Here is a 114,858-nt window from a genome sequence, read left to right as displayed (position 1 = left end):
ACGACGCTCACGGCCGCTCCGCGCAATCCTCGGCGTGCTCGGGCGACCTGTGACGGTGTTTCTCCTCCATAGCGTCGCCGTCTGGGCGTGGCACGTCCCTTCGCTGTATGGCGCCGCGTTGCGGAGCGGCCTGCTGCACGCGCTCGAGCACGGGACCTTCCTGGGCACGTCGATCGTGTTCTTCGGGACCCTCGCGCGCGCGGGCGCGCCTGGGCGAATCGGCCACGGCGCCGCCATTCTGTACGCGTTCGTCGCCTCCTTGCAATGTGGCGCGCTCGGCGCCCTGCTCGCGTCGGCGCGGGTCCCTTTTTATCCCGAGCACGCCGAGGGGGCTGCCGCGTGGGGGCTCGGGCTCCTCGAAGATCAACAGCTCGCCGGGGTCCTCATGTGGGTCCCCGGCGGCGCGGCGTACGCCATCGCCGCGTTGCTCCTCGCCCGTGCGTGGCTCCGCGCCGCGGCGTCTGCTCCGCAATGGGAGGTCTCATGCGATCGTTGACCCGACGGGGAAAAGAAGCCTCGCTCATGGCGCTCGTGCTCCTCGCCTGCCTCACGCTCGCGGCGTGCCCGTCGCGCGAGAGCCCGCCGAGGCGCCAGGTGAGCGGGGGCGCGGCCGGCCCCGGACGGCGAGCATTCCTGAAATACGGCTGCGGAGGTTGCCATGCCATTCCCGGCGTGGAGGGGGCCCGAGGCAGGGTCGCCCCGCCGCTCTGGGCCTTCGGGGAGCGCGCCTTCGTCGCAGGCGTCCTGTCGAACACACCCGACAACCTGATTCACTGGATCATGGCGCCGCAGGACGTCTCTCCGCGCACGGCGATGCCGAACCTCGGGGTCACCGAGCAGGACGCGCGCGACATCGCGGCATTCTTGTACTCGCTGGAGGGCGACTGAGCATGCGCGGCGCTGCCATTCCGCTCTGCATGATCTCGACCCTCGCGTTCGTCACGGCGTGTCGTCCGGATACCTCCTCGGAGCCGCCCCGCGCGCGTGCTGGCGAGGGGCTCGCGGGGCTCGGCGATCGTGGCCTCTTCCGCTTCGAGCTCACGCTCACCCCCGACCCGCCCATCGTCGGCGAGTTCTTCCGGGTCGTGACGAATGTCCGCGACGCGCGCACCGGGGCTCCCGCCTCGATGGTGCATTTCGAGCTCTCGGCGGCGATGCCCGAGCATGGTCACGGCATGACCACCTCGCCGGAGCACCACGCGCGAGGTCCCGGCGCCTACGTGAGCGAAGGAATGAAGTTTCACATGGCGGGCCCCTGGGTCTTCTCGGCCGAGGCCGAGGCGGCCGGCGTCCGGGATCAAATCTCGTTGCCTTTCGAACAGCCCCCTCGATTCCGATGATGCGGCTCACGCGCGTGGCCCTCCTCGTCGCCATGCTCGCCCTCCAGGCCGGCTGCGGCGAGCGCGCGCCCCCCACGCCGCCCTTCACGCCGCAAGAGCTCGCGTATCTCGAGGGGATGTCGCCTCTCGGTCCCCTGCCGCCGAGCCACGGCAATACGTTCGCCGATGACCCACGCGCGGCGGCGCTCGGTCGCCGCCTGTTCTTCGACGCGGGGCTCAGCGCGACCGGGCGCGTCTCGTGCGCGAGTTGCCATGATCCCGCTCGATATTTCACGGACGGCCGTCCGCGCGCGGTGGGCCGAGGAGAAGGGCCGCGTAATACGCCGTCGCTCCTCGTCGCGCCCCATTATCCTTTCCTCGCCTGGGACGGGAGGAAAGACAGCGTCTGGTCCCAGGCGCTCGGCGCGCTCCTAGACGAGCGCGAGCACGCGATCTCCGTGGACGCCGCCGCGAGGAGGGTAAAGGAGGTCCACGGCGAAGCGTATGAGGTCGCCTTCGGGCCCCTCCCGGACCTCGCCGATCCGGCCGCGCGAGAGCGCGTCTTCGTCCACGCGGGCAAGGCCATCGAGGCGTATCTGCGCGACGTCGCGCGGCTCGAGCCGTCCCCCTTCGACCATTACGTCGCGGCTCTGCTCGCCGGCGACCCGTCGGGAGGTGGACACCTCTCGGCGCCCGCGGTCCGAGGGTTACGTGTCTTCCTGGGTGAGGCTCGATGCGTCGCGTGTCACCACGGCCCGCTCTTGAGCGACCGCGAATTCCACGCCATCGGCCTACCGCCCGCATTCGGGGCGCCGGCGCGCGACGAGGGCCGGGCCCGCGGCATCACGCGCCTCGACGCCGATCCCTATCGCTGCGGCGCTCGGTGGAGCGATACGTCGGATTGCCCCTCCTTGCGATTCCTCGACAGGCGCTCGCCCGACCACGTGGCCGCGTTCCGCACGCCGAGCCTACGCAACGTCGAGAGGACAGGTCCCTACATGCATGGCGGCCAGATCGGGTCCCTGGAGGACGTCGTCGACCATTACCGCGTGCTCTCCCACGAGCCTCGCGTGGGCCGGCGAGACGTGTTGCTCCTGCCCCTGCCCAGGGCCGTCCGCACGGACGACCTCGTCGCTTTTTTGCGCTCGCTCACGAGCCCTCCGCCGCCAGGATCCGCGCCGGGTTTTTCGCCCTGACGAGGCTCCTCCTCGGTCGGTTGCTCGGGGGGGCATGGAGCCTGCACCGCATTCTCCGTCATCGAGGAGGCGACATGTCGAAGCTCGAAGAGCTCCGCGGTGATCCGCTCCCGCGCGGGGTCCGGGACTTCCTCACGCAGGGAATACACGGGGGGTATGGCTTGACGGGCGGCCTCGTGCTCCGCCTCGTGACGAGCAAGCGTCACATCCCGACCCTCCCGTCCGCGCTGGGGTGACACATGCTCGCTCGGGGGTCGGACATGAACAATGAGGTCGTCGTCATCACGGGAGCCTCCGCAGGCGTGGGCCGCGCGACCGCGCGGGCCTTCGCGCGGCGCGGGGCGCGAATTGGCCTCCTCGCTCGCGGGCGGGACGGCCTCGACGCCACGCGGCGGGAGCTCGAAGACATGGGCGCCGAGGCGCTCGCCTTGCCCACGGACGTCGCCGACGCCGATCAGGTCGAGCGCGCCGCCGAGGAGGTCGAACGCGCGTTCGGCCCCATCGACGTGTGGATCAACAATGCCATGGTCACGGTGTATTCGCCGATCCTCGAGATGAAGCCGGCCGAATACCGGCGCGTCACGGAGGTGACCTACCTCGGGTACGTCCACGGCACGCTCTCCGCGCTTCGCCGGATGCACCCGCGTGATCGCGGCGTCATCGTCCAGGTGGGCTCCGGCCTCGCGCACCGCGGCATCCCGCTGCAATCGGCGTATTGCGCGGCCAAGCACGCCATCAAGGGGTTCACGGATTCGCTGCTCGCCGAGCTCCACCACGACGAGAGCCACGTGCGCGTGGCCATGGTCGACCTGCCGGCGATCAACACCCCGCAATTCGACTGGGCGCGCTCCCGCATGCCGCGCCGCCCCCAGCCCGTCCCGCCCATTCTCCAGCCCGAGGTCGCGGCGGAGGCGATCCTCTCGGCCATCGATCAGCGCCGCGCCCGCTCCTGGCTCGACTTCTCGACGGCCAAGCTCATCCTCGCCGACCGCGTCGTCCCGGCCTCGCTCCTCGACCGTTACCTCGCGAAAAACGCCTATGACGGCCAGCAGAGCGACGAGCCCGCGGAGCCGCATGCCCGGGACAACCTCGATTCGCCCGTGCCCGGGGATCACGGCGCCCGCGGCCGCTTCGACGCCTCTGCGCGCCGCCGCTCGGCCCAGCTCTGGATGAGCCAGCACAGGGCCGGCCTCGCCGCCATGGTCCTGGGCGTGGGGCTCCTCGGTGGGCTCGTCGCCATGAGGATACGCGCGAATGGATGGGCATGACGGGAGGGTTCGCCTCGAGGGATCGGGGCGGGACGTTCATGCGCGACCGGCCGACGTGATCGTCGCCGAGCTCGACAGCCATGCCACCTCGGGCCTCGGCGCGGACGAGGCCCGCCGAAGGCTCGCGACGCACGGGCCGAACGCCCTCACCCCGCGGCGCAAGCAGAGCACCCTCGCGCGGCTCCTCCTGCAATTCCACCAGCCCCTCATCTATCTGCTCCTCGCGGCCGGCGCCGTGACGTTCGCGCTCGGCGAGCGCGTGGACGCCGGGGTCATCTTCGGCGTCGTCCTCGTCAATGCGATCGTCGGGTTCGTCCAGGAGAGCAAGGCCGTCTCGGCCATCGAGGCGCTCGCCCGATCCATGCGGGTCGAGGCCACCGTGCTGCGCGACGGCGAGCCGCGGCGTATCTCCGCCCCCGAGATCGTCCCCGGCGACATCGTCTTGCTGCAATCGGGCGACAAGGTCCCCGCGGACCTGCGCCTCGCCCGCGCCCGGGACCTGCAAATCGACGAATCGGCGCTCACGGGCGAATCCGTGCCGGCCTCCAAGGACACCCGCGCCCTCGCGCCCGAGACGCTGCTCGCCGATCGCGCGAACATGGCGTATGCCTCGACCCTCGTCACGCACGGGACCGCCAAGGGCGTCGTCGTGGCGACGGGGGATCACACGGAGGTCGGCAAGATCTCCGAGCTCATCTCCGCCGTGGAGAAGCTCGAGACCCCGCTGTCCCGCAACATCGCGCGTATCAGCCGCCTCCTGCTCGGCGCCTTGCTCCTGCTCGGCGCGGTGACGGTCTTCATGGGCACGTTCCTGCGGGGCCAGGCGCTCGCGGAGACGTTCATGGCCGCGGTGGCCTTGTGCGTGGCGGCGATCCCCGAGGGATTGCCCGCGGCGGTGACGATCATCCTCGCCATCGGCGTGTCGCGTATGGCGCGGCGGCGCGCGATCATCCGCAAGCTCCCGGCCGTCGAGACGCTGGGCAGCACGACCGTCATCTGCTCCGACAAGACCGGCACGCTGACGGAGAACCAGATGACCGTGCGGCGGATCCTGGCCGGCGGCGAGATGTACGAGGTGAGCGGCGCCGGTTATGCGCCCGAGGGTCGAATCACGCGCCGGGGTGATACCGTGGGGCCCGGAGAGGCCAACCGAGCCCTCGACGAGGCGCTGCGCTGCGGCCTCCTTTGCAATGACGCCCGCGTCGTGGAGAAGGCCGGCCGCTGGTCCGTCGACGGTGATCCGACGGAGGGCGCGCTGCTCGTCGCCGCGCACAAGCTCGGCCTGCGGCGGGACCAGCTCGCCGAGGCTTCTCCGCGGATCGACGTCCTGCCCTTCGAGTCCGAGCAGCAATACATGGCCACGATGCACGACGCCGGCCCGGGCGAGCCGCGCGTCGTCTACCTCAAGGGCGCCGTCGAGCGGACGCTCTCGCGTTGCGTGAATGCGCTCGGCCCGGACGGCGCGGCGATCGACCTCGACGAAGCGCAGGTCCTCCGCGACGCGAGTGATCTCTCCCGCACCGGGCTGCGTGTCCTCGCGCTCGCCCGAAAGACGTTGCCGGCGGAGACGCGCGACCTCGAGCACGCGCACGTCGAGGAGGGGCTCTTGTTCCTCGGCGTGCAAGGCATGATCGATCCGCCCCGCCCGGAGGCCATCCGCGCCGTGGCGGACTGCAAGCGCGCGGGCATTCAGGTGAAAATGATCACCGGGGATCACGCGATGACCGCGTCGGCCATCGCCCGCGAGATCGGCCTCGAGGGCGAGACGGCCGAGGACGGGACGCTCCGCGCGGTCACGGGTGGCGACATCACGCGGCTCGACAGCGCGGGGCTCTCCGACGTCGCCGAGCGTGTCGCCGTGTTCGCTCGGGTGACGCCCGAGCAGAAGCTGCGCCTCGTGCAGGCATTGCAGCAAAAGAGCCACGTGGTCGCGATGACCGGGGACGGCGTCAATGACGCGCCTGCGCTCCGGCAGTCCAACATCGGCGTGGCCATGGGCCTGTCGGGCACCGACGCGGCCAAGGAGGCCGCCGACATGGTGCTGACGGACGACAATTTCGCGTCGATCCGGGCGGCCGTCGAGGAGGGCCGCGGCGTCTTCGACAACCTCACGAAATTCATCGCCTGGACCCTGCCCACCAACATGGGCGAGGCCCTGGTGATCCTCCTGGCGATCGCGCTCGGCACGCAGCTCCCGATCCTGCCGGTGCAGATCTTGTGGATCAACATGACGACGGCGGTCCTGCTCGGCATGATGCTCGCCTTCGAGCCGCTGGAGCCGGAGACGATGTCCCGGCCGCCGCGGGATCCGAGCGCGCCGATCCTGAGCTTCCCGCTGTTCATGCGCATGGGGCTCGTCTCGCTGCTCATGCTCGCCTCGGCGTATGGGCTGTTCACGTGGATGCAATGGCAGGGGTATCCGCTCGCGGCGTCGACGACCGCGGCCGTCAACGTGTTCGTCGTGATCGAGGTGTTTTACCTCTTCAACTGCCGCTCCCTCGCGCACTCTGCCTTTCACGTCGGCTTCTTCAGCAACAGGCCGCTGCTCTTCGGCGTGCTCGGCATGCTCGCCTTGCAGCTCGTCTTCACCTACGCGCCCTTCATGAACCGGTGGTTCCACAGCGCCCCGCTCGGGTGGCGCGAATGGCTCCTGATCTTCGCCTCGGGCGTCCTCGTCTGGGGCGTCGTGGGATTCGAGAAATGGGTCCGGCGCCGCACGGGGCGCGTCGTCGGGCATCGAGCGATGGACATCTAGCCAAAAGAGAGAGGCATTCAATGGCACAACAAGGAAACGAGCGTGAACGACGGGAAGGCGAGCCCGCGCCGTCGACGGACAACCGCCCCGGCTACCCCGGCGACACGGAGGGCAAGTCCGAGCTCGGCGGGCATACCGATCCCATGAAGCCGATCCCGCCGAGCCCGAACGTGGGCCACGAAGAGGGGGGAGCGCCGAAGAAAAACGAGCGGGCATGACGGCGGGGGAGGGACGGCCCGGGATGCTTCGATTGCCGCTCGCGCCGATCGACGGATATCTGCCGCTCGAGGACCACGGCCTGCTCGGCGACGGGACGACCGCCGCCCTCGTCGCCCGGGACGGCGCCGTCTCGTGGCTCTGCGCGCCGCGCTTCGATTCTCCGCCCATCTTTTGCAGGCTGCTCGACGTCAAGCGCGGGGGCGCTTTTGTCCTCGCGCCTCGCCCCGTGCTCGCGTCCGCCCAGCATTACGAGGACGACACGGGCGTGCTCGTCACCGAGCTCGAGGGCCCGGCTGGGCGCGCGCGTATCACGGACGCGCTCACCTTGCGCTCGGGGTCCGACCTGCGGGAGGACGCGGCGGCGGGGCGCGCCGAGCTCCTCCGCGCCGTGGAGATCGTCGAAGGGCGGGTCGAGCTCCACCTCGACATCGACCCGCACGGCGGGAGCCGGTTCACGCGTGAACCGGAGGGGCTCCGGCTCGAGCTCTTGCAGCGGCCCGATCTCGAATTGCGCCTTCATTGCTCGCGTCCACTGGCTTCGCCGCGGGCCTCTTTCGACCTCCGCGCGGGCGACCGTCTCTCCTTCGTGTTGCGCTGGCGTGGCGGACGGCGCCATCGCGCTTGCTCGGCCGAGGACGTGCTCGACGCGACCCGCGACGCGTGGCGCCGCTGGGCCGCGCACATTCGATACGAGGGCCCCGCCGAGGCGCTCGTCCGGCGATCGGCGGTCACCTTGAAGATGCTCGATTACCTCGAGAGTGGCGCCATGGTCGCGGCGCCGACGTCCTCGCTCCCCGAATGGATCGGCGGCGGGCGCAACTGGGACTATCGCTTCGCCTGGGTCCGCGATACGGCCTTCACGGTGCACGCCTTGAGGCGTATCGGCCTCGGGCGGGAGGCCGAGAGTTTCCTCGGCTGGGTGCTCGACGCCGTCGAGCGGGAGGAGAGGCCACGCGTGCTTTACGACGTCGAGGGCCGTTCGCCGCCCCCGGAGCGCGAGGACCCCACGCTCGAAGGTTATCGGCGCTCGGGCCCCGCGCGGTGGGGGAATGACGCCGCTGGCCAGGCGCAACACGACGTGTACGGGGAGATCCTCGATTGCGCATACCAGTGGGCGCGCGCGGGCGACGAGATCGGCCTCGCCCTCTGGCAGCGGCTCCGGCCGCTCGTCGAGGACGCCGCCCGACGATGGCGCACGCCGGATCACGGGATCTGGGAGGTGCGGAGCCCGGGCCGCCCCTTCACGTATTCGGCGGCGCTCTGCCAGGTGGCGCTCGACCGCGGGAGCAGGCTCTCGGAGAGCGCCCATTTGCCTGGCGACGCGGCGGGCTGGCGCGCCGAGGCGGACGCGATTCGCCGCGCCATCCTGGAGGACGCCTGGGATTCGCGGCGGAGCGCCATCTCCGCGCAGCTCGGCGGCGGCCCGCTCGACGCGAGCGTGCTCGCCTTGCCGCTCCGGCGCGTGATCCCGGCCGACGAGCCGCGGATGATCGCCACCACCGCCGCCATCCGGCGCCACCTCGGCGCGGGCGACCACCTGCTGTATCGATACCTGCCCGACGAAATACCCGACGGCCTCGAGGGGCCCGAGGGCGCGTTTTTGCTCTGCAGCTTCTGGCTCGTGGAGAACCTCGCCGTGCAAGGGCGAAATGGCGAGGCCGCGGAGATCTTCGACGACCTCTGCAAGAGGGCGAGCCCCCTCGGCCTGCTCCCGGAGCAGATCGACCCCCGGACCGGCGCGTTCCTCGGCAACTTCCCGCAAGCGCTCAGCCACGTGGGCGTCATCTCGTGCGCGACGCGGCTCGCTCGGGGCGCGCCGAAGGGATGACGAGGGCCACGGGCCCTCGGCGCGTCGCCGCACGCGCGCCTTGTCTTTTGTCTTGCCCGACCCGTTCGACTTCCGGATAGATGGGGCACACCTCATCCCTGGAGGGGATTCCAGATGAGACAATGGCTTTCTTTGTCGCGGCGCATGGCGCTCGTGCTCGGCTGGATGGTGCTCGTCGTCTCGACCACCGGGTGCCTCGTCGACGAGACGCCGGCGCTCGCCGACATGGTGACGACGGCGAAGTTGCGGCAGTACTACGGTAACCCGAACCGGCTCAGCGGGATCGAGTACAACCGGGCCGTGGGGCTCAGGTTCCAGAGGGACGTGCTGGGGAACTTGCCGGGGGGGAAGGTGCTCGCGTCGAACAGGCAGCCGTTCCCGTCACCACAGCGAAAGGAACGCAGCGGCGGCCGCTTCCGCGGCGTGATCCCCGACGGCGTCACCGGCGCGATCGAGGGATTCAAGGGGCCGCTCCCGCCGGTCATCAGCACGCACCCCGAGAGCACGTTCATCGAGGTCAAGGCCGTCAAGGGGACCGTCAACCTCGACTACGCCCAGTATCAGATCCTCGGCATGCTCGACGTACTCACCCGGTCGGCGGCGGCCTCCTCCACGGGACCGGACCGGGCCTATCCCTCGCTTTATTTCGTGGTGACGGGTGACACGTCGATAGGCAACGGCGTCGTGGATCATGCCACGACCCTCCGGATCCTGCTGTGGGTCTCCGGCGTCGAAGACCTCGGGGGCGGAGACCTTCGGGTGGCGCCCCCCCTCTGCCTCAACTGCCACGCCATCCTTCCGGGAAAGAAACTGCCGGGCACCCTCTCCGGCAGGTCGTTCCACGTCCATGACCTCAGCGATGCGGGTGACCGGGGCCTCGACAAGCCCATGCTCGACGATGGCCTCGTCGGTCACCCGGGAACGCCTGGCAATACGCGGCCCCATTGAGAGAAACGGTATGAAGAGCAACCCGCGCGATCGTCGCCCTTCGAACGCAAAAGGCTGGGCCAGGTGCTGGTCCGTCAGCAAGTCCGAGGTGAAGGAGCTCTTGGCCGAGGAGAGCTGGACACCGGATCCCGAACATAGCCTTCCCGAGCACCCCGCCTACGTCTCCGATCGTGGTGAGCTCCTCCTCGTCTCGAGAACCGGGAAGGGCCTGCTCTATGCGTCTCGGCAGGAGCTCATGGAGAAAAGCGCGGAGTCCAGAAAGAGCCCCTTCCCCTCGCACATGCTCGAAGGCAACCTCCCCCAGGGCCCTCATTTCGTCGAGGCCGTCCCCTCGCTCATCGACGCGCTCGCGCGTATCCTCGATATCCCCCGCGAATCGCTCGACAGCTCCTTCGAGAGCCTCCAGCTCGTGGACAAAGCGCTGAAGAAGATTCGCCCGAAGAAGCGGATCCTCGAGATCCCCGACCTCTTTCCGGGCCTCATCGCCTACACCGGCGAGGTCATGCGCGAGGCGAGCGGCGGGACCTGGTGGCTCCACGAGATTCACGGGCCGATCTACGAGCCCTATATTCGTTATGGCGCGGGGGGCCGGTACATGGACGCCTGGGGCGAGATGTACAAGTCGATCACCGAGCCGCGGGCCCTCTCCGTCACGACCATCGTATACGCCGAGCTCGCGCACGCGGGGTTTGCAGGCGGAAGCGCGGGCCAGGACCAGCCGCGCGTGACCTTCGTCGACAAGGACCCCGAGGAGGACGTCGAGTATTTCATCGAGTACGTGGAGGGCCCTCACGGGGGTGGATATCGGCAAGCGGTGCGTCGCCGGCCCAAGTAGCCGCGCGTCGAAGCTGCCCCCCGGAGGCGCGCGCGGCAGGCTCGAAGACCCTCCCGGCCCCGGAATTTCTCTTTGGGGCCTCCCCAAATCGTCTCGCCCCCGTCGGGAAGTTGCTTTGGGGCCTCCCCATGACGCACCCCGGCCGCGCGGACCTCGTTTTGGGGCCTCCCCATGACGCACCCCGCCCGGCCGGACCTCACTTTGGGGCCTCCCCATGACGCACTCCGGCAATCCGGACCTCACTTTGGGACCTCCCCATGACGCACCCCGGCAACCCGGACCTCTCTTTGGGACCTCCCCATGACGCACCCCGGCCGCCGGGACCTCTCTTTGGGGCCTCCCCATGACGCACTCCGGCAACCCGGACCTCCCTTTGGGGCCTCCCCATGACGCACGCCGGCCGGCCGGACCTCTCTTTGGGGCCCCCCCGCTCCGTTTTGGAGCATCCCCCGCTCCGTTTTGGGGCGCCGCACCGCTCCGTTTCGGAGCGCCGTCCTGGATTTTCGGGGATTCCATGCCGGCACGGGCCTTGCCTAGACACCTCCCGAACCCGCCGCGCGACACGTCGTCGCGCCCGAGGTAAGCGAGGTGTTCCCCATGGCCAATCATCTTTCTCCCGCCAAGCTCTCCCGCGTCGAAAAGGCCACCATCGGCCGCCAGCTTCATCAGAGGCTCGTCGAGCGGACGCAGCTCGGGCCCGCGGAGCCCGCGCTCGATATCTTCGTCCCGCAGCTCGCCGACGTCACCGAACGGCTCGAGACCCACGTGTCCGGGAAAAACGCCGCCCTCGCCGCCCGCGCCGCGTATAACGATCGTATCGAGAGCGACGACGAGGGCGTCGATACCTGGGCGCGGCACATCGAGTCGTTCCTCAGCATCGAGGGGCGCCGCCGTCACAGCGCCTTCGCCTCCGCCGCCCGTATCCTGCACGCCGCCGCCTTCCCCGGAGGGCTCGACGTCCTCGACGCCCGCGTGCCGGACGAAAACGCCAGAATGCGCGCGACGCTCACCGTCCTGCGCTCCCCCGAGCACGCGCCCACGCTGGTCGGGATCAAGCTGCCGCTCGAATGGATCGATTTTCTGGAGGCGGCGCTCGTCGAGAGCGACCAGGCCTACGCCGATCGCGCCGCGGCCCGCGGCATTCAGGGCGAGCACGTGTACATGGGTCGGAATGTCGAGGCGGAGTGGGTGCACCTGGTCGGTCGATACAAGAAATACGTGGAGAGCCGCGCCCTGCCCGGGGACGCCGAGCGCGCGATGGAGAACCGCGCGCTGCTCGCGCCGCTGACGGACGCCCTCGCGCACGCGAAGGCGGTCGCCGCGACCCGCGCGACACGGCGGGCGAAGAAGGCGGCCGAGCCGCCGGCCGAGCCGCCGACGGCATGACCGCGGAATCATGCAATCCTAGTAGTTGACGAATCCGACGTTCCCGCGGGGGCCGACGCCGATCGCGCCGCCGGGCCCGGCGACGCCGTACCCGCCGCGGGGGCCGCGGAACGCGTCGAAATCGCCATAGCCGCGGTAGCAGCCGCCCCCGCCCCCGTACCCATACCCGTACCCGCCCGTGCAACCGCCACACGAGCCGCCCCACCCCGAGACCGAGAGGGCCGAGGCGTCTTCCGCCGTGGACAGCTCGTCTGCGTCCGCGACGTCGACGTCGGCGACGCTCGCGCCCTCGGCGCTGGCGATATCGTCCTCGCTGCTCGCCTCCGCAGCGCAGCCCATGCAGAACATGGCCATCGCGGCATACATCACGAGCAGCAGCGTCCCGCGCTTCGAGATCGAGTTCATATCGGCAGCCTCCCAGCTTTTTTCGCATGCTGGGCGCCTCCCACGCGGCCGCGCCACGATGCTCGGCCTCGCGCGGAGGGGCGCCCAGTGTCCTCTCCTTCGAGCCACGCGGCCGGTTGTCGAGTCGTACGCGCCCTTCCCCTTCGAGGCGGAAAAGCGGACGTCGGCGCGCGCCTCGGAAAAAAAGTGATCGGAGACCGATGAGTTCCAGCCCGGCCCCGAGTCCAAGGCTCCGAGGAGACACACGATGGCCACGAAAAACACCCCCAAGATTTTCCCGCACCTCTGGTACGCCAAGGAGGCCGAGGAGGCGGCGAAGTTGTACGCCTCGATCTTCCCGAACTCGCGGGTGGACCACGTCACCGAGCTCCGGAGCGAGTCGCCCAGCGGGCCGCCGGGGTCCGTGAAGGTCGTGGACTTCACGCTCCTCGGGCAGCGCTTCCAGGCGATCACCGCCGGGCCACACCACGAGTTCAACGACGCCATCTCGATGGTCGTGCTCTGCGACGACCAGGCGGAGCTCGACCGCTACTGGAACGCGCTGCTCGAGGGCGGCGGCCGGCCGCAGGCCTGCGGCTGGCTCGTCGATCGTTTCGGCCTGCGATGGCAGATCGTGCCCGCCGCCTTCGACCAGATGATGCGCGACCCCGATCCGGTCCGCTCGAAGAAGGTGACGGACGCCATGCTGAAGATGGTCAAGCTCGACATCGCGGCGCTGGAAGCCGCCTACCGCTCGTAGCTGCGGGGCATCGGCACGAGCTCGTGGACTAACCGCTCACGTCGGGCGCGGTCGTGCCTACGGCATAGCTATCGACGAAATCTTGCAGCTTCCGAAGCTGATACGTCCGCACGAGCCCCCTGAGCTGCTCGAGCCACGGGTGGAGTCGCGGGTCGTCCTGCTCCATCCGCGCAGCTTCCGCCATCACCCGCCGGACCCGCCCCGACGTCACGAGCTGCGATAGAAGGGCAAGCTCCTCGGCTGCAGGCGGCACCAGCGGACCACTCACCCGCGCCCCCGGGGCCTTCTCCTCGGCGTGAATCCATTCCACGCCGAGGAAGCGCTGGATCTTCTCGAAGAGCGCGCTCGCTTGCACGGGCTTGTGCAAACAATCGTTCCAACCGGCGCGGACGCTCTCTTGTGGTTCGATCTTGGATACCCTCGCCGACGAGACCAGGATCACGATTTCGCCGAGCTCGGGCATCTGCCGCAGGCGGCGCGTGGCTTCATGGCCGTCCATGCCCGGCATGGCCAGGTCCATCAAGACGAGCGCCGGCCTTCGCTCCTTGGCCAGCCGGAGCGCCGCCTCACCGTCCTCGGCCTCGACGACCTCGAAGCCGATGGGGACCAGCAGATCGCTCACCAGGGCACGGTTCTGCGGGTTGTCGTCCACGACGAGGATCGTGCGGCGCTCTCCTCGATACCCCGTGATGGTGTCCCAGCCGAGGGCCATGTCGGCGCTCGCGAAAGCGGGCGGCGCCTCCGCGAGCGTGAGCGTCACCGTGAAGGCGCTGCCTCGGCCGAGCTCACTCTCGACCTCGATCGTGCCGCCCATCTGGTCGACGATCCGCTTCGTGATGCCGAGCCCGAGCCCAGTGCCGGCGCCCTTCGCCTTGTGATCGCCGACCTGCTCGAAAGGATCGAAGATACGCGAGAGGTGCTCCGAGGCAATCCCGGGGCCCGTATCCTCGACCCGGAACCGCAGGGTGATCCTCCCCTCGGGCCGGCCGAGCTCGTCGATGACGAGGCTCACGCTCCCTCGCTCGGTGAACTTGATGGCGTTGCTCACGAGGTTCAGGAGCACCTGCGTCAGGCGCTTCTCGTCGCCATGGACCGCAGACATCGTGCGCGCGCGGATCGCCTGGGTGAAGGCGATGCCCTTCTGGTCTGCGCGCACGCGACACAGATCCACCACCGTGCGCACCGAGGCGTCGAGGTCGAACCTCTTCGAAACGAGCTCCATCTTGCCAGCCTCGATCTTCGCGAGGTCCAGCAGGTCTTCCAGCAAGGAGAGGAGGTGCTCGCCCGACTTCTTGATGGTCTGCACCCCGTCACGGCTCTTCGGGGAGAGCTCGGGCGCGCGCGAGAGGACCTGGGCATAACCGAGGATGCCGTTGAGCGGCGTGCGCAGCTCGTGGCTCATGCTCGAGAGGAAATCGCTCTTCGCCCGGTTCGCCCGATCGGCCGCGTCCTTGGCGATCCGAAGCTCGGCTGTGCGCTCCTTGATCTTGGCCTCGAGGTCCCGGTACAGCATGGCGTTCTCGACGGCGATGGCCGCCTGCGAGGCCAGCACCGACAAGAGCTCCACGCGCGCGGGAGGGAACGCCGACGGCACGTCGCGGTGCTCGAGGTAGAGCACGCCCACGAGGCGGCCTCTGTGGGCCAGCGGCAGCGCCAGGAGCGCGAGCACCCCGCGCGACGCGAAATAGGGGTCGCTGGCGAAGCGCGCCTCGGTCCGGGCGTCACCCGCCACCACCGGCTCGCCCGTGCGGGCCGCGTATTGCACCACGGTCGCCGGTACGTCCTGGCTCTGCCCGAGCGGCTCCGACAGACCCGTCTCGATACGAGCCCCCTCCACCGACAGCCGCGCCACGACGGAGAGCGCCTCCCCTTGGCTGAGAACGAGGGCGCCGCGCTGCGCCCCCGCATTCTCCAGCAAGAGCCCCATCAGCCGGCCCACCACGCGCTCCGGGTCGAGCTCGCTCGAGAGCGCTTGCGCCGCGCGCACCGCGGTGTTCACGTCGAAATTCGCGCCCACCGATGCGTCCGACGTCGTGACCGACGTCGTCGTGGCCGCGCGCTCGACAGGCGCCCTGAGCAAGGTCGGGTATTTCGCGCTCAGATGGGCGACCACGTTGACCGCGCCCCAGCGCGCGTAGGCGTCGCGAGCCTCGCGCATGTACAGGCCGCCGATATGGCTCTTGCCCATCTGCAGGCGGAACTCGGCGGCGAGCTGGGTCGAGAGCGCCTCGATGTGCATGAAGCGCTGCTCGCGCGCGAGCTCGATGGCCTCGTCGTACTTGACGATCGCCTCCTCGGTCTCGCCGAGGACGCGGGCGTATTCGGCCTCGACGAGGCGCAGCTTGTGGAGGAAGTTCGCCGGGCAGCCCTCCGCGAAGTAACGCAGCCGCTCGAGCCCGTGCTCCATGTGCTCCCGCAGCCGCGCCTGCTCCTCGGCGTCGGCGCCGTCTCGCCAGCACTTCGCCGCCGCGAGCGCGAGGAAGAGCGGGATGTCCGTTACGGGCGGCATGCCGAGGATGTCTGCACGAGATTGGTCTGCCTCCCGCGCCCGCGACAGCGCCCGCTCCCACCTGCCGGTGACGCAGAACAGATAAGCCTCCAAGGTACGAGCGAGCCCTCCCGTGAACCCGTCCCCGTCAGCCAGGAGGGAGCGCGAACCTCGCGGCAGCGGCTCGTCCATCAGGAGTTTTGCCGCGCCGTCAGGGCTCATCAGCACTTCACAATAGGACGCGCTCGTCTCGTAGTGGTGCCTTCCCACGGCGTCCGCCGCGCGTTGCACGAGGTCCCAGCGACCCTTGCACTGCGCGTCGAGCTCGGCGAGCGGCATGCCGCGCCAGACGCGGTAATAGAGAATCTCGGACAGGAGGCCCCAGCTCGTGCCCGTGAACGAGCCGATCTTCAGGCCGCCCGTGATGGCTCGTTCGTAGAGGGCAGCCGTCTCGTCGACAGGCCTGGAGTAGACCATGTAGATACCGAGCAGCACCAGGCACTCGGGGAGCATCGGGGACCCCACGCGCTCCGCGGCGCGTACCCCGGGCTCGACCCAGCGCAAGACGCGGCGATACATGCCCGTGGCCACCGACCACACATTGCAGAAGCTGCTGATCATGAGAGTGGCGGCCGGCGTGAGGGCTCCCCGTCGCACCGCCTCGGAGACCAGGCGAACGATGATGAGCGTGTAAAGCATCGGCCGGCCGCCGTAGATCGAGCAGAGCTGCGCCTGCGTCATCAGGGCATCGATGAGCCGGTGCTCCAGGGACCGCTCGGGCGGCATTCGATCGAACGCGTCGAGGTCCTGCTCCAGCCATCGATCCAGCGCGGCGGACTCCTCGAGGAGCGCCGGCAGACACGCCTCGTCCGTGTCGGGGAAGGTGAAACCCCGCTCCGCGAGCGCCGCGATGCCGAGCTCGATTCCCCGCGCGTACCGGCCCGTCGCCAGGCAGCAGCGGACGCGGATCTCCTGCGCCGATAACCAAGGCACCGCCGGGAGTGGACTCGCGAGCAAGTCGAGGGCGCGCGCTTCCACGTCGTCGAATGCACGGAGCAGGTAGGCCGCCTCCAGGTGCTCCAGCGCAATCTCCACCGAGAGCGCTTTCTCCTCCGGGGCGGTTCGCTCGCCGAGGAGCGCCTGCGCGCTCTCCAGCAGGCTGGCCATCAGTCGGTAGGAGCTCGCCGCCTTCGCGACACGAGCGGCCTCCAGGTTCACCCGCGCGACGTCGTTGCGCTCGGCCGTGGAGGTGATCCGCGCCGAGCCCTGGTTCATGTGCCGCACGAGCTCCAGGAGTTGCGGAGCCGTGCCCCCTTCGGCTCGATACCGCGCCCAGAGCCGCCGGCCAATCTCGAGGTGCGCGAGGATGCGCTGCTCCGGCGAGATCCGCTCGTAGCTCGCCTGCTGCACGCGGTCGTGCAAGAACCGGTACGAAGCGTCCAGCGCTCCCTCGCCGACCGCGCCGAGCGCCTGCGCGGGGCGATAGGCCCCGTCGACCGGCACGACGAGCTCCTCCTGCAGCGCAGGCCATAACGCCCCCGTCACCCGGGCGCGCTCCCATCCGCTCAATCGCTCCAGATCCTGGAGATGGAACGTATGCCCCGCGCACGCCGCGAGCCCCAGAAGCTGCTGCGTGGAATCGGGCATTTCTCGCACCTTGTCCGTCAGGAGCGCCACCACGTTATCGGTGACCTGCGCTCGCTCCAGGTCCGCTTGATTCCAGCGCCACTCGCCGCTCTCCGGGTCCCTCACCACGTGCTTCTGCCGGTGGAGGGAGAGCAGCAGTTGCTCCAGAAAGAACGGATTTCCGCGTGTCTTTTGCCATTGCACACGCGCCAGCGGCTCCACGCGGCTCGGCTCGCTCTCGAGCGTGCGTGAGAGCCACTTTTGCACCTGCTCTTCCGACAGGGGGCCCACCGTCAGCCTCGACACCTTGGCCTCGCTCGTCTCCGTGGCCTCCACGAGCTTCCACAACGGATGCTCGGGCGGTGTCTCGTTGTCACGGTATGCTGCGATCACCAGCAGCGACTTTCGCTCCACGTCCGTCAGCAGCGTCTGCAGGATGATCAGCGTGGCGCTGTCTGCCCACTGCATGTCGTCCAGGAACATGACGAGCGGCGGGTTCGGTGTCGTGACGGCTCGAACGAAGTTCAGCCACGTCAGCTTCTGCCGATTGAGTACCTGCTCACCCTCCACGGGCGGCACCGGCGGCAACTTGCCCATGACGAGGTCGAGCTCCGGCACCACGTCCGCGATCAGCCGCGCGTTGTCCCCGACCTCGTCCCGGATCCGAGCTCGCCAGGTCTCGAGGACCGTCTTCGGGCTCGAGAGCCATTGGCGCATCAGCCCCCCGAACGCCTGGGCGATCGCTGCGTATGGCGTCGACCGCGCGAGCTGGTCGTGTTTGCCTGCAATCAAGAGGCCGCGCCCCGCCTTCGCGATGTCGTGGTAGACCGTGCGCACCAGCGCCGTTTTACCAATGCCCGAGGGGCCGCCGACGAGCAAGAGCTCCGCCGTGCCCCGCGCTGCGCGGGCAAACGACTCGCCTACACGCTCGACGTCCCGTTCTCGCCCCACGAGCACCTGCGGTAGCCGCAGCTTCCGTGAGAAGTCCTTCTTTCCAAGGGAGAAGGGCTCCACCGCGCCACGCTCGTGGAGCATGCGGAGCGCGTCCTCCAGATCCTCGGCCACGCCTCTCGCCGTCTGGTACCGCCGGTCGGGATCCTTCGCGAGGAGCTTCGATACGATCGCCGACACGGCGCTCGGCACCTCCGGCGCGACCGTATCGAGCGGAGGCGGGGTCTTGGCCAGGTGCGCGTGCACCAGCGAGAGCGGGTCGCGGTCCGTGAAGGGCCGCCGCCCCGACAGCACCTCGAAGAGCGTCACGCCCAGCGAATAGAGGTCCGTGCGCGTATCGAGCGCGCGCGCCGTGCGGCCCGTCTGCTCCGGCGAAATATACGCCAGGGTCCCGTCCAGCGCTTCGGGAATGCTCGCCTCGGTCGCCTCCTGCGACAGCAGCGAGGCGATGCCGAAATCGAGCAGGGTGACCTGCTCGTACGTGTCATCCAGGAGCACATTCTGCGGTTTGACGTCCTTGTGCATCACACCGGCGGCATGCACGCCCTCGAGCACCCGCGCGAGGCGTCGCCCGAACCGCAGCCCGGCCGCCACCGGCAAACGACCCTGCTTGGCGAGCACCTGATCGACCGAGCGAAATCCGGGGTCTTCGAGCACCAGCGCCGCCGTGCCGCCCCGCTGCTCGAATGCCTGCACGCGCGCCACGCCGACCACGGCCGCGAGGTGCCGAAGCACTTGATGCTCGTGAACCAGCCGCCCCAGCACGCGCGGGTTTGGCGCGTCGGTCAGCGGGACCTTGATCGCCACCCTCGCGCCCGAGGCAAGATGCACCCCCCGATAGACGCGTGTCTCGCTTCCCTCGTAAGCGACATCCCCCAAGCCATACCCCGTCAGATCCATCCTCGAACCCCTCCCGCGCGTCTCGTGCAGGTGCACGAACTCCGAGCGTGCACCAGACTAACCTCAGCGAAGCGCTGCTCGTCAATGCAATTTTGAAAGGATGCCTCGCGACGGTCGCGCGCATCATCGTGACGAATCGTGGAGGGTGACGGCTGAAGCCATGCGCGAACACAATTGTGGCCCACCAGATCCGGGGTGCACGTCATGGAGGTTGCGTGGCGCCCGTGTTGGCCCGGGTTTTTTTGGAACGGCGTCATGTGTTTGATGCTTTCCTGTCGTGGTACTTCTTGATAGGGTCGTGCGCCTCGACTGTTCTGGGGGCTCGATGGACGCGCTGACGCAATATAACGGCCTCGTGGTCGCGGTCGACGACAACCCCGTCAACCTCGACACGCTTCTCGAAGCATTATCGGGTGAGCGTCTGGACCTCGCCGTCGCCACGGATGGCAGCATGGCGATGCGCCTGATCGAGCGCGAGCAGCCCGATCTCGTCCTGCTCGACGTCATGTTGCCGGACATCGACGGCTTCGAGGTGTGCAGGCGGCTGAAGGCCAACCCGAAAACCGCCGACACCCACATCGTCTTCATGACCTCCTTGAGCAATCGGGAGCACAGGCTGCAGGGGCTGCATGCGGGCGCCGTGGATTACATCAGCAAGCCCTTCGATTCCGAGGAGCTCCTGGCGCGCATCCGCCCGCACATCGCCGTCCGGCGCATGACACGGGCGCTGCGGGAAAAGAACACGAGCCTCGAGGAGGAGGTCCGGCAGCGCGCCGCCGCCGAGGCCGCGCGCGAGGCGCTCCTCGTGGAGCTCATGACCCGTACCGACGAGCTGCGCGACGCCAAGGAGCGGCTCGAGCGCGAGCTCGTGGAGAAAGGGCGCGCCGATGAGGAGAGGACCGCGCTGCACGAGCAGATCATCGCCGCGCAGCGCACCCGGCTCCTCGAGCTCTCCACGCCACTCATTCCGATCACGGATCGCATCCTGGTCATGCCGCTCATCGGCACGATGGACGCGGACCGGGTCGCGCAGGCCATCGAGACGATGCTTCAGGGCGCCAGCAGCCGAGGCGCAGAGTTCGTCATTCTCGACATCACGGGCCTCAAGCGCGTGGACGAGAACGTCGCCAGCATGCTCCTCGTCGCTGCGAGCGGCCTGCAGCTCCTGGGGACGCGCACGGTGATCACCGGGATACGCTCGGAGGTGGCCCGGACGCTCGTCCATATCAACGCATCCCTGCAAGGTATCGTCACAAAGGCGACGCTCCAGGACGGCATTGCGGTCGCAATGCAGGCCGCCCGTCATCGACGATAGGGCTTCTTCCCGCGTCCGCACCCGTGTCCTGCGCGAGCACGCCGGTAGGCTGCCGCTCCCCGAGCGGGACCCCTGCATACGGCGTCGATGCCCTTCTCGGCTTCCACCCCGCTTGACCGCCTCCGCCCCTCCCGCGGATGATGCCTACCGTGTGGCGAGACGAGGACGAAGCGCTGCTCGCGCGGCTCACGGACGAGGTCGCCTTCGAGCGCCTCTTCCGCCACCAGGCCGGCCCCGACGCGCGCCCGCCCACCCGCGGCGCCGGCCTCTGCGCCGCCCTCCGGAAGCTCTCCGGCGGTGAACGAGCCGTCATCCACTGCGCCGCGCCCGGGGGCAAGCTCGATCTCCTGCTCCCCCTCCTCGAACCCGCGCGCCAGATCGACGCGCCCGCCGAGCTGCTCCACCACCTCGCCCTCCACCACGCGGCGCTCGCGGACGCGGCGCCGGCGCTCCAGCCCGACGCGTTCGTCCGATCCGTCACCGCATGGCTCGCCCTCGGCCGCGAAGAGGGGTACCTCCGCGACCTCGGCAAGGCGATCATGGACGACGAGTCCCTCTCGCGGATGGGGCTCGCTCGCGTCATGCAGGATGCGCTGCTCGGGTGCATCGAGGACCTCGGCGAGCGCGCGCGCCTCGGCGCGCGGGACCTCACGGACGAGGCGCAGCGGGCGCTCGTCGCGCTCGGGCGTGTCCCCGAGGCGGCGCGGATCGCGCGGGCGTCCGAGGGCCTCGGAGACCGCGCCTCGCGCCGCGCGAGCTCGCTCGTCGCCGTCGCCGTGGAGGAGGCGCTCGCGCCCGTGCTCGCGGCGTTCACCGAGGCCACGGCGCAGGGGGATCCGAGCGCCGCGGAGGGGGCCACGATGCTCGGCCGTTTCGCCTCCGTCTGGCGCTGGTCCGGCGAGGACGAGAGCGTCGAGCACGCCGCGATCGAGCAGGCCACGCCGATCGCGTGGGCGTTTTACCGCGCGAGCCGCTGGGACGATCTCCGGACGCTCCTCGCGCCCATCGCGCCGCTCGTCGATTCGCTCGCGCGCCGCATCGAGGGGGATCCGTCGAGGATCGCCTACGCGGCCCGCGCGGCGCAGATGCTCGTCTTCCGCTCCGACGTCGTGCGCACGGTGAAGGAGACGATGGAGCTGCTCGACTGGGCCCTGCGGATCTGCCCGACGCACAGGAACGCGCGCTTGATGAAGGCCAACACCCTCTGCGATCAGGCGCTGCGGCTCTTGCCCGGCGCGCGCGCGCCCACGCGAACGGGGCATGACGAGGCCGCGGGGTTGATCGATCAGGCCGAGCAGATCTACCCCGGGGCCACGCGGCTCCCGGAGGCCAAGAAGCGCCTCGGCGAGGCCCGGAAACTCCTCGGGATCAGGCCATGACGGACGGACGGGAAAACCCCTTCGAGCGCTTCGACCTCGATCCGAGGGAGGGCCCGCACGGCATCACCGAGCGCCTGCGCGAGCTCGCCGAGGACGCGGACGAGGCGACCCGCGCCGAGATCCGCGCGGCCTGGGAAGAGCTGACGATGCACCCGCTGCGCCGCCTGCAGGCGGCCGTCGGCGCCCGCCCGCGCCACCCGGCGCTCGATCGTACGGGCCCGGAGAAGGCCCCGCCCAGGCTACGAAAGGCCCCCGCCGAGGAGCCCACGTCGCTCGCGGATCTCGCGCCTCGACCTTCGGTCGCATCGGCGCTCGTGTCGTTCCTCGGCCGCGGGGCCGAGAAGGCGCCTCGGACCCTGCCCTCGCTCGAGGACGATCCCGTGCTCGCCGCGGCGGCACAGCCTCCCCCCACGTCTCCCGAGAGGAAGCGATAGACCATGTTCGTCGACCGTCCCGTTGGAATCGATCTCGGCACGACCAACTCGGAGATCGCCATGCTCGACCCGTCCGAGCGTGACCTCCACATCTACGCCGACCGGTTCGGGCGGCGCACCGTGCCCTCGGCGGTCGCCTGGGATCCCAAGGGCGAGGCCTTCCTCGTTGGCCACGCCGCGCGCCAGCGCCGCGGCAAGACGCCGCCGCCGGTCGAGTCGATCAAGCGCAAGATGGGGCAAAACGCGACGGTGGAGGTCGGCCCGCACGCGCTCACGCCCGAGGAGGTGAGCGCCAAGATCCTCGCCGAGCTGCGGGCGCGCCTGAGCGAGCACCTCGGCAAACAGGCGGCCGAGGGCATCGAGGTGCGCGTGGATCGCGCGGTGATCACGGTGCCCGCGTACTTCGACGCGCCGCAGGTGGAGGCCACGCGCAAGGCGGGCGAGATGGCGGGGCTCGAGGTGATCGGCGTCCTGCAGGAGCCCACGGCCGCGGCCATCTACCACACGTGGAAGAGCCGCCTCGGCGACGGCAACTTCCTCGTCTACGACCTCGGCGGCGGCACGTTCGACGTCTCGATCCTGCGTTGCCTCGGCGGCGAGTACCAGGTGCTCGCGATCGACGGCGACAACTACCTCGGCGGCGACGACCTCGACCGGCGCTTCGCCGAGAAGCTGCGCGGGATGCTGGTCGAGCGAGGTTACGCCCTCGACCTCGACGTGCGCGGCGACGAGGAGGATCGCCAGCGCTTCGGCCGCCTCGTCCACCTCGCGCAGGAGATCAAGGAGTCGCTCTCGACCTCCGAGGTCGTGAGCCTGTCCAAGCAGGACTTCATGCAGGACAAGAACGGCGAGGCTGTGTCGTTCGAGGGCGACATCGGGCGCGCCGAGTACGAGAAGGCGATCGGCGATCTGGTCGAGACGACGATCACCTGCTGCGAGCGCGCGCTCGCGCGGAGCGCCGAGACGTCGTCGGTGGACCTCGGCCAGATCGATCACGTGGTCCTCGTCGGCGGCTCGACCCGCGTGCCGATGGTCGTGCGGCGCGTGACCGAGGCGATCTGCAAGAAGAGCCGCTCGGAGAAGCCGCTGCAGGACGAGGTGGACACGTGCGTCGCGCTCGGCGCGGCCATCCACGCGGCGCAGCTCGGCGGGCTGCGGATCGGGGACGCCGATCGGAAGATCGCGGTCAGCTTCACGACGCCGCTCGTCAGCCAGGGATCGAAGCTCCGCCTCGGCGTGCGCGTCGAAGAGGCGCCCGAGGGCGCGGCGGAGATCGTCATCTTCCGGGGGATGAACGGCACCGAGGAGATCACGAAGGCGACCCTGCCGGACGCGGCGGGCGTGGTGGTGCGGATGGACGTGCCGCTCGGCGAGGAGCCGGAGCAGACGTCCCGCGTGGCCTTGCGCTCGGTCGAGCGGGAGGTGCTCGCGGAGCTGCCCTTCGCGCTCTACCGCGGCGACGTCCGGCCCCGGGCGAGCGCGCTCTCGCGGCCGTCGGTCGTGGCGAAGGACCTCGCGATCGAGGTGGTGCGGGCAGGGAGGCGCGAGCGGCGCGTGCTCATCGCGCGGGGCGCGGGGCTACCCGCGGAGGTGAAGAGCCGGTTCTTCACGGCCGATCAGAGCGGCGCCGTGGTGCTCCGGCTCCTGCAGAACCGCATGCCGATCAAGACGCTCTTGCTCCAGGTCCCGCGCGAGCTCGCCGTCGGCACGCCCGTGGATCTCACGCTGCGCTGCGACGACGCGATGCGGATGGAGGCGCGCGCGGTGGTGGCGGGGCAGGAGCTCTGGGCGCAGGTCGAGCCACCCGCCGCGCCGCGCTTCGACCCCGCGGGCGCGGTGGAGTCGCTGCTCGAGGAGGCCGAGTCGACGAACAAGTCCCTCTGGGGCGCGAGCGCGCAGAGCTACCGCGCCGAGGCCGACATGCTCGTCGCGGGCATCCGCGAGGTCGTCGCCACGGATCCGGACAAACTGCAGGCGCTCTGCGAGAAGCTGCGCTTGCTCGTCGACTGGTACCGCGGCGATCCGAACGAGACGCTCTCGCCGCCGATGGCCCGCTTCGAGTCGGAGCTCGACGACCTGAGGCGCCGCGTCTACCGTACGTCCGGCAACCTCTACGGCATGGATCGCGCGGCCTGGGAGAAGCGGCTCGCGGACATCGAGGCGCGCGCGATGGCGGCGTACGAGGCGAACGACGCCGTGGCCTGGCGCCGCGTCTTCAACGAGGTGCAGGCCCTCGACGAGACGGCGATGCAGGAGGAGTTCGCGCAGATGCGGCTCGACGATCCGGCGTACCTGGAGCGCAGGCTCAGGAACGAGCGGTACTACGCGCAGAGCGTGGAGCGGAAGCTCGTCGACTTCGTCCCGTCGTCGTCCGACGTGGGCTCGATGCAGATCGCCGAGCGGGACAAACTCGTCGCGCAGCTCCACGAGAAGGTGCTCGGGCCGCTCGGGAGCCTCACCGCGGACACGACCGACGCGGGGGCGCTGCGGCGCAAGCTCGAGGGGATCAACGCGGAGACGGCGCGGATCGACAGCGCGCGCGAGCGGCTGCCTTCGCTCGGGCTCGTGACGGAGCGGGGAGGGAGCTAGCGAGGACGCCGTGTCCCTCTTCGACTCCCCCACGCTGCGCACGGCCGAGGCCCTGGAGCGCTCCACGACGGGCGACGGGGGCGCGCGGTTCGCGCTGCCGGTGTACAAGCAGCTCCTCACGCCGGGCGCGGACCCGTCCCTCGCGGCGCGCGCGGCGCTCGGCGCGCTCCGATGCGCGGCGCGCATCGTCGACGAGCGGGAGCTCCCGGGCGTCGCCGCCTACTGGAGCACGCTGCCGGCAGGCGGCGCGCACTTCCCGGCGATCCTCGAGTTGTGCCGGAAGCTCGCGCGGCTCGGGCCCAAGGGCGCGGCGCTCGCGCTCACGCTCGCGCGGGCCGAGGCCGAGCGCGCGGAGACGGCGCGCGCGCTCTACCTCCTCGGCCGCTGCCTCGAAGCGGTGAGCGACGCGGAGGGGGCGTTCGTCGCGTTCGGCCGCGCCGCCGCGCGGGCCGATGAAGAGAAGGGCGCCGCGGACGTCGCGACGGCGGCCCGCGTGCGCCGCATCGAGCGGCTGCTCGGCGAGCGCAGCCCGGCCGAGCTCGTGCTCGTCGAGGCGACGGCGGCCGATCCGGCGGTCGCGTCGTCCTTTGGCAAGCTGATGATCGCGCGCGGCCGGCTGCTCTCGCCGAGCCGCTTCGTGCGCGCGTCGGGGCTCTCGTTGCTCGAAGAGCTCGGCCGAGATCCCACGACCTCGCTCGGCGCGCTCGCGATCGGCCACGCCGCCGAGCACGCGGACGCGCTCGGTGACGCGCTCACGCCGCTCGAAGCCGATCGTATCGGGGCCGCGCTTCGCCACGTGCCCGACGACGCGGCGCGGGAGAGCGCGCTCGCGCGGCTCGCGGCGGCGCAGGTGATCGCCGCGTCGCGTGGTGAGGCGCAGGCGGACGCGATCCAGCGGGCGGCCGAGGTCGCGCCCGAGATCGCGCCGCTCGTGCGCCGGGCGCGCGCCTTGCTCGCGGGGGGCCGCGAGGAGGCGCCGCGACGCCTGATCCTCTCGGACCTGCCCTCGTCGCCGCCGCTCCGGCTCGTGTCGTTCGGGCTCGCGGCGCTCGAGGCGCTCGGGGACGGCCGCGCGCGGGACGCGGCCGAGGCGCTCTCCGCGGCGCGGGTGTTCCTCGGGGGGATCGTGGACAGGGTGCTCCTGCCGTCGCCGCTCTGGACCGCGGCGCGCGTGGCGCTCGAGAGCGCGGAGCCGTCCGCGCAAAAGGCGGGGGCCGAGCTCTGTGGGTTGCTGCTCTCTGCGCCGTCGGCCGCCCCGCCGCGGGGGTTCTCCGGGTTCGCGGCGGCCCTCGCGCGGGCGGGGCGGGCCGATCTCGCGGCGGGGGCGGCGCGGAAGGCGGCCGCGCGCAAGGAGCCCGGCGCGCGCGAGCTGCTCGGCTCGATCCTGCGGGAGCAGGGCTGGGCGCGCGCGGCGGCCGGCGAGCGCGAGCAAGCCATCGCGGCGCTCACCGAGGCGAAGGGGCTGCTCACAGAGGTGGCCCAGGAGAAGCAGGGCGCGCGGGGTCGCTGAAGGCGGGCCTCGTATCTGCTAGGGTCCGCGCCACCATGGCAACCGACCCCGAAGGGCGGGACGGCTCGGCCGAGCTCGCCACGACCCGCGCCGTCCCGTACCCCACGAGCCGCCTCGCGGCGCGTATCGACCTGGTCGAAATGGCGCAGGAGATCGAGAAGGCCGACCAGGCGCTCGGCATGGTGGTCGGGGCGAAGCTCGAGGTCATCCGCGACCAGATGCGCGCGCTCCAGGAGGAGGCGCGGCGCCTGCTCGACGAGGCGCGGATCTCGGCGCGCCTGCACCGGGCACATTGCAGCTTCCGCAAGATCCCCGGCCGCGTGTATCACCTCTATCGGCGCGGCGAGGACGATCTTTATTTCTCGATGCTCTCCCCCGAGGAATGGGGAGGCTCGCCGCCGCACGTGTTCGAGGGCTCGTACCGGCTCGAGGTCGACATGAGCTGGACGCCGATGACGACCACGAGCGCCGAGCGCGCGAGGACGCCCGAGGGCCGCGCGCTCGTGCAGAAGCTGCTCGAAGAAGGCTGATTCATTCGGCCGACGCGACGGCCGGCCCGTAGATGTGCCCGATCCGGGCGAACGACTCGACCGTGTACATCGCTCCCGCCAGCGCCAGCACCGAGGCCAGCGCGAGCTCGGGCCACCGCCATGCTGCCGGCCGTTTCCCTTCGAGGGCCGCCTCCGCCGCGGAGAGCGTCTTCACCCGACGCGCGGGCGAGAGCGTGCTCGGCGGCAAACCGCGTAATTTTTCGAGGAGCGGATCGTCATCACGGCCGTTCATCGTTCACCTCATCGTACCACGGCGGCGTCGCTCTGCGCCGGTCCCTCGAGCTTCTCGGCGAGCGCGGAGCGCGCCCGCGACAGCCTTTGCCGCAGCGCCTCCGGCTGGATCCCCAGCACCTCGGCGGCCTGCTTCGGTTCGAGCCCCTCCACGCCCACGAGCAAGAGCACCTCGCGGTGGGCCATGGGCAGCGCCTCGAGCGCCTGCTCCAGCGCCGCGAGCTCGTCGCCCGCGTCCGGCCGCGCGGACGGCCCCTCGGGCTCCGGCCCGTCGGAGTCGAACGCGAGCCGCGTGAAATCCAGCGCGGCCCAGCGCCGCCACGACCGGTGCTTGTTCCGCGCGATCGTGAAGAGCCACGCTGGCAGATCGGTGCCTTCGGTCAGCCGTTCGGCGTGGCGAGCCACCGACACCCACGTCTCCTGGTGCAGGTCCTCGGCCACGTCGCGCCGGCGCGAGAGCCGGAGCAAGAAGCCGAAGATCCGGTCCGAGAACGACGCGTACACCACCCGCAGCGCGGTTTTGTCGCCCTTGCGAAGGCGCGCGACGAGCTCTGCTTCCTCGGCCCGGTCCATGTCGTCCCCTCGAACTCCGAACTAGCCCAGGCGTGACAGAAAAAAAACTTTGTCACGCAGGCCGTCGCGCGGTGTTCTCCGCGGCATGGGGACGGCGCCCGAGCGTCCGCCCCGCGCAGAGGAGACGAGGACATGACTTTGTGGTTGTTTTTCGCCGAGGGCGGCTGGGGTATGTGGCCGACCCTTCTCTTCGGGTTCGTCGCCGTCGGCGGCGCCGCCTGGTTCGCCATGCGCCCCGAGCCCCGGCGCCTCGCCTTCACGGGCGCGATGTGGCTCACCCTCGCCATGTCGATGGCGAACGCCACCTGGACGAACCTCGCGGCCGTGTGTTCGACCCTCGAGAACCCGGAGCGTGTCCCCGACGCGGAGCTCGTGCGCACCCTCTTCGCCGGCCTCAAGGAGGCGAGCCGCCCCGCCGCGCTCGGCGGGGTGTTCCTCACGCTGGTCCCGCTCCTGCTCGCCGTGGGCGCGCTGCGCGGGCGATCGTCCGATTGAACGTTCAGCGCGGCGCGAGCGCCCGGACGGCGCGCTCGATCTCTTCGAGCCGCCGCTTCGAGGCCTCGTACCCGACCCGCCCGCGCACGGCCAGGGCGAGCGCGTCGCGCTGAAAGCTCGCGGCGAGCTCTCGAAAATGGGAGACGGCCGCGCCGGCCGACGACGAACGGGCGAGCTCGTGCCCGCGCGTGATCACCTCGCGGGCCACCTCGAACGTGAACACGGGCGCGCCGTGGCCGAGCTTCGCTTCGATCCAGTGCATCACGCTGCCCTCCCAGGGCTCGAGGTAATTGCAGCGGCCGGCGCGCTCGTCGATTCCCTCCACCGGCGAGGACCAGTCGAGGTGGATGTCGTCGAGCGCGAAATGGCGCCCGTTCGGCCGCTCGAACCCGGGGAGATCACTCTTGTCGACGCAGAAATGCGTGGCCTCTTGCATGGGCACGTCGACCTCGCGCCAGGTGTCCGCGTGGGGCAGCTCGGCGCGCGCATGCGGGAGAAGGACACGCGGCAGGAGCTCGATCGCGGGGCGGAGCTGGTGCTCGAGGCCGCCGACGTACGCGTCCCGCGCGACGCGTTTGCCGTATTCCCCCAGGAAGAGCTCGTCGAGGCGCCTTCGCGTCGCGGCCGGATCGCGGTAGACGACCTTGATCCCGGCGCTCCCGCCCCACCATTGGTTGCGGATCCACTGGATGTGCCGCCAGGTCGCGAGAGAGCGATCGATGGCCTCGATGCGATGGTAGAGCCGCACGAGCAGGTTCACGGCCATGGGCCCGAGGTGGTCGAGCGCCTCCCACGCCGTCGTCGGCTGCGGATCGCGGAACCCGAACATCAGGTTCTGCGCGGCGCCGGGCGCGCCGGCCCGCCGGTCCACGAACGACCGGACGATCGTCTCGCGGAGCTCCTCGGGCAGCGCGGCGTAGGGAGATCCGGCCGGCACGTCGGGGTGCATTCGGCGCATGATGACTCCATTCGTCCGCTCGGAGAAAACCATCTCGGTCGAGCTCGCTCGTATGTAAACGATCCGCGCCAGGCGCTCCGGCACGTCGATTGCCCAGGACGTCCCCCATACCACAATGGGTCCATACGACCCGAGAAGGGAAACCATGGGAATCGGCAACCGGATCAAGGGCGCCGCCGAAGAGCTCGGCGGCAAGGCCAAAGAGGCCGTCGGCAACCTGACCGACGACGAGCGTCTCCGCCGCGAGGGCATCTCCGAGCAGGGCCGCGGCGAAGGCCGTCAGGAGGCCGAGAAGGCGGGCCAGCGGGTCGAGGGCACCTTCGAGGAGGCCGGCGGCCGGGTGCACGGCGCGGCGGGCGCGCTGAAGGGCGACGACCGCCAGCAAGCCGAGGGCAAATTCGAGGAGCTCAAGGGCGAGCTTCGCCAGAAGCTCAACAAGTAAACGATCGGCGCGCCGCCCCCGCTCCGCGCGCCGGGGCAGGGGCGGCGCGCCCCTTTTTCAGCGCGGCGCTTCGTCCTCGAACAGGTCGCCCGCGTACACGTACCAGAGCCCATTCTTGCCGCGCAGGAGCGTCTTTCGGAACGTGACCTCGTGCCGCTTTCGCAGCGCCAGGTAGAGCACGAGGAAGAGGATCGCGCCGAGCAGGCGGATCAGGACGAACGCGACCGCGGCCACCATGTTCGCCCATTGCGGCCAGGCCTGGAAGACCACGTGCACCTCGACCTCGGCCACGTCGCCGTCCTCGCGCACGATCGAGGCGCGCTTGACCTGCACGCTGCGGATCTGCCCGTGCCCGACGCGGGCGAACGTGGACGACCAGTCCTTGACGCCGGCCGGCGTGGCGAGCGCGAACGTGCCCGCGCCGAGCGGGATGTCGCCGAGGACCGGAGGATTCACGGTCTGCGCGCGCGCCGTGGGGCTGAGGCACGCCCAGGCGTACCCTTGCCGGCCCATCGCCATCGACCGGAGGTAACTGCGGAGCGTCACGTCCGGGCTCGCAGGCCGGTCGCGCGGCACGATCGTGAGGTCCACGGCGACGAGCGTCACCGCCAGGATCGTGAAGACGACGGGGAAGATGATCAGGAGGAAGAAGGCCGGTTCCCGCGACGAGAACGTCATCAACCCGGCGACCATGCTCACGAGCGCGAGGGCGGCGATGCCGGCGAACACCATCGTGACGACGCGTAACCTGCCGCCGGCCTCCTTCTGGTCCAGGGCCATCGCGGAGGTGTCGTCGATGTGCTGGTTCAGCCGCTCGAGCGCCTCGGTGATCGCGCCCGAAGCGGGGCGCTTTTTTTTCTTTTTTGTCGTCGCGCGCTCCCCCGGCCCGGCCTCCGGCGGCGCGTAGGGGTTCATCTCTTCGCTCATCGCCCGCCACCTAACCACGACCGGCCGAGAGAGGCGAGCCCTTCATGCGCGTTCCCCAGGGGCCTCGGCTCGGCTAGCATGCGGCCCGGACCGACCCATGAGCCAACACCTGGACGACGAGCGATTTTACGTCTTCGACTGGGACGCCGTCTTCGACGTCGACGATTACCTGCACTTCTACGAGGACACCCTGCGCGCCGAGCGCACGGAGCATCAGGTCGACGTCCTCGTCTCGCACCTCGGCATGACGCCGGGCATGCGCGTGCTCGACCTCGGCTGCGGCCACGGCCGGCACGCCCTCGAGCTCGCGCGGCGCGGCTTCGACGTCGTCGGCGTCGACCGCACCGAGGGCTTCATCACGCTCGCCCGCGAGGAGGCCGAGGCCGCGCGCCTGCCGATCGAGTACCGCGTCGCCGACCTGCGCGACCTCGACGACGAGGCCTCGTTCGACCGCGTGGTTTGCCTCTTCGACGTGTTCGGCCTGCACCGCGACGAGGAGAACCACGACGTCTTGCGGCGCATCTCGCGCGCGCTCCGCCCGGGGGGCAAGCTCTGCCTCGACGTGCGCAACCGCGACTGGATGATGCGCGGGCTCTTGCCCGTCACCATCCTGCAAAAAGGCGCGGATCTCATGATCGACCGGCACGTCTTCGACCCGGTCTCGGGCCGCCTCGTCGATTACCGCGTCCTCGTGCGCGACGGCAGGACGCGCGAGGCCCGCTTCTCCGTGCGCCTCTACCATTTCAGCGAGCTCCGCGCCCTGCTCGCCTCCGTCGGCCTCGTCGTGACCGAGGCCTTCGGCACCTGGGACGGTGATCCGATCGGCCTCGCGCACAATCGTATGGTGATCGTCGCCGAGAAGGACGGCTGACAGGCTGACACGCGCGGCGTTCCGTTCCCGGCAAACCCGATCGTTTGAGCACAAATAAAGTTGCGTTTCCCCCCATGCGGCGGCGAGGATGTCCCTCGTGCTGCACACGATCGACATCCTCATCGTGCTCGTTTTCATCGCGTATTCGATCTGGTCGGGGGTCGGGGGCGCGAAGGAGGCCGGGGAGAGCCTCGAGGAGTATTTCCTCGCCGGTCGCTCGCTGAAGGGCTGGCAGGCGGGCATCAGCATGGCGGCCACGCAGTTCGCCGCGGATACGCCGCTCGTGGTCACCGGCCTCGTGGCGACGGCGGGCGTCTTCTCGCTCTGGCGGATGTGGATCTACGCGATTGCCTTCCTCGTGATGGCGCTCGTCCTCGGCGCGAGCTGGCGCAGGAGCGGCGTCATCACGGACGCTGCGCTCACCGAGACCCGGTACGGCGGCAAGCCCGCGGCCGTGCTGCGTGGCGCCAAGGCCGTGTACTTCGGCCTGATCTTCAATTGCACCGTGCTCGGCATGGTGCTGCTCGCGACGACACGTATCACCGAGCCCTTCCTCCTCTGGCATCGGTGGTTGCCCGCGGGCCTCTTCGAAAGCCTCTCGTCCGCGGTGCAGTGGTTCGGCTTCCCGCTGACGGCGTCGGGCGCGCCGTGCGGCGCGGAGAACCTGTGCGACGCGGGCGCGACCTGCTTGAAGCTCCGCTGCATCGGCGAGGCCGAGTGGGCGGCCTCCACGAACAACGTCCTCTCGATCGGCTCGATCGTCCTCGTCACGACGCTCTACTCGACGACGGGTGGCCTGCGCGCCGTCGTGAAGACCGACATCGCGCAGTTCGGCGTCGCGATCCTCTCCACGATGGTCTACGCCGCGCTCGTCATCTCCGCGGTCGGCGGCTTCGGAGCCATCTCCTCGGGCCTTTCGAACCTCTTCCCCGCCGATCGCTCGGGCCCCGCCGGCATGACCGCCGAGGAGCTCGTCGCCTTCACGCCGGGCGAGGCGCACGGCGCCGGCTTCACGGTCGTCGGCGTCATTCTCATTCAGTGGATCTGCCAGATCAACGCCGACGGCAGCGGCTACCTCGCGCAGCGCACGATGGGCTGTCGCTCCGACAAGGACGCGCAGAGCGCGGGTATCGTCTTCACGGTGACGCAGGTCCTCTTCCGCAGCCTGTTCTGGCTGCCGATCGCGCTCGGCCTGCTCGTCCTGTTCCCGCCGAGCCAGGGCCTCTCGGGCGCCGCGCTCGCGTCCGAGCGCGAGTCCACGTTCGTGCGGGGCATCGCGGAGCTTCTGCCGCCGGGCGCCAAGGGGCTCATGCTCACGGGCATGCTCGGCGCGCTCGCCTCGACGGTCGACACGCACCTCAACTGGGGATCGAGTTATTTCACGAACGACATCTACCGTCGGTTCATCGCCAAGCACCTCTTGAAACGCGAGCCTTCGCCGCGCTCGCTCGTGTGGGTCGCTCGCCTTTCGAACCTCGGCATCCTCGCCGTGGCGCTGCTCGTGATGCCTCACATGGACTCGATCCAGACCGCCTGGAAGGCGAGCCTCTTGCTCGGCGCGGGCGTCGGCGTGGTCCTCGTGTTGCGCTGGATCTGGTGGCGCATGAACGCGACCGGCGAGCTTTCGGCCCTCGTCGCGTCGCTCGTCCTCGCGCCGATCCTGCTCTTCGCCGTGGAGGACGACGGCGCGCGATTGCTCGTGCAGGCGGTCGTGTCGACGGCGGTCGCGGTCGTCGCGGCGCTCGTGACGAAGCCGGAGGCGGAGGACCGCCTGCGTGAATTCTACGACCGCGCGCGTCCCCCGGGGTTCTGGGGGCCCGTCTCGCTCGAAAAAGGCGCGGCGGATCGGCGAAGGCTTCTCGTGAACCTCGCGGCCGCGGGCGGCTCGGCATTCTCGATTTTCTGCGTGCTCACGGGCATCGGCTCGTGGATGATCGGCAGCCCGCCGCCCGCGTGGCTGCCCTCGGCCCCTGTATGGATCACGCTGAACCTGCTCGTCGGCGTGGGGACGGTGCCGCTCTGGATCAAGCTCGCGCGGGCGGGGCGGCTGGAGGAGGCGACCGACGGCGCCGCCGGGCGCTCTGGAGAGGCCCTCCCGAGCGCCTCGACCCACGGATGACGCCGGCCGGGTTTTGCTTTGTTGCGCGCCGGGTGCGCCTGCTTGTCGGACGGGCTCCGCGCTGATACGACAAACCCGTGCCCGAAGGCGACACCCTCCACCGCATTGCAAGCGCGCTCGGCCCGCGGCTCGTGGGGCAGCCCGTTTGCTCCCTCCTGCTGCGGCATCAGTCGATCGACCGGCTCGTGGGCCACCTCGTCACGAAGGTCGAGGCGCGTGGCAAGAACCTGCTCGTCTTCTTCGACGAGGGCACCGTCCTCCACACCCACCTCCGCATGGGCGGCACCTGGCACCTCTATCGCGAGGACGAGCGCTTTCGACGCTCGCCGACCTCCGCCACCGTCGTGCTCGCCGTGCCCGGCCTCGTCGCCGTCTGCTTCCGCGCGCCCGTCGCTCGCCTCGTCCGCGCCAGCTTGCTCGCCGGTGATCCCGCGATCGGCAAGCTCGGCCCCGACCTCATCGCCCCTACGTTCGACGAGGCCGCCGCGCTCGCCCGGCTCCGGCGTTTGGCCGGCAAGGAGATCGGCGACGCGCTCATGGCGCAGGAGGTCGTCGCGGGGATCGGCAACGTCTTCAAGAGCGAGATCCTCTTTCACGAGCGGCTCGATCCGTTCGCTCGTGTCGGGGCTCATTCCGACGACGAGCTCCTGCGGCTGCTCGCGTTCGCCCGCCGGATCATGGTCGCCAATGCGAATGCAAAGACCCGCGGGACCGGGCTCGGCGCGTTTTTTGGCCACACGCGGACGACCCGCGAGGGCGCGCGTCCCGGCGAGGGGCCCCTCTCGGTCTATCGCCGCGCGGGCGAACCTTGTTACGATTGTGGCGCGGTGATCGAGATGCGCCGCCAGGGCGAGGCGCGACGCTCCACCTATTTTTGCCCCCAATGCCAGCCGCCCCGGCTCGCGGATGCCCGGGAGGCGCGCGCGTGACGCGGCCTCGGGCGAAGTCCTCGAAGGGTGGCGGCGCGCTCGCCCATTTCCACGAGGCGACACGCGCCTGGTTCCAGGGCGCCTTCCCCGGGCCCACCGAGGCCCAGGAGAGAGGCTGGCCCCCGATCCAGGCCGGCAAATCGACCCTGCTGCTCGCGCCCACGGGCTCGGGCAAGACGCTCGCGGCGTTCCTCGTCGCCCTCGATCGATTGGTCTTTTCGGACGAGCCGCGGAAAGAAGAGCGCTGCCGCGTCCTTTACGTGTCTCCGCTCAAGGCGCTCGCCGCCGACGTCGAGCGCAACCTGCGCGCCCCGCTCGCCGGCCTCACGAGGACGGCCGAGCGTCTGGAAAAACCATTCCGCGTGCCCACGGTCGCGATCCGCTCCGGGGACACTTCGCCCGAGGAGCGCGCGCGCCTCGGCAAACGCCCGCCCGACATCCTGATCACCACGCCGGAGTCCCTCTTCCTCCTGCTCACCTCGAACGCGCGCGAGATCTTGCGCTCGGTCGACACCATCATCATCGACGAGATCCACTCGCTCGCCGCCACGAAGCGCGGCGCGCACCTCTTCTCGTCGCTCGAGCGCCTCGAAGCCTTGCGCGGCGAAGGGCCGCGGACGACGCGCATTGGCCTCAGCGCGACGCAGCGCCCGCTCGACGAGATCGCGCGCCTGCTCGGCGGGGGCGAGATCGACGAAAAGGGCTCGTTCGTCCCGCGCCCCGTCACCATCGTGGATGCGAGCGCGCCGAAATCGCTCGAGCTCTCCATTGAAGTCCCCGTCGACGACATGACCCGCATGGGTGAACCCGGCGAGGATACGGGCAAAGGCCCGGGCGCGGATCCGGCGGCGCGGTCGATATGGCCGAGCATCCACCCGCGCCTCGTCGAGCTCGTCCGCGCGCATCGCTCCACCATGATCTTCGCCAACAGCCGCAGGCTCTCCGAGCGGCTCGCGGCGGCGATCAACGAGGCCGCCGGCGCCGAGATCGCCGCCGCGCACCACGGATCGGTCGCGCGGGACGAGCGCGCCCGCATCGAGGAGGCCCTCAAGGAAGGTCGCTTGCCGTGTATCGTCGCGACCTCCTCGCTCGAGCTCGGCCTCGACCTCGGCGCCGTCGATCTCGTCGTCCAGATCGAATCTCCTCCGAGCGTCTCGGCCGGCCTCCAGCGTATCGGCCGCGCCGGCCACGCCGTCGGCGCCATCTCGCGTGGCGTGGTCTTCCCCAAGCACCGCGGCGATCTGCTCGCGTGCGCCGCCGCCACGAGCCGCATGATCGACGCCAAGGTCGAGGCCACCCATTACCCGCGAAACCCCCTCGACGTCCTCGCCCAGCAGATCATCGCGATCACGGCCATGGACTCCATCCACGAGGACGCGCTCTTTGGGCTCGTCCGTCGCGCCGCGCCGTTCGCCGACCTCCCGCGCGCGAGCTTCGAGGGCCTGCTCGACATGCTCTCCGGCCGGTATCCCTCGGACGAGTTCGCCGAGTTGCGCCCGCGTATCGTCTGGGACCGGACCACGGGCGCGATCCGCGCGCGGGAAGGCGCGAAGCGGCTCGCGGTCGTCAATGCCGGCACGATCCCCGATCGTGGGCTTTATGGCGTCTTTCTGGCGACCGAAGAATCAGCGGGGAAACCCGGGCGTCGCGTGGGCGAGCTCGACGAGGAGATGGTCTTCGAGGCGCGGGAAGGCGAGGTCTTCGTCCTCGGCGCGTCCTCCTGGCGTATCACCGAGATCACGCACGATCGTGTCCTCGTCGTGCCCGCGCCCGGCGAGCCCGGGAAAATGCCGTTCTGGCGTGGCGATCGCGTGGGCCGCAACGTCGAGCTCGGCGCCGAGATCGGCCGCGTCGCCCGCGAGATCGAAAAAGCCGACGACGCCGCCGCCGAGCGCCTCCTGCGCGAAAAACACCACCTCGATACACGCGCCGCGAAGAACCTCCTCCGTTACGTCCGCGAGCAAGCCGCGGCGACGGGCGTGGTCCCGAGCGACACGGCGATCGTGCTCGAGCGTTTCGTCGACGAGGTCGGCGACACCCGCGTCTGCATCCTCTCGCCCTTCGGCGGACGCGTGCACGCGCCGCTCGCGAGCGCCATCGAGGAGCGTTGCCGCGCCGAGCTCGCCCTCGAAATCGAGGCCGTCTGGGCCGACGACGGCGTCGTCTTGCGTTTTCCCGAAGCGGAGGGCCCGCCCGACGCGCGCCTCCTCCTGCCCGACGCCGACGAAGTGGAGGACCTCGTCGTCCGGAGCCTCGGCGCCTCCGCCCTCTTCGCCGCGCGTTTCCGCGAATGCGCCGGCCGCGCCTTGCTCCTGCCGCGCAAGCGCCCGGGCAAACGTTCGCCGCTCTGGGCCCAGCGAAAACGCGCCTCGGATCTGCTCGCCGTGGCCGCGCGGTATGGCTCGTTTCCCATTCTCCTCGAGACCTACCGCGAGGTCCTGCGGGACGTCTTCGATTTGCCCGCGCTCATCGATCTCCTGAAGAAGATCGAGTCCCGCAAGGTGCGCGTGCACGAGGTCGACACCCGCGCGGCCTCGCCCTTCGCCGCGTCGCTGCTCTTCGGGTACGTCGGCAACTTCATGTACGACGGCGACCTGCCGCTCGCCGAGCGCAAGGCGCAGATGCTCGCGATCGACCATTCACGCTTGCGCGAGCTGCTCGGCGAGGCCGAGATGCGCGAATTGCTCGATCCCGCCTCGATCGAGGTCCTCGCGCGGTCGCTGCAGCGCCTCGATGGAAAACGACCCCTCAAGCACGCCGATCAGGTGCACGATCTCTTGCTCTCGCTCGGGGATCTCTCGCGCGAGGAGATCGTGGCCCGCGCGGGCAGCGAAGAGGAGGGCGGTGGTGCAACACGAGCAAACGGTTTCCTCGACGAGCTGACGCGCGCGCGGCGGATCTTCGAGGTCACGATCGCGGGCGAAAAGCGATTCCTGGCGGTCGAGGACGCGGGGCGCCTGCGCGACGCGCTCGGCATCGTGCCGCCGGCAGGCCTGCCCGCGGCCTTCCTCGAACCGTCCGCGGATCCCCTCGTCGACATCGTCTCCCGTTATGCCCGGACCCACGGCCCCTTCCGCGCCGAGGACGTCGCGTTTCGTTATGGCCTCGGCACGGGCCCCGTCCGCGTCGCGCTCGCCACGCTCATCGAGCGCCGCCGCGTCACCGAGGGCGAGCTCCTCCCGGGCGGATCCGGCCGCGAGTATTGCGACGCCGAGGTCCTTCGTTCGCTCAAGCAACGCTCCCTCGCGCGCCTGCGCGCCGAGGTCGAGCCCGTCCCGCCCGAGGCGTACGCCCGTTTCCTCGTCGAATGGCACGGCCTCACCCGCCCGCGCCGCGGCCAGGAGGCCTTGCTTTACGCCGTCGAGCTTTTGCAAGGCGCGCCGCTCGTCTCCTCCGCGCTCGAGGCCGAGATCCTCCCCGCGCGCGTGCAAGGGTATCGCCCCGGCGATCTCGACGCGTTATGCGCCGCCGGCGAGGTCGTCTGGCGCGGCGTCGAGCCGGTCGGCGACGCCTCGGGCCGCATCGCCCTGTATCTCTCGCAGGCTTATCCGTATCTCGCGCCGCCGCCCGGCGAGGCCGAGGGCGCGCTCGCCGCGCGGGTGCGCGAGACGCTCGCCCGGCGAGGCGCCGTCTTCTTCCATGACCTCCTGCGCGAGACGGGCGGATTCGGGCACGACGTGCTCGCGGCCTTGTGGGAGCTCGTCTGGGCCGGCGAGGTCACGAATGACACGCTCGCGCCATTACGATCCCTCGGCCGCGAGGAGAAACGCGGCGGGCGGCGGCATACGAGCCGCGGCGGCCTCTTCGGCGCGCGCCGCGCGGGCCCGCCCGGCAGCGAGGGCCGCTGGTCGCTCTTGCCCGCGGCCTCCGAAAAAGGTCCGAGCGAGACCGAGCGCCGCGCCGCGCTCGCGCGAATCCTCCTCGATCGGCACGGCGTGGTGACACGCGAGGCCGCGCATGCCGAGGGCCTCGTGGGTGGTTTCTCCGCCGTGTACGACGTCCTCCGCGCGATGGAGGAGGCGGGCAGGGTTCGTCGTGGTTATTTCGTCGCCGGCCTCGGCGCCGCGCAGTTCGCTTTGCCCGGCGCGGACGATCGATTGCGCTCTTTCCGCGAGCCTTCGGCCGAGGCCGAGGCGCGCGTGCTGGTCCTCTCGGCCGCCGATCCGGCGAACCCTTATGGCGCCTCCGTGCGCTGGCCGGGCGACGACGCGGAGCCCGAGAGCGGTCAGCGCGGCGCCTCGCGGCCCAAACGCGCGGCCGGCGCGCGGGTGATTTTGCATGACGGTCGATTGCTCGCCTGGATGGGCAAGAGCGAGCGTGGCCTGCTCACGTTCCTGCCGCGCGACGAGCCCGAGCGAAGCGCCGAGGCCCGCGCGCTCGCCCGCGCGCTCGTGGAGCTCGTCGACGGGGGCCGCGCGCGGGTCGTGCTCATCGCCACGGTCGACGGCGAACCAACGGCGCGCTCGCCGCTCGCGGACGCCCTGAAAGAGGCGGGTTTCGTCGCGACGAGCCAGGGTTTTCTCAGGCGCCAGACCGCGTCTGTGGCGCCCGCGTCGCGTCTGTTCGGCGCGCCGGGCCCGCTCCCCGACGGCGACCTGCTCGACCTCGACGACGAGCTCGACGGATGACCTCGAAGGGCGGTCTCGAGTCCCGCGCGGAGCTCGAAGGTGACCCCGAAGGGCGGTTTCGAGTCCCGCGCGGAGCTCGAAGGTGACCCCGAGGGTCGGTTTCGGGTGTCGCGCGGAGCTCGAAGGTGACCCCGAAGGGCGGTTTGGAGTCCCGCGCCGAGCTCGAAGGTAGCCTCGAGGGTCGGTTTCGGGTGTCGCGCGGAGCTCGAAGGTAGCCCCGAGGGTCGGTTTCGAGTCCCGCGCGGAGCTCGAAGGTGACCCCGAGGATCGGTTTCGAGTGTTGCGCGAAGCTCGAAGGTGACCCCGAGGATCGGTTTCGAGTGTTGCGCGAAGCTCGAAGGTGACCCCGAGGATCGGTTTCGAGTGTCGCGCGGAGCTCGAAGGTGACCCCGAGGAGTGGTTGCGAGTGCCGCGCGGAGCTCGAAGGTGACCCCGAGGGGTGGTTTCGGGTGTCGCGCGTGTGCCACGGTTCCCACGTACACGACCACGACCGCATGCCCACGATCCAAGGCGACCAAGAAAGGGGACGGACATGAGCACCCAGCTTCACGACCAGAGCGGCGCGGCCCTCGCACGGCGGCTCTTCGCCTCGACCGCGCCGCGCGCCGTCGTGTTGATCCGGCTCGCGGTCGGCATCGTCTTCACCTCCGAGGGCATCCAGAAGTTCCTCTTCCCACAGGCGCTCGGCGCGGGACGGTTCGCGAAGATCGGCATCCCCGCGCCCGAGGTGATGGGCCCCTTCGTCGGCAGCGTCGAGCTCGTGTGTGGCGTGCTCATCCTCCTCGGGCTCGCCACGAGGCTCGCGGCGCTGCCGCTCGTCGGCGTCATGACCGTCGCGCTCCTCTCGACGAAGATCCCGATCCTGCTCGGCCACGGCTTCTGGATCTTCGCGAACCCGTCGACCTCGAAGCACGGCCTCTGGAGCATGCTGCACGAGGCTCGCACCGACATGTCGATGCTTCTCGGGGCGCTCTTCCTGTTCATCGCGGGCGCAGGAGCGTGGTCCCTCGATGCCGGAATCATGCGTCGTTTGGCGCGCTCGCAAGACCCGGCCGGCCGCGCGCCGCGCGCGGAGTGAACGGGTGAGGCGTCGTCACGCCTCGTCCTGATGCGTCACCGGTGCCCCGTCGGCGGCGCTGACGAGGTGAGCCTCTGCCAGGTCGACTCGTCGACGACCTGCTGCTTCCACGCGGCGTGGCAGCCGGTGCAGGTGGCCAGCGTTCGCCCGAGCGCCGACATCACGGCGTCCTTGTCCCCTTTTCGCGCCGCTTCGGCGACGGTGTCCGCGGTGCGGTGGAACGCGAGCGCCTGGTCCGTGAATCCGGGCGCCGCGGCCCCCATGTGCGAGCACATCCGGCCCATCTGCTCGGAAGAACCGATCCGCGAAGCGGCGCGCTCGACGCCCGCGAAGTCGTTTGAGGCCGCGGCGACGATGATCTCCTGCACGGCCACGAGGTGATCCCGCATATTTTGCTTTTGATGATTGGCCATCATCGGCAAGAGAGGCACCGGCTTGCGCACATCCATGCCATCCAGCGCGTCGAACGCCGTCCCTGGCCGCGCGGATGACGAAGGCGCGGCGGACGATGGCGCGGCGGAGGCCGCCGTGTCGTGTGTGGGCGCAGGCTCGCGGCACGCCGGAAGGAGCCCGCCAAAGACGAGCACCGCGCCCGCGGTGAGCCAACCACGGGGACGCCCGCTCTTGCTTCCATTCGTAGATTTCATGATCATTCGCTTTTCGTGTTGCGTACGGCTTCGTTCAGGGCCGCCATCGACGCGATCACCGAGCTCCGCTTCTCCGCGGGGAGCGCGGAGAGGAGCCGCTCGAACCGCGCTTTGCTCGCCGCCTCGATGCTCCGGGCGAGGCGGAGGCCGGATGTGGTCAACCCGAGCCGCCACGCGCGTCCGTCCTTCGGGCACGGCGTCCGGACCACGTGGCCGCTGTCGCAGAGGCGCGCGCACAGCCGCGCGGCGCTGCTCTTGTCGAGCCCCAGGTCACGCGCGATCTCGACCTGCATCGGCGGATCGTCCCGCTCGTGCCGCGCGAGGAGGACCATCAGCGCATGCGCCTGGGAGACGGGGATGGGCTTGCCGCACGGGGTCTGGCTCTCCGAGAGGAGACCAAAGCCCCGCACGAACCCTTGCACCTGCCGTCGGAGCAGCTCCGCGTCGTCCATGCGCGAAGGATGCCTACCACGAGATGATTGCGCGCGCAACCAACTGCCGCCCCCGCGTCGCGCGGCCTCGCCTGCGACAATTGAACGCATGGCGTCGTCGCAGGGCAATGACTAGGGTGTGGGGCATGAAGCCGACCCATCGCCGCCGGATCGTGTCGTTCGTGTCCTGCATGGTCGTGGCGTTCGCCGTCGCCTTCACGTCGCCGGCGAGCGCCATCGCGGACACGGACACCCCGGACGCGCGGCAAGCCGACCCGGCGCCGGGGGAGCGCGCGCTCGTCGGACGGCTCGTGGCGCCTTGTTGCTGGCAACAGACGCTCGATGTGCACGCGGGACCGATGGCCGACGCGCTGCGCGCCGAGGTGCGACGAAGGTTATGGGCAGGCGAGGCGGCCGAGGTGATCGAAGCGGACTTCACGGCGCGATATGGGCCGCGGGTGCGCGCGGTGCCGGACGGCAATCCGATCGTGGGGGTGGCGCTCGGCCTGGTCGTGCTCTCGTTTTTCGCGGCTGGGGGCCTGTTCGTCGTGGTGCGTCGCTGGCGTCGCGCCGCGGGGACCGGTGCGTCGGCGCCGCCGAGCGAGGCGGCGCGTGACGCCTACGACGAGCGGCTCGACGACGAGCTACGCGCGATGTCGTCCTGATACACGCGATCCCGCTCGCAAGCGCCTCGGAGAACTGGCGTCGTCGCACCTTCCGACCCGCGCAGGCTTCACAACGCGGTATACATTCCGGCCATGTCGAGGTTTGATGGTGGCCAGCTCCTGGTGGACGCGCACCAGCTCGAAACTCATCACGCGCAGCCCGAGGCGCGAGGAGCGCTCGGTGTTGATGGGTGCCGTCATCGACGAGGAAACGCAGGGCGGATCTCCGCGACCACGCTGGCCTTGATCGGGTGTGGCCCCTGTAGTATCGGATCCCGATATCGAAGGTCGAGTCCGTAGCGACAGACTTTGAGGAGGTATCGATGGATCGCGGGGAGAGGCTTCGCCGAGCGTTCCTTCCGGCGGCGGCGGCCGGCTCGTGCCTGCTCGTGGCTCTCGTCGTGGTGAGCGCGTGCTCGCGTGACCCAGCACCCGCAGCGGGGCCGCCGCCGTCAGAGGGGGCGGCGTGGCTGCTCGCCGGGACGAACGACGAGCGCTTCGCGCGTGTCGCCAAGCACCTCCGCGGCTTCGACGTCGCCATGGCGGAGACGGGTTACCGTTATGGCGAGCTCTACTGGGCGGGCCAGGATAAAAACTGGGACTACGCGAAATACCAGGCCGAGAAGATACGGACCGCCGTGCGTAATGGTGTCGAGCGCCGGCCGAAACGAGCCCAATCCGCGCAGATGCTCGAGGTCGCGCTGCCGGGCGTGGAGGAGGCGATCAAGGCCAAGGATGCAGCGCTCTTCGCCGAGCGGTTCGACGCGCTGACAGCCACCTGCAATACGTGCCACCACGCGGAGCGCGTCCCGTTCGTCCACGTCAGGCCACCGACGACGCGCACGTCCCCCGTGGGTCCTCTCCCGGCGGACGCGGGTGCCCCGTGAGATGAGCATTCCGTTATCCATCGTGCTGTTCGTCGTCGTCGAACGCCGATCGGGCCGGAGCCTGCTCGCGCCGGCCCACCGCCTCCGAGATCTGTCGCCCCGCCGCGGGGTCTGGTACCGTGGGCGCCGATGTCGTCGCCCTCCACCGCCCTGCGGTTCGTCCCTGCCGCCCTCTTCGCCATGACGTCGCTCGGAGGCACGCAGGCCGAGGCGGCCCCGCCCGATCAGGCGCGCAAGGCCGCGTGCGCGGCCGCGTTCGAGGAGGGCCAGGAGCTCGAGAAGGCCGGCCGCCTGGTCGAGGCGCGCGGGAAGTTCGTCGCGTGCAGCGCCGCGGATTGTCCGGCCGTCGTGCGGGACGAATGCACGACCATGCTCCCGCGCGTCGAGTCGAGCCTGCCCACGATCGTGCCGGGCCTGCGCGACGCGACGGGCAACGACGTCGTCGACGCCGAGGTCACGCTCGACGGGAAGGTCCTCACGAAGACCCTCGACGGCCAGCCGATCGCGGTGAACCCGGGGCCCCACACGCTCCGGTTCGCCGCGCCGGGCGCCCCGCCGGTCGAGCGGCAGGTCGTCGTGCGCGTCGGCGAAAAGAATCGCGTGATCACCGTCGATCTGGAGGCGAGCGTGAAGGACGCGCCCCGGGACCAGGACAAACCCACGGAGGCCGGGCAGGGCACGTCGGGGAGACGCGTGGCGTCGTACGTGCTCGGCGGGCTCGGGGTCGTGTCGCTCGGGGCCTTCGCTTATCTCGGGGCCACGGGGAAGGGGGAGCTCGATACGCTGAAGGAGACCTGCGGCAGGACGCAGAGCTGCGCCTCCGCGGACGTCGACGCCGTGAAGACGAAGCTCCTCCTCGCGGACGTCTCGCTCGGCGTGGGGCTCGCCTCGCTCGGCGTCGCGACGGCGCTGTTTTTCACGAGCGGCAGCGAAAAGAAGGCCGCCACGTCGGCCGTGGTCCGCCCGCTCGTCGCGCCTCTCCCGGGCGGAGGCGCGGCGATGCTCTTCGGGACGTTTTGAGTCGGATTCAGAACGAGCCGCCGCCGAAATCGTCGAGCTCGATCGGCTCCTGGAGGCCCTGGAGGTAGAAGCCGATGCGCCCGCCGGACGTGCCCATCGGCGCGGCGGACGCGTCCCACGTCCCCACGAGCGCGCCGTTCACGAAGACCTCGACGCGCCCGTCCTCGTAACCTCGCGCCCCGATCGTGTCGTCGTCCTTCAGCACGAGCGGGACGGCGGCGCCGACCGCGGTCCAGTCGCCGTTCACGCAATAGGTGACCTCGACCTTGGGCGCGCCGCTGAATCGATTGAAGCTGACGAGCACGGCGTCACATTCGCTCGGATGTCCCTGGTTGCGCAGGATGAGCACGATCTCCTCCTCGGACCCCGTCAGCTTGTCGATGTTCACGAAGACCTCCTGCCGGGGGCCGAAGGGCTGGCTCCAGATCGCCGCCTGCGGATACGGGTCCGTCGGCATGAGGTCGCCGCTGTAGACGATGTACGAGCCCGGCTCCGTGAGCTCCCAGCTCGGGCCCGGGTCCTCGCCCGCGCCGTCGAATTCGTCGAGGATGTCCGTCGCAGGGAAGGGGAGCCCGGCCATGCCGCCCGCGCCGCCGGTTCCACCGGCGCCACCCGCGCCACCCGCGCCGCCCGCGCCGGTCATGCCTCCCATGCCTCCCGTGCCTCCCATGCCTCCGACGCTCGACGAGCTCGTCGTTCCCCCGTCCGGCGCGCCGGTGAGGCCGTCGAACGACGAGGTCAGGTAACACGCGGAGCCGAGGAGGGCGCCGGAGACAGCGAGCAAGCCGGTGAGCAGGTTCGTCGAAGCCATGGGTCGAGGATACCCCGATCCCCGGCCGTACATCCACCGATGCTTACGGCCTCGGAGGCAAAGCGTTCGCCTCGAGCCACGCGAACGCCTCGCCGAAGACCCGCTCGGCGTCCCCCATCTGGCCGTGCCTGGCGCCCGGCATTTCGAGGTACGTGGAAGGAATCCCGGCTGCCTGGAGCTCGGCGGCGGCCTGCTGCATGCGCGCCGTGACGTCGAGCTCGCCGCTCACCATGACCGCGCCCCGCACGTGCCGGAGCCGCGCCGCCGAGGGCTCCGTGGGCGCGCCGATGAGGATGAGCCGCGAATACCGCGCGGGCCATTGCTCCGCGAGCCGCTCGCCGAGGAACGCCCCCTGCGAGTGGCCCACGAGCACGAGATCCGCCGCCGCGCCGCCGCTCGCCTCGAACGCGGCCCGGACGCGGGCGTCGAGTTTGTCGAGGTTGAACGAATGTCTGCGCAAGGTGCCCGCCTCGTCGCAGGGGATGTCGCCGCGGACCGCAAGGATGCCGCCGTGCTCGCTCGCCGCGAACTGGAAGGCCTGCACGTCCCCGACGCCGGCCGAGCACATCCCGTGCAGGAAGAGCATCTTCGGGTTCGCGCCGTCCGGGCCGGGTACGGCGAAGCCCGAGAGGTCGTCGGGGATGTTCACGTCGTAGACCTCGACCGGCAGCGCGAGGCGTTTTTGCGTGGCGATCGGCCGGATCGCGGCGAGCGCCTGTTCGTCCCGGCCGCACCCCGCGGCGGCGGCGGCGAGGCCGGCGAGGAGCACGAGGCGGCGGAGCGTCTTGCCCATGCCTGCTTCGTGGGGGAGGCCCGAGCTCGTCGCAATGGGGGAACGAGGGAGCTACGGGCGGATCGTATTTCGTCTTTTCCGGATCAGGCGCCGTCCACGCGGGACTGGAAGAGGCCGTTCATGTATTCGACGAGGAGGCGCTCGCGCAGAGGGGGCGGCAGGTGGTTCAGGACCTCGCTCACGGCCGCCATGCGATCGGGCAGGCTCGCGCCCGCGATCCCGGTCGCCGCCATGGCCTCGCGGAGGATGTGGCCGAGCATCGGGGGATCGAGCTTCTCGAGGTCGAGCGAGGCGAGCGCGCCCCGCAGGGCCGAGAGGTCCCCGCCGGGCGGCGGGAGCTTCCGGGCGATCACCACGCATTCGCCGAGGTCCCGGAGCAGATCGTCCGCGAGGTCGAGGGCCCTCCGGTTGAGCGAGAGGTGAATGTTCTCTTTGGACGAACCAAAGCCGAGCTGGGGCTGGACGAACCAGCCGCGGGCCTTCATCTCGTCGATGACGTGGAAGACGCTGACCTCGTCGGAGGTGAAGGCGACGAGGTTCATCTCGGGCCGCGCGAGGAGGCGCAGGCCGGGGATGGCCCCGATGCCGTCCACGATCTTGCGCGTCGCGGCGAGCATGCTGCGGGCGAGCTCGAGGTACCCCTCGTCGCCGAAATGGTGGAGCACGGCCCAGCAGGCGGCGAGCGGCCCGGCGGATTTCGTGCTCTGCACGGTCGAGTTGATCACGGTGTAGCCCGACCAGGACGCGCAGGCATAAAACTGGTGGCGCCGGAGGTCCTTGTTCTTGTGGAGGAGCACCGAGGCGCCCTTGGCGGCGAAGGCATACTTGTGGAAATCCATCGAGATGCTGGTGACGCCCGGGACCTGGAAGTCGAAATCGGGCACGGGCGCGCCGAGCCTGCGGAAGTACGGCAGGAGGAACCCGCCGATACACGCGTCGACGTGGAGGAGGAGGTCCTTTTCGAGGGCGAGCGCGCCGAGCTCGCGGATGGGGTCGACGACGCCGTGCGCGTAGGAGACGGCCGAGCCGACGAGCAAGATCGTGTTCGGCCCGATCGCCTCGCGCATGGCCGTGACGTCGGCCTTGAACGTGGCGGGATCGACGGGCACGCTGACGAGCTTCATGTCGAGGTAATGGGCGGCCTTGTGAAACGCGGCGTGCGCCGTCTCGGGGACGATGAGCTCGGGCTCCCGGATGCCCCGCGCCTCGCGGGCGTGGTCACGCGCCGTCTTCACGGCGAGCAGGATGCTCTCGGTGCCGCCGCTCGTGAACGAGCCCGCGACCTCGTCGTCGCCGCCGAGGTGCGCCGCCGCGATGGAGACGACGTCGTTTTCGAGGACGAGCGTGCTCGGGAAGACCGTGGGATCGAGCGCGTTCTCCCCGAGGTACATGGTGTAGGCGCGGTGAATGACGCTCTCGGCTTCGGGGCCGGGATCGTAGACGTACGCGAAGGTGCGGCCGTCGCGCCAGGGCATGTCGTGGGCGCGGAACGCGGCGAGTTTTTCGAACAGCTCGTCTCTCCCGAGGCCCTTCGCGGGGATCTTCATCGTGGCTCCTTGTCCGCCGTCATGAGGCACGCGGCCGGGCCCTCGTGTCAAGCGGGCTCTATCGGCTAAGATGCGCGCGTGATGCTGACGATCGATCCCCACCCGTTGCTCGAGGCCGCCGCGTTCACGACCACGTTCCCCGCGCCGCTCGGCGAGATCACGACCCCCGAGAGCGTGCGCGTGTTGCTCACGTCGGGCGCGACGGCGCCGCTGTCGGCCGACGAGGCGGTCCGCTCGGCCGTGCGGGATCTCCTGCGGCACGGCGGGTACAAGCCGACGGGCCGAGGCAAGCCGTCGTCGGAGTACCTCGTCCGCGCGGTGGGCGAGGGGGCGCTCGGCGCGATCAACGCGGCCGTGGATACGTGTAACGCCGTCTCGTTGCACAGCGGCCTGCCCATCAGCGTGATCGACCTCGACCGCGCGACGGCGCCGTTTCGGATCGGGATCGCGAAGCCGGGGGAGAAATACGTGTTTAATGCCTCGGGGCAGGAGATCGACCTCGCCGGGCTGCTTTGCCTCTTCGACGCGGAGGGTCCGTCGGCGAACGGCGTGAAGGACGCGCAGCGCACGAAGACACACGCAGGGACGCGGCGCACGCTCAGCGTTCTCTGGGGCACGCGCGCGCTCCCGGGTCGCGCGCGGGAAGCCTCCGCGTGGTATCGTCGATTGCTGGAGGAGGCGGGGGCGACGACGGAGGTCGTGACCGAATAGAGGCCGGCTATCGCGGCGCCTCGCTCGCGGGGATCCAGAAGCCGCCGCTCTCGTCGGGCAGGGCGAACACCGATTTGGGGAGCACGTTCGTCCAGCCCGCGATGGTCTCGAGCACGAGGATCTCGGCGCCGGCCTCGATGACGCCGATGGGCCGCTCCTTGTCGTCGCGCCGGAACCGGACGGGGATGTCCTTCGACGCGCGGGCGACACGCGGCGGCGGATCCATGACGAGCTGCGCGCCGGCGACGCTCGTTTCGGGTGGGATGTATTGATCCATCATCTCGCCCTTGGGTAATGCGGTGAGGTTTTCCGAGCGCATCCAGCCGTCGATGGCGAGGTCGGCGCGGAGCTTTCCGTGGACGAACGATCCGCTGGTCTCGGTGCTCCAGAAGAGCTTCACGTCGGCGGTCGTCAGGCGGAGCGTGTACACGACGTTGCCTGCGGGGCCGTCGAGGATGTCGATGTCCTGGCCCTTGGCGAGGTAGCCGCGTCCATTGCCGGGCACCTCGACGGGGATGGGCTTGCCGCGCTGGAGCGCGAGGGCGTCACAAGGGGCCGTGATCGCGGCAGACTGCCCATTCGTGCCGAAAATGGGCATCTCGACCGTGACGACCCCGACCTTCGCCCCGGTGATCTTGAGCTTCTGCGCGGTCGCGATGGAGACGTGGCCCGGGACGATCGGGATGTCGCGACCGCTCCAGACCGGGATGGCGTTCGTCGCGACGTACCCTTCGAGCCGGAAGGAGGGCTCGCTCGTGCGGGTGGTGATCTTCGAGCGCTGAATGGCGGGATCCGGCGGGATCTCGCTCATCGACATGGGGACGAAGCCGCCCTGGAAGCTCGCGATGGCCCGGCCGCCCTCGGGCCTGTCGTAAAGCAAGGTGCCCTTCGCGAGCGGAGACGTGCCTTTGATGACGCAGTTCGGCCCCGTCACGCCAATCGTGGTCGGAGCCGGCGGTGGCGGCGGCGGGGGAGGCGGGGGAGGCGGCGGCGGTGGCGGCGGCGGCGGCGGTGGCGGCGGTGGCGGCGGCGGCGGTGGCGGCGGCGGGGGCGGCGGCGGCGTGCTGGCCGTCGTCGGCTGCGACGTGGCCTTCGTGGTGCCCTCGGGCCGCGTGTCGTCGAAGGCCCCATCCGTCGGACGCCATTGCCCCGTCCGCGGCTCGGTCGGGGTGCAGGCGAGGGGAGCGCCGAGCGTGACGCAGGCCGCGCCGAGGACGGCGGCGGTGACCGACGAGCGCAGGAGACCTGGGCGGCGAGGGCAGGGAGGCATGGCTGGCTTATAACACGATCCGACGGGCGCGGATCTCTCCACGAACCGCACCGACCCACCAACCCGGAGTCACGCTTGACGCCTCGGGCCGGCACTCATTACGCTCGGCGAATGACGTCCTCCTTGCGATCTTCGAGCTTCCTCCTGTGCCTCGCCGCGTTCACCTCGGCCACGGCCGCCTCCGCGCGCCCATTCCGGGTGAACGACATCCCAAACGGCGCCAAATACGGCTGCTTGAACTGCCACGGCGACAACAACGCCAGCTACAACACCGATTTCGGGGGCGACGCGCGCCTCCACCTCGTGGGCGCCGTGTCCGTGCAGCAGCAGAACGTGGACTGGGCGCCGCTCTGCCCCATCGATTCGGATCGGGATGGGTGGACGAACGGAGAGGAGCTCGGCGACCCCGATTGCACGTGGAAGAAGGGGGACCCGGATCCGATGGGCTTCATCTACAACCCCGGCAACCCCGACAACCACCCGCCGCCCGTCTGCGGGAGCGGTGAGCTCGAAGGCGGCGAGGCGTGTGACGGGGATCTGTTCCTGGTGACCGATTGCGCGGAGATCGGGGCCGGCGAAGGAAAGCTCGGCTGCACGGACGATTGCAAGCTCGACGACTCGGCTTGCAGCCAGCCGCCCGGCTCGGTGCCCGACCTGGGCGGCGATGGAAGCGCGGACGAGGCCGGCGGATGCAGCGCCGCGCCGGGGCAGGGGCGGGGGCTCGGGGGCCTCGTGGCGGCGATCGGGGGGCTCTTCGCGGCGGCGGCGCTCCGCAGGAAGAACCGGCGCTAGGCGAAAAACTCAGAATCGAGCGCCGAACGAGAACCCCACGGCGCCGGGGCCGAGGGCGGGCACGAGGGCGATGTCTTGCAGGCCCGGCGTCTCCCGGCGCTTGGGCCCCTTGTCGTCCTTCTTGCGCGGGGGGCCGAGGCGTGGTTCGTCGAAGTAATACAAAAGGAACGCGAGGGCACCCAGGCCCGCGGCCGCGTTGAGCGCCACGGTCGCGTACGTACGATAATCGATGTACTCGGCCCGCTGTTCCAGGTAATCGTCACGCTCGTCCGCGTCGATGGACGCCTGCACGAGTTTTCGGTACTTATCGTTGGCATCCTGGCCTGCGCCCGACGCGTACATGGCCATACCAATGCCGCCCGCGGCGCAGGCGGCCCCCGCGCCGATCAGCACGAACGAGGTGATACGCTGGCGGGTGCGGTCGAGGTTCGCCCGCACGTTTTCGGCCTTGCCCCGGGCGAGATCGAGCTCCGTGGTGAAGGTGTTGAAGCCGTTCAGGCTGACGTTGAGCGTCCGGACGCCGGCCTCGATCTCGAGCGGCGCTTGCAGCGGCAAGGCCCCCTTGGGCAAACCGTCCACCGTGACCGACGCGCCCGTCGGCCCCGTGATCGAGACGAACGCGGGCATTTCGCGCAAGGGCACGTCGAGCGCCGTCATGCGACCCTGCATGGCGGGCACCTCGCGCTCCTCGGGATAATACCCGGGCGCCTGGACCAGCACCTTGTGTTTGCCCGGCGTGACCTCGATCGCCTCGAGCGGGCGCGGCGGGCCGCCGTCGATCGAAATCGTCGCGTCCTCGACCTGCGTGGTGATGGAGATCTGCGTGGAGAGGTCCTCCACCGGCGCGGGCGCGCTCTGCACCTCGGGCGGCAAACGCGCGAGGATCGCCTCGACGTCCTTGATCGCCGCGTCGGCGTCGCCGCGGCGCTTGCCCGTCGTGTCCGCGGCCAGATAGCGGCGATAATAGTCGGCCGCGAGGCGCAAATTCTGTGCTTTGCCGTCGTTTCCGTATTGCTTCCGGTACGCCTGCGCGATGGAGAAGAGCAGGCCGGGGCGTGACGTGAGCGCGTAGGCCTGCTCGAAGGCGCGGACGGCGTTCGCGTAATTGCCTTTTTCGTATTCCCGCGCGCCGGTCTCGAAATAGGCGCGCGCCTCGGGGGAGTCGATGTCCGCGGGCCCCGCGAAGGAGGGCCCCGCCCCGCACGTGAGGGCAGAGAGGACGAGCGCCGCAAAAAAACGTTTCATCGCGCGGCCTCCTTGCCGAGATAGAGGAGGAGCTTCGGGCCCTCGGCGACGAGGAGATCCTCGATGCCGTCGCTGTTGGCGTCGATCGCGAGCAGCGCCTGGCCGCCCGGGAACGCGTCGAAGGGTTCGCCGCTCGGGAGCGGGAACTTGCGGCCCCCGTCGTTGCCCATGTCGAGCAAGTAGAGCCCTCGCCGCGTGAGCACGGCGAGCTCCAGGGCCGCGTCGTCGTCGAGGTTCAGGAACGCGAAGTCCGCGATCCCCTGGATTTCCTGGCTGGCGTTGCTGTCCACCGACGTGTCGTCGTCTTCTTTGAGGAGCGCGTCGGGGAACCCGATGAGGGTCCGTCGATCCTCGTCGAGCGTATCGCCTTCGCCGTCGTTCCAGTAGATGACGATCGCGCTCCGCGGCCGATTCTCGTCATTCTGGCTTTGGGTGTCCGAGAGGAGGACGACGTCGCGCCGCCCATCGCCGTCGACATCAACGACGAGCGACGGGGCGTCGAACGGATCAGGGCTCGGCAAGATGAGCTTCTCCGGTATGACGTCGGGCGGGGAAGACGCCTCGAAGCCCGTGTTCGGATCACGCGTGACCATCCGGAGGCCGTGGCTCCCGCTCCCATTCGATCCCCCGAGGAAGAGCCCGAGCGCGTCGTGAACCGGGCTGACATTCACCGGCGCGATCAGCATGCTGCCGTTCGTGGCGAGTGAATCGAGGACACGCTCGGACGAGCCGTCCCGGCGGCATCCCGCGAGCCAGATTTCGCTGAGCGTGCCCGCGACGATCGTCGCAGTGGCATGGGTGGGCTCGGACGAGCTCCTCGGGCCCTCCGGCGCTTCGCAGGCTTCGCGGCCGAAGCGTGAAACGGCGATCTGCGTCGGCATCTTGGCCGTGGGCGGGAGCGGACTGGGCGGTTCCTTGATGGTGAGCGGCGCGAGGAGCCGTCGCCCGACATTGCCCTCGATGATCGTGAGGGGTTTCCTCCCGCTCATCGGGGAGGTGGAGAGGACCACGAGATCGTCGAGCAGATCGGGCGCTCCAAGGGCGTTTTCCCCTTTCACGCGGCCCGCGGCGATGTGCTCGAGATCCTGAAACTCCCCGAGGGAGAGGGGCGCATCGGGCACGGCGAGCGGGCGGCCGAAGAGCACGAGCAGCTCGTGCGGAGGCGGCTTATCTTTCATTGTGTCGGGCGGAGTCGGCGGCTTGTACGAGAAGACCGCGTCGTCCACCGAGTCGCCGTCGAAATCGCCGACGGCGAGCTCGCCGACGAACTCCTCCACCGGCACGGTGAACGTATTGAGCTCGCCCCCCTCGACGCGGCTCCACACGTCGAGCAGGGTCTGCCCCTCGCGCGCCGCGAGGATGTCCGGGAGCCCGTTGCCATTGAAGTCGCCGATGACGGCGCGGGACCAGCTCACCTCGGACGCGTCGATGCAGCTCTTCGTGTAGCTCTCCTGTACCTGGTACGGGTTGTACAGGACGCCGCGCTCGTCGACCACGTCGAGCGCTCCGTTGCCGTCGAGGTCCCCCACGGCGAGTGGCTTGTCGGCGAGGACGCGGCCTCCGCAGTTGCCCGACTCGACCACGACCGCCGGCGGGTCCGCGGCCTCCGTGAACGTGCCGCTGCCGTTGTTCTGGAGGAAGCGGAGGTACCGATTGCCGCCATTGTCCACGGTCCCGACGAGCAGGTCGTCGTCGCCGTCCGCGTCGGCGTCCGCGAAAAACGCGCCGGCCCAGGGGGAGTTGCCGGGCGGGAACGGGATCGTGATCTCTTTTGGATCTTCCGCGAGCTTGCCGGATTCGCCGCAGGAGAGGAGGATGACGCTCGCGAACGACTCGACCTCGAACGCGACGACCGGGCATTCCGAGCCGCTCTTCGTGTTCACGGAGACGGCGACGGCGCCCGTCAGTTCGCCAGCCCATTTTTCCGGCTGCACCCCGCCGACCTTCGTGGAGACGGGCGTGTTGTTTGCGCCGATTACGATCGTGTCGAGGGTGGTTTGTCCGTCCTCCGAGATGAGCGCGAGCAGCGTGGTTTCGTTCTTGATCCGGCCGAGGGGGACGACCTGCCTCGTGTCGCCGTCCACGTCCCCGGAATGGTAACTCCTCGGCTTCAACGTGCGGTTGCCCTGCCCCGTCAGCACGCCGAGCGCGTCGCCGAGGTTCAGGACGAGATCCGAGGCGCCGTCCGCGTCGAGGTCGCCGATCGCCGGCAAGCGCCGGTCGTTCGGCACCGTGAGGGTCCGGTCGATGAGGCCGTTCGTCTCGAAAAACAGGATGTCGAGCGAGCTGTCGCCGAGGGCCACGGCGTCGTGACGCCCGTCGCCGTCGAAGTCGCCGCCGAGCAAGCGGCGCACGCCGCCGCCGCCGATGGAGAGGGCGGGGAGGGAGAGACCACCACGTTTATGGCAAATGCCGTCGATCCCGCAGCCGAACCCGTCCGGACAACGCACGTCCGGATCGTCGCTCACGTTGCAAACCCAGCGGCACATCGCGCCGCAGCGGTTCCTGGAGACCACGGCGCCGTCCTCGCCCGCGTCCACGTCGCCGTCCACGCCGGCGTCGGGCACCGGGTTGCCGTCGCAGTCTTCCCCGGCTTCGTCCTCGATGACGCGGTTGCCGCAGACGTTCTTGTCGATGTCCGGCAAATTCAGGCAATTGGCCAGCGAGAGGAGGGCCACGGAGGCGGCGAGGCCGGCCGCCGCATGCCGGCGCAAGCTAATACTCGAGTTCCCCACGATCCTTCACCGTCTTCGCCGTCCCGGCCGGCCGGGGCGGGGCGGCCGCCTTCTCCTTGTCCAGCGTGATCGGGATCAAAATGTTGTGGTTGGGCTCGACGGAGACCGATTTCGATTGATGGTTCTTCGCCGAGAAGGTGAGCTCGACGGGCGTGTCGCCGCGCGGAATTTTGAAAGGGCCGGGCGCGACGCCGAGCTTGCGTTCGCCGAGGTGAACCTCGACGTTCTCCGGCGTCGCTTGCACGCGAAGCTCGATCTCGACGGGCGCCTCCGGGACGACCGTGGGCTCGGGCGGGGGCAGCGCAGGGAGCGTGGGCGGCGGCGGGGGCGGCGGGAGCGGCGGATTCGCGGCCACGGCGTCCGGCCCGCCCCGCGACATGTAGAGCATGGCCACGACGATCCCCGCGACGAACAGGCCCACGCCGAGGGCCACGACGAGGACCTTGGAGCGGCGACTCGGCGTGGCGTCCGGCGTGGACCGGAGCGTCTCCTTCGCCCCATCGACCGAGGGCGACCCCGTGGTCGCGGGCGCCACCTCCGGCTGCATCATCGTCGTCGCCTGCGAGAAGATGGCTTGCTCGGCGGGGGTCAAGTTCGGCCGGGATTCAACGCGGGGGAGCTTCTCGCTCGAGCGCGTGGCGACGGAGGGCACCTCGATCCCCGCGGCGCGCGCCGCCTCGACGACCGCGTCGATCGCCGCCGTCACCGACGGCGGGCGCTCGGCCGGATCCTTCGCGAGCATCCGCAAGACGGGCGCGTCGAGGGCCGCGCCGAGCTCCGGACAAACCGAAGACAGCGCCGGCGGAGGTGTCTGGACCTGCTGCATGAGCACGTCCATCACGTCGTCCCCGAGGAACGGCGGTTGTCCCGTGAGCACGGCGTGGGTCATCACGCCGAACGAATAGATGTCCGTCCGGTGGTCGACCTGCTTGCCGCGGCATTGCTCGGGCGACATGTAGAGCGGCGTGCCCATGGGCGTGCCGGTGCGCGTCTTGTGGCCCTGCGATTCGCCGAGGAGCTTGGCGATGCCGAAATCGAGGAGCTTGGGGAAGACCGAGCCGTCCTCGTCGAAGACCAGGTAGACGTTCTCCGGCTTGAGATCGCGGTGGGCGATGCCGGCGGCGTGCGCCGCGTCGAGGGCGCGGGCGACCTGCCGCAGGATGGGGAGCGCCTCGGCGGGACGGAGCCGGCCCCGCTCGCGGATGTAGGCCTCGAGGGTCGAGCCCTCGAGCAGCTCCATGATGTAATACTGCCGCCCGTCGTCGAGCTTGCCGAACGAGAAGATGTCGATGATGCCGCGGTGGCGGATCTGGTTGACCGCCCTCGCCTCGGCGATGAACCGCGAGACCATCACCGGGTTGTGCGAGTATTGCGGGTTCAGGACCTTGATCGCCGCGGATTTGCCGATGACCGGGTGGATCGCGGCGTACACCGCGCCGAACCCACCCTCGCCGATCTTGCGTTCGATGCGGTATTCTCCGACGATCCGGCCAGGCTCGAGCTCGAGCGCCGAAGCAGGGATCGCGTCGTCGGGGACGAGCGAGCTGCCGTCTGCAGGGCAGGCGGCTACGTCGCCCGAGTAGATGGCGAGGCAAATAGGACAGGTGGCCATGCGGCGCTCGGCGGCAGCCTACACCACGCAGGGGCGCGAGTAGAAGCCCGAAGGCACGAAACGTACGCCTTGACAGGAAGCATGTGGGGTCGTTCGCTTCGCCGGGCATGGAAGCCGCGTCCCGGTTCGTCTCGGAGGGCCTCGCGCGAGCGCTCGAGCTCGTGGTGCCCGCGCTCGACATCCTGCGTGGGCGCCCGGATTCCAAGGAGCCACCCGACTTCTGCGATACGCGCGGGTTCACGGCGTTCCTCTCGTCGCTCTCCGACGACGAGCTCGCCCGCTGCGAGGCCGAGGGGCTCGCGGCGCGCCTGCCCGCGCTCCCGGGCGCGCCGCCGTCGCTCGTCTCGCTCGGGCGCGCGGCGCTCGTCGTCTCGGCGCTGCCCGAGCGGCTCACGAGGGAGACGGGGACACGGCTCGAACAACAAAAGTCGGTCTCCGCGCGGAAGAAGCGGCAGCTCGAGGCCTTGCTCGACGCGGTGAGGCCGATGGCGCGGAGGGCGCGGCGCATCGTGGACGTGGGGGCGGGGCGAGGGCACTTCACGCGCCTCGCGGCGGAGATGTTCGAATGTGAGGCGCTCGGGATCGAGCGCGAGCCGCGGCGCGTGGAGGCGGCGACGTCGCTCGGTCGAGGCTCACGCGCGAGGTTCGTCGTGCTCGACGCGCTCCGGGAGCCGCTCGTGTTCGAGCCCGACGATCTCGCGGTCGGGCTGCACGCGTGTGGATCACTCGGTGATCGGCTGGTGCTCGAAGCGGCGAAGGCGCCGTGTGACGTCGCGCTCGTGTCGTGTTGCCTGCAGAAGATCGAGGCTCCGGCGCGCGAGCCGCTCTCGGCGGCGGCGCGGGAGGCGGGGCTCGTGCTGCCGAAGGAGGCGCTCGGGTTATCGAACCTAACGGCGCGGCTCGTGGGCGTGGAGGCGAGCCTCGCGGAGATGCTCTCGGCCCGGAGAAACCGGTACGCGCTCGCGCGGCTGCTCCGGGCGAGGGGCGTCTCGATCGCGCCGGGCGAGGAGATGCGCGGCATCAACCGGCGGCGCGCGCGGGGAGGGCTCGCCGAGCTCGCGGCGCGGGCGCTCGTGCTGCGAGGGCTCGAGCCGGCGACGGCGGCGGAGATCCGCGAGCACGAGGCGGAAGGCGCGATCGAGTTCGACCGGATCCGCCGATGGACGTTGCCGCGGGCGATGCTCTCGCGTCCGCTGGAGATCGTGGTGGTGCTCGACCGCGCGGCGGCCCTCGAAGAGCGAGGGTACGCGGCGCGGATGGCCGAGGTGTTCGAGGCGGACGCGACGCCGCGGAACCTGGCGATTCTGGGGGAGGCGCCGCGGGGGGATGGGTGATTCGTGAATCGAACTCCATTCCCGCTCGGAATGCGGCGCCTTGACGTCGCCCGCCTGCGCCGCTAGCCCTAGGGAACCGCCGTGTCCATCTCGTACGACCTCGCCGCCATCGTTGCTCGGCTCGCCTTGCTCGAGCTCGCGTCCGAAGCCGCGACGACGGAGCGACAGGCGGCCGTGGCGGCGATCCTGCGCGCGCCGCGGGGAGGGCACGAGGCCGAGATCCTCCTGATTCGCCGCTCCGAGCGCGAAGGAGATCCCTGGTCGGGGCACATGGCCTTTCCGGGCGGGCGGCGCGAGCCGTCGGATCCGAGCCTCTATTACACGGCCCTGCGCGAGACGGAGGAGGAAATCGGGCTCGACCTCGCCCAGCACGCCCGCTTCCTCGCGCGGCTCGAAGACGTCCCCGCCGTGGCCCGCGCGCGTCGCGTCGGATTGACCATCACGCCGTTCGTCTTCGCCCTCGAAGAGCCGGAGCCCCCGCCCTTCATCCTGAGCGCCGAGGTCGCCGAGGTGGTATGGGCGCCGCTCGGCCCGATGGCGCGTGGTCAAACCGCCGCGAGGTACGCCTACAACTACGAAGGAAACATGCTCGATTTACCGGCGTTCGCCGTCGAGCAGCGGATCGTGTGGGGATTGACCCATCGAATGCTCGAAATGCTCTTCGAGGTCCTCCACCGCCATTAAACGTTATCGAGCGCGGGTGGGCTCGACGTCAAGCCGTATATCCGCCGTCGACCACGATCTCCGCCCCCGTGACGTACGACGTCTCGTCCGACGCGCACATCAAAATGGCCGCCGCGACCTCCCGCGGCGTGGCGAATCGCTCGAGCGGCGAGGTCTTCGCGAGCGCCGCGTACGCCTTCTGCGCGTCGCCGAGCTCCCGCACGAGCGCCTGGAAAAACGGCTGCTTCTCCCACATCGGCGTCTCGACGCCCGCCGGCAGCACCGCGTTCACCCGGATCCGGTGCGGCGCGCCTTCGAGCGCCGCCACCTTCGTCAGCATCACCACGGCGGCCTTGCTCGCGCAATACGCCCCCGCCCCCGCGCTCGCCTTCTTGCCCGAGGCGCTCGCCACGTTGACGATGCTGCCTCCGCCCGACCCGCGCATCACCCGGATCGCCCGCTGCGTGCCGAGAAAAACGCTGTCGAGGTTCACCGACACGACGCGCCGGAAATCGGCGAGCGTGGCCTCGGCGAGCGGGCCGCCCGAGGAGATGCCCGCGTTGTTCACCAGGATGTCGAGCTTGCCCCAGCCCGCGAGCACGCGGTCGAGGACCGACTCCCAGCCCGCCTCGTCCGTCGCGTCGAGCTCCAGCGCGAGCGCCTGGCCGCCGCGCGTCGCGATCCGCGTCGCCGCCGCCTCGGCCGCGGCCACGTCGATATCGGTGACCACCACGCGCGCCCCTTCCTCTGCGAAGAGCTCCGCCGTCGCCTGCCCGATGCCCGACCCCGCGCCCGTCACGAGCGCCACCTTGCCTGCGATGCGTCCTGCCATGGTGCCCCGACGCATCATCCGCGCGCCCGTGCGCCCCGTCAACCGCCGCGCGCCTCGAAAATCCGCGAGGGGCGCCCCGGACGTCCTGTTTCGTGTGGTTCCATCTCCCAGGCGCCCCCGCCTCGTGCCACCATGCCGCGCCATGACCGCCGCCCTCTCCTACACGCACGGCACGAGCGCGACGCCGCTGCTCGGCGAGACCATCGGGGAAAACCTGCGCCGCACGGTGGCGAGATTTTCGGCGCGTGAGGCCCTCGTGGCCCGCGCGCAGGGCGTCCGGATGACGTACGCCGAGCTCTGGGAGGAGACGACGCGCGTCGCGCGGGGCCTCGTGGCGTTCGGCGTCTCGCGGGGCGATCGGGTGGGGCTCTGGTCGCCGAACCGCCATGAATGGGTCGTCCTCCAGTATGCGGCGGCGCGCGTCGGCGCCATTCTGGTGAACATCAATCCCGCGTACAGGACCGCGGAGCTCGAGTATGCATTACGCAGGGCGGGCGTGTCGGTGCTCTTCGCGGCGCGGCGCTTCCGGGCGACGAGCTACGCGGACATGATCGCCGAGGTGCGCCCGCGGCTCCCGGAGCTCCGGCTCGTGATGATCCTCGACGACGACTGGAAGATGATCGTGGACGCGGGCGGGCACGTGAGCGACGACGCGCTCGCCGAGCGCGAGGCGGAGCTCTCGTTCGACGACCCGATCAACATCCAGTACACCTCGGGCACGACGGGTTTCCCCAAGGGCGCGACGCTCTCGCACCACAACGTGCTGAACAACGGCTTTTTCGTGGGCGAGGCCCTCGGCTATGGCCCGGACGACCGGGTCTGCATCCCCGTGCCGTTTTACCATTGCTTCGGCATGGTCATGGGCAACCTCGCCTGCACCTCGCACGGCGCCACGATGGTGATCCCGGGCGAGGCGTTCGACCCGCTCGCCGTGCTGGAGACGGTCGAGGCGGAGAAGTGCACCTCGCTCTACGGCGTGCCGACGATGTTCATCGCGGAGCTCGATCACCCGCGCTTCCTCGATTTCGACCTCCGCTCGCTCCGCACCGGGATCATGGCGGGATCGCCGTGCCCGGTGGAGGTCATGCGGCGCGTCGTCTCGCAGATGCACATGCGGGAGGTCACGATCTGCTACGGGATGACCGAGACCTCGCCCGTCTCCACGCAGACCGCGAAGGACGATCCCGAGGACAAACGCGTCGGCACGGTGGGCCGGGTGCACCCGCACGTGGAGGTCAAGATCGTCGATCCGCAGACGGGCGTCGTCTTGCCGCGCGGCCTGCCCGGGGAGCTCTGCACGCGTGGGTACGGCGTGATGCTCGGATACTGGGGCGACGAGGCGGCGACGCGCGCGTCGATCGACGCGGGCCGGTGGATGCACACGGGCGATCTCGCGACGATCGACGCGGAGGGGTACGTGAACATCGTGGGCCGCATCAAGGACATGATCATCCGCGGCGGGGAGAACGTGTATCCGCGCGAGATCGAGGAGTATCTGCACCTGCACCCGCGGGTGAGCGAGGCGCAGGTGATCGGGGTGCCGAGCGCCAAATACGGCGAGGAGATCATGGCCTGGGTGAGGCCGAAGCCGGGCGAGGCGGTGACGGAGGCCGAGCTCGTCGCGTTTTGCAAAGGCAAGATCGCGACCTTCAAGATTCCGCGTTACTGGAAGGTCGTGGACGAGTTCCCCATGACGGTGACGGGGAAGGTGCAGAAGTACCGGATGCGCGAGATCGCCGTGAACGAGCTCGGGCTCGAGCTCGTGTCGCGGATCGAGACCGCGTGAATCGTTCGAGGACGTTATGCCCCGGTCGTCGGCGGAAAAATTCCTGGGCAGCGGGGAAAATTTCCCTGCCTCGGCGCTGGCCGAGCGCTGGATCCGGGCTTCGATCCGCGATGGCATGTGCCATGCTTTTGGCTCCCTCGGAGATGATGGACCATGGGCACCTGGTTCCTGCGCCGGTTCTTTGCTTCGATGGCGGCGCTCTGTATCGTCGCGGCCTGCACTCCCTCACCACGATCCGTCCCGTGTTCGAACGCCGCAGATTGCGAGAGCAGGGACCCCGAGTTCCGGTACTGTCTCGAGAATCGATGCGTCGAATGTGTGAGCGATGCGAGCTGCGGAGCTCATAATGCCTGTGTCGATGGCCTCTGCGAGCGATCCTGTCGGGATGGGCGTGATTGCCCCGACGGCCAGGTTTGCACGCGGAGCGGACGGTGCTCCCGCGAATGAACGTCCCGCTCCCGAGGCGCGTACGCTCGCGGAGGCCGTTCATCGCTTCGGGCGCGATACCGTGGCATTCCAGGCCCTCGCGCCTGGGATGCGCGCCTGGAGCGACGGCCGCGGGGCCTGGGTCGCGTACACGGACACGGGGAGCGCGTGGGTCGCCGCCGGCTCTCCGCTGTGCGCGCCGGCGGAGTGGGCGCGCGTGGCGCGGGCGTTCGTGCGGGCTGCGCGCGCGGCGGGGCGGCGCGCCGGGTTTTGTGCGGTCGAGGACTTCCCCGAGGACGCATTCTTTTCGCGGTTCCTCCTCGGCCAGCAGCCGGTGTGGGATCCGCGCCGATGGGAGCGCGTGCTCGCCGGGCGGCGGAGCCTGCGCGAGCAGATTCGCCGCGCTCGCGCCAAGGGCGTACGAACGCGCGTGGTGAACGAGGACGAGCTCGCGGGTGAGCTCGGGCCGAAGGTCGCGGCGCTCGGGGCGCGGTGGCTCGCGGGGAGGCGGGGCGGGCCGCTGGGCTTCCTCCTCTCGGTGGATCTTTTTTACAGGCCGTCCGAGCGCCTTTACGTGGTCGCGGAGCGGGGCGCGCGATTGGTCGCCGTGCTCGCGGCGGTGCCGGTGCCCGGCCGATGCGGCTGGTTTTTCGAGGACATCCTCCGGGCGGACGACGCGCCGAACGGGACGGTGGAGCTCCTCGTGGACGCGGCGATGCGGTGGCTCGCGGGCGGGGCGTGCGGGCGGGTGACGATGGGGCTCGTCCCGCTCACGGGCGCGCTGCCGCGCACGTTGCGTCTCGTGCGACGTTTTGGGCGCCCCATCTACGATTTCGACGGACTGCACGCGTTTCGGGCTCGCTTCGGGCCCGAGGCCTGGGAGCCCGTGTGGTTTGCCCAGCCACGTGACGCGAAGGACATCGTCTCGTTATGGGACGTGGCCGGGGCCCTCACGGACGGTCATCCGCTTCGCTTCGCGCTGCGCGCGTGGGCGGATGGATGGCGCCGTCGTCGGGCAGCCGGGAATATTCGTGCTCCGTCAGGTGCTTGACGGCGGGGTATCTCGGCCCTGAGGGGCGCGGCGCGATACCCAATCTGGATAACGCCGTTTGGCGCACGACATATCTGTCGGAGGTAAAAACATGCCTTGACGCTGGCCTTTTCGGCACTACATCAATTCGGTGCGTTCGTTTGTGCTCAACACGCGTTTGGGGCACTACGATGACAATCCTTCGTGCGTGCTATCGAGGTATGCCCATACTTTTCATAGCGCTGGTGATGATGCTCGTCGCCAGCGATGCAATCGCAGGCGAGCGTGGTGCGGCGTCGTCCCGAGCGGACGTCGAGCTGTCCACGACCGAGTCCTTTCCTTCCCTCCAGCGAGCCATGGAGCTCGCGCGCGAGCGCGCGCCGGGCGTGGTGAGCGCGCGGGGGAACGTGGGCGTCGCGCAGTCCTCGTACGCAGGCGCGCGGCTCGCCCCGGTCGATAACCCCTACCTGGAGGTCTTCGTGGATCGTGGCCTCCAGGGCGTGACGAAGGACGCGCAGATCCAGGCGAACCTGTGGGTCCCGCTCGAGCTGTCCGGGCAACGGTCGCGCAGGATCGACGAGGCGGACGCGCTCGTCGCCTGGCAAAAGACGCTGTTCGAGGCGACGCAGCTCTCGGCGGAGGGGGAGGCCGTGCGCGCCTACGGGGCCGCGCTCGTCGCGGCCGCGCGGGTGCGCACGATCGAAGGGCTCGTGGCCGACGCGGCCGCAGAGGCGGAGCTGTACCAGCAGCGCCGCGAAGCCGGCGACGCGACGCTGCAGGAGGAGAAGCTCGCGAGCATGGAGCACGCGCGTTACGAGGTGGTGCTCGCGGAGAGCCGCGGGGATCTCACGCGCGCGCTCGTCGAGCTCGCCCGCGCGACGGGACGCATGTTCTCCCCGCCCGACGGCTCCTCCGCCATGCCCCCCATCCCGGGCGAGACGTACGCCGGAGCCGGCGCCGCGCGGGTCGCGGAGGCGTCGCCCCACGTGACCGCCTCGACGCAGGAGGCGAACTTTCACGCGCGAGCTCGCGAACGCGCGGCGATCGAGGCCCACCCGCCGGTGAACTTCATCGTCAGCGCCGGACGTGGCGACTTCGGCGAGGCGCGCTTCGGCGGCGGCGTCGCGTGGACCTTCCCGGTCGCGCGGCGCAAGCAAGCCGAGGTGGCCCGCGCCGACGCCGAGCGAACGCGCGCGCTGGCCGAGGCCGAGGTGAAGCGGCGCCTCGTCGCGCAAGGCCTCTCGGGCCTCGCGCTCGAGCGCGCCCAGGTGCGCCGCGCCCGCGAGGTGATCGACACGACCGCCCTGCCCGCGGCGCAAGCGTCGGCGGACGCGGCCGTCGCGATGAAGACCGCGGGCAAGGGGGAGATGCTCCTGGTGCTCACCGCGCGTCGTGACCTCGCGCTTTTGCGGTTGCGCCGCCTGGAGCTCATCGCCCGGGAGTGGGCCATCGTCGGCGACATCGTCGCCTTGACCGGAGATTTGCCGTGACAGACGAGACGAACCCGAACGACGAGGGCTTGGAGACCCCGCTCACCCCGGAGGAGGGTGTCTCCGACGACGAGACCCAGCCGCGGGCCCCGAAGCAGGAGGGAAGGCCGCGCTGGGCGCGCTGGGGCATCGCCGCCGGCCTCTCCGCGCTCGCCGCCGCCGGCCTCTTCGCCTGGCTGCGTGGGGGCGACACGGAGACGGACGTACCCGTGACCAAGGCCGACGTCCCGCACGTCGAGGGCAAAGCCATCGTGTTCTCGAAGGCGTTCAGCGATCGCGCCGGGATCGTGACCGAGCCCGTGCGCCTCGCGCCCCTCGTGCCGCGCCTCAAGGTCGTCGGCACCGTGGGGTTCGACCCGGCGCACGTGTCCGCGGTGGGGACGCGGATCCCCGGGCTCGTGCGCACGCTGCGAAAGGTCGAGGGCGACAGCGTGAAGAAGGGCGACGTGCTCGCCGAGATCGAGAGCGCGGAGCTCGGGGAGGCGCAGGCCGGCGTGGCCGTGGCGAACGCGCACCGGAAGGCGGCGTCGATCAACGAGAAGCGCGAGCGCGACCTCGCCGAGCGTGGCCTCACCACGGCGCGCGAGCACGAGGTCGCGACCGCGACGCACGAGGAGCAGCGGGCGGTCCTCGAGGCCGCGCGGCAGCGCGTGATCGCCATGAGCGGATCCCCTGGCGGTCCGTTCGGCGTGTACATGCTCCGCGCGCCGCTCGAGGGCACCGTGGTCGAGCGGCACATCTTCGCGGGCCAGTCCGTCGACGCCCACCTCATCGCCTTCCGCGTCGCCAACCTCGATCACCTCTGGGTGGAGCTCTCGGTCTTCGAGAGCAACGTCGACGCGATTCGCAAGGACGATCCCGTGGAGATCACGCGCGTTGGCGGTGATCCCATCCCCGGCCGCGTGGCCCATGTCGGCGAGGTCGTGGATCCCGTGTCACGCACGGCGGAGGTCCGCGTCGCGGTTTCGAACACGGAGCGCAAGCTCCGGCCGGGGCAATCCGTGACCGCGATCATCCAGGCGTCCGGCCCCTCGCGCACGATGCTCACCGTGCCCATGACGGCCGTCACGTACATCGACGGGCGGCCGACGGTGTTCCTCGCCGAGAGCCCCGAGCGGGTCGTGCCGACCCCGATCGAGCTCGGCCCGGACGACGGAAAGAACCAGGGGGTCACCGCGGGCCTGTCCGAGGGGCAGGTGGTCGTCAGCCGCGGCGTCTTTGCCCTGAAGAGCGAGCTTTACCGGTAAAATCATGCTGTCACGAATCGTCCTCGCCTCGATTCGCCTGCGGGCGCTGATGCTCGTCCTCTTCGCGCTCCTGCTCGGGGCGGGGGCCGTGGCCGTGCGCGCGCTCCCCATCGACGCGATGCCGGACGTCTCGACGATCCAGGTCTCGGTGCTCACGAGCGCCTCGGGCCTCTCCGCCGTCGAGGTGGAGCGGACCGTGACGATTCCCATCGAGAACGCGCTCAACGGCGTGCCTGGCGGCGCCGAGCTGCGCAGCGTCTCGCGCGGGGGGCTCTCGGCCGTGACGGTGGTGTTCGCCGACGGGACGGACGTGTGGTTCGCGCGCCAGCTCGTGCTGGAGCGGCTGCGCGCCGTGGAGCGCGAGCTGCCGCCCTCGGCGGGCACGCCCGAGCTCGGCCCGGTGTCCTCGGGGCTCGGCGAGATCTTCCAGTTCGTCGTGCGCAGCTCGCAGCATACGCCGATGCAGCTCCGGACGATGCTCGACTGGGAGATCGTACCGAAGCTGCGCAGCGTGCCGGGCGTGATCGAGGTCAACACGATGGGCGGGGAGCTCAAGCAGTTCCAGGTCGTCGTGGATCGCGCGCGCCTGAAGGCCCACCACATGACCGTGGAGGACGTGCTCGCGGCCCTGCGCAGCGCCAACGTCAACGTGGGCGGCGGCTACGTCGAGCGGCGCGAGGAGTCGTTCACCGTGCGCGGCCAGGGCATGCTGCGCGACGAGCAGGATGTCGCCAACGTGGTGCTCCGCGCGGACGCCGACGGCGCGCCGGTGCTCGTCAAGCACGTCGCGGACGTGCAGATCGGCGCGGCGCTGCGGTACGGCGTGATCACCCACGGCGGCGAGCGCGAGGCGGTCACGGGCATCGTGATGATGCTCCTCGGCGAGAACAGCCGCGAGGTCGTCGCCGACGTCGGCGCGCGGGTGAAGGAAATCGAGAGGGAGCTGCCGCCCGGGGCGACGATCGAGGTCGTCTACGATCGCGCCGACTTCGTGGGCCGCACGATCGGCACCGTCTTGAAGAACCTCGTCGAGGGCGTGATCGTCGTGACGATCGTGCTCGCGCTTTTCCTCGGCACGTTGCGCGGCGCGCTCGCGGTGGTGCTCGGGATCCCGGCGGCGATGACGATCGCCTTGTTCGGCATGCACCTCTTCGGCGTGACGGGGGATCTCATGTCGCTCGGCGCCATCGATTTTGGCTTCCTCGTGGATGGGCCGATCGTGATGCTCGAGGCGGTCATCGCGTCGGTGGCGGGGAAGAAGCTCGCGGGCAACGCGAAGGCGCGGACGTACGCGGAGGCGGCGCAGGGGGTGGCGCGCCCGGTCGCGTTCGCCGTGGCGATCATCATGCTCGTCTACGTGCCCTTGCTCTTCCTGGAGGGCATCGAGGGCAAGATGTTCCGGCCGATGGCGCTGACCATGGCCTGCGCCCTCTTCGGCGCCCTGGTGTATTCGGTCGTGTTTTTCCCCGCGCTGCTCGTCACGCTGGTGCCGCCCGCGGAGGGCCACGGTCCTCGCTGGATGGAGTGGATCACCAGGAAGTACGAGGGCGTCGTGGGGCGGTTCGTCGCGCTCCGGTGGCCGCTGCTCGGCGCCTCGGCGGCGGCGCTCGTCGTGTCGATCTACGCGTTCTCCCACGCAGGCGCGGAGTTCGTGCCTCGTATCTTCGAGGGCGACGCGGTGGTGACGATCCGCCGCGCGCCGAGCATCTCGCTCGAGGAGGCGCGGCGGCTCGATTTCGAGACCGAGAAGGTGCTGCACGAGTTCCCCGAGGTGATGAGCACGCTCGGGATGACCGGCCGCGCCGAGGTCGCCATCGATCCCGTCGGCAACGACAACACCGACATCCTCGTGCGCCTGCGCCCGCTCGACGAATGGAAGACGGCGCGTGATTTCGACGCGCTCTCCGAGACCTTCAAGAACGCCATCGAGAGCCGCGTGCCGGGGACGTTCGTCTCGGTGTCGCAGCCGATCGAGGACAAGACGAACGAGCTCATCAGCGGCTCACGCGCCGACGTCTCGATCAAGGTGGTCGGCAGCGACATCGACGAGCTCGCCGCGCTCGCCGACCGGATCGGCGAGCGGGTGAAGGCGATCCAGGGCGCGGGTGATGTGCGTGTCGAGCGGCTGCTCGGTCAGCCCGTCATCAGCGCCGTCGCGGATCGAGCGAAGATGGCGCGTCACGGGGTGAAGGTCGAGGACGCCTTCACGGTGATCGCCGCGGCGCGCGAGGGCGTGCGCGTCGGCGACATCTACGAGGATCAGCGCAAGTTCGACCTGCGCGTGCTCAACCCCCCGTCCGAGCCCTCGGCGTCGGCGCTCGGCGAGCTCTTCGTCGAGACCTCGAGCGGGCGCAGCGTCCCGCTGCGTGAGGTGGTCACGCTCGCCGAGGGGGATGGGCCGACCTCGATCCGCAGGCAGGATCGCGAGCGCACGGTGCGCGTCGACGTCAACCTGCGCGGCCGCGATCTGGTCTCCTGGGTCGCCGAGGCCAAGGCCGTCGTCGAGCGCGAGGTGCCTCTCCCGAGCGGCTACGAGCTCGCGTGGGGCGGGCAATTCGAGAACTTCGAGCGTGCGCAAAAGCGGCTCGCGTTCCTGGTGCCGGCCGTCGTGGTGATCATCTTCGGCATGCTGCTCTGGATGTTCCAGAACGTACGGCTCGCGCTGGCCGTCTTCATGATGGTGCCGCTCTCGCTCGTGGGCGGCATGCTGGGCCTGCTCGCGCGTGGCTTGCCTTTCAGCTTGTCGGCCGCGGTCGGGTTCATCGCGCTCGGCGGCGTGGCCGTGCTGAACGGGGTGGTGATCGCCAGCGAGGTGCGGCGGCGCCTCCTCGAGCGGGAGCCGCTCGACGCCGCGGTCACGCGGGGGGCGACGTCGGTCGTGCGCGCGGTGTTGACGACGGCTGCCGTCGCGGCGCTCGGCTTCTTGCCGATGGCGCTCGCGACGAGCGCGGGCGCAGAGGTGCAGCGTCCGCTCGCCACGGTGGTCATCTTCGGCATGTTCTTCGGGACGATCACCACGCTCGCCGTGCTGCCCGGCGTGCTCCGGGCCGCGCTCGCGGGGCAACGCTTCGGCGAGCGCGCCGGGGAGGCGGCGCCGATCGGCGCCGCCGCGCCCGTCGCCCATTGACGATCCCTCCTCTCCCACCTCCCTCTCGAACGACCAAGCGAACCCCTGCGCGGCGCCGCGGGCGGGAGGCATTCCGTTCGCATGCGAGCGAAAGGGAGGGTTTTTGCGTGTTCGCAGAGCACGCAGGAGCCGAGCGGAAGGGGTGGAGACATGACGAAGCCGAGAGGTTTTCCCTTGTTCGCGTCGCTCGCGTTGGCGCTGCTCGCCGCGCCGGCCGTGACGGACGCGCAGGTGCAACAGGATCAGAAAATGGTCCCGTCGCCCCTGGATACCGGCGGCAGGTCGCTCGAGGAGTACCTCGATCAGGGCAAGGAGTGGGAGGTCACGTTCGGCTCGGTGTCACCCGAGGCGCGCGATACCATCGAGAAATGGGCGCGGGGCGGCGAGCTCGACAAGGTGGAGCTGTATACCTTGCCCGACGGCCGGATCTTCTTCGAGGCGCACATCGACAAGGATGGGCAGGACCTCGAGGTCCTCGTCGCGCCGGACGGGCAAACCATTGCCGTGGGCGAAGACGTCGCCGATTGAGCGCTGAGCACCTGGCAGCCAGGTACGACGGCCGGCTCGCCGCTCCCGAGCCGCGCCGTCGTGCCTGCTCGTGGTGGGTCGTGGTTCAGGGGACCGCGTTGCAGATATCGCTCGTCCGGCAGGCCGCGATCTTCCCGAGCGCGTCGAACGGCGCGTTGCAGTCCTGGTTGCGCGCCTCGGCGAGGCACTCGTCGAGCTCTTTCTGATGGATCCCGCCGCGGCACGAGGTCGTGTTCAGATCCTCGGACAGCTTCTGCCGTTCCCTGGCCAGACACGCGTCACGCGAGGCGTAGTCCTTGTCGTCCCCCATGCCGATCTCGCCGCAGCGCTGCGCGTGATCACACGTGGCCGCCGCGATGCTGTCGACGGCGCCGGCGAGCGCCGCAGAGGCGCCGGGCACCGGCGCGGGCGTCGTGGTCTCGCCGGCGCCCAGCTCCCGCCCGCGCTCGGTCCCGAGCGCGCGGTCCTCACGACTGCAGCCGACGGCCGCGGCCGAGCAGGCGGCGAACAGGCCGATGCATCGAATGGTCCTCCAGAGGCTCTCGCTCATCGACGTTCTCCTTTCGTGTCGTGGGGAGAGCAAACTGCCGCCCGCGCTCCCCGTGCCGGGATCGATATCCATGGCGTGTGCCAGGATCCGTTCAGGTCGCTTCCTCGCCCGCGGGCCCTCCGCGCTCGCGTCCAGGTTTTTCCGGGCAGGCTCATAATGCGAGCTGGAGCTGCGTCTTCAAGCTCGATGCGACGGGGACGACCCCGCGCGGGATCCACAGGTCGAGATCGATCATCCACCGGTGTTTCGCGCCGAGGTACAGGTTGAGCCCCGGTGTGACGAGCGTCCCGCCGAGTTTTGCCCGCTCGCCCTCGGGGCGACCGTGCGAGACGCGGAGCAGCGGCTCCACGTCGACGAAGGGCCCGGACGCGACGCCGTACCGGTAGGCGAGCCAGATCTGCCCGGAGACGAAGTGGGCTCCCGAGAAGGGATCGAGCGTGCCTGCGCTCACGGCGAGCAGCGCCAGGGGACCCCGCTCCCCGAATTCGCCATAAAGGAGGTCCGCTCCGAAGGCGGTCCCGCGCCGCGTTTCCCCGCGCGCGCAGGCGTCGCACCCGAAGTTTCGGTTGGTCAAACTCGCGCCGAGCCGCGCGTGTCGGGCCGGCTCGATCGTCACCCTTCCCGCGAATTGCTCGATGTCTCCGCCTCGATCGTCCTCCTCGCCGACGCCGCCGCGATAAAAACCGATCGTGTACGTGAATCCGAGCGCCCCGGGGAATTCGCCGCCCGCGGCCACGCCGAACGACCTGCCGGCGTACGCCACCTCCTCCAGGAGGGCGTAATGATCCAGCGCTCGGACCCCGCGCATTCGTGCGCCGCGCTCGATGGGCAGGATGTCCCGGGCGCTCACGTCATCCACGACGCCGAACGGCCGCCCCGATCGCCCGATCGTCATGGCAAACCGGGGATCGGGCCGCAGGCGCACGTAGGCGTCGTTGAAGAAGACGCGCGAGGTCGCGAAATCGGGCTCGACGCGACCCACGAACCAGGATCCGACCCTCATCTCGGCATAGGGGCGCGCGCGCCTCGCCCGGATCCGCCACGGAGGGCCGGGGGGCGCGGACAACGTATCCGTCTGGATTTGCAGGAGGCCACCGGCCTCGAACGAGATACCGTCGCCTTCGCCGCGCGCCCCCTCGTCGCTCGCCGAGGCCGCGCGCGTGGCGAGGAGCGCGAGCGCGGCGAGGCTACGCGCCGTCGTGCCTGGCGTCATGACGCGTGAGCGAGGCAAAGCCTGCGCCTTCACGGGTGCCGGCCGCTCGTGCGCTCGGGGTCGTGTCGAGCCCGGTACGGCTGGGCGGTCCGTTTCCGACATCCGACGGCATCCCGCTCGCATCCCGGGGCGCGGCCGTCGCGCGCGGCGACCCTTCCGTCGGGAGCGCTCGTCGGGAAACCATGGAGGGACTGGTGTTCTTCGAAAGCATGCAGGCAACGGGCAGGGTCGCGCTCACCGCCGTCCTCGCGTACGTCGCGATGGTCCTTTCGCTGCGGATCTCCGGGAAACGAACGCTGTCGAAGATGAATGCGTTCGATTTCATCGTCACGGTCGCCCTGGGCTCGAGCTTGGCGACCGTGATCCTGTCCAAGGACGTCCCCCTCGTGGAGGGCGTGGTCGGCTTTGCGCTGCTCATCGGTCTGCAATACCTGGTCACCTGGACCTCGGTCCGGTCCGGCGTGGTTCGTCGCCTCGTGAAGTCCGAGCCGAAGCTGCTCTTCCATCGCGGTGAGATGCTCGAGCGCGCGATGCGCCGCGAGCGGGTGCTGGAAGCCGAGCTCCTCGCAGCCGTGCGTGACCAGGGGATCGCCTCTCTCGCCGAGGTCGAGGCGGTCGTGCTCGAAACCGACGGCACGATCTCCGTGATCCGACGCTCCGACGCGACAGGTCGCTCGACGCTGCGAGGTGTCGCTTCGCCGCTCGATCGAGGCTGAAGAGCGGCGCCTCAAGACGCGCGCTCCTCCGGCACGCCTGCGACGGGCGCACCCGGGGGCGCGTCGACCGAATCGTCCCCGAGGACGTCCTCCACGTAGGCCCGCTTGACGAGGACGAGCAAGGCCGCCGCGAGGGGCGTCGCGAGCACCACGCCGAGGCCCCCGGTGAGCGTCCCCATGACGACCTGGCTCGTGATGGTCACGGCGGGTGGCAAGGAGACGGTGCGCCTCGCGACGAGAGGCGTGAGCAGATAGGACTCCACGAATTGAATGCCGAGGTACAGCGCCACGACGTACGCCGCCAGGGCCGGCCCCTGGAGGAGGGCGAGCAGCGCGGCGGGCACGAGCGCGGCGAGCGGCCCGACATACGGCACGAAGGTCAAGACCGAGGCGAGCAGCGCGAGCGTCGCCGCGAGGGGGACGCCGAGGAGCGCGAGGCCCGCATACGTCGAGACACCGACCACGGCCATTGAAAAGAGCTTCCCGAGCAGCCAGCGCCCGAGCGTTTGTCCCACCTCGTCGAAGATCACGCGGGCCCGCGCTCGCCTGGCGACGGGGAAGAGGCGGAGGACGCCCCTCCGATAGACGCCTGGATCCGCTGCGAGAAACAGGCCCACGAAGAGGAAAACCACGAAGCTCGTGGCGATGCCGGCCGAGGTCGACAGGACACTCGTCGCCCCGGAGAGCGTGCGCCGCGGCGCGGGCATGCTGAACGCCGAGCCCCACGAGATCAGCCCGCGCCCCCATTCATAACGCTCGAGCCAACCCCCGAGCCTGCCCGCCGCCTCGGGGACGCGTTGCACGAGGACGTCGACCTGCGCGGCGATCGAAGGGGCGATGAGCCACCCGGCGACCACGGAGACGCCCGCCAGCGCGAAGAGGACGGCGGCGAGGGACCACCCTGCCGAGAGCCCGGCGTGGCGGCCGAACCATTGGCTCGCGCCACGCAGGAAGACGGCCAGAAGGACGCCCGCAAAGACGAGCAGCAGCGGCCCGGCGAGCGCGCCGAGCACCCAGAACGAGAGGGCCAGGATCGCGACCGCGGCGAGCCCCCGCGCCGCGCGGGCAACGACGTCTTCGCGTGTCGACGGGGAGCGCGCGCGGGCCTCGGAGACGGGCTCTCTTTCCATGTCGACCCTGCGAGGCAAGGCCCGCGCCTTCGTGGGTCACGGTCGAGCAGGCTCGACGTCTGCCATTACGTCGAGCTCCTCGCGCACCCGCGCCGCGACGCCCATGACGCGTGACCTCCCCGGCACGGGGACGAGCCGGCTCACCTGATCGGCCACCATGGCCACCTGCGATCGGACGGCGAAGCGCCGCGAGCCGGGCCCGAGCTCGCGGCCGATGGCGCCCAGCATCACGACGAGCCGCTCGAGCACCTGCGGCTGCTCGCGCGCCGCGAGGCAGATGGGCTCGATCGTGTCGCTCAGCAGCTCCTCGAACCGGGTGCGAGGCACGATGGCGCAGATCGCCCCGTCCTCTCCTCGGTGCGCCTGCACGATCTTCCGCCGCGCGGCGTGCAGCAGCAGGGCCGCCAGGTGATCGATACACATCATAGCCGTGGTCGGATCGTGAATGCCCGGCGACAGGCCCTTGAGCGCCATGTCGACGAGCAGACGCACGCCATACGTGGGATCCTCCTCGATGGTCCGATGCGCCCCGAAGTGCACCGCGGAGAGCAATCGGCGCGCGCTCGCCGCGTCCGGGGGCGCGTGCGCCACGAAGAGCAGCGGCGCTCCCTCGATCATGAATTCGCCCACGCGCCCGCCGAGGCGCACGATCGTCCGCGCCCGCGCCGCGTGGCGGATCAACACGCCGAGATCGACCGCCTGGATGTAGCCCGCCTCCGGCGCAGGCAAAGGGTGCCACGCGAGCTCGGCGACGGCGCGCTCCACCTCCGCCTCACGCGTGTCCTCCGGGGCGCAATCGCCCAGCTCCTCGGGGAAGGTCTCGCGCATCGCGCGTATCGTCTCGTCATAGACGTCCGAGGCGATCGTCGCCGGCTGGATGAAGGCCGCGATGTGGTGAACGAACACGATGAAGACGAAGATCCCCGCCACGACATAAACGAACGCGAAGATCACCGCCAGGTTTGGCACGTACGGCGAGGGCGAACCGCTCACCGTACGGAGCACGACGAGCGCATAGACGTAGACGCCCATGAGCACGCCCAGCGCGACCTGGGTCTTGCGGCTCCGCATGAAGCTGCGCACGACGCGCGGCGTGTACTGGCTGGCCACGAGCGAGAGCGTCACCGCGGTGATCGAGAACGTGACGCCCGCGACCGTGAGCACGCTGGTGGCAATGGCGGAGAGGAGCTGCCGCGCGTCGTCGGGGCTCGTCTCGAAGAAACGCGGATAAATGTCCTCGAGCGCCTCGCCGACGCCGAATTGCGCCTCCACGAGGCCGAAGGCCAGGCCCATCGAGGCCACGACGAGGACCGTGGGTACGAACCAGAGGCTCGACCGGACGTCCTGGAGCGCCGTGCGCAGATGCACGGAGAGGCGGCGGAGCATGGATCGGGCCGTCGCTGCTCCGGGCGTCGGCACCATGCTCGCATGGGGACGTTGCATGGAAGGCGCATGAACGAGCTCGACACCATCCAAGCGGCCCTCGAGCGGCTCCTCGATTCGGTCCTCCATCGCCTCCCGTTTTTCGCGACCGGGCTCGTCTGCTTCGCCGTGGGGGCGCTCCTCGCGCGGCTCGCCCGGGCGGCCGTCTCCCGCGGAGGCCGCCGCGCCCGCCTCGATCCGGCGTTCGTCGGCCTCATCGCGCGTATCGTCTCGGCGGCCATCCTCGTCGCCGCGCTGGCGGTCGCGAGTGTCGTCATTTTCCCCTCGTTGCGGTGGCGCGACCTCGTGACGGGGCTCGGGATCAGCTCGGTCGCCATTGGCTTCGCGCTGAAGGACATCCTCCAGAACTTCGTGGCCGGCGTGCTCCTCTTGTGGCGCAGGCCCTTCCGCATCGGTGATCAGATACGCTCCGGCGAATACGAGGGAACGGTCGAGGACATCGACGTCCGCGCGACGCGGATCCGCACCTACGACAACGAGCTCGTGGTGGTGCCGAACGGCGAGGTCTACACCCGCGGCATGATCGTGCGCACCGCTTACGGACACAGGCGCGTGCGCCTCGGCGTCAGCATCAGCTATTTCGACGACATCGACGTGGATCGCGAGGTCATCCGCGGCGCGCTCTCGCGCACGGAGGGCGTCATGACCGAGCCGGCGCCGTGGGTGTATGTCGAGTCGCTCGGGGCCACGAATGTGGAGATCACGGTCCATTTCTGGGTCGAGGCGCATCAGGCGAACGTCCTCCGTGTCCTCGATCGAGCGGCCACCGCGGTGAAGACGGCCCTCGACGAGGCCGGCGCCGACGTGGCGTTCCCGCGCACCGTCGTGCTCATGGAGCCGACGGACGCGCCGCGGACGTGACCTTTTTGTTGACATGCAATCGTCGTGACTCCTATCTCTTGATCTCATACGAATTCGCTGAAGCGCTCCGCGCCACACGCCGAGGAGTCGAGATGCCGCCGCACCACCCGAAGCGCCACCACGGGCCCCACCATCACCCTCCGCCGCCGCGGCCCCCGCTGCCGCCCTCCACGATCCGCGCGTTCCTCCCGCCCCAGCGGCTCGAGACCCTGCTCGCGTCCTGCATCCCGGACCCGGCCGACCGCGCCTTCGTCGCCCGTTGCATCCTCGAGCAGGGGCCCACCCATCATCGCGGGGCGAGCTTCGCGCTTCTGTCGATTGTCTCTTTGCTCCTCGAGCGCACGGGGGGCATTCCGGACAAACCGCCGGCGGGCGAGGCCGTGCCGGTCCCCCTCCGGTTGCCGCCGCACCTCGCGGAGGCGCGGGGCGAGGACCAGGAGTACCCCTTGTGTATGCCGCTCGCGCCGCTCCAGGCCATCAGCGGCGGCGGGGCTCCGGCGGTCGAGGCGCTCGTCGATTGCCTGCTCGACGGCCCCGCGCACCACGCGCTCGCGAACGCCGCGCTCGTCCACGCGCTCGGCGCGTTGCTCGAGCGCCTCCCGGCGCCGGCCGGAGAGGCCCACGAATGACGGGATTGCCCCGGCACCTCGGGCAGGCCTTCCGTATGGCCGCCGGTGAGCTGGGGATGGCCAGCGCCGCGCGCCTCTTCGTCCACGAGCTCTCCCAGCTCGGCGGCGAGGCGCTGGTCGACGAGGCCTGCGACGCCCTCGGCCGCGAGTATCCCGTGTTCGATTTCGCGGCGCACCGCTGGCTCTCCGGCGCGCGGGATCCGCGGCTCGATCCGATGCAGGATCCCGGGCCCGTGGTCCGCGCGCTCGGGGGCATCGGCCGGCTGCTCGTCGTTGGCCTCGAGACCGACGCGCTCGACGCGCTCGTCCCTGCCTTGCCGGGCGTCGAAATGGGCCTCTGCGCGGAGCCCTTCGGCGTGGAGCCGGACATGCGCCGCGTCCTCGCGAATTACGGGGGCGCGCTCGCGCCCGTCACGTTGACCGAGCTCGGGCGCTGGGCCGGCAAGCGCAGCGCGCTCCTGTCGTTCGTGTATGGCACCGACGGGCATACGGCCCACGTCGTCGCGACCTGGCTCCGCGTCGCGGGGCCGGACGTGCGCGCGCAGTTCCGCTCGCTCGTGGGCTGGGACGTCCTCGGGACGCCCATGCGCCTCTATCCACGCTGGCTCGTGGAGACGGCCTGCGACGATTTCTCGGAGATCGTCGGTCCTCCGCATCGTCCTTCCGCTTCTTCCGCTCCTCCCGTATCCCCGTGACGCAGCCTCAATTCATCCTGAGCGGCATTCTCCTCCTCGCGCTCGTCCTCCAGGCGCTCCTCCCGTCGTACCGCGTGCTCGTGGTCACTGCGGGCGCCGGGCTCGCGTGCCTCGCCGCGACCTTGCTCGGCGTCGCGAATACCTCGCGGATCCTCGCCGGCGTGCCGTGGGACGTGCTCGTCATCCTGGTCACGCTCGGGCTCGTCTCGCAGCTCCTCGCGCAGTCCCGCCTCTTCGATCGCCTCGCCCTCGCCGCGACCCGGGCGAGCCGCGCCGATCCGGCGCGCCTCACCATCGTCTTCGGCATTGCCATGTACGTGGTGAGCGGCATCGTGAACAACCTGACGGCGCTCGTCCTCGTGCTGCCCGTGCTGCACGTGCTCCTCAGGCTTGGCGGGACGAACCAGCGTTACGTCTCGTGGACGCTCGGCGTGTTGCTCGTCGCGTGTAACCTCGGCGGCGCCGCGACGCCGATCGGCGATTTCCCGGCCATCCTCCTGCTCGGCCGCGGCAGCATGACGTTCGTCGATTACCTCGTGCAGGCGGCGCCCGCGACCTTCGTCGCGCTCGCGGCGCTGCTCGCCGTGACGGCGTTCGTCGTGCGTCCTGCGAGGGGGATGCCGCGTGACCCGATCACCGCCGGGATCGCGCGCGCCGTCATGACCGCGTTGCACCGGCGGATCACCCTCGATCGCCGCATCTTCGTGCCTGCCGCGGCGTCGCTCGCGCTCATGGTCGCCGCCTGGCTCTTCTTGCCGGCCTCGCTCGGCGTCGGCCCGGAGCTCGTCTGCTGGCTCGGGGCCGCGCTCGCCTTGCTGCTCAATCGTCGCCTCGGCGAGAGGCTCACCCGCAATGGCCTCGAGGCCGAGGCCGTGTTCTTCTTGCTCTCGCTCTTCGTGATGGTCGGCGCCGTGCGTGACACGGGCCTCTTCGACCTCATCGCGCGGGGCATCGAGCGATTGCCGATCTCCGGGGCTGGCCAGCTCTTCGTGTTCCTGCTGCTCGCCGGGCTGCTCACCGGCCTCTTCTCCGCGGGGCCGAGCATGGCCGCGTTGCTCGAGGTCGCCGCGTCCTTGGCCAAGCGGCTCCCGCCGTCCGCGGTTTACGTGGGGCTCGCGCTCTCGGTTTGCGCGGGCAGCTCGCTCTTCTTGACCGCGGCCACCGCGGGCCCGCTGGCGCAGGCGCTCACGGAGCGCGCGGACATCCGCGACGCGGACGGGCAAAAGCTCCGGTTCGGCTTCTTCGATTTCCTGCCCACGGGCCTCCTCGGGTTCGCCATCATCCAGCTCACGGCGCTCGGATATGCGGCGTGGGTCCTGTCCCGGGCTGGATAATCACCCCCCGAGCTTCGCCCGGAGCTTGCTGATCGCCTCCTTGATCTCCGCGTCCTCCCGATAACAACACGGATCACGCCTCGCCGAGCAGGGGGTGTCCTTGGTGATCAAGAGCTCGTCGAGCGCGCGCCCGTCGCCCTCCTCGGCGGCCCTCGAAAAAAGCGCGCGCTTGTCGTGACAGGCCGCTTTGCGCAGCTCGAAGGCCACGCGTAACGCGGGCGTGGCGCGGTCCATGGTCCCCGCCTTTCCGAGGATGTCGTGGGCGCGGCGGCTCGCCTTCGTGCCGCCCCGCGTGCGCACCACGTGGAAGAGCACGTCGAGCCCGCCCGTGCCGAGCTCCTTTTCGAGCGCGTCGAAGACCTGGTCCGACTCGGCGAAGCTCGTCTCGAAGCCGATCCCCGCGACGACGCCGACCACGTCGCCGCGCATTTCATTGCCCGTGAGGCGCTCGGGATCGAGCTTGGCGAGGGCGAGGAAGGCCTTCGCGCCCGGCCGCCATTCTTTTTTCGACGCCGCCCGCCGCAGCCGCTCGGCCCACTCCGTCGCGTCCGCGCCGTCGATCTCGGTCGGCACGTTCGCCGGCACGGCGGCCCGGCTCGTCCCGGTCGGCGCCGCGGTCGTGGCGGGGGCGGCGGCCTCGTCCTCGTCCGTGGATTCCGACGAGCCGCTGCGCACGAGCACCACCACGAGCAGGAGCACGGCCAGGGCCGAGAGGCCCGCGGCCATCAGGAAAAGCGCGCGTTTGTCGAGGCCTTTGCCCGCGGGCTTCGGCGCGGGCGCGGCGGCCTTCTCCGGCGCCTTCGCGAGCTCGCCTTCGAGCGCCTTCTCCAGCGCCTTTTCGAGCTCCTTCTCCGGCGCCGCGGCCGCCTCGTCGAGCGCCGCGAGCGCCTCGTTCGCCGACGCGAACCTGCGCTCCGGCTCCCGCGCGAGCAGCCGCATCACGACGGCCTCGATCCGCGGCGGCACCTTGATCTCCGGCGCCCGCTCCCGCATCGGCGGCGCCTCCTCGCTGCGGATCTTCTTCAGGTGCAGCGCCGGATCCTTCTCGTCGAACGGGCGTAGGCCCGTGAGCATCTCGTACATCACGACGCCGAGCGCATACAGATCCGAGCGCGCGTCCACGCCCTCCATGCCCCGCGCCGCCTCGGGCGCCATGTACGCGAACGTCCCCATGACCATGCCCACGCCCGTCAGCGCCGGGCTCGGCTTTGCGTGACGGCCCTGATCCGAGAGCAGCTCGACGCGCACCTTGGCGAGGCCAAAATCGAGCAGCTTTACCGTCTCTCTGGTGTCGACGAGGATGTTCTGGGGCTTCACGTCGCGGTGGACGATGCTCTTTTCGTGCACCGCCCCGAGGGCCATTGCGAGCTGCCGGCCGATGGAGAGCGCGCGATCGAGGGGCAGCGGGCCTGCCTCGATGAGATCCTTGAGCGACGTGCCCTCGACGTACTCCAGGATCAAGAACTGCGAGCCGTCGTCGAGCTTGCCGAAATCGATGGCGGCGACCACGTTCGGGTGGCTCACGTGTGCGCCCGCGATGGCCTCGCGTTCGAACCGCACCGCGAGCTCGACCATACGGGCCATGTCCGGCCGCAGGACCTTGATGGCCACGCGCTTGCGCAGGTGCACCTGCTCGCCGCGGTAGACGGCCCCCATGCCGCCGTGCCCGATGAGCTCGTGCACGACGTACCGGTCCGAGATGAGCTTGCCCACGAGCGTGGCGAGCTCGTCCTCGAGGAGCGAGCCCTGGCCCCGCTCCTGGAGGTCGGAGCCGGAGAGCAACATGGCGCTCGGCTCGGGGCCTGCTTGGGCCTGCGCCGCGCGTGGCAGCGTGACGGCGTCGTCGAAGGCGGCGTGGGAGGGCCCGTCCGGCGGCGTGGGCTTCGACATGCGCCGAGACTACCCGAGGTCGTGTGGTCGGGACAATGGCGGGGGGCTTACGAGCCGTACTTCACGCCGCAGCCGTAGGCTTTGGTCTCGGGCGTGCGCACGGGCTTGCCGGCGGCGAGGTCGTCGAGGGCCTCCTCGACGTGGTTCACGAGTTTCCCGTCCTTCGGCGACTCGCCCTCGCCGTCGGGCGAGTTGTCGATCGCGCCGCGGTAGACGAGGGTGCCTTGCGCGTCGATGACGTACATGTGCGGCGTATTCGTGGCGCCGTACATCTTGCCGACCTTTCCGGACGCGTCGACGAGCACGGGGTTCTCGAAGCCAAACGCCTTTCGCCCCTCCGCGACGCTCTCGGCCCCGTGCCCTTGCTTTCCGGGGGCGGACGAGTTGATCGCGAGCCAGACGACGCCCTTCTCGGCCGCGCGCTTCGACAGCCCCTTGAGCGAGCCCTTCGTGTGCGAGGCCTTGACGAAGGGGCAACCGGCGTTGAACCACTCGAGGACGACGGTCTTGCCGCGGTAATCGGCGAGGTGGTGGGATTTGCCCTCGTCATCGGTGAGCGTGAAATCGGGTGCGGGCTTTCCGATCTCGGCGGCGGCGGCCGGCTTGTCCGAGGCCGCGGCCGTCGGGGTCTTCGCGTCCGGGGCCTTCGCCTCGGGCGCGGGGGAGGGGGTCTCCTTGTTGCAGGCGAGGAGGAGGAGCGGGAGGACGAGGAGGGGGCGTAGGGACATGGGGCGCATCCTTGTCATGTCCGTGCGGGGGGGCAAGGATTCTGTCGGCTTTGCGACGCGATCGTCATACGGGGCAGCGTGTCTCGGCTCTCCCTGGCGAAACGCTGTAATCTTGACGGCACGGCACAGCGGCCGATAGAGTACCCGAATCACCACGAAGGAGCCGATGATGAAGCGTTTCTCCGTACTGGGTGTTCTGCTGTCATTGGGCCTGCTTCTCGTCGACGCGCCTCGAACCCTCGCGTCTCCTGCGGCCGAGCCCGATTCTCGAGAGGAGCTCGTGCCGCAGTCGTGCACGCCTCATGTGGGCTGTACCAAATGGTTCCCGGAAGGCACGCTTGGTTGCTGCACCAATCAGAGGCAAAAGCGGCTGTACGTCCGGAGCTGCACCGAGACGAGGTATGATTGCACGCTGAGGTACTGGGCAGAGGACTACGAGAGCTGCGATGGGGCGAGCTGTGTCGCGCCCGTCCACGAGGAGCCGGCTCCCATCGAGGATCTCCCCGTGGCCGGCGAGGATCCTCTCGAATTGACATGTGGGCCTCGATCACTCGGGGGACCGACGAGCTGCAAGTCGGAAGACCTCTGGGTGAGCCACGCGGAGGCGCATTGCAAGTCCCTCGGCCTCAACTACAGCGGTCGCACGTCGACGATGTTCTGGGATTCTTGCGCCTCCGGGATGTGGCGCCGGGTGATGTTCGGATGCTGCTGACGCGCCCGGACCACGCGCGGGCGCGGGTCGCGTAGGGGCGCACCTTCGCGGGGCGCTCAGCCCTCCGCGGGCGCCTCGGCGGGCGGGGCCTTTTTGCGGGGCTTCGACTCTTGCACGGTCTCGTCGCGGAAGTAGAGGGAGAACTCGTCTTCACGCCCGAGCCTTGCGAGCAGCCCGCGCACGAGGGGCTTGGCGACGTTGATGTAGGTCTTCAAGAAGGCTTTTCGCGCGGCGGCGAGCTCGGCGGTGTGGACGATCTTCGTGCCCACGGCGGACGTCTTTTGCCCGATGGCAATCTTGAGGCTGTGCTCGGCCTGCGTGAGCTTGTTCTTCCATTTCGTTCCCTCGGGCAGGGCCGTGTTGGTGGGGGCGTCGAACCCGGTGAGCACGGAGGCGATCTTCTTTTGCACGTCGGCGGGCTTCAGCTTCTTGAGGTCGCCCTGCCTGCCGCCCGGGAAAAACGCATTCACGTCGCGCACGACGTCGTCATCGAGGGTGCCGAGATACTTGAAGAAACGCGCGAGCTCCTGGCGCCCCTCCTCCGCGGCGTCCGCGACGTTCGCCCCGTCGCCGCGCACGACGGCCTTCTTCTGCGTCTGCTTGGCGAGCTCGGCGGCCACGCTGCCGGCCACGCTCATCACTTCGTCGATGAGCGCCTGCACGTTGACGAGCTGCGACAGGCCCACGAGCCGCTGCGCCTCGGTCGCGAAATGGGCGGCATATTCGCCGCACTCCCCGTAATCGATATGATCGTCGGCCATGGTACGTTCCTCCCGAAGGTCGTCTGTCCTGAGCGCGCAGAACGGTGCCATGAGGCGAGGGGGAACACAAGAGGCTTGTGAGAGGGATTGGTCTCATCCGGCAGGCGCAGAGCCGGGGCGCTGCCCCGGACCCCGCGGGGGCTGTCCGCCCCTCGACCCGGACCAGGGCAAGCCCTGGACCTCAGGTTGAAAAACTGCGCGATGCGCAGTTTTTCGAGCAGGCCGACGAAGAAGCCGCATTGCCAGCAGAACCAGCAGCGCGGCTGTCTTGGTTGGCAGGGTCGTGTGCCCGGGGCGCGGGTGAAGAATCACGCGCGTCGTGGCCTCTACTCGTCGACGACCCGGATCGGGAGCCAGTCGAATCCAGTGATGCCTGCGTCGAGGAAGATGCGGCGGACCTTCGGGGTGACGAGGAAGAGGGGGTAAGGGAGGACGGACTCGGAGAGGTCGCCGGTGTACTTCGAGATGCCGTACCATTCCCAGGTGACGTTCACGTCGCGGATGTCGGCGAGGTCCGAGGCGCGATAGGCGAGGCGGAGAGGAACCTCCTCCTTCCCGGTGAAGCAACTCCGCCCACACGGACACGGCTCGTAATGCTCGATCCCGGTGGATCGAGGCGACATTGGCGGCAGGGGATGCGTCGCGCAGACCTGCCTCCACGGGATCCGGAAGCCCCGCTCCTCGAAAGCCGCGAAGACGTCCCGGAACGAGAGCCCCGTCGCGCCGCTCAGCGCCAGGGCTGCGGCGAGCTTCTCGTCCACGAGCGGTTCTTCGTGGGACGTCGTGGCCGCGCGCCGGCCTTCCAGTCTGGGAAGCATTTCGCCGTCGATGAATAGCGCGGACGTCTGCCGGGCCCCGGCGCCGCACCGATTGCAGGCGTCGGACATGTCGTACGTCGTGCCCATCATGGGCCCCGCGAAGACCGTGGCGTTGGTGTCGTACTCCATGACGAGCAGCCGCGCCGCTTCGAGCTCCTCGTCGGTGAAGCGGTCGTTCCGGCGTACGGAACAGCGGAGCCCCCGCTCCTCGAGAAGGCTCTGGAGGAGCGCCAGGCGTTCGTCCGTGTCGTCCAGGGTGATGACGGTAGCGTCTGCGACCTCGTCGAGGACCGCCACGTCCGGCCCGCACCCGGCAGGACCGAGGATCGTCTGGGGCCCTCCGGGAATACGGTCGTTGATGATGACAATTCGCGCCTCGGTCCACATGTTGCACCTCGAAGTTCCACTTACTTTCCAAAGTACGGCTTGATTGCTTCGAGCCAGTGGGGGAATGGCTCGTACACCTCTTCGTATAGGTCCCACAACGTTTGGGAGTCCAATTTCATCTTCGGTCTTTTCAAGTCGAGCAAGCGTGTGATCCTCTTGTGCTGCGCCTCCGTCAAGATCACCGACGGGATGTTGTCAAGCTGCTCCTTCGTGAGCCCGAGGTCCCGCCCCATCGCCTTCTCCAGGATGTGATGCGCCTGGAAGTCCCCCTCCAGGCCCCGCGTGAACTCGCGCATCGTCTTGTAGGGACCGATCGCGCCGTTCTGCTCCAGGGCCTCCGCGATCGCCCTCCCATACTGCTGCGCCAGGAGCTCCGCCGTCTCCTTGGACACCTTCTCGGCCCCCTCGATGATGAGCGGCGCCTTCTTCGCACAAGCCTCCTCCAGCTTCTTCGCGAACGTCTCCGCCTGCCCGACGAGCACCCCCGAGGCGACCTGCGCGATCGCCGCCGCGGCCTGGACGATGGCGCTGTCGACGCCGTCCTCGCTGCTCCCGCCGATGATGCCGAACCGCTTGCCGTCCTTGCGCGCGAGGTCGTGATTGAACTCGCCGTTCAGCATCGCGGAGGCGATCGAGAGCTCGCGGACCATCCGTTCGAGCGGAGTCAGCGCCTTTTGTTGGCCTGTCCCGTCGCCCGCGTGTTCGCCCTTGCAGCCCTCCTTCGTCTGCTTGCAGGAGACCACACTCACGAGCGGCCGCCCCTGTCGATGCTGGAGCTCCGGCAATGCGCCGCCGCGGTCCACCATCGTACATTGCTCGTCCACGCATCTCGGCGGACGCACCTCGTCGCGCGAGGGCAAGACGCCTTCCTTGCTCAGGATCCCCGACTCCCGCGGCAACTGCGGCTCCTTCGACAGCACGCCCTGCACGTCGTTCTTCGGTCGCCTCGCCTCCTCGGGCGTGCTCTCGCTCCGGATACGATACTTCTCGACGCGCTCCTCGACGTTCGGCTCGTCATCCTTCCGCTTGCCGCCGCCACCGCTCCCGCCGCCGCCGCCCTCGTCCCCGTCCGCCTTCTCCTTTATCGGCGGATCCTGCTTCTTCGCTGGCGCAGGTTTTGGCCTGGGCGGCGGCGGCGGCTCGCAAGCCAATGCCTTGTCTTGGAACTTCATGGGCATCAAGCCCCGGTTCTTCAGGTCCGCGCGTGGATCGAAGACGAAGAGCGGCAGGACATCGTGGCAGGCGACGAGCTGCCGAGCCGCAGGGCCGAGCACCGGATGGCCCGAGAAATCGTAGGTCCATTCGCTGTGCATCGGGCCGTGCGGGTGCGCGCAGATGCCGATGTATCGAATGGGCGTCTTGCGCTTGCATTCCTGTCCGAGCGCGAGCGACGCGAGCACGATGAGAAGGAGCAGCAGCAAACACGAGATGAAGACTCGGCGAATCATCGGCAGCCCCCTCGATCAGCCCCGCCCCGCCCTCCGCGACCGTGAGCGGGCCTGCGGTCTTCCTGGGGATCATTGTCCATCAGGACGAAGGAACGGAGCAAGGAGGAACATTGCTTCGGTGGGAGCGCGCGCGGGCGGATGGGCAACTGGGCGGCGGAGTCGTGCATCGGCGCGCGGGCGGATGGGAGCTCGGTGGCGGAGTCGTGTATCGGCGCGCGGGCGGATGCACCTCCGGCCGGGGGAGTGGAGCATCGGCGCGCGGGCGGATGGGCAACTGGGCGGCGGAGTCGTGTATCGGCGCGCGGGTGGATGGGAGCTGGGTGGCGGAGTCGTGTATCGGCGCGCGGGCGGATGCACCTCCGGCCGGGGGAGTGGAGCATCGGCGCGCGGGCGGATGGTGGGCTGGGCGGCGGAGGCGGGATCGGCGCGCGGGCGGATGGGCAACTGGGCGGCGGAGGGGTGCGTCGGCGCGTGGGCGCGTGTTGCTCTCGGCGCGCGAGGGCTCGTACCATCCGCCGGGGGAGGGACGTATGCGCCGTGGTCTGCTCGCTCCGATCTTGCTGCCGCTTGCCCTCGGGATGTGCGCCTCACCCGCGCGCGCGGACGCGCCGCCGAAGAAGACGCCCTGGGTCGTCGCGGCGTGTATGCGTCCGCATGGGCCGGGGATCGTTCGGTGGACGTACGATCATGCGGGCAAGCCGGTCACCGAGGAGCCTTGGATCACGCTGATTGCGGAGAGCAGCGCGCACCATCCGATTTTCGTCTTCAATCCGCGGGTGGGGTCGAAGACCCGGTACATGATCCCGACCGAATACAGCAACCACCCCTGCGAGCCTGTGCCGCCGGAGCCGAAGCCGCCTCCGCCGCCGAAGCCTGTTCCTGCGAAGCGGCCTGCGGCGAAGGAGGAGGCGGAGGACGAAGGTGGAGGCGGAGGCGGTCGTGAGCGTGTGGACGACGAGGAACCCGTCGAGCAGCGCGTGCGCAAGCACCTGATCACGCCGCCGAAGGAGGAGCCTCCGCCGCCGTCACGCCCTGCGAAGCTGCGGCAGGACGCGATCTTGCCGCGGGAAGGCGTCTTGTCGAAGGAATCGATCCTCCCGAAGCGGGAGGAGAAATGGGTTGACGAGGAGCATGGGCTCGTGGATCGCGGCGGGGCGCTGCCGGAACTGGTGGACGTTCCGGAGCGAAAGCCGCTGAGCGTCTCCTCGTGTGAACAGACGAAGGAGGGCTGTACGCGCGAGGGGAAGGGCAACGGCGACAAGAAGGAGGAGACGGAGTTCGACAAGCTCGCCCAGCAGCTCGCCCTCGCGGCAGGCCTCGCCGACGATCCCAGCCATGACCTCCACCGCGAGGACGGCAAGAAGCACGGCATCGTGGGGGGCGAGGAGCCGGACGGGTTCAATCACCCGGCGCTCCAGGCAGCCGTCGCCTTTCTCCAGCTCTCGGCCGTGGCGAGGGCGCAGATCACGGCGTTCGAGGCCCAGTTGAAGGCGGCGGGCAAGAAGAACTTGCCGGTCATGATCCACAAGACGGAGCAGCTCAGCAAGGAAGCGATCGAGTACCTGCGGAAGAAGTACGGGAAGAAGAAGCTCGCGGGCTCGCTGGCGGACATGCAGGTTATCGGGCCCTACGACGTGATGAGCCAGTTCACGGACGGGCTCGAAGGGATGTTCCAGGCGCATCACATCTTCGAGACCGCTCGGATGAAACAACTCGGGTTCGACCCCGCGAAGGGGCCGGCGGTGATCTTGACGACTGCGAGGCATGATGAGATAGGGAGGAAGTTGCGCGCACGAATGAAGGAGGTGCTCAACCCCAAAGACCCATCACAGATTTGGAAAGCGTATCAAGATGTTTACGCGGACAATCCGCATTGGCTCGAGGCCATCGAGAAATACTTCGTCAAATGAGTGAACCAAGGTGGCGATGGTAACGACAGGATGGAGCCGATGAGAACTCGGGTCGATGTGTACTTCCATGCCAAAGACGTTTCAGGCGGGGTGCAAGCCGTCCTGGAACCGGCAGGGTGCGGACCTGACGTGGTGAGGGATGTTCATGGGGACATCTATGTGACCCTCTTCGAGGACGACCCTCGGCTCACCGTCCTTCGTCAACTTCTTTTGGCATATCGAGTGAAGTGGCGCGAATTTCAGGAGGATACGTTCACGGACGAGGAGCTCGACGCCGCCCGGTTGCTCCTCGTGACCATTCCCGACGAATCCATGGTCTTCGGAGGACCGCGGCTGGGAACGCAATTCGATCTGTCGAATGCGTGCCCGGTGTGCGCCGCGGGCGCGCGACAGACATCGGCGTTGATGCTCGATGGCGCCGATCCTGAAGATGTGGCGAAGCTCGATACGTATCGCGTGGTGACCTGCTACCAGGAAATCGTCGTCGATGAGCAACTGGCCGAGGCGCTCGAGAGCGAGGGCGTGACGGGACTCTCGTTCCGGAGCGTCTACGCCGTACGAAAAGACAAGCGGCAGGTCGAGTTGCCGCGACGCCAGATGTGGGCCGAGCACGCGCTTCCTCCCGTGTCGCCTCACTCGATCGGAATGAACCCGCGCGACGTCTGCTCGTCCTGTCGGCGCGGCGGGTTCTACTTCAGCCAGCTCTCCCCGCGCCTCGCATACCGCGCTCGAGACCTGACGGGCGCGATGGACGTGAACCGAACGTGGGAATGGTACGGATACGTCAAATTCAAGGGCGACCTGAGCGAGGCCGTCTTGCCGGGGCCAGCGTTCCTCGTCTCCCCCAAGGTCTGGCGCATCTTCAAGGACGCAGGCGTCACCGGGTTCAAGTGGCTCCCCATCCGCGTCGTCGACGACGAATGACGGCCCCGCCCTTCAACTCCGCCGCCTCTCCAGCGCATCCGCCAGCGCGTGCAGGAGGACATCGGGCCGGTCCGTCAGGTCGAACGCGCGCGGCGGCACTTCGCGGCCCGCCTCGTCCTGGTCGACGTAGAAAATGACGGGCGGCAAGAACGAGCGCTCGCGCATCGCCGAGAGCAAGGAGAGGCCCGCGTCCGGATCTCCCTCGCGCTTCATGTCGGAGACGATCGCGTCATATCCGCGGTTCTCCAGCCTCGACAGCGCCTCCGCCGTCGAGCGGGCCACGTCCACGCTCGCCCCCGCGAACCTGAGCAGGGCCCGCTCATCGGCGCGTAGCTCCGGCGCGCTGTCCACCCAGAGGATCGCGGCGTCACGGAACACCGACTCCGCGCGCATCAGCCGCCGCAATGCGCGCTCTCGATCCTCCGTGCACACCGGGGCCGCCTTGCGCACGATGGCCTTGTCCATTTCTTCACGAACGAAGGAGGCCTCGACCCCGAAGATGCTGACGCCGGTCACCCTCGGCAATACGCTGCGAATGGGCTTCTCGAACCGGAGCACCAGCCACACGACGAGCAAGACCCACATCGCCGACGGGGACGCGTCGATGAGCGCGATGATGATGTGCTGAACCACGCGACCCTCCACGCTGCGCCGAGGTTGCTCGCCTGGACGTATTGCAAGCGGCGTGCGCGCCCGGGGGCGTGGCGAATGCGGAAGAGATGGATAAGGCGGCGCGCGCGGGGGCGCTTCAGGTGCCGGTGGGCAGGAGCTCGGCGCCGCGCTCGGCGTCCGGCTTCTGGTGGGAGGCGAGCCACGCGCGGGCCTCGGCCTCGGTCGCGCTGAACGCCACGGGGAAGGAGAAGCTCTTCGGAGAGATGTGGGCGCCGGCGGTGAGGACCATCGACATGGCAATACGCATCGTGAACGAGGCGCCGATGACGGCGCCGGCCCGGATCGGATATCGATCGCCGTTGCCCTGCAGGAAGACCTGCCGCACGCGCGCGCCCGAGCTCTCGTAGCGGGAGACGTCGAGCATCGAGCAGAGCGGGCCGTGTCTCCGGCCGAGCTCGAAGATGCGGGCCACGATCGCCTCGGCCTCCTCGACGCTGAGCGGGCCGTCGAGCACGATGCAGATCAGGTCCGGGGCCTCGAAACGCATGCGGTGCGACCCGAACCGCTCTTCAACTGTGGACGACGTGCTCATGACGCACCTCCCTGGTACGACCGAACTCCAGGTACTTCTCCTCTTCCTTTAGCAACGACCGATCCAACCCCTCCGCTCGCCGGGAATCGAATGTTTCCATGGACTTGGATCCTACGCCTCCGCGCGCCCGCCCTTGCATGGGGGAAAAGGGGCTCCTCGGGGGTTGCGGGGATGCAATTCCCGGAGGATGCAGCGCGTCGTCTCGCGTGATGGAAACTGGATGGAGGGCGCGGGGGGCTGGTAGAGGTGCGTCCCATGCGAACGGTGTCTTTTCTCGGCTTCGTGCTCTTGTGCCTCGCGGGATCGGCCTGCGGGGCGAAGGTCGTGGTGGATGCGCCCTTCGAGGGCGAGGGCGGGGGCGGCTCGGGGCCCGTGGCGTGCACGCCGGGCGAGCAGGAGCCTTGTTTCGACGGCCCCCCGGAGAAGCTCGGCGTGGGGATCTGCAAGAGCGGCGTCCGCGCCTGCACGGACAGCGGGACGTTCGGCGAATGTAATGGCGACGTCCCGCCGCAGAAGGACACCTGCGGAAACGGCGTCGACGAGGATTGTAACGGGTTCGCGGACGACGACCCCTCGTGCATGGCCGGTTGCCTCGGCTGCGCCGATTTCGTCTCCGAGTCGAACCCGTCCCTGCCGCTCTGCGCAGGCGACTCGGAGATCGTGTACAAGAACCTGATCGGCTGCATGTGCTCCGGCACGTGCGCGGTCTCCTGCGCCGCGAACCTCTGCGTGGGCTCGGATCCCTCGGAGACGTGTATCGATTGCGTGGTCGACCCGAGCGGGTGCGGCGAGCCGTTCAACGCCTGCGCGAACGATTTCTGATCAGGCCTCGGGCTTCCCTTCGGTCGGGCGTGTCCGGCGCCCTCGGGATCGGGACTTGCAGCGAAGAGGGGGCGGCGTCCTCGGCGGAAATCGAGGGCGAGAGGAGCTCTGCAATGAACGACGGGAGGAGCGCGATGCGCAGGTCTTTTCGTTTGGTGAGCGTGGCCGGCCTCTTCGCGGCGCTCGCCGTGGCGGGGTGCCAGGAGCGCGACCGCGGCGGTCAAGCAGGGGCCGAGGTGCGTAAAGGCGGCGAAGGCGCGGCGGTGCAGCCAGGCGCGCCTCCGGGCGAGCCGCAGCAACAAGGCCAGCAGCCAGGCGTCGCGGCGGAGCCCATCCGCGACGTGACGATCGTGCTGGTGGCGCCGGATCGCGCGACGTTCAACAATCGAATGATCGACCTCGTGGGCGCGCAGGTGCAGAAGGTCTCGAACGACAAGGTCTTCTGGATCGGCCCGAGCGAGGATCGCACCGTGCCGGTCGTCCTCGACGAGCAGGCCGCGAGCTCGCTGAAGGATCGGCAGCTCAAGATCCAGAAGGGTGATCGGGTGGCCCTGGTCGGGCAATTCCGGCAGTCGCCGAGCGTGCAGCAATTGCAGCAGCAATGGGCGCTCTCGTCCCAGGAGGCCGAGGAGCTGACCCGCTCGCAGGTCTATATCCACGTCACCCGGATCCTGGTCGGCGCCACGCAGGGCGGCGTCGAGCAGCCGGGTACGCCGGGCGGACAGCAGCCGGGGCAGCAGCAAGGGCAGCAGCCGGGACAGCAGCCGGGCACGCAGGGCGGACAGCAGCGCTGACCTCACCCTCCCCAGCCCTCCCTCTCCACGTCGTGGAGAGGGAGGGTGATTTCGGTTTTGTCTTTTTTGCCATTTCGGGACGAGCCCGACGCTGCACGAGCGGATGGCACGCCTGTCGCCAGGGACTCGATGAGGCCGCGTGAGCGCCTCATCGGGGGGACGTGGAGCGAGAGGAGAAGGCGGATCGCAGGGAGCTCCGCACGGGCGTGGTCCTGCGCTGGGGCGCGCGCCTCGCTTTTGCGGCCCTCGGGATCGGGGTCGTCGCCTCGCTCGTGCGGCAGGCGGGCGCCGGGGCGCTCGTCGCGATTCTGCGCGGGGCGGCGCCGTGGTTGCCGCTCGTCGTGGCGCTCGAGCTCCTGCGCGTCGGGACGGACGCCCTCGCGACCTACGCCGCTTATGGCGACCGCGCGAAGATGCTGTCCGTCCCGGCCCTCGCGCGCGCGTCGCTCGTGGCGCGGGCCGTCTCGTCGATCGCGCCCGCGGGGCGCGCGGCGGCCGAGGCCACGAAGGCAGCCTTGCTCGCGCCCTGGGCCGGCCCGGCGGCAGCGACGGCGGCGGGCGCGACGGTACAAGCCGTGACCCTCGTGAGCGGCGGGATCATCTCGGTGCCCTGCGCCGCCGCGGCATACGCGCTTTCGGGGGCCTCGGCCATCACGCTCGCGCTCGTCCTGCACGCCGCGCTGCTCGTTCTGGCGGGGACGCTCCTGCGCGTGGTGATGCGCGCGAGCTGGTTCGGCGCGCTCGCAAGGCGGGTGTCGAGGCGCGCCGGCGAGCGGGTCGTCGTGTTCCAGGAGCGCGCCCGCGAGACGCGCCTGTTGCCGCCGGGGCCGGTGGCCGTGATGCTCGTCGGCCGGGTGATCCAGGTCGCGCAGTATGCCATCCTGGCCCGCGCGGTGGGCGCCGCGACGGGCGCCTCGCGCGCGCTCGTGGCCCAGGGGGCGAACATGGTCTCGCTCGCCGTGGGCGCGTTCGTCCCGGCGCAGGTGGGCGTGAGCGAGGGGGCGTTCGCGTGGAGCGCCGACGTGCTCGGGGCGACGGTCCCGCAGGCGGTCGCCATCGCGATGCTCTGCCACGCGCTCGAGGCCGTCTTCGTGGCCGTGGGCGCGATCGTGCCACTCGCGTGGTCCTCGCCGGCGGCGCCGGGCGAGCGGCCCGAGCATTGAGCAAAAAACGAGCATTTCATTCGCGATGACGTCCAGGCCGCTCTTGCGGCGAGGGTGGGGTGCGTGCAAAGGTTGCCCGCTGCATGCCGTTCGTCCCGCTCGTTTTTTCGCCCCGGAGGGCGCGCCGTCATCCTCGGCTCGCGTCCGCGTCCGCCCTCTTTTTGGCCCTCGCCGGCGTCGAGCTCGGCAGCGGGCACGCGCGTGATCTGCGCGAGGCGTGGATGGATCCGGTGGTCGCGGCCGTGGGCAGCCCGCCCGCGCCGCTCGCCTCGGGCGACGCGGACCGCGACGGCCTCTCCGACACGCGCGAGGCCGAGCTCGCCCGCATGTTCGCCCCCATCGTGATCCTCGACCGCGAGGATCACGCGCTGCCGGCGTCCGTGCCGTGGGTCATGGAAAAGTCCGATTTCGTGGAGGGCGCCGCGGTCGTGCGCCGCGCGCGCCGGGCCTTCGACGACGAGGTGCGCAAGGGGAGCGAGCGCCCCGAGGACTGGGTGACGTACGTGAACGTCTACCCCCGGGCGAGCGGCGGGATCCACGTCGAATACTGGTTTTATTACCCCTACAACGACGGGCCGTTTTTCTTCAAGCACGAGAGCGACTGGGAGCACATGACCGTGCGCCTCGACGAGGAGGGCCGCCCGCTCGGCGCCTACCTCGCCCGCCACGAGGACAACGCGCCCGGGCCCTATTTCTCCTGGTCCCGGCTCCGCAAGGACGGAAATCACCCGGTCGTGCTCTCCGCGCGGGGGACCCACGCGACCTACGCCGACAGGAAGGACCTTGCGTGGTTCGAATCGGCCGCCGCGTCGTGTGACGATCTCGCCGCGTGCGCCGACCGGCCCTGGCGGACGTGGGAAGGCGGCGGGCTCTCGCGGCTCGACGACGTGCCCGAGAGCGCGCTCGCGAGGAGGGCGCTCGGGTTCGACGGCCGATGGGGCGCGACCGGCTTCCTCCCCGGCACGAGCGCGCCGCGCGGGCCGATGTTCCAGTCCGGGCATTGCGCGGGCGGCTTCGCGATCTGCCGCAAGCCGATTGAAATGGCGAGCTTGCCCGCGCCCGCTCCCGATCACGAGGTGAGCTCCCGACAGGAAATCTCCGAATGAAGGGAAGGCGCGCTCCCTAGGCGTGTGTCGATTGCCATCACCTCGGTACGCTCGTCCGCCCGGAGAGCGCGCTTGAGCGCTCCGGTTCGCCAGAGTATCCTGATTCCCAATGCGACCGGGGGAGGTGCTGGACGATCGGTTCGTGCTCGGGAGGCGAGCCGGATCCGGGGGGATGGGGACGGTTTGGCGCGCCGTCGACCGGAGCTCGGGCGCCCCCGTGGCGCTGAAGGTCCTGCGTGATCCCGAGGGAGACTCCGCCCCGCGTTTCCTGAAGGAGGCGCGTATCCTCTCGGCCTTCGAGCACCCCCACGTCGTGCGGTACGTGGCGCATGGCATTGCCGCGTCGGGTGAGGCCTGGCTCGCGATGGAATGGCTCGACGGCGAGAGCCTGCTCGCGCGCCTCGAGCGGGGCCCGCTCGACATCGAGGAGAGTTTGTCCCTCGCCCGCGCCGTGGCCGATGCGCTCGGCGCGGCGCACGCGCGGCGGATCGTCCACCGGGACGTGAAGCCGAGCAACCTGTTCCTCGTGGGCGGCGCAGCCGAGCACGTGAAGGTCCTCGATTTCGGCATCGCGCACGGCGGCGGGACGGGCGCGCTCACCCGGACGGGTTCGATCCTGGGGACGCCCGGGTACATGGCGCCCGAGCAGGCGCGCGGCGACGCGGACGCCGACGCGCGGGCCGACGTGTTCGCCCTCGGCTGCGTGCTGTTCGAGTGTTTGTCGGGGAAACCCGCGTTCCAGGGCGCGCACCCGATGGCGCTGCTCGCGAAGCTCCTGCTCGAGGAGCCGCCGCGCCTGCGGGACCTCTGCCCCGACGTGCCCGAGCCGCTGGCGACGCTCGTCCATCGGTTGCTTTCGAAGGAGCCCGTCGCCCGCCCCGAGGACGGCGCGGCGGTGCGCGAGCTCGTGGATCGAATCGACGCGACCGCGAGGTCACCCGTCTCGATCGGCGAGCCTTCGCGGGTCGGCCTCACGGGCACGGAGCGGCGGCTCGTCTCCATCGTGGCGGTCTCGCCGCCGCTCGATCGCGAGGCGCCGCGGGACCTCGTCGCAGCGGTCGAGCGTGTGGCCACGCCGCTCGGCGCGCGGGTCCTGGAGCTCTCGTCCGGCGTGGTCGTGGCCGTGCTGCTCGGCGAGGGGAGCGTGGTGGATCAGGCCGCGACCGCGGCGCGGTGCGCGTCGTGGGTGAAGCTCGCGGCGCCCGAGGCGGCGGTCGTCCTGGTGACGGGGCGCGGCGAGTCGACGAACCGGCTGCCCGTGGGCGAGGCGCTCGAGCGCGCGGCGGCGCTGCTCGACGAGGCGCTCTCCGAGGGCCGGGAGGGCGCGCCCGTCCGCATCGACGAGAACACGCGCGCGTTGCTCGACGCGCGTTTCGAGCTGGTCGAGCAGGAGGGCGGGCGGATCGCGCTCTGCGGCGAGCGCCGGACGGGGCAGGAGCGGCGCACCCTGCTCGGCAAGCCGAGCCCCTTCGTGGGCCGCGAGCGCGAGCTCCGGAACATCCTCGACCTCGTGACCGAGAGCTTCGAGGAGCGGCGCCCCTCGGCCGTGCTCGTGACGGCGCCGCCGGGGATGGGCAAATCGCGGCTCCGGCAGGAGCTCTTGCGCGTCATCAAGGAGCGCCACGCGAACGTCGCCTGCGCCCTCGCGCGGCCCGACGCGATCGGCGCCGGCTCGGCCTTCTCGTTGCTCTCGGGCGCCCTGCGCGACATCCTGCAGATCTCGGCGGGCGAGCCGATCGCGGCGCAGCGCCGCAAGGTCGAGCTGCTCGCGGCGGTGTTCGGAGGCGAAGCGGAGCGGCGCACGAACATGGAGTTCCTCGGCGAGCTGGCGGGCGCGCCGTTCCCCGACGACGGCAGCCCGCGCCTGCGCGCCGCGCGGCAGAACCCGATCTTCATGGCCGACCAGATCGAGGCGGCCTACCGCGCGCTCACGGCGGCGCTCGGGGCGACGCGGCCGATCCTCGTGGTGCTCGAGGATCTGCACTGGGGGGACGCGCCGTCGCTCAAGGTGCTCGACGCCTTGCTGCGGGACCTCTCGGACGTGCCGTTCGTCATCCTGGCCTTCGCGCGGCCCGTGGTGCACGAGGTCTTCCCGCGGCTCTGGGCGGGCCGGAGCATGCAGGAGATCCGGCTCGGGCCGCTCTCGCGGCGCGCGGCGACGGAGCTCGTGTCGGCCGCGCTCGGCGGGGACGTCGCGGCCGAGCGTGGCGCGGCGCTCGTGGAGCGCGCCGACGGCAACGCGTTTTTCCTGGAAGAGCTCATCCGCGCGGTCGCCGACGGCCGGGGCGGCGAGCTGCCGGACACGGTGCTCGGCATGGTGGAGGCGCGCCTCTCCGCGCTCGCGCCCGAGGCGCGCAGGCTGCTCCGGGCCGCGAGTATCTTCGGCGAGGTGTTCTGGGAGAGCGGCCTGCGGGAGCTGCTCGGCGACGGCGAGCCCATCGCGGCGTCACTCACGGAGCTCTGCGAGCGCGAGCTCGTCACGCGGCGGCTGCATTCGAGGTTCGCCGGGCAGGAGGAGTACACGTTCCGCCACGCGATCATCCGCGAGGGGGCGTACGCCATGCTCACGGACGACGACCGGCACCTCGGCCACAGGCTCGCGGGGGAGTGGCTCAAGCGCGCCGGCGAGCTCGACGCGCTCGTCCTCGCCGAACATTTCCAGCGCGGCCGCGACCCCGAGAACGCCGCGGCCCATTACCTGCGCGCCGGCAGCCAGTCGTTCGACCGGGACGACTTCTCCGGCGCGCTCCATTGCGCGCAGCGCGGGATCGAGTGCGGCGCCACGGGGGAGGTGCTCGGCAACCTGCTCACGCTCCGGGTGATGGCGCATTGCTGGCGCTCGGAGCTCGAGAGCGCGCACTGGGTGAGCGTCACGGCGCTCCCGCTCGTGGCGCCCGGGAGCCGCTGGGCGTGCTTGCTCCTCTTTCACGGCACCTGGGCGTCGCTCGTCGTGGGCGCGGAGAGCGATTTCCTCTGCATGGCGAGCCGCTTCAAGAGCTTCGACCCGGACGCCGAGGCGCGCCGCGATTACCTGCTCTGGGCCCCGCTCGCGGCCTCGCTGCTCACGTCGTACGGGCGGCGGGAGCTCTGCCGCGCCTTGCTCGACCGGGCCGAGCGGCTCGCGGCCACGATGCCCGCGCTCGACCTCGACCTCGTCGGCTCCCTGGCCATCGGGCAGAGCGACGAGTTACGCGCCTTCGAACGAGCGCCGTTCCGCCAGCTCGAGCTCACGCGGCGGGCCGTCTCCGCCTTCGAGGCCATCGGCGACGCCCGCAACCACATCACCGCGCTGAACCGGCTCGGTCAGGCCCTCGGCGAGGTGGGCGAGCGCGAGGCGGGCGAGCGCGCGCTCCGCTCCGCCGTGGATCATGCGCGCCGCATTCGTGGGCCCTTCGTGCTCCTGCAATCGGAGCTGCACCTCGCGGCGTTGCTCGTCGGTTACCACGAGCCGTCGAAATGGGTCGAGGCGCATGCCATCGCCGAGCGCGTGCTCGGGGCGTCGGGGGTGAGCGACGGGTATCGCGGCTGGGCGCACGGCATCCGGGCGCAGATCCACCTCCACCGCGGCGCCTACGAGGACGCCGTCCGCGAGGCGCGGGCGGCCCTCGCGCTTTGCCACCGCGTCCCCTTGCGCAAGCTCTGGATCACGACGCTCCTCGTGCGGAGCCTCGTCCTCTCGCGCAGGCCCGCCGAGGCGCGCGCGCTCGCCCGCGAGATCGGCGCGGCGCTCGGCGGGGACGGCGGCGGGTACGTCGAGATCGAGGCGCGGCTCGTGGTGGCCGAGGCGAGCGCCGAGGAGGGGGACATGGAGGAGGCGTCGAGCGCGCTCCGGGAGGTGATGCGCCGGATCGAGGCGCGCGCCGAGGAGATCCCGGACGAGGGCTTGCGCTCGCATTACCTGCACGACGTGCCCGAGAACGTGCGCGCCCGTTCGCTCGCGGCGGCCTGGCTCTGATCGGCGGGCCCGAGCGCCATTGACGGAGCGGCGCGAATCGGGCTTCATGCCACGTCATGGGACTTCGATCATCGGGGTGCAGCGTCATCACCGGGGCAGGGGGCGGCTTCGGCCGCGCGCTCGCGCTCGAGCTCGCCGCGCGGGGCGGGCGGCTCGTGCTCTCGGACCTCCACCCGAGCGCGGCCGAGGAGACGGCCCGCCTCGCCCGCGCCCGCGGCGCCGCCTCGGTCACGGCGGTCGGCTGCGACGTGACGAAAATGGAAGAGGTGGAGGCGCTCGCGAAGACGTGCGAGGGCCCGGTCGATCTGCTGGTCAACAACGCCGGGGTCAGCAGCGGCGGGCTGGTCGGGGACCTCGCGCTCGAGGATTGGCGCTGGACGATCGAGGTCGACCTCTTCGGCGTGATCCACGGCTGCCACGCCTTCGTCCCGCGCATGAAGAAGCAGGGCTCCGGCCACATCCTCAATGTCGCCTCGGCCGCGGGCCTGCTCTGCGCGCCGCGCATGGCCGCGTACAACGCCGCCAAGGCCGGCGTCATCGCGATCTCGGAGACGCTCGCCGTGGAGCTCGACGGCACGGGCGTGGGCGTGACCGTGCTCTGTCCGACGTTCTTCAAGACGGACATCGTGAATTCGGGTCGGTTCGCGGATCCCGAGACGAAGAAGCTCGCGGACAAACTCATGTCGACCGGGCGGCCGGTCGAGGAGGTGGTGCTCGCGGCGCTCTCGGCGGTGGAGCGCGACGAGCTTTATGCGGTGCCGATGGCCGACGCGCGCTGGCTCTGGAGGCTCAAGCGCGTGGTGCCGAGCTCGTTCCGCAAGCTCGTCAGCCTCGGCGTGAATCTGCGCGCGAAGGGCTGAAGCGCGGCGCGCTCGGCCCTCAGCGCAAGCCTTCGAGATAAGAGCCGAGCCCCCGCTCCTCGGACCAGGTGCGGAGCTTCTCCAGGGCCTTCGACTCGATCTGCCGGATTCGCTCCCGGCTCAACGAAAACGAGCGGCCGATCTGCTCCAGGGTATGGTCGTCCTCGCCCGTCAGGCCATAACGGAGCCTCAGGACCTCGCGCTCGCGGGGCGTGAGGGTCTCGAGCATCTCGCTCGCCGCCTCGCGCATGCGGCTGCGCGCGAGCGCCTCGTCGGGCGCGTCCGTCTCGCTCGCGAGCAGGTCGCCGAAGCGGAAATCACCCTCGCCGCCGATGGGCGCGTCGAGGCTGACCGGCGAGAGCGAGAGCGCGCGGACCGCCTGCACCTTGTCGAGCGGCACCCCCGAGCTCTCCGCGATCTCCTCCTGCGAGGGCGTACGCGCGTTTTTCTGCGACAGCGCCCGCTCCGCGCCGAGGACCCGGCGCCGGCTCGCCGTGAGGTGCACCGGCATGCGCACGTCCTTGCCCTGATAAAGGAGCGCCCGCTCGATCGATTGCCGGATCCACCACGCCGCGTACGTGCCGAACCGATAACCACGCGCGTAGTCGAACTTGTCGGCGGCCCGGATGAGGCCGAGGTTGCCCTCTTGCACGAGGTCGAGCAGGGGGACGCCGCGGCTATTGTAATGGCGCGCCGTCGCGACCACGAGGCGCAGGTTCGCCCGTACGAGCTCGCCCTTCTCGTGCGCCGCGCGCGCCCGGGCCTTCGCCGAGCGATCACGCGCCTCGTCGACGTGCGCCCGCTCCTCGGCCGAGGCGCCCTTCACGCGCGCCGCGAGCGCGTGGTCGAGCCGCTCGACGAACGCCGGGTCGACCCGGAGCGTGTCGAATGCACCCACGAGATCCGCGGGCAGATTGGCGTCCGGCCCCTCGGCGAGCGCGCGGGCGCGCTCGAGGGTTTGCACGAGCCGTCCGGTGGTCTCCGTCGCGTCCGGCGCCTCGCCGTTGAGGAGGAGATCCCGGGCGTTCGTCTTGCCAGACTGGATCTCCACGGCCATTGCGGCGAGCGCGTGCACGGCTCCCGGGGCGCGGACGAGCTCGGAGACCGCGTCGCGCTCCGCGTCGACGATCCGGCGCCCGAGCGCGGCCTCGGCCTCGCGCGTGAGCGGATGGCTCGATTCGAGCCCACGCAGGTAGAGATCGGTGGCGTTCTGCATGGGCGCCGCGCGAGGAGCCGGGGGCGTGGGTGCCTTCCGCGTGCGCGGATGGCGCTTGCGTGCGGGCTCCTTCGCGGGGCCCGCGATCCTCAACTTGTCCAATGTGGTCTCCTGGCCCGCGTCCTGCCCGGCGAAGGGACGCGGCCGAGGTGATGCTCGCCGGGGTTACGGAACGTAAGCATCCCTCGCGCGTCCGGAAGGGGGGGGCGCACAAAAGAATTCGGGCGAGGGAGCCATCCCAGGCGCGAACTGCGATTGTTTGCGTGCCGTCAGCCCGTCAGGAGCATGGCCACCATCGCGGCCGAGGCGGTCTCGCCCCAGCCGGAGAGCGCCTCGGGGATCCGGACGCTCACCATTTCCATCGAACCCCCACAACGTAGCGAGCCTTCGTGAATCTGCCCGCGCCTCGTGACATCGATTCCGCAGAGGCCGATCGTCCCCGTGATCGCCTCGGGCCCGATCCAGAGATCGGTGATACGGCCGCGCAAGAGGCCCTCGACGTGCAGCCGCTTCTCCATACGCGTGACGCGGAGGCGGATCGGCTCGGCGCCCCAGAGCCCCTCGACCTCGGGGCCACGCACCTCGGCGCTCAGCGTCTTGCCGAGCATGAGCCCGCGCAGGAACTTCCCGTCGTCCTCCGCGTAGAGGCCAACGTTGACCACGGGCCCGATCGCCGTCCCCTCGCCGATCGTCGCGTACACGACGTGCCCGCCCGAGCCCTGGAGGAAGAAGTCGTTTGGCCGGGCCGGCTCGTCGTAGAGCGCCTCCTGCGAGGGCGTGTTCGGCTCCTCGTACACGCAGGAAGCAGGCGCGAGGAGGGAGAGCGCGAGGAGGGGAAGGGGGAGCCTGGGCATCACGGACCTCGATGGTTCACAAGGCGCTCGTGGCGCCGCACGACAGCCGGGCTCAGAGGAGCCCCGCCTGCTTCAGGAACGCCTCCTCGACCGCCGCGTAATCGATCGTCACGTCGAGGCGGGCGAGGACCGAATAAAAGCCGAACTGCAGCCGGTTCATGAAGAGCATGCCCGGCGGGAGCTGCACGAAGTTCCCGTCCTTCTTGAAGAGCACCTCGTTCTTCATTTCCTTGATGCCTTCGACCAGGCTCGCCGCATAAGCGCGCGTGATCCTGTACGGCGAGGAGAAGACCGGCTCGAAGCAGCGGCGCGAGTAGGCGACGGCCATCCGCTCGTACGTCCCGCCCTCCGTGAGCAGGATCTTCGCCGCGATGTCGCCGAACGCCCGCTCGTCCCGGGAGATCGCCGCGCGGTGGAGGCCCCGCGCGAGCGTGAGCCGCTCCCCCTCGATGGGCTGCACGCAGCCGAAATCGAGGAAGATGATCGAGCCGTCGTCCTGGAAAAGGTAATTGCCCGGGTGCGGATCGGCGTTGAACATCCCGCCGACGAGGTTGCCCTTGAAGACGAACCGCCAGAGCGTCTCGGCATACTGCGCGCGGATCACCTCGTCCGCCTCGCAGGCCTCCTCCAGGGTTTTTCCGCGCACGAGCTCGCTCGTGAGCACACGCTTGCTCGATCGATCGGCGATGACCTCGGGAATGCGGATCGCCCCATCACCCTCGTGCATCGCCGAGAACGCCCGCTGTCGCCGGGCTTCGAGCTCGTAATCGAGCTCCTCGGTGAAGCGCGCGCGGAGCTCGGCGAGCACGGCCTTGGGATCCAGCCGCTTCGGCCCGAGCACGGCCACCATCCCGCCGAGGACGTCGGCATTCTCGAGGTCGCTCTCCACGGCCTTCTCGATGCCGGGGTGCTGCACCTTCACCGCGACCTCGCGCCCGTCGAAGAGCCGCGCCCGGTGCACCTGGCCGATCGAGGCGCTCGCGAACGAAAGCTCGTCCCACTCCGCGAAGAGGCGGTCGATCGGCCCGCCGAGCTCCTCCTCGACCCGCGCGCGGATGGCCGCCGGGGACGAGGTCGGCGCCGCATTGCGGAGCTTGCCCATGGCCGCCTCGTAGGCCTCGCGCTGGGCCTCGGGGACCATGCCGTCCACGTAACTCGCCATCTGCCCGGCCTTGGCGGCGAGCCCGCGCAGCGTGCCCAGCATCTCCGCGGCCTTGTGCGCGGCGGCGTCCGCGGCCGAGTTGCCGCGGATCAGGCTCGCGCCCGTGCGCGCCCCGACCGCGGCCAGGCGCGCGAGCCGGCCGAGGCGTCCTTCCGGGATCTTTCGTTCGTCGGTCATCGTCGGGGCTGCGGTGTGGGGGCGCGGGGGGCCCGGTTCAAGCGTGGCTCAAGGTTTCTCGATCCAGCGACCGATGTCGGGGATCTGGAGCTTCGAGAGGCGATCGAGGAGCACGTCCATCGTATCGGCCGACGCGCAGAGCGGGCGGTGAATGGGGCGGATGAAGCCCTCGGCCATCGCGTGATCGAGGAACGCGACGAGGTGGTCGTAGTAGCCGCGCACGTTGAGCAATCCGACGGGCTTTTTGTGGTAGTTGAGCTGCGACCAGGTGACGACCTCGAAGACCTCCTCGAGCGTGCCCCAGCCGCCGGGCAGGGCGATGAAGGCGTCGGCCAGGGAGGCCATCATGGTCTTGCGGGCGTGCATGCTGTCGACGACGAAGAGCTCGGTCAGGCCCTCGTGCGCGAGCTCGCGGCTCTTGAGCTTCTCGGGGATCACGCCGTAGACCTTGCCGCCCTTGATCAGCGCGCCCTCCGCGACGGCGCCCATCATGCCGACGCGGCCGCCGCCGTACACGACATCGATGCCACGCTCGGCGAGGTAGCCGCCGGCTGCGCGGGCGGCGTCGAGGTAATGGGTCCCGACCCCGCCGGAGGAACCGCAGTAGACCGCGACGCGGCGGAAAAAGGGAGGGCGCGTGCTGTTCATGGCGCGGAAGATAGTCCAGGCCGCCGCCTCGGGCACCCGGAAAATTCGGCAAGAGCGGAAAACTCCTGCTTATGCCGTTTCGTTACGGGCCGACGTGGACCGCCGGCGCGCCGGAGACGATGCCGCCCACCCAGTCGGTCAAGGCCGCGCCTTGCACGGTGGTGTTGTAATACCCGCTTCCGCCGAGGTAGGTGTGGGTCGTGGAGCTCACGTAATAGCTGCTCCACGCGGGGGAGGGCTCGAGGAAGCTCTCGCGCAGCTCGTTGAGGCCCGCGGTGTATTCGGCGCCGGTGAGGGCCGACGGGAAGATGCCGTCGATGTTCGAGCAGTTGTTCTTCCCGTACCCGAAGAACTGCGTGATCGTGTTGTCCTTGTCGGAGGAGAGCAGGCCGAGCGAGGCATCCGGGTATTTTTGCCCGTAGAGCGTCCAGGCATTGGAGAGGCCGCCGCCGTTCGGCAGGGTACACTCGACGCAATCGGCGGGCAGGGTCTTTTCGAATCCGTAGAGCTCGCGCCAGCGCTGCTGCAGGCAGGGCGACATGTAGGTGTCGGTCATCGGGGGGCCGGAGTCGTCGATCAGCGCGACGGGCGTGGGGCAAAACGCCTGCGCGACGCGATCGTAATTGTAGAACGCGCCGAACCCGCCTGCGCTCACGCCCGTGAGCAGGACCTCGGTCGCGCCCTTGAAGGTGGGGATGATGCGCTTCAGGTAATGGCCGATGTTCGCGTACCCGACGAACTGCTGGCCCTTCGGCGCGCCGAGGCCCGGCACGTCGGCCGTGTTGTCGCCGGCGTGCACGTCGCCGGTGCAATAGGGGACGTAGACGAAGCTCCAGTCCTTGACGGCGTTCGCGTCGTTCGTCGTGTTGAAGATGCCGTTCTGACCGCCGCCGTTTTTCCAGCCGTCAAAGTTGCCCTGCCCGTAGGAGCTCGGGTTCAGGTTGCAGGTGGTCCCGTTGAAGCAAGCGCCGCCGCCCTCGAGGAAAATGACGAGCTTCGTCGAGGCCGGGTTGATGCGGACGCCGAAGCCGGTCGCGCTGCCGTTCCTGCATTTCGCCTCGGGCACCGGCACCCAGGTCCATTGCCCCGGCGCCGCCTCCACGGGCGCCCCGTCGAAGGGGCCCTCCGGCGCGCACATCGGCGCGCCGCCGCCGGAGCCGCCCATTCCGCCGCCACCCGCGCCCATTCCACCGCTGCCCGCGCCGCCGGAGCCGCCCATTCCGCCGTCGCCGCCGGAGCCGCCCATTCCGCCGCCGCCCGCGCCGCCCTCGCCGCCGGCGCCGCCGCCGCCGCCCACGGACGCGCCGCTGCTCGAGCTCGACGTGGGCGTGAAGAGACCGGTATCGCCCCCGTCGCCGCCGCAGCCGGTGACGGCGAGGACCGAGGCGAGGGGAATGGCAAGCGTGCAAGAGAATGGAAGCGCTCTCATGTCGACACCGTAAAGGATCGGCGACGCACGCTCAACGCGGAACGCTCGGGTGGAAGAATGGGAGCCGGGGTGGAAACGGTCGGGGCGGTGAGGAGGAGGGCGAGGAGACCGAGAAAACAAAGAGGGCGAGGGAGGGGCGTGGGTGAGCGTGCCCCTTGACCTCACGCTCCCGTCTTGCCTATCGTCTCGGCCTTCGCATGGCGAACGCGCGCACGCGGGCAGGATCGAACCTTCTCCTCGACGAATACTGGGAGGCGGGTGACGACCGTTTCGTCGACGAGGTCCTCTCGCTCACGGCCGGCAAGAAGCTCAAAGCTCTCGCCGATCGCTGGTTCAAGGACGGCCGGCCCTTCGCGCGCCGCACGCTCGTCGCGTACATCGCCGACGGCTGCGACAGGCCGCACCACCGGCCGCTCGTGAAGGCGCTCTTCAAGCTCGCCGAGAAGGCCCGCGACGATGAGCTCGTCGGCCACTTCATGGTGGCCTTCGACCGGCTCGTGGAGCGCAAGCTCGTGGAGAAGTCGCGTTACGACTGGTCGAGCCGGCAGTCCTCGAAGGTGCGCGTGCTCGTGGGCACGGGCAAACACCCGACCCGCTACTGGGGCCGCAACGACACGTCGCCGCACTTCTCGAAGGCCACGCGCAATTACCTGCGCCGCCGCGTGCTCCGGTACTTCCGCGACATCGGCCGCAAGGATCCCGTCCGGTACGGCAAGGCGATCCGCAAGGCGCTCGTGCTCTACCGCGACGACCACCTGGACAAACCCGAGCGCCTGCTCGACGCGTGGAGCCTGCTCCACGTGCTCTACCACGGCTCGCCGGCGATCGATCGGCAAGCGGACGGCATCCGCGTGGCGAAGGATCACTCGCTCGCGGAGCTCGAGCCCGCGCCGCTCTGGCCCGAGGCGTGGACGGGCTGCTTCGAGGAGGTGCTCGCGCTCGTGACCACGGCGAAGAGCCGCACGGTGCGCGCCTTCGCGGTGGCGTGGCTCAAGGCGAATTACACGCGGGAGCTCGGCACGCTCACGATGGCGCGCCTGCGCCCGCTCATCGCGAGCCCGAACGAGGAGGTGCAGATCTTCGCGGCCGACCTCCTGCGCACGGCCGAGGGCATCTCGAGCCTCACGGTGGCCGAGTGGCTGGAGCTGCTCCAGATCGACAACCCGACGGCGCTCGGCTTCCTCTGCGAGGCCATCAAGAAGCACGTCACGCCCGCGCGGCTCACGCTCGAGCAGTGCGTCGACCTCGCGTGCTCGCCGATCGCGCCCGTCGCCGAGCTCGGGCTCGACTGGGCCATGAGCAAGAAGACGGCCGGGATCAAGTCGATCGAGGCGATCCTGAAGCTCGCCACGGCGCGGGCGCCGCGCGCGCGAGAGGCCGCGGCGAAGTGGGTCGTGTCGACCCTCTCGACCGCCAAGGAAGCGCGCATGACGCACGTCCGTGACCTCGTGGACGCGCGTTACGAGGACGTGCGCCGCGAGGCCCTCCAGCTCTTCGAGCGCGACGTGCGCTTCAAGGACGATCCGGCGCTCTGGTCGGCGCTCGCGGAGAGCCCGTACGACGACGTGCGCGCGTTTCTCCTCGCGCACCTCGTCCAGCGCGAGAAGGCGCTCGGCCCGGCGACGCTCGAGCGGATCTGGGCGACCACGATCCTCGCGGTGCACCGCGGATCGAAGCAGAAGCGCACGGCGCTCGGGCAGATCGCCTCGCGTATCGTGGAGCACCCGAACGAGGCCGAGCCGCTCGTGGGGCTGCTCGGGTATGCGCTGCGCAGCGTGCGGCCTCCGGAGCGTCGCGCGGCGCTCGCGGCCGTCTCGCGCGCGGCTTTCCAGGCGCCGGCGCTGCGCAGCGCGATCGGGCGCAAGTTGCCGGAGCTCTCGCTCTTCCAGGAGGAGAGGGCGTGAACGTCGATCTCCGTTATCTGGGCAAGAGCGGCGTGCTCGGGGCGGCGCAGAGCCTGCTCGTGCGTTTCTCTCCGAACCTCGCGCGGCCGAAGACCTTCTTCGACGCCGAGCTCAAGGACGCGATCCGCTTCCGCGAGGCGATGAGCGCGCTGCACGACGTGGTCGTCGGCGACCTCAAGTTCCGGAAGAAGGACAAGACCGCGTACCAGGCGTGGAAAAAGGCCGAGGAGGAGCGCGAGCGAGAGCTCAAGGCGCAGTTCTTCGACCAGGCGAAGCGCGCCGAGATGGCGCGGCTCGCGAAGGAGCCGATCCCGCCGAACCTGGACAAAGACTTCCGCAAGATGCATCGGCTCTACTGGGACGCGCGCGTCAAGTGGGCGAACGAGCTCGCGCGGAACGATCCCGAGCTCTTCCGCCACCTCGTGCCTTGTGATCCGGTCGTGACCGTGGCGCCCGATGTCGTCTTCTTCGAGTGTTTCTCCAAGGACGAGTCGAGCTACGGCTGTTTGTCCGTGGACCGCGGCTCGTTCGTGGGCGCGCAGGAGGCGGGGCTCGGCACGACGAACGTCGACTACTCGATCGCGCTCTACGAGCATTTCCAGACGCTGCGCAGCTACCGCAAGACGCGCCTCTCGGTGGATCCGGCCGGCTTCGACGTGAAGGTCGAGGGTTTGGCGGACTACCGCGAGGAGAAGATCGACCTGCCTCCCTCGTGGCTGCGGGGCTTCGGCCAGATCCAGGCCTCGACGTGCTTGCCGAGCCGCCGCGTGGATCTGCCCGTCGAGGTCGTGTACGCGATGCTCGCGCACCTGAAGCGCCACCGCGAGAAGAGCGGGCCGCGTTGCATCCGCTTCGTGCTCACGCCGGGCAAGGCGCCGAAGATCATCCTCGATCCGTGGGGGATCGAGATCCCGTCGCGCGGGCCGGTCTACGACGGCGGGCTGGAGATCGGCGGCGATGGATCGAGCGGCAAGCTCGGGCCGTATCGCTCGGCGCCCTCGGTGCACGATCGGACCGAGGAGGTGAAGATCTGGGGCCGGCGGCGGCTCTTCGCGCTCGCTCGCGTGCTGCCGCTCTGCGAGCGCGTCGAGGTGCGGCTGCTCGGATCGGGCCTGCCGAGCATCTGGATCGCGCACATGGGCGACATGCGCCTCGTGCTCGCGCTGAGCGGCTGGACCACCAACGATTGGACGAGCGGCTCGGGGCTCGATCTGCTCGCGGGCGCGTGGGAGCCGGACGTGCGCACCATGCAGCAGGCGGACAGGTTCCTCCAGAGCGAGCAACGCGCGACCTTACCGGCGATCGCCGCGGCGACGGGCGCCTCCGAGGAGAACCTCGTGCCCGCGCTGCACGCGCTCGCGAAGCGCGGGCAGCTCATCTACGACCACGCCGATCGCGTCTATCGTTACCGGCAGGTGATGCCTTCCGTGCTGAGCGAGGCGCTCATCGGGCCCGAGCATCCGGAGCTCGTCGAGGGCCGCGCGATGGTCAGGACAAACGCGGTCACGATCGATCGGGACGAGCTGCTCGCGGACGGCCGGCGCGCGGTCGTCGGCAAGGCCAAGGGCACGGGGTGCGAGGCGATCTTCGACGAGGACCTCGCGATCAAGAAGGCGAAGTGCTCGTGCTCGTACTTCTACAAGAGTGGCCTGCGCGCCGGGCCTTGCCGGCATTTGCTGGCGCTCAAGATGGTCCTCTCGAGCCGGGCCCTCCCGCAGATGCGAGCGCCCGAGCCCGCGCCCGAGCCGCCGAAGGTGTCGAAGTGGTCGTCGGGCGAGGGCTTTTCCATCCCGATCACAATCCTCAATGACCTCCGCAAGGTGGCGAATCGCAAGAACACCACCGTGTCGCGGGTGCTCGAGGAGGCGTGGGACGTGGCCATGCCGCAGATCCAGTCGGCGCGATCGTGGACGAATGCGATCTCGATGGCGGACGCCACGCTCGCGCGCGCGCTCACGACGAGGAGCCCGAGCGATACCGTGGAAGAGCGGCTCGCGTTGCCGCCCGACGTGCTCGCGGAGGTGAAGCGCATCGCGGATCGGTTCCGCGCCGAACGCGCGTCGGTGCTCTGTCTGGCCTGGCTTTTGGGTAGGAAATCGTTGTAGAAATGTTGTCGTCTCGTTCGACGCGCTCGCGTCCAGCCTTGCAAGGAGGTCCGTCCGCCCGAGCCCACCATGCTGCGGCGTTCCGCCGTGGCGGAGTTCGTTCCCCCATGCGTCCCCGCGCCCGATGTTCTTTGGGCCCTAAAGCCCCCAACCTGCATCCACTCAGCGGACCCATGGGTCTGGATGCAGGTAGGGGGCCTAGGGCCTCGGTGATCGGTCGTGGTCCTAGGCGAGTAGTCGGGCGGACGGGCTTCCTTGGAGGGCTGGACGGCGCGTCGAACGATGGATCCATCACGCGCCCGAACGCTCGGGTGATGCGTGTGGTTGCAACCTCGATCTAGCGGGAGTTGCCGTGGGCTTCTGGGACAAAGTCAAGTCCTTCATCGGCACCGGCAAACCCGGCGAGGGCGAGCCCGGGAAAAACGATCAGGGCGACAAACCGCAGGCGGGGTCGACGAAGTCGACGACGACGGGCGGCGCGGTCGCGACGTTCACCACGACGAACCCCGCGCCTGCCGCGGCGGCGACGCCTGCGAAGAAAAAAGACAAACCGAAGCCGAAGGACCCGTACGACACGTCGGGGATCCTCGGTTTGTCGGCGGACGAGATGCGCAAGCGCGCGCTCAAGATCAACCCGTACCAGACGGCGTGGATCGGGCGCGTGGACACGATCCCGCCGCAGAGCGACGAGCGCACGGCGCTGATCGATCGAGGCCTCATCCTGCGCGGCTTGCTCACGGAGCCGCAGATCGAGGAGATCCACCGCGTCGGTGATCTCTGGCTCAAGCACCACGAGGCCGCGAGTATGGCGACCGTCGTGGCCCGCAAGAAGGCCGACGAGGCGATCGAGGAGCTCCGTCGCCAGAAGGCCGAGCGCAAGGCCGAGAAGAAGCGCCTCGCCGCCGAGCGCAAGAAGAAGCGCGCCGAGGACGTCGCCAGGCGGCGCGCCGAGGACATCATCTTCCTCGGCCGCGGCGTGTCCGGCAGCCTCGGGGATCGTCGCGCGAACGTCGAGGCGCTGCAGAAGCAGGGTTTGCCCCTGCTGTCGACGCCCGCGGAGGTCGCGAAGGCCCTCGCGCTTCCGATCCCGCGCCTGCGCTGGCTCTGCTACCACAACGACGCGGTCGAGAAGCCGCATTACGTGTACTTCGAGGTGCCGAAGCGCTCGGGCGGCATGCGCCTGCTCTCGGCCCCGCACGAGGCGCTCGCGAAGGTGCAGCAATGGATCCTCCAGAACGTGCTCGCGAAGCTCTCGGTGGAGAGCGAGGCGCACGGGTTCGTCAAGGGCCGCTCGACGGTGACGAATGCGCGAGCGCACCTCGGGCGGGGGACGGTGGTGAACCTCGACCTGTCGGACTTCTTCCCGACGATCACGTTCGGCCGCGTCCGCGGGCTCTTCGTATCGATCGGGTATTCACCCGCCGTGGCCACGATCTTCGCGCTGCTCTGCACGGAGTCGCCGCGGCGCAAGGTCGTCTACGACGGCACGACGTACTGGGTGGCCGTCGGCGAGCGCGGGCTGCCGCAAGGCGCGTGCACGAGCCCGGCGATATCGAACCTGGTCGCCCGCAAGCTCGATCGGCGCCTCACGGGCATGACGCGGAAGATGGGCTGGACGTACACGCGGTACGCCGACGACCTCACGTTCTCCGCGGCGAACGAGCTCATCGACGACGGCAAGGGTGGCCAGAAGAAGGGCCGGAGCGACCTCGGGATCCTGCTCGCGCGGGTGCGGCACATCGTGCAGGAGGAGGGCTTCGCCATCAACCCGAAGAAGGGTCGTGTGCAACACGCCGGCGGCCGGCAAGAGGTCACCGGGATCGTGGTGAACGACAAACTCGGGATGCCGCGCGAGGAGGTCCGCAAGCTCCGCGCGATCCTGCACGCCGCGAAGAAGACCGGCCTCGCTACGCAGAACCGCGAGAACATCCCCCATTTCGAGGCGTACCTGCAGGGGAAGATCGCCTACCTGAACATGGTGGACCCGGAGCGGGCGATGCAACTCGCGAAGGCCTTCCTCGAAATCCCCCGCTGAACTCCCTTTGCATCGACCGCAACGCGGTCGATGCACCAGAGGTCCAGGGCTTGCCCTGGTCCGGGTCGAGGGGCGGACAGCCCCTCGTCGGGTCCGGGGTGAAGCCCCGGCGCGACGCTACCGGCGGATCCGCACGATCGTGCTCTGCCCGAACTCCTTCACGGCGCGCATGCCGTGCCAGCCCTCCGGCACCGAAGGGTCGGTCCAGTCGAAGACCCATTTCGCGTCGATCGGCGCGAGGTTCACGCAGCCGCCGCTCTTCGGCTCGCCCCAGGCGTCGTGCCAGTAGGCGCCGTGCAGCGCGTGGGGGCCGCTGAAGTTCAGGACCCAGTTCACCTCGGCGTGCACGAGGTTCTCGTCGGAGCTCGAGACCATCGACGCCGTGCGGAACTTGCCGTCGACGCGGAAGAGGCCGACGGGCGTGGACGCGGTCTTCAGCGGATCGATCCCCGGATACGGGACGCCGCCGCGGCCCGGGGAGATCATCGTCGCGTACACCGGGCGCAGGCCCTCGTAAGCCACGAACGTCCCATTCAGGACCCGCACGTCGACCCATTTGCTCGTCGATGGGTCCTTGGCTTTGAGCCACGGCGCCTCGGTGACGGCCTCGACGATCTGCGCGTCCTCGGCGAGGACGTACACGCCGCTCTCCTTCGTCTCGACGAACGTTTTGCCGTCCTGCTCGATCCTCGCGCCGGTGAGGCCGACCCAGCCGAGGCGCGGGAAGGTCTCGTCGGTCTTCACGAGCTTCCCGTCGTCGCCCGTTTTCCATTTCGCGCGAGGCTTCTGGCGGAAGAAGGCGAGCGGGAGCTTGACGTCCTCGCCGAGTGTGACGCCGTGGAACGTCGAGCGTGGGTAGAGCTTGATGCGATCTTTCGGGATGATCGCCTGGTCGGCCGTGAGCACGAAGGTGCGGCCGCCGGATTCGAACGAGCGCACGAAGGCGATCGTCGAGCCGAGCTGGACCGACCTGCGCGCTTCGCGCACGAGTGGGCCGAACGGCAAGAGCTCGGGCGGGCCTTCGCCGGCGGGGGCGAGGTCGACGCCGACGAGGGCTTTGTCGATGGCGGCGATCGCCTCGGGATCCCCGGCGGCGGCGCGGGCCTTCTCGACCTTGGCCTCGTGGCGCTCGAGGTCCCATTCGACGGCCTGTTGCTCGGCGCGCGTGGGGATGTGGTCGTAACGCGGGGCGCCGATGGATTCGCCGTACTGGTAGGGCCAGGGCGAGCTCACGTCGGCCGCGTCGCGCCGCAGGATGACCACGGCCGGGTCTTTTTCGTCGATCGTCGCGGCGGCGCCGGCGCAGACGTAACCACGCGGCTCGACGGCGTACCAGGCGTCGCAGCCGCCGAAGCCCTTGACCTGCGCGGCCTCGACGCTGCCGCCCTTGAGCGGCACGGAGCTGCCGAGGGCGAGGTAGCCGAGCCAGGCGCGGCTCGCGCCGGGCTGGGGGTGAATCCAGGCGAAACGACCCTTCGACCAGATACGCGGCGCCGCGGGCGCGGGGGCAGGCGCGGGTGCGGGTGCGGCGGCAGCGGACGCCGAAGCGGGGGCGGGCGCGGGGGCGGCGGCGGGGGGCGCCGGGGGCATCAGCTCTGCGGCGGGGCTCGGGCTCGGCGTCGGCTCGGTCTTGGCGCTCGTGCACCCCGAAAGCGCTGCGAGGGCGACGAGGCCCGCGCACGGCGCACCGTGGACGAACGCGGGGGGCCTGGGAGCAGGGGCGCGAGTCATGGCGGGGGCGGCAGAGCCGTGGCGAGTTCCCAGTTACGCGTTTGACGCCCGGTGTGCAAAACATTTAACCTGGCGGAGCCCTCTGCGCGGGAGGGAAGAGCCATTTTGGGCCACCCGCGTCGGGGCAGGTTCGTGTCGTCGAGGAGGCGCCGTCCGATGAGCTTGGGGCACCGTTACCATGGGCGGATCGTCTTGATCGGGTCGTTCGTCGCCGCGCTGTTCGCGGCGTGCGCGCAGGGCAATCACGTCGAACCCACGGGAGGCGCCGCCAGCGGCGGCGCGGGCGGCGAGGGCGGCGGAGGGATTCCTCCGGGCCAGATCGGCGGCCCTTGTGACGACGACACGCCTTGCGAGCAGGGCGAGTGCACGAACGTCGGCCCGAACAAGTACTGCGTGGTGCCTTGCCCGCCCGCTTGTCCCGACGGCACGTACTGCGCGATCATCAACGGCGACTCGATCTGCGTGCCCGACCTCGGCGCCCAGTGCCGGCCGTGCGTCACGTTCCTGCAATGCTCGAACCCCTCGGACGCGTGCTTGACGGCGCCGGCGGGAGACAAGTTCTGCGCGCGAGATTGCACGACGGACGGCGAGTGCCCGAACGGCTTCACGTGCATGGAAGGCGCGAAGTATCCGCCGACGCAGGGCGGCGAGGTGCCGGACGCAGGCGCGGGGGACGACGCGGGCGGCGGCGGCGCGGGCGGCGAGGGAGGCGCGGGAGGCGCGGGCGGCGGCGCACCCGACGCGGGGACGACCAAGCCGCCGCCGGGGCAGGCCTACAAGTTCTGCGTGCCCAACGTGCCGTTCTCGTGCCGGTGCGACGAGAAGCGGGACGGCGTCGAGAAGGGCTGCTCGAACTCGAACCAGTTCGGCACCTGCGTGGGCGTCGAGACGTGCAACGGCGAGTCGGGGAATTTCGAGGGCTGCACGGCGAAGGTCCCCGCGGCCGAGGCGTGCAACGTCATCGACGACGACTGCGACGGGGCGATCGACGAGGGCGAGCCGAACGAGCTCTGCAGCGCGGAGGGGCCGGTGCCGCCGCACGCGTCGTGGGCTTGCAGCGAGCAAGGCAAGTGCGAGCTCGGCCCGTGCGAGCCCGGCTGGTCCGCCTACCCGCCCGGCCCCATCGCGGACGGCTGCACGTGTCCGGTCGAGATGGGCGAGCCGAACGACCTCTGCATGAACGCGACGCCCGCGGGCAGCGTGAGCGACACGAGCGGGAGCAGCATCACGATCACGGGCACGCTCGGGGGCGCGGGTGACGTCGACGTGTGGTCGTTCGACACGGTCGACACGGCCGAGGGCAACGTGACGAACTCGTACCACGTGAGCATCGACTTCGTGTCGCCGACGCCGAACGACGAGTTCGTGATCGACGTGATCCGCGGCGACGCGTGCACGGATACGCCCGCGGGCGGCGGGGTGGGGATCACGTCGTACGACTGGTGCGTCGACGGCAAGTCGGCCGACGGGCTCCAGGGCGAGGCGCCTTGCTCCAACACCGGGGCGCAGCCCACGCACTGCAACGACAACTCGACGAAGTACTACGTGCGCGTCTACCGCAAGCTCGGGGCCCAGGGGACGTGCACGCAGTACAGCCTGCTCGTGACGGCGGCGGGCGGCGATCCTTGCGATTTCACGCAGAAGTGCCAGTAACGGCCTGACCATGGACCTCGAGCCGAACGAGACCGAGGCGCTCGTCCTGCGCACGGCGCGCGACTACGCAGAGCGGGTGATCCGGCCCATCGCGGCGGATCTGGATCGAGACAAGGACATCCCGCGCGAGGTCCTGCGAGGGCTCGCCGAGCTCGGCTTGATGGGCGTGAACGTGCCCGCCGCGCTCGGCGGGGCCGAGGCGGGCGTCGTGGCGTACGCGCTGGCGATGATGGAGATCGCGCGCGCGTGCGCCTCCACGGCCGTGACGATGAGCGTGACGAACATGGTCGCGGAGGTGATCGCGCGCTTCGGCACGGAGGCGCAACGCGAGCGTCACGTGCCGCGGATCTGCGCGGGCGAGTACGCGGCCGGCGCGTTCGCTTTGAGCGAGCCCGAGGCCGGCAGCGATCCCGGCTCGATGCGGACCGTGGCCGAGCGGACCGAGCACGGCTGGGTGCTGCGCGGGCAGAAGCAGTGGATCACGAACGGCGCGTGGGCAGGCGTGTTCGTGGTCTGGGCCCGCACGGGCGGGCCGGGGACGCGTGGTTTGTCCGCGTTCCTCGTGGAGGGCGGGACGCCGGGGCTGCGTTGTGGCCGGCCCGAGGACAAACTCGGCCTGCGCGCGTCGAACACGGTGCCGATCACGCTCGACGACTGCAAGGTGCCGGCGGACGCGTTGCTCGGCAGCGAGGGCGAGGGCTTCAAGATCGCGATGATGGCGCTCGACGGCGGCCGGATCGGGATCGCGTCGCAGGCCGTCGGCATCGCGACGGCGGCGCTCGAGGAGGCCACGCAGTACGCCCGCGAGCGCAAGCAGTTCGGCCGATCGATCGGCGACTACGAGGCGATCCAGTGGTCGCTCGCGGACTGCCGCACGGAGCTCGAGGCGGCGCGTGCGCTCACGCTGCGCGCGGCGTGGCTGAAGGAGATGGGGCGCCCGTTCTCGGCCGAGGCGGCGATGGCGAAGCTCTACGCGAGCGAGGCGGCGAACCGCATCTGCCAGCGCGCGCTGCAGATCCACGGCGGCTACGGCTACGTGCGCGACTTCGCGGTGGAGCGTCACCTGCGCGACGCGCGCGTGACCACGATCTACGAGGGGACGAGCGAGATTCAGCGGATCGTCATCGCCCGGAGCGCGACGCGCTGAAGCGCGCCTTCAGACGAAGATCCGCGTCAGGACGAAGACGACGACCGCGATCACGGCCCCGAGCAGGAGCGTGAAGAGCAGGACGCGCTTCAGGATGGCGCGGAGCCTGTTCTTGAGGAGCGTCTTGACGAGCTTCCAGAGGAGGCCGAGGACTTCACGGATGAGCTTCCACACCCGCGGATCCTAGCGCGACCACGCGGGCGGCGCCCCTCGGCCGGAGACTTCTTCACTCCGCGACGAGGGACACCTTGCCGGCGTAACTTCCAGGCGACGGGAAGCTCATCCCGCGCAGCGCGTCGACCACACACGTGGCGGCGGCTTCGCCCTTGGGATCGGCGCTCGAGACGCCGACGGCGAGGGGCTTGCCGTCGGTGTCGATGTACATCGTGGCCTTGAGCGCGCCGGCGCCTTGGCTCGCGCGGCACGTGGCGAGCGCTTGTTTGGCCTTGGGCAGCTCCTTGCCCAGGCGATCGGGCTCGAGCTCGACGGGCGGGCGCTCGTCGGCGCTCGGATCGAAGGAGAAGCCGCCCTCGGCGAGGCCCTCCTTGCCGCCGACGGGCGAAGGCCAGGTCGCGCCGCGCAGCGCGCCGAGCATACACGACTCGGTCTCGCGATCGCCGAGCGTCGACTCCTTGAGGTAAGCGACGGTCGCCGTGCCGCCCTGCGCGATCCGCAAGGCGAAGCGGATCTCGCCGCCCATGAAGGGGATGCGGCGCACGCCGTCGTGGAAACACGCGCTGAGCTTGCCCTGGGCGCGCTCGAGCGTGGAGTTCACCTTGTCCTGATCGAGCGCGCCGATCTCGGCCTCGAAGTTGGCGCCGCCATTCCCGCCGCTCGTCTGCGTCTCGCTCCCGCCCGTCTCCGGCGGCTTGTTCTGCGTCACCTCGCCGCCGCAACCCGCGAGCGACGGTAGCGCCATGGCCGCGACGACGAGGGCCCGAAGAGAACCCAAACCCAGGCTTTTTTCGTTGCTCTTCATCATCCCTTCAACATGGTTTGCGTGATGATCGATCGCTGCGTTCCGCTGCTCTCCTCGACGAGCTCCGTGGTGCGCGCGTCGCGGAGATGACGTCCGAGGCCCTCGCCCGCGCCGCCGCCGCGCGCGCCGAGGATGTCCATGGCGCGGTGCGCGACGCGGGTCGACATCTCGGTGGCGAAGAGCTTGCCGATGGATCGCTCGGCCGAAGAAGGGTGGCCGCGATCCGCGAGGTGCGCGGCGCGCAGGACGAGCAGGCGCGCCGCCTCGATGTCGACGTTCATGTCGGCGAGCTGGGCCTGCGCGCCGAGCAGGCCGGGGGTCTTCACGCGATCCTGCGTGCGCTTCACGTGGGCCGCCGCCTTCTCGAAGGCCACGCGCGCTACACCGATGGCCTCGGCCGCGACGGCGATCCGCGCGTCCTCGAGCGCAGCCGCGGCGAGCGCCGAGCCCTCACCCGCCGCGCCGATCACGAGAGACGCATCCACGCGAACGCCGCGCGCCCGCAGCGTCGCCGCGCCCGCCGCGCGTCGGCCCACGAGAGCGTCCACGGGCACGATCTCGAGGCCCGCCGCGTCACGCGGGACGAGCAGCGCGACGAGGCGCGGATCGTTCGGGTCCGGGTTCGTCGCAGCGAACACGACGAAGACGTCCGCGTCGCGGCCCAGGGTGACGGGGCCGGCCTCGCCATCGAGGACGAACCCTCCGGCGTCGCTTGCCTTCGCCGAGAGGAGAAGGGGATCGGCGGGATCGGGCATCGCGGCCGCGCCGAGCGAAGCGCCTCGCGCGAGCGCGGCGAGGTGCGTTCGTTTTTGAGCCTCGCTCCCGGCGCGGGCGAGCACGCGTGCTGCGAGCGTCACGTGTGTCCCCACGAGCGCGGCCGAGCTCGCGCAGGCCGCGGCGAGCTCCTCGATCACGAGCGCGAGGGCGACGAGGTCGCCGCCCGAGCCGCCGTGCTCCTCGGGGATCGTGAGGCCGAGCAGGCCGGCGTCGCCGAGGCGACGCGCGAGCCCTTCGGGCAGGCGCGCCTCTCGATCGAGCTCGACGGCCCGCGGCGCGAGGTCACGCGCGGCGAGCTCACGCGCGGCTGCTTGGAGACGCTTTTGTTCTTCGGTGAGGTCGAAGTCCATGGCAGGTCGTTCTCTCGGGTGACCGGGTCGTCCGTGGTCTCCTGGCTCAGAACGAGCCCAGGATCGAGGCCCCTCCGCCGTGCGGGCCGAACGAGGGGACGAGCCACGCGCGGGCCGCCTCGGCGCCGGGCTCTTTCGCCGGGGAGCGTGAGACGAGGAAAAGCACCACGCCCGCGCCGAGGGCCGCGGCGCCCACGCCGAAGCCGATCGTCGAGGCGAGGGCCTTCGTCTGCGCGCCCTCGACGAGCGCGAACCCCGCGGCAGAGCACTTCTTCGCAGGGCAAAGCGGATCCGCCTCGCCGACGTCGCTCGTCGCGAGCCCGCCCATGACCGCGCCCACGCCGAGCGCGGCGATGCCCACGCCCCCCGCGATGAACGCCGCGGTGCGCAGGCCGTTCGAGCTCTTCTCGGCGCCACGCGCGCCGCCCTCGTCGACGGGCCCGCGCGCGCTCGGCGCCGCCGCGAGCGCGGGCACCGAGACCACCTTCTGATCGGCATCTTTGCCGACGACGACCTTCGTGGACCAGGGCAAGAACCCGGGCGCCGCGGCCTCGATCGTGTGCTCGCCCGGATCGACGGGGATGGGTTCGCCGAGCAAGGCGGACCCGAGGACCTCGCCGTTGCGCTTGATCACGAGGCCCGCCGCGGGTTTGTCCACGTTGATGCGCAGGCGCGAGAGCCTGGGGGCGAGTTTGTCTGCGAACTCCTCGGCGATCCGCTGGCGATCGGTTTGTCCCGTCGCGCGCGCGAGGTTCGCGGCTTCCTTGTAACGCGCCCACGCCGTGGCCGTGCGGCCGAGCTGATCGCTGCAGAGCGCCAGGTTGAGCAGCGCGCCGACCGAGGGATCGAGCCGCACGCTCTCCTCGAACCTGGGGCAAGCCTCCGCGGGTTTGCCCTGGTCCATGAACTCCCGACCACGCACGAAGGCCTCCTCGGCGATGGCCTTGTTGTCGCCGCCCTGCGCCGCCGCCGGGGCGTGCGCGAGCGTGATCGCGGCCGCGAGCGTGAGCGCGACCGCGCGGAGCCGGGCCGGGCTCGTCTTGCTGCTAGCGGTACTGGAGCGCGGTGTTCGCATCTCTCTTCGTCGTGCTCGTCGGAGCCGGCGTCGCCTTGCCCG

General features: G+C 70.1%; 96 protein-coding genes (2 of these 96 running past the window's edge). 58 read left to right on the top strand and 38 right to left on the bottom strand.

Annotated features, from left to right (window positions below; genetic code table 11):
* From GF068_RS32620 to GF068_RS32565, 12 genes are all read left to right on the top strand, one after another.
* Positions 1-496 carry the 3' portion of a cytochrome c oxidase assembly protein gene (locus tag GF068_RS32620; RefSeq protein ID WP_153823434.1) on the top strand. 359 nt of this gene lie to the left of the window's left edge, so only the last 496 of its 855 coding nucleotides appear in the window; its start codon lies off the left edge, out of view; it ends in the stop codon at positions 494-496.
* Positions 497-522: 26 nt separating this feature from the next.
* Positions 523-888 carry a c-type cytochrome gene (locus tag GF068_RS32615; RefSeq protein WP_206079594.1) on the top strand — a complete coding sequence of 122 codons (366 nt, stop codon included), beginning with the start codon at positions 523-525 and terminating at the stop codon, positions 886-888.
* Positions 889-917: 29 nt separating this feature from the next.
* Positions 918-1,340 carry a FixH family protein gene (locus GF068_RS32610; RefSeq protein ID WP_170319816.1) on the top strand — a complete coding sequence of 141 codons (423 nt, stop codon included), beginning with the start codon at positions 918-920 and terminating at the stop codon, positions 1,338-1,340.
* Positions 1,337-2,515, top strand: a complete 1,179-nt coding sequence (locus tag GF068_RS32605; RefSeq protein WP_153823431.1) for a cytochrome-c peroxidase — start codon at positions 1,337-1,339, stop codon at positions 2,513-2,515. Before GF068_RS32610 ends, GF068_RS32605 begins: the two co-directional genes overlap by 4 nt.
* 74 nt (positions 2,516-2,589) lie before the next feature.
* A complete protein-coding gene (locus GF068_RS32600; RefSeq protein ID WP_153823430.1) occupies positions 2,590-2,751 on the top strand; it encodes a hypothetical protein in 162 nt (53 codons plus the stop codon).
* A 24-nt stretch (positions 2,752-2,775) separates the two neighbouring features.
* Positions 2,776-3,783, top strand: coding sequence for an SDR family oxidoreductase (locus tag GF068_RS32595; RefSeq protein ID WP_153823429.1), 1,008 nt, complete (start codon positions 2,776-2,778; stop codon positions 3,781-3,783).
* On the top strand, positions 3,770-6,538 hold the full coding sequence (locus tag GF068_RS32590) for a cation-transporting P-type ATPase (RefSeq protein WP_153823428.1): 2,769 nt from the start codon (positions 3,770-3,772) through the stop codon (positions 6,536-6,538). Before GF068_RS32595 ends, GF068_RS32590 begins: the two co-directional genes overlap by 14 nt.
* 20 nt (positions 6,539-6,558) lie before the next feature.
* On the top strand, positions 6,559-6,756 hold the full coding sequence (locus tag GF068_RS32585) for a hypothetical protein (protein WP_153823427.1): 198 nt from the start codon (positions 6,559-6,561) through the stop codon (positions 6,754-6,756).
* A gap of 23 nt (positions 6,757-6,779) precedes the next feature.
* Positions 6,780-8,585 (top strand): glycoside hydrolase family 15 protein, encoded by a 1,806-nt coding sequence (locus GF068_RS32580; protein WP_153823426.1) that lies wholly within the window; start codon positions 6,780-6,782, stop codon positions 8,583-8,585.
* A gap of 144 nt (positions 8,586-8,729) precedes the next feature.
* Positions 8,730-9,533, top strand: coding sequence for a hypothetical protein (locus GF068_RS32575; RefSeq protein WP_153823425.1), 804 nt, complete (start codon positions 8,730-8,732; stop codon positions 9,531-9,533).
* Between the two features lie 10 nt (positions 9,534-9,543).
* Entirely contained in the window at positions 9,544-10,368 is an 825-nt protein-coding gene (locus GF068_RS32570) for a hypothetical protein (protein WP_153823424.1), read from the top strand.
* A 597-nt stretch (positions 10,369-10,965) separates the two neighbouring features.
* Positions 10,966-11,754, top strand: coding sequence for a hypothetical protein (locus GF068_RS32565; protein ID WP_153823423.1), 789 nt, complete (start codon positions 10,966-10,968; stop codon positions 11,752-11,754).
* 18 nt (positions 11,755-11,772) lie between these two features.
* Here the strand turns inward: GF068_RS32565 and GF068_RS32560 are convergent, their stop codons facing one another.
* Positions 11,773-12,159: a hypothetical protein gene (locus GF068_RS32560; protein WP_153823422.1), complete on the bottom strand. Its 387-nt coding sequence runs from the start codon at positions 12,157-12,159 to the stop codon at positions 11,773-11,775.
* A 247-nt stretch (positions 12,160-12,406) separates the two neighbouring features.
* Between GF068_RS32560 and GF068_RS32555 the strand changes: the two genes are divergently transcribed.
* Positions 12,407-12,898, top strand: coding sequence for a VOC family protein (locus tag GF068_RS32555; protein ID WP_153823421.1), 492 nt, complete (start codon positions 12,407-12,409; stop codon positions 12,896-12,898).
* Positions 12,899-12,926: 28 nt separating this feature from the next.
* Here GF068_RS32555 and GF068_RS32550 read toward each other — a convergent pair whose 3' ends face one another.
* Positions 12,927-18,863, bottom strand: a complete 5,937-nt coding sequence (locus GF068_RS32550; RefSeq protein ID WP_153823420.1) for an AAA family ATPase — start codon at positions 18,861-18,863, stop codon at positions 12,927-12,929.
* A 325-nt stretch (positions 18,864-19,188) separates the two neighbouring features.
* Between GF068_RS32550 and GF068_RS32545 the strand changes: the two genes are divergently transcribed.
* From GF068_RS32545 to GF068_RS32520, 6 genes are all read left to right on the top strand, one after another.
* Positions 19,189-20,178, top strand: a complete 990-nt coding sequence (locus tag GF068_RS32545; RefSeq protein ID WP_153823419.1) for a response regulator — start codon at positions 19,189-19,191, stop codon at positions 20,176-20,178.
* 149 nt (positions 20,179-20,327) lie between these two features.
* Complete coding sequence (locus GF068_RS32540; RefSeq protein ID WP_153823418.1) at positions 20,328-21,557, top strand: hypothetical protein; 1,230 nt, start codon at positions 20,328-20,330, stop codon at positions 21,555-21,557.
* Positions 21,554-21,991, top strand: a complete 438-nt coding sequence (locus GF068_RS32535; RefSeq protein WP_153823417.1) for a hypothetical protein — start codon at positions 21,554-21,556, stop codon at positions 21,989-21,991. Before GF068_RS32540 ends, GF068_RS32535 begins: the two co-directional genes overlap by 4 nt.
* Before the next feature lie 3 nt (positions 21,992-21,994).
* Positions 21,995-24,580, top strand: a complete 2,586-nt coding sequence (locus tag GF068_RS32530) for an Hsp70 family protein (RefSeq protein WP_153823416.1) — start codon at positions 21,995-21,997, stop codon at positions 24,578-24,580.
* A 10-nt stretch (positions 24,581-24,590) separates the two neighbouring features.
* On the top strand, positions 24,591-26,090 hold the full coding sequence (locus GF068_RS32525; RefSeq protein WP_153823415.1) for a hypothetical protein: 1,500 nt from the start codon (positions 24,591-24,593) through the stop codon (positions 26,088-26,090).
* A gap of 35 nt (positions 26,091-26,125) precedes the next feature.
* Positions 26,126-26,620, top strand: coding sequence for a DUF2452 domain-containing protein (locus tag GF068_RS32520; RefSeq protein WP_153823414.1), 495 nt, complete (start codon positions 26,126-26,128; stop codon positions 26,618-26,620).
* 1 nt (position 26,621) lies between these two features.
* On the opposite strand, the gene GF068_RS32515 is transcribed toward GF068_RS32520, so the two are convergent.
* The gene (locus GF068_RS32515; RefSeq protein ID WP_153823413.1) at positions 26,622-26,873 is read right to left on the bottom strand and encodes a hypothetical protein; all 252 of its coding nucleotides are present in this window, start codon (positions 26,871-26,873) and stop codon (positions 26,622-26,624) included.
* Between the two features lie 8 nt (positions 26,874-26,881).
* Positions 26,882-27,445 carry an RNA polymerase sigma factor gene (locus tag GF068_RS32510; protein ID WP_153823412.1) on the bottom strand — a complete coding sequence of 188 codons (564 nt, stop codon included), beginning with the start codon at positions 27,443-27,445 and terminating at the stop codon, positions 26,882-26,884.
* A 132-nt stretch (positions 27,446-27,577) separates the two neighbouring features.
* On the opposite strand from GF068_RS32510, the gene GF068_RS32505 reads away from it, so the two are divergent.
* A complete protein-coding gene (locus GF068_RS32505) occupies positions 27,578-27,940 on the top strand; it encodes a hypothetical protein (protein WP_153823411.1) in 363 nt (120 codons plus the stop codon).
* Between the two features lie 4 nt (positions 27,941-27,944).
* Here GF068_RS32505 and GF068_RS32500 read toward each other — a convergent pair whose 3' ends face one another.
* Positions 27,945-28,898, bottom strand: a complete 954-nt coding sequence (locus GF068_RS32500) for a hypothetical protein (RefSeq protein ID WP_153823410.1) — start codon at positions 28,896-28,898, stop codon at positions 27,945-27,947.
* A gap of 145 nt (positions 28,899-29,043) precedes the next feature.
* Between GF068_RS32500 and GF068_RS32495 the strand changes: the two genes are divergently transcribed.
* A complete protein-coding gene (locus GF068_RS32495) occupies positions 29,044-29,340 on the top strand; it encodes a CsbD family protein (protein WP_153823409.1) in 297 nt (98 codons plus the stop codon).
* Positions 29,341-29,397: 57 nt separating this feature from the next.
* Here the strand turns inward: GF068_RS32495 and GF068_RS32490 are convergent, their stop codons facing one another.
* Positions 29,398-30,267, bottom strand: coding sequence for a hypothetical protein (locus GF068_RS32490; protein WP_153823408.1), 870 nt, complete (start codon positions 30,265-30,267; stop codon positions 29,398-29,400).
* A 97-nt stretch (positions 30,268-30,364) separates the two neighbouring features.
* Between GF068_RS32490 and GF068_RS32485 the strand changes: the two genes are divergently transcribed.
* The 5 genes from GF068_RS32485 (at position 30,365) to GF068_RS32465 (ending at position 39,892) form a co-directional block, all read left to right on the top strand.
* Complete coding sequence (locus tag GF068_RS32485) at positions 30,365-31,138, top strand: class I SAM-dependent methyltransferase (protein WP_153823407.1); 774 nt, start codon at positions 30,365-30,367, stop codon at positions 31,136-31,138.
* Between the two features lie 97 nt (positions 31,139-31,235).
* Positions 31,236-33,257, top strand: coding sequence for a sodium:solute symporter family transporter (locus GF068_RS32480; protein ID WP_170319815.1), 2,022 nt, complete (start codon positions 31,236-31,238; stop codon positions 33,255-33,257).
* Positions 33,258-33,334: 77 nt separating this feature from the next.
* On the top strand, positions 33,335-34,186 hold the full coding sequence (locus GF068_RS32475; RefSeq protein ID WP_153823405.1) for a DNA-formamidopyrimidine glycosylase family protein: 852 nt from the start codon (positions 33,335-33,337) through the stop codon (positions 34,184-34,186).
* Positions 34,183-38,814, top strand: a complete 4,632-nt coding sequence (locus GF068_RS32470; protein ID WP_338046663.1) for an Lhr family helicase — start codon at positions 34,183-34,185, stop codon at positions 38,812-38,814. Before GF068_RS32475 ends, GF068_RS32470 begins: the two co-directional genes overlap by 4 nt.
* A 532-nt stretch (positions 38,815-39,346) precedes the next feature.
* Positions 39,347-39,892, top strand: a complete 546-nt coding sequence (locus tag GF068_RS32465; RefSeq protein ID WP_153823403.1) for a DoxX family protein — start codon at positions 39,347-39,349, stop codon at positions 39,890-39,892.
* Positions 39,893-39,927: 35 nt separating this feature from the next.
* Here GF068_RS32465 and GF068_RS32460 read toward each other — a convergent pair whose 3' ends face one another.
* Together GF068_RS32460 and GF068_RS32455 are read right to left on the bottom strand one after the other, a co-directional pair.
* Positions 39,928-40,539, bottom strand: a complete 612-nt coding sequence (locus GF068_RS32460; protein WP_170319814.1) for a cytochrome c — start codon at positions 40,537-40,539, stop codon at positions 39,928-39,930.
* 2 nt (positions 40,540-40,541) lie between these two features.
* Positions 40,542-40,991: a MarR family winged helix-turn-helix transcriptional regulator gene (locus GF068_RS32455; protein WP_170319813.1), complete on the bottom strand. Its 450-nt coding sequence runs from the start codon at positions 40,989-40,991 to the stop codon at positions 40,542-40,544.
* A 125-nt stretch (positions 40,992-41,116) separates the two neighbouring features.
* Here GF068_RS32455 and GF068_RS32450 point away from each other — a divergent pair, with 125 nt between their 5' ends.
* The 3 genes from GF068_RS32450 (at position 41,117) to GF068_RS32440 (ending at position 43,542) form a co-directional block, all read left to right on the top strand.
* Entirely contained in the window at positions 41,117-41,635 is a 519-nt protein-coding gene (locus GF068_RS32450) for a cytochrome c-type biogenesis protein (protein WP_170319812.1), read from the top strand.
* A 323-nt stretch (positions 41,636-41,958) separates the two neighbouring features.
* Positions 41,959-42,522, top strand: coding sequence for a hypothetical protein (locus GF068_RS32445; RefSeq protein ID WP_153823399.1), 564 nt, complete (start codon positions 41,959-41,961; stop codon positions 42,520-42,522).
* A gap of 129 nt (positions 42,523-42,651) precedes the next feature.
* Positions 42,652-43,542 carry a peptidase associated/transthyretin-like domain-containing protein gene (locus GF068_RS32440; RefSeq protein ID WP_153823398.1) on the top strand — a complete coding sequence of 297 codons (891 nt, stop codon included), beginning with the start codon at positions 42,652-42,654 and terminating at the stop codon, positions 43,540-43,542.
* 7 nt (positions 43,543-43,549) lie between these two features.
* Here GF068_RS32440 and GF068_RS44525 read toward each other — a convergent pair whose 3' ends face one another.
* From GF068_RS44525 to GF068_RS32425, 3 genes are all read right to left on the bottom strand, one after another.
* Positions 43,550-44,353, bottom strand: a complete 804-nt coding sequence (locus GF068_RS44525; protein WP_206079592.1) for a hypothetical protein — start codon at positions 44,351-44,353, stop codon at positions 43,550-43,552.
* Between the two features lie 43 nt (positions 44,354-44,396).
* Positions 44,397-45,146, bottom strand: coding sequence for an alpha/beta hydrolase (locus GF068_RS32430; protein WP_153823397.1), 750 nt, complete (start codon positions 45,144-45,146; stop codon positions 44,397-44,399).
* An 83-nt stretch (positions 45,147-45,229) separates the two neighbouring features.
* Positions 45,230-46,693, bottom strand: a complete 1,464-nt coding sequence (locus tag GF068_RS32425; protein WP_153823396.1) for a pyridoxal phosphate-dependent decarboxylase family protein — start codon at positions 46,691-46,693, stop codon at positions 45,230-45,232.
* Between the two features lie 81 nt (positions 46,694-46,774).
* Between GF068_RS32425 and GF068_RS32420 the strand changes: the two genes are divergently transcribed.
* Complete coding sequence (locus tag GF068_RS32420; protein ID WP_153823395.1) at positions 46,775-47,404, top strand: phenylalanine--tRNA ligase beta subunit-related protein; 630 nt, start codon at positions 46,775-46,777, stop codon at positions 47,402-47,404.
* A 7-nt stretch (positions 47,405-47,411) separates the two neighbouring features.
* On the opposite strand, the gene GF068_RS32415 is transcribed toward GF068_RS32420, so the two are convergent.
* Complete coding sequence (locus GF068_RS32415; RefSeq protein WP_170319797.1) at positions 47,412-48,674, bottom strand: hypothetical protein; 1,263 nt, start codon at positions 48,672-48,674, stop codon at positions 47,412-47,414.
* A 111-nt stretch (positions 48,675-48,785) separates the two neighbouring features.
* On the opposite strand from GF068_RS32415, the gene GF068_RS32405 reads away from it, so the two are divergent.
* Positions 48,786-49,466, top strand: a complete 681-nt coding sequence (locus GF068_RS32405) for a hypothetical protein (RefSeq protein ID WP_153823393.1) — start codon at positions 48,786-48,788, stop codon at positions 49,464-49,466.
* A gap of 9 nt (positions 49,467-49,475) precedes the next feature.
* On the opposite strand, the gene GF068_RS32400 is transcribed toward GF068_RS32405, so the two are convergent.
* From GF068_RS32400 to GF068_RS32390, 3 genes are read right to left on the bottom strand one after another with little or no spacing between them, the layout of a single operon-like run.
* A complete protein-coding gene (locus GF068_RS32400; protein WP_153823392.1) occupies positions 49,476-50,711 on the bottom strand; it encodes a PEGA domain-containing protein in 1,236 nt (411 codons plus the stop codon).
* Positions 50,708-53,425, bottom strand: a complete 2,718-nt coding sequence (locus GF068_RS32395) for an FG-GAP repeat domain-containing protein (protein ID WP_153823391.1) — start codon at positions 53,423-53,425, stop codon at positions 50,708-50,710. Before GF068_RS32395 ends, GF068_RS32400 begins: the two co-directional genes overlap by 4 nt.
* Before the next feature lies 1 nt (position 53,426).
* On the bottom strand, positions 53,427-55,058 hold the full coding sequence (locus GF068_RS32390; RefSeq protein WP_153823390.1) for a serine/threonine-protein kinase: 1,632 nt from the start codon (positions 55,056-55,058) through the stop codon (positions 53,427-53,429).
* Positions 55,059-55,165: 107 nt separating this feature from the next.
* Between GF068_RS32390 and GF068_RS32385 the strand changes: the two genes are divergently transcribed.
* Positions 55,166-56,392 carry a methyltransferase gene (locus GF068_RS32385; protein ID WP_153823389.1) on the top strand — a complete coding sequence of 409 codons (1,227 nt, stop codon included), beginning with the start codon at positions 55,166-55,168 and terminating at the stop codon, positions 56,390-56,392.
* Between the two features lie 81 nt (positions 56,393-56,473).
* A complete protein-coding gene (locus tag GF068_RS32380) occupies positions 56,474-57,076 on the top strand; it encodes an NUDIX hydrolase (RefSeq protein ID WP_338046662.1) in 603 nt (200 codons plus the stop codon).
* A gap of 28 nt (positions 57,077-57,104) precedes the next feature.
* Here GF068_RS32380 and GF068_RS32375 read toward each other — a convergent pair whose 3' ends face one another.
* Positions 57,105-57,887, bottom strand: coding sequence for an SDR family NAD(P)-dependent oxidoreductase (locus GF068_RS32375; RefSeq protein ID WP_153823388.1), 783 nt, complete (start codon positions 57,885-57,887; stop codon positions 57,105-57,107).
* Positions 57,888-58,029: 142 nt separating this feature from the next.
* Between GF068_RS32375 and GF068_RS32370 the strand changes: the two genes are divergently transcribed.
* From GF068_RS32370 to GF068_RS32345, 6 genes are all read left to right on the top strand, one after another.
* Positions 58,030-59,673, top strand: coding sequence for an AMP-binding protein (locus tag GF068_RS32370; protein ID WP_153823387.1), 1,644 nt, complete (start codon positions 58,030-58,032; stop codon positions 59,671-59,673).
* Positions 59,674-59,998: 325 nt separating this feature from the next.
* Entirely contained in the window at positions 59,999-61,150 is a 1,152-nt protein-coding gene (locus tag GF068_RS32365; protein ID WP_153823386.1) for a phosphatidylglycerol lysyltransferase domain-containing protein, read from the top strand.
* A 227-nt stretch (positions 61,151-61,377) separates the two neighbouring features.
* Positions 61,378-62,619: a TolC family protein gene (locus tag GF068_RS32360; protein ID WP_170319810.1), complete on the top strand. Its 1,242-nt coding sequence runs from the start codon at positions 61,378-61,380 to the stop codon at positions 62,617-62,619.
* Positions 62,616-63,866 (top strand): efflux RND transporter periplasmic adaptor subunit, encoded by a 1,251-nt coding sequence (locus GF068_RS32355; RefSeq protein WP_153823384.1) that lies wholly within the window; start codon positions 62,616-62,618, stop codon positions 63,864-63,866. Before GF068_RS32360 ends, GF068_RS32355 begins: the two co-directional genes overlap by 4 nt.
* Positions 63,867-63,870: 4 nt before the next feature.
* Complete coding sequence (locus GF068_RS32350) at positions 63,871-66,993, top strand: efflux RND transporter permease subunit (RefSeq protein ID WP_153823383.1); 3,123 nt, start codon at positions 63,871-63,873, stop codon at positions 66,991-66,993.
* Between the two features lie 150 nt (positions 66,994-67,143).
* Positions 67,144-67,521 carry a hypothetical protein gene (locus GF068_RS32345; RefSeq protein ID WP_153823382.1) on the top strand — a complete coding sequence of 126 codons (378 nt, stop codon included), beginning with the start codon at positions 67,144-67,146 and terminating at the stop codon, positions 67,519-67,521.
* Positions 67,522-67,606: 85 nt separating this feature from the next.
* Here GF068_RS32345 and GF068_RS32340 read toward each other — a convergent pair whose 3' ends face one another.
* Positions 67,607-68,071: a DUF6184 family natural product biosynthesis lipoprotein gene (locus GF068_RS32340; protein ID WP_153823381.1), complete on the bottom strand. Its 465-nt coding sequence runs from the start codon at positions 68,069-68,071 to the stop codon at positions 67,607-67,609.
* A 151-nt stretch (positions 68,072-68,222) separates the two neighbouring features.
* Positions 68,223-69,284, bottom strand: a complete 1,062-nt coding sequence (locus tag GF068_RS32335) for a hypothetical protein (protein ID WP_153823380.1) — start codon at positions 69,282-69,284, stop codon at positions 68,223-68,225.
* A 182-nt stretch (positions 69,285-69,466) separates the two neighbouring features.
* Between GF068_RS32335 and GF068_RS32330 the strand changes: the two genes are divergently transcribed.
* A complete protein-coding gene (locus GF068_RS32330) occupies positions 69,467-70,000 on the top strand; it encodes a DUF421 domain-containing protein (protein ID WP_153823379.1) in 534 nt (177 codons plus the stop codon).
* 11 nt (positions 70,001-70,011) lie between these two features.
* Here GF068_RS32330 and GF068_RS32325 read toward each other — a convergent pair whose 3' ends face one another.
* Positions 70,012-71,130 carry an AI-2E family transporter gene (locus tag GF068_RS32325; protein ID WP_153823378.1) on the bottom strand — a complete coding sequence of 373 codons (1,119 nt, stop codon included), beginning with the start codon at positions 71,128-71,130 and terminating at the stop codon, positions 70,012-70,014.
* Positions 71,131-71,166: 36 nt separating this feature from the next.
* On the bottom strand, positions 71,167-72,573 hold the full coding sequence (locus tag GF068_RS32320) for a DUF2254 domain-containing protein (protein WP_170319809.1): 1,407 nt from the start codon (positions 72,571-72,573) through the stop codon (positions 71,167-71,169).
* 9 nt (positions 72,574-72,582) lie between these two features.
* Here GF068_RS32320 and GF068_RS32315 point away from each other — a divergent pair, with 9 nt between their 5' ends.
* From GF068_RS32315 to GF068_RS32300, 4 genes are all read left to right on the top strand, one after another.
* The gene (locus tag GF068_RS32315) at positions 72,583-73,434 is read left to right on the top strand and encodes a mechanosensitive ion channel family protein (protein WP_170319808.1); all 852 of its coding nucleotides are present in this window, start codon (positions 72,583-72,585) and stop codon (positions 73,432-73,434) included.
* A gap of 92 nt (positions 73,435-73,526) precedes the next feature.
* Positions 73,527-74,063, top strand: a complete 537-nt coding sequence (locus GF068_RS32310; RefSeq protein WP_240807719.1) for a hypothetical protein — start codon at positions 73,527-73,529, stop codon at positions 74,061-74,063.
* Entirely contained in the window at positions 74,060-74,758 is a 699-nt protein-coding gene (locus GF068_RS32305; RefSeq protein ID WP_153823375.1) for a hypothetical protein, read from the top strand. The genes GF068_RS32310 and GF068_RS32305 overlap by 4 nt, the downstream gene beginning before the upstream one ends.
* Positions 74,755-76,092, top strand: coding sequence for an SLC13 family permease (locus GF068_RS32300; protein ID WP_338046660.1), 1,338 nt, complete (start codon positions 74,755-74,757; stop codon positions 76,090-76,092). The genes GF068_RS32305 and GF068_RS32300 overlap by 4 nt, the downstream gene beginning before the upstream one ends.
* Here the strand turns inward: GF068_RS32300 and GF068_RS32295 are convergent, their stop codons facing one another.
* Positions 76,093-77,982, bottom strand: a complete 1,890-nt coding sequence (locus GF068_RS32295; protein WP_153823373.1) for a serine/threonine-protein kinase — start codon at positions 77,980-77,982, stop codon at positions 76,093-76,095.
* Between the two features lie 47 nt (positions 77,983-78,029).
* Positions 78,030-78,710, bottom strand: a complete 681-nt coding sequence (locus GF068_RS32290) for a thioredoxin family protein (RefSeq protein WP_153823372.1) — start codon at positions 78,708-78,710, stop codon at positions 78,030-78,032.
* 166 nt (positions 78,711-78,876) lie between these two features.
* Here GF068_RS32290 and GF068_RS32285 point away from each other — a divergent pair, with 166 nt between their 5' ends.
* The gene (locus tag GF068_RS32285) at positions 78,877-79,422 is read left to right on the top strand and encodes a hypothetical protein (RefSeq protein WP_170319807.1); all 546 of its coding nucleotides are present in this window, start codon (positions 78,877-78,879) and stop codon (positions 79,420-79,422) included.
* Positions 79,423-79,478: 56 nt separating this feature from the next.
* On the opposite strand, the gene GF068_RS32280 is transcribed toward GF068_RS32285, so the two are convergent.
* The 3 genes from GF068_RS32280 to GF068_RS32270 all read right to left on the bottom strand — a co-directional run bounded on the left by GF068_RS32280 (position 79,479) and on the right by GF068_RS32270 (position 82,836).
* A complete protein-coding gene (locus GF068_RS32280) occupies positions 79,479-80,183 on the bottom strand; it encodes a hypothetical protein (protein WP_153823370.1) in 705 nt (234 codons plus the stop codon).
* Positions 80,184-80,509: 326 nt separating this feature from the next.
* On the bottom strand, positions 80,510-81,388 hold the full coding sequence (locus GF068_RS32275) for a hypothetical protein (protein ID WP_153823369.1): 879 nt from the start codon (positions 81,386-81,388) through the stop codon (positions 80,510-80,512).
* A 20-nt stretch (positions 81,389-81,408) separates the two neighbouring features.
* The gene (locus GF068_RS32270; RefSeq protein ID WP_153823368.1) at positions 81,409-82,836 is read right to left on the bottom strand and encodes a hypothetical protein; all 1,428 of its coding nucleotides are present in this window, start codon (positions 82,834-82,836) and stop codon (positions 81,409-81,411) included.
* Positions 82,837-83,366: 530 nt separating this feature from the next.
* Here GF068_RS32270 and GF068_RS32265 point away from each other — a divergent pair.
* Entirely contained in the window at positions 83,367-84,746 is a 1,380-nt protein-coding gene (locus GF068_RS32265; RefSeq protein ID WP_153823367.1) for a hypothetical protein, read from the top strand.
* A 132-nt stretch (positions 84,747-84,878) separates the two neighbouring features.
* On the top strand, positions 84,879-85,670 hold the full coding sequence (locus GF068_RS32260) for a hypothetical protein (RefSeq protein WP_153823366.1): 792 nt from the start codon (positions 84,879-84,881) through the stop codon (positions 85,668-85,670).
* Between the two features lie 12 nt (positions 85,671-85,682).
* On the opposite strand, the gene GF068_RS32255 is transcribed toward GF068_RS32260, so the two are convergent.
* On the bottom strand, positions 85,683-86,303 hold the full coding sequence (locus GF068_RS32255) for a DNA-binding transcriptional response regulator (protein WP_153823365.1): 621 nt from the start codon (positions 86,301-86,303) through the stop codon (positions 85,683-85,685).
* A 115-nt stretch (positions 86,304-86,418) separates the two neighbouring features.
* Complete coding sequence (locus GF068_RS32250) at positions 86,419-86,874, bottom strand: SpoIIAA family protein (RefSeq protein ID WP_153823364.1); 456 nt, start codon at positions 86,872-86,874, stop codon at positions 86,419-86,421.
* A 255-nt stretch (positions 86,875-87,129) separates the two neighbouring features.
* Here GF068_RS32250 and GF068_RS32245 point away from each other — a divergent pair, with 255 nt between their 5' ends.
* The 6 genes from GF068_RS32245 to GF068_RS32220 all read left to right on the top strand — a co-directional run bounded on the left by GF068_RS32245 (position 87,130) and on the right by GF068_RS32220 (position 95,574).
* Positions 87,130-87,696: a hypothetical protein gene (locus GF068_RS32245; protein ID WP_153823363.1), complete on the top strand. Its 567-nt coding sequence runs from the start codon at positions 87,130-87,132 to the stop codon at positions 87,694-87,696.
* A gap of 113 nt (positions 87,697-87,809) precedes the next feature.
* Positions 87,810-88,490: a hypothetical protein gene (locus GF068_RS32240; protein ID WP_170319796.1), complete on the top strand. Its 681-nt coding sequence runs from the start codon at positions 87,810-87,812 to the stop codon at positions 88,488-88,490.
* A gap of 161 nt (positions 88,491-88,651) precedes the next feature.
* Complete coding sequence (locus GF068_RS32235; protein WP_275939303.1) at positions 88,652-89,653, top strand: lysylphosphatidylglycerol synthase domain-containing protein; 1,002 nt, start codon at positions 88,652-88,654, stop codon at positions 89,651-89,653.
* 83 nt (positions 89,654-89,736) lie between these two features.
* Entirely contained in the window at positions 89,737-90,759 is a 1,023-nt protein-coding gene (locus GF068_RS32230) for a hypothetical protein (protein WP_153823361.1), read from the top strand.
* Between the two features lie 109 nt (positions 90,760-90,868).
* A complete protein-coding gene (locus tag GF068_RS32225; protein WP_153823360.1) occupies positions 90,869-94,714 on the top strand; it encodes a serine/threonine-protein kinase in 3,846 nt (1,281 codons plus the stop codon).
* 56 nt (positions 94,715-94,770) lie between these two features.
* Positions 94,771-95,574 carry an SDR family NAD(P)-dependent oxidoreductase gene (locus GF068_RS32220; protein ID WP_153823359.1) on the top strand — a complete coding sequence of 268 codons (804 nt, stop codon included), beginning with the start codon at positions 94,771-94,773 and terminating at the stop codon, positions 95,572-95,574.
* 19 nt (positions 95,575-95,593) lie between these two features.
* Here GF068_RS32220 and GF068_RS32215 read toward each other — a convergent pair whose 3' ends face one another.
* The 5 genes from GF068_RS32215 to GF068_RS32195 form a co-directional block, all read right to left on the bottom strand.
* On the bottom strand, positions 95,594-96,790 hold the full coding sequence (locus tag GF068_RS32215; RefSeq protein WP_153823358.1) for a sigma-70 family RNA polymerase sigma factor: 1,197 nt from the start codon (positions 96,788-96,790) through the stop codon (positions 95,594-95,596).
* Positions 96,791-97,059: 269 nt separating this feature from the next.
* Positions 97,060-97,644: a hypothetical protein gene (locus GF068_RS32210; protein ID WP_153823357.1), complete on the bottom strand. Its 585-nt coding sequence runs from the start codon at positions 97,642-97,644 to the stop codon at positions 97,060-97,062.
* 52 nt (positions 97,645-97,696) lie between these two features.
* Entirely contained in the window at positions 97,697-98,983 is a 1,287-nt protein-coding gene (locus tag GF068_RS32205; RefSeq protein ID WP_153823356.1) for an ABC1 kinase family protein, read from the bottom strand.
* A gap of 48 nt (positions 98,984-99,031) precedes the next feature.
* Positions 99,032-99,631 (bottom strand): LOG family protein, encoded by a 600-nt coding sequence (locus tag GF068_RS32200; protein WP_153823355.1) that lies wholly within the window; start codon positions 99,629-99,631, stop codon positions 99,032-99,034.
* An 82-nt stretch (positions 99,632-99,713) separates the two neighbouring features.
* Entirely contained in the window at positions 99,714-101,060 is a 1,347-nt protein-coding gene (locus GF068_RS32195) for a pectin acetylesterase-family hydrolase (protein WP_153823354.1), read from the bottom strand.
* Positions 101,061-101,257: 197 nt separating this feature from the next.
* On the opposite strand from GF068_RS32195, the gene GF068_RS32190 reads away from it, so the two are divergent.
* From GF068_RS32190 to GF068_RS45600, 3 genes are all read left to right on the top strand, one after another.
* On the top strand, positions 101,258-102,964 hold the full coding sequence (locus tag GF068_RS32190) for a hypothetical protein (RefSeq protein WP_153823353.1): 1,707 nt from the start codon (positions 101,258-101,260) through the stop codon (positions 102,962-102,964).
* Positions 102,961-105,069, top strand: coding sequence for an SWIM zinc finger family protein (locus GF068_RS32185; protein WP_338046659.1), 2,109 nt, complete (start codon positions 102,961-102,963; stop codon positions 105,067-105,069). The genes GF068_RS32190 and GF068_RS32185 overlap by 4 nt, the downstream gene beginning before the upstream one ends.
* A gap of 352 nt (positions 105,070-105,421) precedes the next feature.
* The gene (locus tag GF068_RS45600) at positions 105,422-107,104 is read left to right on the top strand and encodes a reverse transcriptase family protein (RefSeq protein WP_338046658.1); all 1,683 of its coding nucleotides are present in this window, start codon (positions 105,422-105,424) and stop codon (positions 107,102-107,104) included.
* Positions 107,105-107,221: 117 nt separating this feature from the next.
* On the opposite strand, the gene GF068_RS32175 is transcribed toward GF068_RS45600, so the two are convergent.
* Positions 107,222-108,835 carry a L,D-transpeptidase gene (locus GF068_RS32175; protein ID WP_153823352.1) on the bottom strand — a complete coding sequence of 538 codons (1,614 nt, stop codon included), beginning with the start codon at positions 108,833-108,835 and terminating at the stop codon, positions 107,222-107,224.
* Positions 108,836-108,991: 156 nt separating this feature from the next.
* Between GF068_RS32175 and GF068_RS44520 the strand changes: the two genes are divergently transcribed.
* Together GF068_RS44520 and GF068_RS32165 are read left to right on the top strand one after the other, a co-directional pair.
* Positions 108,992-110,488: a hypothetical protein gene (locus GF068_RS44520; protein ID WP_153823351.1), complete on the top strand. Its 1,497-nt coding sequence runs from the start codon at positions 108,992-108,994 to the stop codon at positions 110,486-110,488.
* A gap of 10 nt (positions 110,489-110,498) precedes the next feature.
* Positions 110,499-111,635 (top strand): acyl-CoA dehydrogenase family protein, encoded by a 1,137-nt coding sequence (locus tag GF068_RS32165; RefSeq protein ID WP_153823350.1) that lies wholly within the window; start codon positions 110,499-110,501, stop codon positions 111,633-111,635.
* A gap of 9 nt (positions 111,636-111,644) precedes the next feature.
* Here the strand turns inward: GF068_RS32165 and GF068_RS32160 are convergent, their stop codons facing one another.
* The 5 genes in view from GF068_RS32160 to GF068_RS32140 are tightly spaced (at most 52 nt apart) and all read right to left on the bottom strand, a layout consistent with a single transcriptional unit that may run on beyond the window.
* Positions 111,645-111,809: a hypothetical protein gene (locus tag GF068_RS32160; protein ID WP_153823349.1), complete on the bottom strand. Its 165-nt coding sequence runs from the start codon at positions 111,807-111,809 to the stop codon at positions 111,645-111,647.
* A 52-nt stretch (positions 111,810-111,861) separates the two neighbouring features.
* Positions 111,862-112,617 carry an AgmX/PglI C-terminal domain-containing protein gene (locus tag GF068_RS32155; RefSeq protein ID WP_240807717.1) on the bottom strand — a complete coding sequence of 252 codons (756 nt, stop codon included), beginning with the start codon at positions 112,615-112,617 and terminating at the stop codon, positions 111,862-111,864.
* Entirely contained in the window at positions 112,614-113,741 is a 1,128-nt protein-coding gene (locus GF068_RS32150) for an acyl-CoA dehydrogenase family protein (RefSeq protein WP_153823348.1), read from the bottom strand. Before GF068_RS32150 ends, GF068_RS32155 begins: the two co-directional genes overlap by 4 nt.
* Before the next feature lie 46 nt (positions 113,742-113,787).
* Entirely contained in the window at positions 113,788-114,816 is a 1,029-nt protein-coding gene (locus tag GF068_RS32145; RefSeq protein ID WP_153823347.1) for a tetratricopeptide repeat protein, read from the bottom strand.
* Positions 114,788-114,858, bottom strand: partial view of a protein kinase domain-containing protein gene (locus tag GF068_RS32140; RefSeq protein ID WP_153823346.1) — the 3' portion only. It continues 1,690 nt past the right edge of the window; the window shows 71 of its 1,761 coding nt (coding positions 1,691-1,761); the start codon falls outside the window, past its right edge — the gene reads right to left on this strand; the stop codon is at positions 114,788-114,790. Before GF068_RS32140 ends, GF068_RS32145 begins: the two co-directional genes overlap by 29 nt.

It is taken from the genome of Polyangium spumosum, assembly GCF_009649845.1.
Lineage (GTDB): Bacteria > Myxococcota_A > Polyangia > Polyangiales > Polyangiaceae > Polyangium > Polyangium spumosum.
This window is presented reverse-complemented; position numbering and strand designations above follow the sequence as displayed.

Bases quoted from the DNA above. Each gene is read 5' to 3' on its own strand.
- GF068_RS32580 (WP_153823426.1), top strand. From the start codon at position 6,780: ATGCTTCGATTGCCGCTCGCGCCGATCGACGGATATCTGCCGCTCGAG.
- GF068_RS32390 (WP_153823390.1), bottom strand. From the start codon at position 55,058: ATGGCCACCTGTCCTATTTGCCTCGCCATCTACTCGGGCGACGTAGCC.
- GF068_RS32565 (WP_153823423.1), top strand. From the start codon at position 10,966: ATGGCCAATCATCTTTCTCCCGCCAAGCTCTCCCGCGTCGAAAAGGCC.
- GF068_RS32175 (WP_153823352.1), bottom strand. From the start codon at position 108,835: ATGACTCGCGCCCCTGCTCCCAGGCCCCCCGCGTTCGTCCACGGTGCG.
- GF068_RS32530 (WP_153823416.1), top strand. From the start codon at position 21,995: ATGTTCGTCGACCGTCCCGTTGGAATCGATCTCGGCACGACCAACTCG.
- GF068_RS32615 (WP_206079594.1), top strand. From the start codon at position 523: ATGGCGCTCGTGCTCCTCGCCTGCCTCACGCTCGCGGCGTGCCCGTCG.
- GF068_RS32220 (WP_153823359.1), top strand. From the start codon at position 94,771: ATGGGACTTCGATCATCGGGGTGCAGCGTCATCACCGGGGCAGGGGGC.
- GF068_RS32600 (WP_153823430.1), top strand. From the start codon at position 2,590: ATGTCGAAGCTCGAAGAGCTCCGCGGTGATCCGCTCCCGCGCGGGGTC.
- GF068_RS32560 (WP_153823422.1), bottom strand. From the start codon at position 12,159: ATGAACTCGATCTCGAAGCGCGGGACGCTGCTGCTCGTGATGTATGCC.
- GF068_RS32315 (WP_170319808.1), top strand. From the start codon at position 72,583: ATGAACGAGCTCGACACCATCCAAGCGGCCCTCGAGCGGCTCCTCGAT.
- GF068_RS32150 (WP_153823348.1), bottom strand. From the start codon at position 113,741: ATGGACTTCGACCTCACCGAAGAACAAAAGCGTCTCCAAGCAGCCGCG.
- GF068_RS32270 (WP_153823368.1), bottom strand. From the start codon at position 82,836: ATGATTCGCCGAGTCTTCATCTCGTGTTTGCTGCTGCTCCTTCTCATC.
- GF068_RS32440 (WP_153823398.1), top strand. From the start codon at position 42,652: ATGTCGTCGCCCTCCACCGCCCTGCGGTTCGTCCCTGCCGCCCTCTTC.
- GF068_RS32505 (WP_153823411.1), top strand. From the start codon at position 27,578: ATGACTTTGTGGTTGTTTTTCGCCGAGGGCGGCTGGGGTATGTGGCCG.
- GF068_RS32240 (WP_170319796.1), top strand. From the start codon at position 87,810: ATGAACGACGGGAGGAGCGCGATGCGCAGGTCTTTTCGTTTGGTGAGC.
- GF068_RS32205 (WP_153823356.1), bottom strand. From the start codon at position 98,983: ATGACCGACGAACGAAAGATCCCGGAAGGACGCCTCGGCCGGCTCGCG.
- GF068_RS32445 (WP_153823399.1), top strand. From the start codon at position 41,959: ATGGATCGCGGGGAGAGGCTTCGCCGAGCGTTCCTTCCGGCGGCGGCG.
- GF068_RS32460 (WP_170319814.1), bottom strand. From the start codon at position 40,539: ATGAAATCTACGAATGGAAGCAAGAGCGGGCGTCCCCGTGGTTGGCTC.
- GF068_RS32305 (WP_153823375.1), top strand. From the start codon at position 74,060: ATGACGGGATTGCCCCGGCACCTCGGGCAGGCCTTCCGTATGGCCGCC.
- GF068_RS44525 (WP_206079592.1), bottom strand. From the start codon at position 44,353: ATGGCTTCGACGAACCTGCTCACCGGCTTGCTCGCTGTCTCCGGCGCC.
- GF068_RS32265 (WP_153823367.1), top strand. From the start codon at position 83,367: ATGCGCCGTGGTCTGCTCGCTCCGATCTTGCTGCCGCTTGCCCTCGGG.
- GF068_RS32535 (WP_153823417.1), top strand. From the start codon at position 21,554: ATGACGGACGGACGGGAAAACCCCTTCGAGCGCTTCGACCTCGATCCG.
- GF068_RS32595 (WP_153823429.1), top strand. From the start codon at position 2,776: ATGAACAATGAGGTCGTCGTCATCACGGGAGCCTCCGCAGGCGTGGGC.
- GF068_RS32350 (WP_153823383.1), top strand. From the start codon at position 63,871: ATGCTGTCACGAATCGTCCTCGCCTCGATTCGCCTGCGGGCGCTGATG.
- GF068_RS32360 (WP_170319810.1), top strand. From the start codon at position 61,378: ATGATGCTCGTCGCCAGCGATGCAATCGCAGGCGAGCGTGGTGCGGCG.
- GF068_RS32225 (WP_153823360.1), top strand. From the start codon at position 90,869: ATGCGACCGGGGGAGGTGCTGGACGATCGGTTCGTGCTCGGGAGGCGA.
- GF068_RS32190 (WP_153823353.1), top strand. From the start codon at position 101,258: ATGGCGAACGCGCGCACGCGGGCAGGATCGAACCTTCTCCTCGACGAA.
- GF068_RS32430 (WP_153823397.1), bottom strand. From the start codon at position 45,146: ATGGGCAAGACGCTCCGCCGCCTCGTGCTCCTCGCCGGCCTCGCCGCC.
- GF068_RS32575 (WP_153823425.1), top strand. From the start codon at position 8,730: ATGGCGCTCGTGCTCGGCTGGATGGTGCTCGTCGTCTCGACCACCGGG.
- GF068_RS32605 (WP_153823431.1), top strand. From the start codon at position 1,337: ATGATGCGGCTCACGCGCGTGGCCCTCCTCGTCGCCATGCTCGCCCTC.
- GF068_RS32425 (WP_153823396.1), bottom strand. From the start codon at position 46,693: ATGAAGATCCCCGCGAAGGGCCTCGGGAGAGACGAGCTGTTCGAAAAA.
- GF068_RS32420 (WP_153823395.1), top strand. From the start codon at position 46,775: ATGCTGACGATCGATCCCCACCCGTTGCTCGAGGCCGCCGCGTTCACG.
- GF068_RS32275 (WP_153823369.1), bottom strand. From the start codon at position 81,388: ATGTGGACCGAGGCGCGAATTGTCATCATCAACGACCGTATTCCCGGA.
- GF068_RS32335 (WP_153823380.1), bottom strand. From the start codon at position 69,284: ATGACGCCAGGCACGACGGCGCGTAGCCTCGCCGCGCTCGCGCTCCTC.
- GF068_RS32465 (WP_153823403.1), top strand. From the start codon at position 39,347: ATGAGCACCCAGCTTCACGACCAGAGCGGCGCGGCCCTCGCACGGCGG.
- GF068_RS32550 (WP_153823420.1), bottom strand. From the start codon at position 18,863: ATGGATCTGACGGGGTATGGCTTGGGGGATGTCGCTTACGAGGGAAGC.
- GF068_RS32230 (WP_153823361.1), top strand. From the start codon at position 89,737: ATGCCGTTCGTCCCGCTCGTTTTTTCGCCCCGGAGGGCGCGCCGTCAT.
- GF068_RS32250 (WP_153823364.1), bottom strand. From the start codon at position 86,874: ATGAGCACGTCGTCCACAGTTGAAGAGCGGTTCGGGTCGCACCGCATG.
- GF068_RS32555 (WP_153823421.1), top strand. From the start codon at position 12,407: ATGGCCACGAAAAACACCCCCAAGATTTTCCCGCACCTCTGGTACGCC.
- GF068_RS32610 (WP_170319816.1), top strand. From the start codon at position 918: ATGATCTCGACCCTCGCGTTCGTCACGGCGTGTCGTCCGGATACCTCC.
- GF068_RS32500 (WP_153823410.1), bottom strand. From the start codon at position 28,898: ATGCGCCGAATGCACCCCGACGTGCCGGCCGGATCTCCCTACGCCGCG.
- GF068_RS32280 (WP_153823370.1), bottom strand. From the start codon at position 80,183: ATGGCCGACGATCATATCGATTACGGGGAGTGCGGCGAATATGCCGCC.
- GF068_RS32400 (WP_153823392.1), bottom strand. From the start codon at position 50,711: ATGAAACGTTTTTTTGCGGCGCTCGTCCTCTCTGCCCTCACGTGCGGG.
- GF068_RS32165 (WP_153823350.1), top strand. From the start codon at position 110,499: ATGGACCTCGAGCCGAACGAGACCGAGGCGCTCGTCCTGCGCACGGCG.
- GF068_RS32545 (WP_153823419.1), top strand. From the start codon at position 19,189: ATGGACGCGCTGACGCAATATAACGGCCTCGTGGTCGCGGTCGACGAC.
- GF068_RS32450 (WP_170319812.1), top strand. From the start codon at position 41,117: ATGAAGCCGACCCATCGCCGCCGGATCGTGTCGTTCGTGTCCTGCATG.
- GF068_RS32385 (WP_153823389.1), top strand. From the start codon at position 55,166: ATGGAAGCCGCGTCCCGGTTCGTCTCGGAGGGCCTCGCGCGAGCGCTC.
- GF068_RS32485 (WP_153823407.1), top strand. From the start codon at position 30,365: ATGAGCCAACACCTGGACGACGAGCGATTTTACGTCTTCGACTGGGAC.
- GF068_RS32215 (WP_153823358.1), bottom strand. From the start codon at position 96,790: ATGCAGAACGCCACCGATCTCTACCTGCGTGGGCTCGAATCGAGCCAT.
- GF068_RS32590 (WP_153823428.1), top strand. From the start codon at position 3,770: ATGGATGGGCATGACGGGAGGGTTCGCCTCGAGGGATCGGGGCGGGAC.
- GF068_RS32510 (WP_153823412.1), bottom strand. From the start codon at position 27,445: ATGGACCGGGCCGAGGAAGCAGAGCTCGTCGCGCGCCTTCGCAAGGGC.
- GF068_RS32405 (WP_153823393.1), top strand. From the start codon at position 48,786: ATGACGTCCTCCTTGCGATCTTCGAGCTTCCTCCTGTGCCTCGCCGCG.
- GF068_RS32345 (WP_153823382.1), top strand. From the start codon at position 67,144: ATGACGAAGCCGAGAGGTTTTCCCTTGTTCGCGTCGCTCGCGTTGGCG.
- GF068_RS32145 (WP_153823347.1), bottom strand. From the start codon at position 114,816: ATGCGAACACCGCGCTCCAGTACCGCTAGCAGCAAGACGAGCCCGGCC.
- GF068_RS32495 (WP_153823409.1), top strand. From the start codon at position 29,044: ATGGGAATCGGCAACCGGATCAAGGGCGCCGCCGAAGAGCTCGGCGGC.
- GF068_RS32200 (WP_153823355.1), bottom strand. From the start codon at position 99,631: ATGAACAGCACGCGCCCTCCCTTTTTCCGCCGCGTCGCGGTCTACTGC.
- GF068_RS32290 (WP_153823372.1), bottom strand. From the start codon at position 78,710: ATGTCCCTACGCCCCCTCCTCGTCCTCCCGCTCCTCCTCCTCGCCTGC.
- GF068_RS32310 (WP_240807719.1), top strand. From the start codon at position 73,527: ATGCCGCCGCACCACCCGAAGCGCCACCACGGGCCCCACCATCACCCT.
- GF068_RS32455 (WP_170319813.1), bottom strand. From the start codon at position 40,991: ATGGACGACGCGGAGCTGCTCCGACGGCAGGTGCAAGGGTTCGTGCGG.
- GF068_RS32520 (WP_153823414.1), top strand. From the start codon at position 26,126: ATGGCAACCGACCCCGAAGGGCGGGACGGCTCGGCCGAGCTCGCCACG.
- GF068_RS32155 (WP_240807717.1), bottom strand. From the start codon at position 112,617: ATGATGAAGAGCAACGAAAAAAGCCTGGGTTTGGGTTCTCTTCGGGCC.
- GF068_RS32370 (WP_153823387.1), top strand. From the start codon at position 58,030: ATGACCGCCGCCCTCTCCTACACGCACGGCACGAGCGCGACGCCGCTG.
- GF068_RS32415 (WP_170319797.1), bottom strand. From the start codon at position 48,674: ATGCCTCCCTGCCCTCGCCGCCCAGGTCTCCTGCGCTCGTCGGTCACC.
- GF068_RS44520 (WP_153823351.1), top strand. From the start codon at position 108,992: ATGAGCTTGGGGCACCGTTACCATGGGCGGATCGTCTTGATCGGGTCG.
- GF068_RS32195 (WP_153823354.1), bottom strand. From the start codon at position 101,060: ATGAGAGCGCTTCCATTCTCTTGCACGCTTGCCATTCCCCTCGCCTCG.
- GF068_RS32570 (WP_153823424.1), top strand. From the start codon at position 9,544: ATGAAGAGCAACCCGCGCGATCGTCGCCCTTCGAACGCAAAAGGCTGG.
- GF068_RS32320 (WP_170319809.1), bottom strand. From the start codon at position 72,573: ATGCAACGTCCCCATGCGAGCATGGTGCCGACGCCCGGAGCAGCGACG.
- GF068_RS32375 (WP_153823388.1), bottom strand. From the start codon at position 57,887: ATGGCAGGACGCATCGCAGGCAAGGTGGCGCTCGTGACGGGCGCGGGG.
- GF068_RS32585 (WP_153823427.1), top strand. From the start codon at position 6,559: ATGGCACAACAAGGAAACGAGCGTGAACGACGGGAAGGCGAGCCCGCG.
- GF068_RS32490 (WP_153823408.1), bottom strand. From the start codon at position 30,267: ATGAGCGAAGAGATGAACCCCTACGCGCCGCCGGAGGCCGGGCCGGGG.
- GF068_RS32340 (WP_153823381.1), bottom strand. From the start codon at position 68,071: ATGAGCGAGAGCCTCTGGAGGACCATTCGATGCATCGGCCTGTTCGCC.
- GF068_RS32210 (WP_153823357.1), bottom strand. From the start codon at position 97,644: ATGCCCAGGCTCCCCCTTCCCCTCCTCGCGCTCTCCCTCCTCGCGCCT.
- GF068_RS32285 (WP_170319807.1), top strand. From the start codon at position 78,877: ATGATGAAGCGTTTCTCCGTACTGGGTGTTCTGCTGTCATTGGGCCTG.
- GF068_RS32325 (WP_153823378.1), bottom strand. From the start codon at position 71,130: ATGGAAAGAGAGCCCGTCTCCGAGGCCCGCGCGCGCTCCCCGTCGACA.
- GF068_RS32365 (WP_153823386.1), top strand. From the start codon at position 59,999: ATGCGAGCTGCGGAGCTCATAATGCCTGTGTCGATGGCCTCTGCGAGC.
- GF068_RS32515 (WP_153823413.1), bottom strand. From the start codon at position 26,873: ATGAACGGCCGTGATGACGATCCGCTCCTCGAAAAATTACGCGGTTTG.
- GF068_RS32330 (WP_153823379.1), top strand. From the start codon at position 69,467: ATGGAGGGACTGGTGTTCTTCGAAAGCATGCAGGCAACGGGCAGGGTC.
- GF068_RS32245 (WP_153823363.1), top strand. From the start codon at position 87,130: ATGCGAACGGTGTCTTTTCTCGGCTTCGTGCTCTTGTGCCTCGCGGGA.
- GF068_RS32295 (WP_153823373.1), bottom strand. From the start codon at position 77,982: ATGTCGAAGCCCACGCCGCCGGACGGGCCCTCCCACGCCGCCTTCGAC.